At 40.2% G+C, this 115,343-nt stretch carries 109 protein-coding genes (2 of these 109 running past the window's edge); 70 read left to right on the top strand and 39 right to left on the bottom strand.

Going from position 1 to position 115,343, the window contains the following annotated elements; genetic code table 11:
• On the bottom strand, positions 1-799 hold the 5' portion of the coding sequence (locus tag QVH07_RS01290) for a mechanosensitive ion channel family protein (RefSeq protein WP_289998313.1). Its footprint begins 104 nt before the window's first position; only the first 799 of its 903 coding nucleotides appear in the window; it begins with the start codon at positions 797-799; the stop codon falls past the left edge of the window.
• 126 nt (positions 800-925) lie between these two features.
• On the opposite strand from QVH07_RS01290, the gene QVH07_RS01285 reads away from it, so the two are divergent.
• From QVH07_RS01285 to QVH07_RS01270, 4 genes are read left to right on the top strand one after another with little or no spacing between them, the layout of a single operon-like run.
• Positions 926-2,464, top strand: a complete 1,539-nt coding sequence (locus tag QVH07_RS01285; protein WP_289998312.1) for a bifunctional GNAT family N-acetyltransferase/carbon-nitrogen hydrolase family protein — start codon at positions 926-928, stop codon at positions 2,462-2,464.
• On the top strand, positions 2,446-3,021 hold the full coding sequence (locus QVH07_RS01280) for a KdsC family phosphatase (protein ID WP_289998311.1): 576 nt from the start codon (positions 2,446-2,448) through the stop codon (positions 3,019-3,021). Before QVH07_RS01285 ends, QVH07_RS01280 begins: the two co-directional genes overlap by 19 nt.
• The gene (kdsA, locus tag QVH07_RS01275) at positions 3,018-3,863 is read left to right on the top strand and encodes a 3-deoxy-8-phosphooctulonate synthase (RefSeq protein ID WP_289998310.1); all 846 of its coding nucleotides are present in this window, start codon (positions 3,018-3,020) and stop codon (positions 3,861-3,863) included. The genes QVH07_RS01280 and kdsA overlap by 4 nt, the downstream gene beginning before the upstream one ends.
• 16 nt (positions 3,864-3,879) lie before the next feature.
• The gene (locus tag QVH07_RS01270; protein WP_289998309.1) at positions 3,880-5,490 is read left to right on the top strand and encodes a L,D-transpeptidase family protein; all 1,611 of its coding nucleotides are present in this window, start codon (positions 3,880-3,882) and stop codon (positions 5,488-5,490) included.
• Here QVH07_RS01270 and QVH07_RS01265 read toward each other — a convergent pair whose 3' ends face one another.
• The gene (locus tag QVH07_RS01265) at positions 5,491-6,174 is read right to left on the bottom strand and encodes a murein L,D-transpeptidase catalytic domain family protein (protein WP_289998308.1); all 684 of its coding nucleotides are present in this window, start codon (positions 6,172-6,174) and stop codon (positions 5,491-5,493) included.
• A gap of 281 nt (positions 6,175-6,455) precedes the next feature.
• Between QVH07_RS01265 and QVH07_RS01260 the strand changes: the two genes are divergently transcribed.
• The 18 genes from QVH07_RS01260 to QVH07_RS01175 all read left to right on the top strand — a co-directional run bounded on the left by QVH07_RS01260 (position 6,456) and on the right by QVH07_RS01175 (position 21,913).
• A complete protein-coding gene (locus QVH07_RS01260; RefSeq protein ID WP_289998307.1) occupies positions 6,456-6,866 on the top strand; it encodes a 6-pyruvoyl trahydropterin synthase family protein in 411 nt (136 codons plus the stop codon).
• Positions 6,826-7,530, top strand: a complete 705-nt coding sequence (folE, locus tag QVH07_RS01255) for a GTP cyclohydrolase I FolE (protein ID WP_289998306.1) — start codon at positions 6,826-6,828, stop codon at positions 7,528-7,530. The genes QVH07_RS01260 and folE overlap by 41 nt, the downstream gene beginning before the upstream one ends.
• A 100-nt stretch (positions 7,531-7,630) precedes the next feature.
• The gene (locus QVH07_RS01250) at positions 7,631-8,311 is read left to right on the top strand and encodes an SDR family NAD(P)-dependent oxidoreductase (RefSeq protein ID WP_289998305.1); all 681 of its coding nucleotides are present in this window, start codon (positions 7,631-7,633) and stop codon (positions 8,309-8,311) included.
• A 67-nt stretch (positions 8,312-8,378) separates the two neighbouring features.
• Complete coding sequence (locus QVH07_RS01245) at positions 8,379-8,642, top strand: hypothetical protein (RefSeq protein WP_289998304.1); 264 nt, start codon at positions 8,379-8,381, stop codon at positions 8,640-8,642.
• A 15-nt stretch (positions 8,643-8,657) separates the two neighbouring features.
• The gene (locus tag QVH07_RS01240; protein ID WP_289998303.1) at positions 8,658-9,101 is read left to right on the top strand and encodes a hypothetical protein; all 444 of its coding nucleotides are present in this window, start codon (positions 8,658-8,660) and stop codon (positions 9,099-9,101) included.
• A complete protein-coding gene (locus tag QVH07_RS01235) occupies positions 9,098-9,727 on the top strand; it encodes a flavin reductase family protein (protein ID WP_289998302.1) in 630 nt (209 codons plus the stop codon). Before QVH07_RS01240 ends, QVH07_RS01235 begins: the two co-directional genes overlap by 4 nt.
• Positions 9,728-9,744: 17 nt before the next feature.
• Positions 9,745-10,740 carry a ligase-associated DNA damage response exonuclease gene (locus QVH07_RS01230; RefSeq protein ID WP_289998301.1) on the top strand — a complete coding sequence of 332 codons (996 nt, stop codon included), beginning with the start codon at positions 9,745-9,747 and terminating at the stop codon, positions 10,738-10,740.
• A 116-nt stretch (positions 10,741-10,856) separates the two neighbouring features.
• A complete protein-coding gene (locus QVH07_RS01225) occupies positions 10,857-11,858 on the top strand; it encodes a phosphotriesterase family protein (protein ID WP_289998300.1) in 1,002 nt (333 codons plus the stop codon).
• 147 nt (positions 11,859-12,005) lie between these two features.
• Entirely contained in the window at positions 12,006-13,535 is a 1,530-nt protein-coding gene (gene guaA / locus QVH07_RS01220; protein ID WP_289998299.1) for a glutamine-hydrolyzing GMP synthase, read from the top strand.
• Positions 13,536-13,661: 126 nt separating this feature from the next.
• Positions 13,662-15,302, top strand: a complete 1,641-nt coding sequence (locus QVH07_RS01215) for a type 1 periplasmic-binding domain-containing protein (RefSeq protein ID WP_289998298.1) — start codon at positions 13,662-13,664, stop codon at positions 15,300-15,302.
• A 1-nt stretch (position 15,303) separates the two neighbouring features.
• A complete protein-coding gene (hemL, locus tag QVH07_RS01210; RefSeq protein WP_289998297.1) occupies positions 15,304-16,596 on the top strand; it encodes a glutamate-1-semialdehyde 2,1-aminomutase in 1,293 nt (430 codons plus the stop codon).
• A gap of 12 nt (positions 16,597-16,608) precedes the next feature.
• A complete protein-coding gene (locus QVH07_RS01205) occupies positions 16,609-16,959 on the top strand; it encodes a Spx/MgsR family RNA polymerase-binding regulatory protein (RefSeq protein ID WP_289998296.1) in 351 nt (116 codons plus the stop codon).
• A 346-nt stretch (positions 16,960-17,305) separates the two neighbouring features.
• Positions 17,306-18,136, top strand: a complete 831-nt coding sequence (locus QVH07_RS01200; protein WP_289998295.1) for a hypothetical protein — start codon at positions 17,306-17,308, stop codon at positions 18,134-18,136.
• Between the two features lie 93 nt (positions 18,137-18,229).
• Positions 18,230-18,871 carry a hypothetical protein gene (locus QVH07_RS01195; protein WP_289998294.1) on the top strand — a complete coding sequence of 214 codons (642 nt, stop codon included), beginning with the start codon at positions 18,230-18,232 and terminating at the stop codon, positions 18,869-18,871.
• Between the two features lie 8 nt (positions 18,872-18,879).
• On the top strand, positions 18,880-19,449 hold the full coding sequence (locus QVH07_RS01190; RefSeq protein ID WP_289998293.1) for a CsgE family curli-type amyloid fiber assembly protein: 570 nt from the start codon (positions 18,880-18,882) through the stop codon (positions 19,447-19,449).
• A gap of 2 nt (positions 19,450-19,451) precedes the next feature.
• Positions 19,452-19,877 (top strand): curli production assembly/transport component CsgF, encoded by a 426-nt coding sequence (locus QVH07_RS01185; protein ID WP_289998292.1) that lies wholly within the window; start codon positions 19,452-19,454, stop codon positions 19,875-19,877.
• A gap of 10 nt (positions 19,878-19,887) precedes the next feature.
• On the top strand, positions 19,888-21,270 hold the full coding sequence (locus QVH07_RS01180) for a CsgG/HfaB family protein (RefSeq protein ID WP_289998291.1): 1,383 nt from the start codon (positions 19,888-19,890) through the stop codon (positions 21,268-21,270).
• A gap of 1 nt (position 21,271) precedes the next feature.
• Positions 21,272-21,913, top strand: coding sequence for a carboxypeptidase-like regulatory domain-containing protein (locus QVH07_RS01175; RefSeq protein WP_289998290.1), 642 nt, complete (start codon positions 21,272-21,274; stop codon positions 21,911-21,913).
• A 37-nt stretch (positions 21,914-21,950) separates the two neighbouring features.
• Here the strand turns inward: QVH07_RS01175 and QVH07_RS01170 are convergent, their stop codons facing one another.
• The gene (locus QVH07_RS01170) at positions 21,951-22,898 is read right to left on the bottom strand and encodes an NAD-dependent epimerase/dehydratase family protein (protein WP_289998289.1); all 948 of its coding nucleotides are present in this window, start codon (positions 22,896-22,898) and stop codon (positions 21,951-21,953) included.
• Between the two features lie 147 nt (positions 22,899-23,045).
• On the opposite strand from QVH07_RS01170, the gene kbl reads away from it, so the two are divergent.
• Positions 23,046-24,242: a glycine C-acetyltransferase gene (kbl, locus tag QVH07_RS01165; RefSeq protein ID WP_289998288.1), complete on the top strand. Its 1,197-nt coding sequence runs from the start codon at positions 23,046-23,048 to the stop codon at positions 24,240-24,242.
• 34 nt (positions 24,243-24,276) lie between these two features.
• Here the strand turns inward: kbl and cdaA are convergent, their stop codons facing one another.
• Positions 24,277-25,152 (bottom strand): diadenylate cyclase CdaA, encoded by an 876-nt coding sequence (gene cdaA, locus QVH07_RS01160; protein ID WP_289998287.1) that lies wholly within the window; start codon positions 25,150-25,152, stop codon positions 24,277-24,279.
• A complete protein-coding gene (gene folP, locus QVH07_RS01155) occupies positions 25,149-26,021 on the bottom strand; it encodes a dihydropteroate synthase (protein WP_289998286.1) in 873 nt (290 codons plus the stop codon). The genes cdaA and folP overlap by 4 nt, the downstream gene beginning before the upstream one ends.
• A gap of 25 nt (positions 26,022-26,046) precedes the next feature.
• Here folP and QVH07_RS01150 point away from each other — a divergent pair, with 25 nt between their 5' ends.
• The 3 genes from QVH07_RS01150 to QVH07_RS01140 are packed head-to-tail and all read left to right on the top strand — an operon-like array spanning position 26,047 to position 28,200.
• Complete coding sequence (locus tag QVH07_RS01150) at positions 26,047-26,592, top strand: DUF1599 domain-containing protein (RefSeq protein ID WP_289998285.1); 546 nt, start codon at positions 26,047-26,049, stop codon at positions 26,590-26,592.
• Entirely contained in the window at positions 26,585-27,685 is a 1,101-nt protein-coding gene (locus QVH07_RS01145; protein WP_289998284.1) for a BT_3928 family protein, read from the top strand. The genes QVH07_RS01150 and QVH07_RS01145 overlap by 8 nt, the downstream gene beginning before the upstream one ends.
• Entirely contained in the window at positions 27,682-28,200 is a 519-nt protein-coding gene (locus QVH07_RS01140) for a shikimate kinase (protein WP_289998283.1), read from the top strand. The genes QVH07_RS01145 and QVH07_RS01140 overlap by 4 nt, the downstream gene beginning before the upstream one ends.
• Here the strand turns inward: QVH07_RS01140 and QVH07_RS01135 are convergent.
• Complete coding sequence (locus QVH07_RS01135; RefSeq protein WP_289998282.1) at positions 28,190-29,710, bottom strand: OmpP1/FadL family transporter; 1,521 nt, start codon at positions 29,708-29,710, stop codon at positions 28,190-28,192. The genes QVH07_RS01140 and QVH07_RS01135 overlap by 11 nt on opposite strands.
• 76 nt (positions 29,711-29,786) lie before the next feature.
• On the bottom strand, positions 29,787-31,163 hold the full coding sequence (locus QVH07_RS01130; RefSeq protein ID WP_289998281.1) for a hypothetical protein: 1,377 nt from the start codon (positions 31,161-31,163) through the stop codon (positions 29,787-29,789).
• A 123-nt stretch (positions 31,164-31,286) separates the two neighbouring features.
• On the opposite strand from QVH07_RS01130, the gene proS reads away from it, so the two are divergent.
• The 3 genes from proS to floA all read left to right on the top strand — a co-directional run bounded on the left by proS (position 31,287) and on the right by floA (position 34,310).
• Positions 31,287-32,768 (top strand): proline--tRNA ligase, encoded by a 1,482-nt coding sequence (proS, locus tag QVH07_RS01125; RefSeq protein WP_289998280.1) that lies wholly within the window; start codon positions 31,287-31,289, stop codon positions 32,766-32,768.
• An 82-nt stretch (positions 32,769-32,850) separates the two neighbouring features.
• Positions 32,851-33,312 carry an NfeD family protein gene (locus tag QVH07_RS01120; RefSeq protein WP_353890975.1) on the top strand — a complete coding sequence of 154 codons (462 nt, stop codon included), beginning with the start codon at positions 32,851-32,853 and terminating at the stop codon, positions 33,310-33,312.
• A gap of 8 nt (positions 33,313-33,320) precedes the next feature.
• Positions 33,321-34,310 carry a flotillin-like protein FloA gene (gene floA / locus QVH07_RS01115; RefSeq protein WP_289998279.1) on the top strand — a complete coding sequence of 330 codons (990 nt, stop codon included), beginning with the start codon at positions 33,321-33,323 and terminating at the stop codon, positions 34,308-34,310.
• Between the two features lie 9 nt (positions 34,311-34,319).
• On the opposite strand, the gene QVH07_RS01110 is transcribed toward floA, so the two are convergent.
• Both QVH07_RS01110 and hemA read right to left on the bottom strand, forming a co-directional pair.
• Positions 34,320-35,888, bottom strand: a complete 1,569-nt coding sequence (locus QVH07_RS01110) for a WG repeat-containing protein (RefSeq protein ID WP_289998278.1) — start codon at positions 35,886-35,888, stop codon at positions 34,320-34,322.
• Positions 35,889-35,961: 73 nt separating this feature from the next.
• Positions 35,962-37,230, bottom strand: coding sequence for a glutamyl-tRNA reductase (gene hemA / locus QVH07_RS01105; protein ID WP_289998277.1), 1,269 nt, complete (start codon positions 37,228-37,230; stop codon positions 35,962-35,964).
• A gap of 172 nt (positions 37,231-37,402) precedes the next feature.
• Between hemA and QVH07_RS01100 the strand changes: the two genes are divergently transcribed.
• From QVH07_RS01100 to QVH07_RS01025, 16 genes are all read left to right on the top strand, one after another.
• Entirely contained in the window at positions 37,403-38,071 is a 669-nt protein-coding gene (locus tag QVH07_RS01100) for a ComEA family DNA-binding protein (protein ID WP_289998276.1), read from the top strand.
• Between the two features lie 48 nt (positions 38,072-38,119).
• A complete protein-coding gene (locus QVH07_RS01095) occupies positions 38,120-38,593 on the top strand; it encodes a type I restriction enzyme HsdR N-terminal domain-containing protein (RefSeq protein ID WP_289998275.1) in 474 nt (157 codons plus the stop codon).
• 75 nt (positions 38,594-38,668) lie between these two features.
• Positions 38,669-39,382 carry a Crp/Fnr family transcriptional regulator gene (locus tag QVH07_RS01090; protein WP_289998274.1) on the top strand — a complete coding sequence of 238 codons (714 nt, stop codon included), beginning with the start codon at positions 38,669-38,671 and terminating at the stop codon, positions 39,380-39,382.
• 34 nt (positions 39,383-39,416) lie between these two features.
• Positions 39,417-39,923: a rhodanese-like domain-containing protein gene (locus tag QVH07_RS01085; protein WP_289998273.1), complete on the top strand. Its 507-nt coding sequence runs from the start codon at positions 39,417-39,419 to the stop codon at positions 39,921-39,923.
• An 88-nt stretch (positions 39,924-40,011) separates the two neighbouring features.
• Positions 40,012-40,767, top strand: coding sequence for a DUF547 domain-containing protein (locus QVH07_RS01080; protein ID WP_289998272.1), 756 nt, complete (start codon positions 40,012-40,014; stop codon positions 40,765-40,767).
• 42 nt (positions 40,768-40,809) lie between these two features.
• A complete protein-coding gene (locus tag QVH07_RS01075; protein WP_289998271.1) occupies positions 40,810-42,165 on the top strand; it encodes an NAD(P)/FAD-dependent oxidoreductase in 1,356 nt (451 codons plus the stop codon).
• Positions 42,162-43,706: a 4Fe-4S binding protein gene (locus QVH07_RS01070; RefSeq protein WP_289998270.1), complete on the top strand. Its 1,545-nt coding sequence runs from the start codon at positions 42,162-42,164 to the stop codon at positions 43,704-43,706. Before QVH07_RS01075 ends, QVH07_RS01070 begins: the two co-directional genes overlap by 4 nt.
• 42 nt (positions 43,707-43,748) lie before the next feature.
• The gene (locus QVH07_RS01065; RefSeq protein WP_435367050.1) at positions 43,749-45,173 is read left to right on the top strand and encodes a cellulose synthase family protein; all 1,425 of its coding nucleotides are present in this window, start codon (positions 43,749-43,751) and stop codon (positions 45,171-45,173) included.
• Position 45,174: 1 nt separating this feature from the next.
• Complete coding sequence (locus QVH07_RS01060) at positions 45,175-45,873, top strand: glycosyltransferase family 2 protein (protein ID WP_289998268.1); 699 nt, start codon at positions 45,175-45,177, stop codon at positions 45,871-45,873.
• A gap of 11 nt (positions 45,874-45,884) precedes the next feature.
• A complete protein-coding gene (locus tag QVH07_RS01055) occupies positions 45,885-46,760 on the top strand; it encodes a hypothetical protein (RefSeq protein WP_289998267.1) in 876 nt (291 codons plus the stop codon).
• Positions 46,757-48,103, top strand: coding sequence for an MptA/MptB family glycosyltransferase (locus QVH07_RS01050; protein WP_289998266.1), 1,347 nt, complete (start codon positions 46,757-46,759; stop codon positions 48,101-48,103). Before QVH07_RS01055 ends, QVH07_RS01050 begins: the two co-directional genes overlap by 4 nt.
• Positions 48,093-48,830, top strand: coding sequence for a DUF6503 family protein (locus QVH07_RS01045; protein ID WP_289998265.1), 738 nt, complete (start codon positions 48,093-48,095; stop codon positions 48,828-48,830). Before QVH07_RS01050 ends, QVH07_RS01045 begins: the two co-directional genes overlap by 11 nt.
• A 56-nt stretch (positions 48,831-48,886) precedes the next feature.
• On the top strand, positions 48,887-49,627 hold the full coding sequence (locus tag QVH07_RS01040) for a DUF6503 family protein (protein WP_289998264.1): 741 nt from the start codon (positions 48,887-48,889) through the stop codon (positions 49,625-49,627).
• Between the two features lie 13 nt (positions 49,628-49,640).
• Positions 49,641-50,858, top strand: coding sequence for a bifunctional alpha/beta hydrolase/OsmC family protein (locus QVH07_RS01035; RefSeq protein ID WP_289998263.1), 1,218 nt, complete (start codon positions 49,641-49,643; stop codon positions 50,856-50,858).
• A gap of 1 nt (position 50,859) precedes the next feature.
• Positions 50,860-51,900 carry a glycoside hydrolase family 113 gene (locus QVH07_RS01030; RefSeq protein WP_289998262.1) on the top strand — a complete coding sequence of 347 codons (1,041 nt, stop codon included), beginning with the start codon at positions 50,860-50,862 and terminating at the stop codon, positions 51,898-51,900.
• Positions 51,901-52,005: 105 nt separating this feature from the next.
• Entirely contained in the window at positions 52,006-52,206 is a 201-nt protein-coding gene (locus QVH07_RS01025; RefSeq protein ID WP_289998261.1) for a YgaP family membrane protein, read from the top strand.
• A gap of 64 nt (positions 52,207-52,270) precedes the next feature.
• Here the strand turns inward: QVH07_RS01025 and QVH07_RS01020 are convergent, their stop codons facing one another.
• The 3 genes from QVH07_RS01020 to QVH07_RS01010 all read right to left on the bottom strand — a co-directional run bounded on the left by QVH07_RS01020 (position 52,271) and on the right by QVH07_RS01010 (position 55,550).
• Positions 52,271-54,532, bottom strand: coding sequence for a molybdopterin cofactor-binding domain-containing protein (locus tag QVH07_RS01020; RefSeq protein WP_289998260.1), 2,262 nt, complete (start codon positions 54,530-54,532; stop codon positions 52,271-52,273).
• 12 nt (positions 54,533-54,544) lie between these two features.
• The gene (locus tag QVH07_RS01015; RefSeq protein WP_289998259.1) at positions 54,545-55,003 is read right to left on the bottom strand and encodes a (2Fe-2S)-binding protein; all 459 of its coding nucleotides are present in this window, start codon (positions 55,001-55,003) and stop codon (positions 54,545-54,547) included.
• Positions 55,004-55,100: 97 nt separating this feature from the next.
• Positions 55,101-55,550 carry a nuclear transport factor 2 family protein gene (locus tag QVH07_RS01010; protein ID WP_289998258.1) on the bottom strand — a complete coding sequence of 150 codons (450 nt, stop codon included), beginning with the start codon at positions 55,548-55,550 and terminating at the stop codon, positions 55,101-55,103.
• A gap of 143 nt (positions 55,551-55,693) precedes the next feature.
• Here QVH07_RS01010 and QVH07_RS01005 point away from each other — a divergent pair, with 143 nt between their 5' ends.
• Positions 55,694-56,602, top strand: a complete 909-nt coding sequence (locus QVH07_RS01005) for a helix-turn-helix domain-containing protein (RefSeq protein ID WP_289998257.1) — start codon at positions 55,694-55,696, stop codon at positions 56,600-56,602.
• 161 nt (positions 56,603-56,763) lie between these two features.
• Positions 56,764-58,155, top strand: a complete 1,392-nt coding sequence (locus tag QVH07_RS01000) for a Gfo/Idh/MocA family protein (RefSeq protein WP_289998256.1) — start codon at positions 56,764-56,766, stop codon at positions 58,153-58,155.
• A 17-nt stretch (positions 58,156-58,172) separates the two neighbouring features.
• On the opposite strand, the gene QVH07_RS00995 is transcribed toward QVH07_RS01000, so the two are convergent.
• The 4 genes from QVH07_RS00995 to QVH07_RS00980 all read right to left on the bottom strand — a co-directional run bounded on the left by QVH07_RS00995 (position 58,173) and on the right by QVH07_RS00980 (position 67,956).
• Positions 58,173-63,299, bottom strand: coding sequence for an adenylate/guanylate cyclase domain-containing protein (locus tag QVH07_RS00995; RefSeq protein WP_289998255.1), 5,127 nt, complete (start codon positions 63,297-63,299; stop codon positions 58,173-58,175).
• Positions 63,300-65,516, bottom strand: a complete 2,217-nt coding sequence (locus QVH07_RS00990) for a carotenoid oxygenase family protein (protein WP_289998254.1) — start codon at positions 65,514-65,516, stop codon at positions 63,300-63,302. It abuts the gene before it with no gap.
• A 104-nt stretch (positions 65,517-65,620) separates the two neighbouring features.
• Positions 65,621-66,427 (bottom strand): endonuclease/exonuclease/phosphatase family protein, encoded by an 807-nt coding sequence (locus QVH07_RS00985; protein ID WP_289998253.1) that lies wholly within the window; start codon positions 66,425-66,427, stop codon positions 65,621-65,623.
• Positions 66,424-67,956 (bottom strand): sulfatase-like hydrolase/transferase, encoded by a 1,533-nt coding sequence (locus QVH07_RS00980; RefSeq protein WP_289998252.1) that lies wholly within the window; start codon positions 67,954-67,956, stop codon positions 66,424-66,426. The genes QVH07_RS00985 and QVH07_RS00980 overlap by 4 nt, the downstream gene beginning before the upstream one ends.
• A 32-nt stretch (positions 67,957-67,988) precedes the next feature.
• On the opposite strand from QVH07_RS00980, the gene QVH07_RS00975 reads away from it, so the two are divergent.
• Entirely contained in the window at positions 67,989-69,632 is a 1,644-nt protein-coding gene (locus QVH07_RS00975) for a DUF748 domain-containing protein (RefSeq protein WP_289998251.1), read from the top strand.
• 80 nt (positions 69,633-69,712) lie between these two features.
• Complete coding sequence (locus tag QVH07_RS00970) at positions 69,713-71,971, top strand: helix-turn-helix domain-containing protein (RefSeq protein ID WP_289998250.1); 2,259 nt, start codon at positions 69,713-69,715, stop codon at positions 71,969-71,971.
• Positions 71,972-71,986: 15 nt separating this feature from the next.
• Here the strand turns inward: QVH07_RS00970 and QVH07_RS00965 are convergent, their stop codons facing one another.
• On the bottom strand, positions 71,987-73,513 hold the full coding sequence (locus QVH07_RS00965) for a sulfatase family protein (protein ID WP_289998249.1): 1,527 nt from the start codon (positions 73,511-73,513) through the stop codon (positions 71,987-71,989).
• Positions 73,514-73,550: 37 nt separating this feature from the next.
• A complete protein-coding gene (locus QVH07_RS00960; protein WP_289998248.1) occupies positions 73,551-75,068 on the bottom strand; it encodes a M20/M25/M40 family metallo-hydrolase in 1,518 nt (505 codons plus the stop codon).
• Positions 75,069-75,238: 170 nt separating this feature from the next.
• On the opposite strand from QVH07_RS00960, the gene QVH07_RS00955 reads away from it, so the two are divergent.
• Both QVH07_RS00955 and QVH07_RS00950 read left to right on the top strand, forming a co-directional pair.
• Positions 75,239-75,790, top strand: coding sequence for an ECF-type sigma factor (locus QVH07_RS00955; protein WP_289998246.1), 552 nt, complete (start codon positions 75,239-75,241; stop codon positions 75,788-75,790).
• A 1-nt stretch (position 75,791) separates the two neighbouring features.
• Positions 75,792-78,383, top strand: a complete 2,592-nt coding sequence (locus QVH07_RS00950) for a serine/threonine-protein kinase (protein WP_289998245.1) — start codon at positions 75,792-75,794, stop codon at positions 78,381-78,383.
• Between the two features lie 24 nt (positions 78,384-78,407).
• Here the strand turns inward: QVH07_RS00950 and QVH07_RS00945 are convergent, their stop codons facing one another.
• The 3 genes from QVH07_RS00945 to QVH07_RS00935 all read right to left on the bottom strand — a co-directional run bounded on the left by QVH07_RS00945 (position 78,408) and on the right by QVH07_RS00935 (position 81,840).
• The gene (locus QVH07_RS00945) at positions 78,408-79,946 is read right to left on the bottom strand and encodes a thiol-activated cytolysin family protein (RefSeq protein WP_289998243.1); all 1,539 of its coding nucleotides are present in this window, start codon (positions 79,944-79,946) and stop codon (positions 78,408-78,410) included.
• Between the two features lie 244 nt (positions 79,947-80,190).
• Entirely contained in the window at positions 80,191-80,937 is a 747-nt protein-coding gene (locus QVH07_RS00940; protein ID WP_289998242.1) for an NYN domain-containing protein, read from the bottom strand.
• Positions 80,938-80,955: 18 nt separating this feature from the next.
• Positions 80,956-81,840 (bottom strand): dienelactone hydrolase family protein, encoded by an 885-nt coding sequence (locus tag QVH07_RS00935; protein WP_289998240.1) that lies wholly within the window; start codon positions 81,838-81,840, stop codon positions 80,956-80,958.
• A gap of 208 nt (positions 81,841-82,048) precedes the next feature.
• On the opposite strand from QVH07_RS00935, the gene QVH07_RS00930 reads away from it, so the two are divergent.
• On the top strand, positions 82,049-82,612 hold the full coding sequence (locus tag QVH07_RS00930; protein ID WP_289998238.1) for a Pycsar system effector family protein: 564 nt from the start codon (positions 82,049-82,051) through the stop codon (positions 82,610-82,612).
• Positions 82,613-82,614: 2 nt separating this feature from the next.
• Here QVH07_RS00930 and QVH07_RS00925 read toward each other — a convergent pair whose 3' ends face one another.
• The 9 genes from QVH07_RS00925 to QVH07_RS00885 form a co-directional block, all read right to left on the bottom strand.
• On the bottom strand, positions 82,615-83,004 hold the full coding sequence (locus QVH07_RS00925; RefSeq protein ID WP_289998237.1) for a protease inhibitor I42 family protein: 390 nt from the start codon (positions 83,002-83,004) through the stop codon (positions 82,615-82,617).
• A 140-nt stretch (positions 83,005-83,144) separates the two neighbouring features.
• Complete coding sequence (locus tag QVH07_RS00920) at positions 83,145-83,834, bottom strand: SIMPL domain-containing protein (RefSeq protein WP_289998236.1); 690 nt, start codon at positions 83,832-83,834, stop codon at positions 83,145-83,147.
• A gap of 84 nt (positions 83,835-83,918) precedes the next feature.
• Positions 83,919-84,767, bottom strand: a complete 849-nt coding sequence (locus tag QVH07_RS00915) for a prephenate dehydrogenase (protein ID WP_289998235.1) — start codon at positions 84,765-84,767, stop codon at positions 83,919-83,921.
• A 1-nt stretch (position 84,768) separates the two neighbouring features.
• On the bottom strand, positions 84,769-85,914 hold the full coding sequence (locus QVH07_RS00910; protein WP_289998234.1) for a pyridoxal phosphate-dependent aminotransferase: 1,146 nt from the start codon (positions 85,912-85,914) through the stop codon (positions 84,769-84,771).
• Complete coding sequence (locus QVH07_RS00905; protein ID WP_289998233.1) at positions 85,911-86,741, bottom strand: prephenate dehydratase; 831 nt, start codon at positions 86,739-86,741, stop codon at positions 85,911-85,913. The genes QVH07_RS00910 and QVH07_RS00905 overlap by 4 nt, the downstream gene beginning before the upstream one ends.
• A complete protein-coding gene (locus tag QVH07_RS00900; protein WP_289998232.1) occupies positions 86,731-87,966 on the bottom strand; it encodes a 3-phosphoshikimate 1-carboxyvinyltransferase in 1,236 nt (411 codons plus the stop codon). The genes QVH07_RS00905 and QVH07_RS00900 overlap by 11 nt, the downstream gene beginning before the upstream one ends.
• Before the next feature lies 1 nt (position 87,967).
• Complete coding sequence (aroB, locus tag QVH07_RS00895) at positions 87,968-89,008, bottom strand: 3-dehydroquinate synthase (RefSeq protein WP_289998231.1); 1,041 nt, start codon at positions 89,006-89,008, stop codon at positions 87,968-87,970.
• 65 nt (positions 89,009-89,073) lie between these two features.
• Positions 89,074-90,171 (bottom strand): chorismate mutase, encoded by a 1,098-nt coding sequence (locus QVH07_RS00890; protein ID WP_289998230.1) that lies wholly within the window; start codon positions 90,169-90,171, stop codon positions 89,074-89,076.
• Between the two features lie 402 nt (positions 90,172-90,573).
• The gene (locus QVH07_RS00885) at positions 90,574-91,653 is read right to left on the bottom strand and encodes a bifunctional 3-deoxy-7-phosphoheptulonate synthase/chorismate mutase type II (RefSeq protein WP_289998229.1); all 1,080 of its coding nucleotides are present in this window, start codon (positions 91,651-91,653) and stop codon (positions 90,574-90,576) included.
• A gap of 144 nt (positions 91,654-91,797) precedes the next feature.
• Between QVH07_RS00885 and QVH07_RS00880 the strand changes: the two genes are divergently transcribed.
• From QVH07_RS00880 to QVH07_RS00870, 3 genes are read left to right on the top strand one after another with little or no spacing between them, the layout of a single operon-like run.
• Positions 91,798-92,979 (top strand): proline dehydrogenase family protein, encoded by a 1,182-nt coding sequence (locus QVH07_RS00880; RefSeq protein ID WP_289998701.1) that lies wholly within the window; start codon positions 91,798-91,800, stop codon positions 92,977-92,979.
• Between the two features lie 42 nt (positions 92,980-93,021).
• Positions 93,022-94,728, top strand: coding sequence for a lysine--tRNA ligase (gene lysS / locus QVH07_RS00875; protein ID WP_289998227.1), 1,707 nt, complete (start codon positions 93,022-93,024; stop codon positions 94,726-94,728).
• 23 nt (positions 94,729-94,751) lie between these two features.
• Positions 94,752-95,966 carry an arginine deiminase gene (locus QVH07_RS00870; protein WP_289998225.1) on the top strand — a complete coding sequence of 405 codons (1,215 nt, stop codon included), beginning with the start codon at positions 94,752-94,754 and terminating at the stop codon, positions 95,964-95,966.
• Here the strand turns inward: QVH07_RS00870 and QVH07_RS00865 are convergent, their stop codons facing one another.
• A complete protein-coding gene (locus QVH07_RS00865) occupies positions 95,967-98,699 on the bottom strand; it encodes a putative LPS assembly protein LptD (RefSeq protein ID WP_289998223.1) in 2,733 nt (910 codons plus the stop codon).
• A 60-nt stretch (positions 98,700-98,759) separates the two neighbouring features.
• Here QVH07_RS00865 and QVH07_RS00860 point away from each other — a divergent pair, with 60 nt between their 5' ends.
• The 3 genes from QVH07_RS00860 (at position 98,760) to QVH07_RS00850 (ending at position 102,190) form a co-directional block, all read left to right on the top strand.
• The gene (locus QVH07_RS00860; protein ID WP_289998222.1) at positions 98,760-99,560 is read left to right on the top strand and encodes an N-acetylmuramoyl-L-alanine amidase family protein; all 801 of its coding nucleotides are present in this window, start codon (positions 98,760-98,762) and stop codon (positions 99,558-99,560) included.
• Positions 99,561-99,679: 119 nt separating this feature from the next.
• Positions 99,680-101,305: an acyl-CoA carboxylase subunit beta gene (locus tag QVH07_RS00855; protein ID WP_289998220.1), complete on the top strand. Its 1,626-nt coding sequence runs from the start codon at positions 99,680-99,682 to the stop codon at positions 101,303-101,305.
• A 45-nt stretch (positions 101,306-101,350) separates the two neighbouring features.
• A complete protein-coding gene (locus QVH07_RS00850) occupies positions 101,351-102,190 on the top strand; it encodes a transglutaminase-like domain-containing protein (RefSeq protein WP_289998219.1) in 840 nt (279 codons plus the stop codon).
• Here QVH07_RS00850 and QVH07_RS00845 read toward each other — a convergent pair.
• Complete coding sequence (locus tag QVH07_RS00845) at positions 102,187-102,762, bottom strand: thioredoxin domain-containing protein (protein ID WP_289998218.1); 576 nt, start codon at positions 102,760-102,762, stop codon at positions 102,187-102,189. The two genes, QVH07_RS00850 and QVH07_RS00845, sit on opposite strands and share 4 nt — an antisense overlap.
• A 6-nt stretch (positions 102,763-102,768) precedes the next feature.
• Complete coding sequence (locus QVH07_RS00840) at positions 102,769-103,383, bottom strand: 4'-phosphopantetheinyl transferase family protein (RefSeq protein ID WP_289998217.1); 615 nt, start codon at positions 103,381-103,383, stop codon at positions 102,769-102,771.
• A gap of 33 nt (positions 103,384-103,416) precedes the next feature.
• Here QVH07_RS00840 and QVH07_RS00835 point away from each other — a divergent pair, with 33 nt between their 5' ends.
• Genes QVH07_RS00835 through QVH07_RS00820 form a run of 4 tightly spaced genes read left to right on the top strand, consistent with a single transcriptional unit; the run spans position 103,417 to position 106,122 of the window.
• A complete protein-coding gene (locus QVH07_RS00835) occupies positions 103,417-104,328 on the top strand; it encodes a WD40 repeat domain-containing protein (RefSeq protein ID WP_289998216.1) in 912 nt (303 codons plus the stop codon).
• Positions 104,325-105,287 carry a DivIVA domain-containing protein gene (locus tag QVH07_RS00830; RefSeq protein WP_289998215.1) on the top strand — a complete coding sequence of 321 codons (963 nt, stop codon included), beginning with the start codon at positions 104,325-104,327 and terminating at the stop codon, positions 105,285-105,287. The genes QVH07_RS00835 and QVH07_RS00830 overlap by 4 nt, the downstream gene beginning before the upstream one ends.
• Positions 105,287-105,661, top strand: coding sequence for a dihydroneopterin aldolase (gene folB / locus QVH07_RS00825; protein ID WP_289998214.1), 375 nt, complete (start codon positions 105,287-105,289; stop codon positions 105,659-105,661). Before QVH07_RS00830 ends, folB begins: the two co-directional genes overlap by 1 nt.
• 2 nt (positions 105,662-105,663) lie before the next feature.
• The gene (locus QVH07_RS00820; RefSeq protein ID WP_289998213.1) at positions 105,664-106,122 is read left to right on the top strand and encodes a DUF4268 domain-containing protein; all 459 of its coding nucleotides are present in this window, start codon (positions 105,664-105,666) and stop codon (positions 106,120-106,122) included.
• Here the strand turns inward: QVH07_RS00820 and QVH07_RS00815 are convergent.
• Both QVH07_RS00815 and QVH07_RS00810 read right to left on the bottom strand, forming a co-directional pair.
• Entirely contained in the window at positions 106,119-106,607 is a 489-nt protein-coding gene (locus QVH07_RS00815) for a DUF6265 family protein (protein WP_289998212.1), read from the bottom strand. The genes QVH07_RS00820 and QVH07_RS00815 overlap by 4 nt on opposite strands.
• Before the next feature lie 10 nt (positions 106,608-106,617).
• Positions 106,618-106,932 (bottom strand): HesB/IscA family protein, encoded by a 315-nt coding sequence (locus QVH07_RS00810; RefSeq protein WP_289998210.1) that lies wholly within the window; start codon positions 106,930-106,932, stop codon positions 106,618-106,620.
• Positions 106,933-107,039: 107 nt separating this feature from the next.
• Between QVH07_RS00810 and QVH07_RS00805 the strand changes: the two genes are divergently transcribed.
• From QVH07_RS00805 to dtd, 5 genes are read left to right on the top strand one after another with little or no spacing between them, the layout of a single operon-like run.
• Positions 107,040-107,561 (top strand): DUF7935 family protein, encoded by a 522-nt coding sequence (locus QVH07_RS00805; RefSeq protein WP_289998209.1) that lies wholly within the window; start codon positions 107,040-107,042, stop codon positions 107,559-107,561.
• Positions 107,561-107,977, top strand: coding sequence for a YkvA family protein (locus QVH07_RS00800; protein ID WP_289998208.1), 417 nt, complete (start codon positions 107,561-107,563; stop codon positions 107,975-107,977). Before QVH07_RS00805 ends, QVH07_RS00800 begins: the two co-directional genes overlap by 1 nt.
• Before the next feature lie 32 nt (positions 107,978-108,009).
• A complete protein-coding gene (locus tag QVH07_RS00795; protein ID WP_289998207.1) occupies positions 108,010-108,624 on the top strand; it encodes a thioredoxin family protein in 615 nt (204 codons plus the stop codon).
• Between the two features lie 5 nt (positions 108,625-108,629).
• A complete protein-coding gene (locus tag QVH07_RS00790; RefSeq protein ID WP_289998206.1) occupies positions 108,630-109,349 on the top strand; it encodes an oxidoreductase in 720 nt (239 codons plus the stop codon).
• Positions 109,346-109,798: a D-aminoacyl-tRNA deacylase gene (gene dtd / locus QVH07_RS00785; RefSeq protein WP_289998205.1), complete on the top strand. Its 453-nt coding sequence runs from the start codon at positions 109,346-109,348 to the stop codon at positions 109,796-109,798. The genes QVH07_RS00790 and dtd overlap by 4 nt, the downstream gene beginning before the upstream one ends.
• Positions 109,799-109,843: 45 nt before the next feature.
• On the opposite strand, the gene QVH07_RS00780 is transcribed toward dtd, so the two are convergent.
• Positions 109,844-110,917, bottom strand: coding sequence for a M8 family metallopeptidase (locus tag QVH07_RS00780; protein ID WP_289998204.1), 1,074 nt, complete (start codon positions 110,915-110,917; stop codon positions 109,844-109,846).
• A gap of 164 nt (positions 110,918-111,081) precedes the next feature.
• Between QVH07_RS00780 and QVH07_RS00775 the strand changes: the two genes are divergently transcribed.
• From QVH07_RS00775 to QVH07_RS00765, 3 genes are read left to right on the top strand one after another with little or no spacing between them, the layout of a single operon-like run.
• A complete protein-coding gene (locus tag QVH07_RS00775; protein WP_289998203.1) occupies positions 111,082-112,548 on the top strand; it encodes an ATP-binding cassette domain-containing protein in 1,467 nt (488 codons plus the stop codon).
• Entirely contained in the window at positions 112,548-113,825 is a 1,278-nt protein-coding gene (locus tag QVH07_RS00770) for an aminotransferase class V-fold PLP-dependent enzyme (protein ID WP_289998202.1), read from the top strand. The genes QVH07_RS00775 and QVH07_RS00770 overlap by 1 nt, the downstream gene beginning before the upstream one ends.
• Positions 113,826-114,170, top strand: coding sequence for a nucleotide pyrophosphohydrolase (locus QVH07_RS00765; protein WP_289998201.1), 345 nt, complete (start codon positions 113,826-113,828; stop codon positions 114,168-114,170).
• A gap of 27 nt (positions 114,171-114,197) precedes the next feature.
• Here the strand turns inward: QVH07_RS00765 and QVH07_RS00760 are convergent, their stop codons facing one another.
• The 3 genes from QVH07_RS00760 to gcvT form a co-directional block, all read right to left on the bottom strand.
• Entirely contained in the window at positions 114,198-114,434 is a 237-nt protein-coding gene (locus QVH07_RS00760; protein ID WP_289998198.1) for an HP1242/YdcH family protein, read from the bottom strand.
• 75 nt (positions 114,435-114,509) lie between these two features.
• Positions 114,510-115,214 (bottom strand): 2-phosphosulfolactate phosphatase, encoded by a 705-nt coding sequence (locus QVH07_RS00755; RefSeq protein WP_289998197.1) that lies wholly within the window; start codon positions 115,212-115,214, stop codon positions 114,510-114,512.
• On the bottom strand, positions 115,211-115,343 hold the 3' end of the coding sequence (gcvT, locus tag QVH07_RS00750) for a glycine cleavage system aminomethyltransferase GcvT (protein WP_289998700.1). Its footprint extends 962 nt past the window's final position; 133 of the gene's 1,095 nt are visible here — the last part of the coding sequence; the start codon falls outside the window, past its right edge; it ends in the stop codon at positions 115,211-115,213. The genes QVH07_RS00755 and gcvT overlap by 4 nt, the downstream gene beginning before the upstream one ends.

The following is a 115,343-nucleotide window of genomic DNA, read 5'->3' as shown; positions in this document are numbered from 1 at the left end:
GCTGGCTCTGTAAAATTTTTGGTTTATCGATGTAGTCTGAGGTCCAAACCATCAAAATGAATTTCAGACTGCTATCTCCGTATTCTTCGAAAATCACATCGGCCTTAGGTGTTTGAAGGACTCCTTTATTCTTATCGGCTACTTCTAAGAGAACCTTTCTAACATGATCGGGATTCTCCTTATAAGATACACCTACAGGGAATCTAAAACGAATGTTCCGATCATTGTGTGACCAGTTAATAACCTGGCTATCAATAAATTGAGAGTTTGGTACAATGATGCTAATGTTATCATTTGTCACGATCATGGTAGATCGGGCTGAGATTTTTATCACATCTCCTGATACGTCACCTACTTCTATTCTGTCACCTATTTTAATAGGCTGCTCAAAAAGGATGATCAGGCCGCTGATGAAGTTGTTTGTGATGTTTTGTAAACCAAAACCAATACCTACACCTATGGCACCTGCCAGAATTCCGAAGGCACTTAGATCAATGCCATTAGTTTGAAGAATGGAAAATACACCTCCTAAAATCAGGATGTATTTGACCACGGTACCTATCGTCAGCCTGGTACCCGCCTCTAACTGGTACTTTTTTAGAATTTTATTGACTAATAGCTTACGAATCCATTCTGATATAACAAAAAGCGCAACAAATGAGATTAGAAGGGTAAGTACCAATCCTATGGTGAGTTCTGTCTCACCAAGATGAAACATGCTGTAGTCTAAAACTTCCTTTAACCAACCCAATACATCTTCAGCGGGTTTTTGTACTGCTTCTATGAGATTGTCTTGCATATTTTTCAAATTACCACCTTCTATTTTCAAAAGTATTTAAAATTCTTGCTTTTGTTAAGCAGGGACTAAAAATGGTACTTTGAAAATTGTCAGAGGTTAATTTCATGAATTAATCTAAATTTGAGTATGAGTAAACAATGGGAGGAGATTGAGCATCGGCTCAAGCTTCGGAATTTGAAACTATCCGACTACAATGATGTGGCTAAAATCATGTCTACTATTTATAAGTCGGAAGATGGGGTTTGGACCAAAGCCGAGTTTAGAAACCAGCTAAGAGTATTTCCAGAAGGGCAGATTTGTATAGAGGACAACGGAAAAGTAGTGGCAGGAGCCTTATCGATTATAGTTGATTACGACAGATTTGGAGATAATCATAACTATGATCAAATCACAGGGTATGGAAAGTTTGATACCCATGATGATGAAGGCGATACCCTTTACGGTACTGATATTTTTGTAGATAAGGAATATAGGGGGATGCGAATAGGGCGAAGGTTATACGATGCCCGAAAGGAACTCTGTGAAAACCTAAATCTACGCTCCATCATAGCAGGCGGCAGAATTCCAGGATATGCAAAATATGCCAAGACGCTGAGCCCTCGGAAGTATATCGACCAGGTAAAGAATAAAGAGATTTTTGATCCAGTCTTGTCTTTTCAGCTGGCTAATGAGTTCCACGTTAGAAAGGTAATAACGAAGTACTTACCATTGGATACGGATTCCAGGGCCTATGCTACTCTTCTCGAGTGGATTAATATTTATTACGAAAAGGATGAAAAGCTCATAGGCAATAAGTCAATTGTTCGTCTTGGTCTGGTGCAGTGGAAAATGCGGCGTTTTTCGAATGTTGATGATCTAATGCAGCAAGTGGAATTCTTCGTAGATACAGTTTCCGGTTATAAATCTGATTTCTGTTTACTTCCGGAATTTTTCAATGCCCCACTTCTCGCAGAGTTCAATCATTTAGATGCCTCAGAAGCTATTCGACATCTCGCGGAATATTCCGAAGAGATAGTTTCCAGAATGAGTGAGTTGGCAGTTTCATATAACGTAAATATCATTGCCGGGTCTATGCCAGAATATGATGGCAAGAAATTGCTGAATGTCAGTTACCTCTGTCGTCGAGATGGTACAAATTCCAAGCAGTATAAACTCCACGTGACACCTGATGAGGCTGCTTATTGGGGGTTACAAGGAGGGAATGGAATTAAAGTCTTCGACACGGATAGTGGAAGGATAGGAATTCTCATTTGCTATGATGTGGAATTTCCTGAGCTCGGACGAATTCTCGCAGAACAGGAGATGGATATCCTCTTTGTTCCTTTTTGGACAGATACCAAAAATGCCTTCCTACGAGTGGATACTTGTGCGAAATCAAGAGCTATAGAGAACGAATGTTACGTTGCGATAACAGGCTCGGTGGGAAATCTTCCTAAGGTAGAAAACATGGATATTCAGTTTTCAAAGGCCGCCATTTATTCCCCTTCAGACTTTTCATTTCCTCATGATGCAGTAGTGGCCCAGGCATCAGAAAATTTTGAAACCACAATTGTAGCCGATGTGGATCTTTCACTTTTAACCAAACAGCGAAAGGCAGGTAGTGTGAGAAATCTTGAGCAAAGAAGATTAGACTTATATTCGATACAATGGAAACAAAAGAACTAATCGCTCAGATAATGTCCGATATTCCCACGGATATCATTGAGGCTGCTAAAAACATCCGACTAATCATTACTGACATAGATGGTGTGATGACTGATGGTGGTATCATTTATGATAACTCCGGAATGGAAATCAAGAAATTTAATGTGAAGGATGGACTGGGAGTGAAGCATGTTCGGCAGAACAAAGTTCTCGTGGGAGCCATAACGGGAAGAGCATCAAAGGTAGTAGAAAGACGTTGTGAGGAGCTTAATTTTGATTTTCATTATCATGGAGTCAAGGATAAGGGGAAAAGGTTGGAGGATGTTTTGGATACCTTAATGCTCAAACCAGAAGAAGTGGCCTATATAGGAGATGATCTAATTGATCTGCCCATACTTATGAAAGTAGGATTGGCTGTTGCTCCTGCGGACGCCATAGAATATATCAAACCAAGGGTACATTACATCACAAAAGCTAGCGGTGGGCAAGGTGTATTCAGAGAGGTGGTAGACATTATTCTTTTTGCACAGGAAAAGCTGGTGGACATTTATGATTCATACACAAAAAACAAAACATGAAGACTTCAGGACATGTAATGAAAATTAATGATCAAATCACTTTGGGTGGTGAAAGGCCAGTTCTCTTTGCAGGACCTTGTGCAGTGGAAAGCTTGGATATTTGCCTAGAAATTGGGTCGAAGGTAAAAGCCTGGGCAGCGGAGCACGGATTTGATTATGTATTTAAAGCGTCTTTTGACAAGGCCAACAGGACCTCTTCAGGTTCTTTCAGAAGTATAGGCATGAATAAATCTCTTCAGGTTTTGGAGCAGGTTGGGAAGGAACTGTCTGTCCCTTTGGTCACAGATATTCACGAGAGTTATCAAGCAGAAGAAGTAGGGGCGGTGGTAGACGTACTCCAAATCCCCGCTTTTTTATGTAGGCAGACTGATTTGATTTTGGCTGCAGCCAAAACAGGAAAATCCGTAAAAATAAAAAGAGGCCAATTTATGGCTCCCGAAGACATGCAGTATGCAGTTAAAAAAGTGCGGGCCGAAGGAAATGATAATGTTTGCCTAACCGAAAGAGGGTATTCGCTTGGGTATCATAATCTGGTGGTGGACATGAGGAGTTTACCCACCATGAGGCAGTTTGCTCCAGTGGTTTTTGATATAACGCATTCTGTTCAGCAACCCGGCGGACAGGGTGGCACAAGTGGTGGACAAAGGTTCTTTGCGCCATACCTTGCCAGGGCTGCGGCCGCAACAGGAATTGACGGGTTTTTCATAGAAACTCACCCGAACCCTTCTAAGGCTTTAAGTGATGGACCTAATCTCATTCCTTTAGACAGAATGGGGGACTTTTTAGAAATGCTAAAAGAGTCATGGAGCCTAGGCCGGAAATATCAAGACATTCAGGTTTAGAGTTTATTAGATTGTTATGAGCAAGATTACATCCGTCATTTCGGTTCTGCTGTTTTTTTCAACCTTGGTTTCCTTCGGTCAAACTGAGGTAGGTGAATTGGTTCGGAGGAAATTGGAAAACAACCTTCCCGGGGAATCATTTCGGATAGGCTCTTTAAGTCTGGAATACAATAGTGATATTCATCGATTTTATACCGAGGATAATTTTCAACCAGTATGGTTTAGCGGGGGGAAATTGAATACTTCAGTGAGAGAATATTTAAAAGCCCTTGAGGAAATAAAATATGATGGGCTTTTTCCAGAAGATTATCATTTTACCCAACTTTCCCTTTTTGCTCAGGAAGTTAATCTTCAAGAAGGCCGAATGGCGGATTTTGAGCTTTTACTTACCGATTCATTTTTTCGGTTGGCGCATGATCTGCAAGAGGGTAAAGTGGATCGTTCAGAGTTTACCGAGGATTGGGAAATTCAACGAAAGGTTCCTAGGTACAATTATTCCGAATTACTCAGAGAAATTCAGGAGGGGCAAAATCCTAAAATTGTTTTGGACCGGATCGACCCGGACTTCCGGATGTATGAAAACGGGAAAAAGGTTATTCGACGATTGTATGAATTCGCAGATAAAGCTCCAGCCGATTGGAAGAAGCTCTCCGTAAGAGGTGCCTTGAAAGTAGGACAAAAGGATAAAGTAGTTCCTGAAATACGGAGAAGATTAGCGTTTTGGGGTTTGGAGGAATATGACGATTCCAAAGGTGAACTATTTGACTCTACTGACATGAAAATCATCATGGATTTTCAAAAAAGAAATGGTATGAATTCCGACGGAATCATCGGTAAGATGACCTTGGAAAGATTAAACTATTCTCCAATGGACCTTGTAGATCAAGCAAGGGTGAATATGGAAAGATTACGCTGGCTTCCAGACACCGTCAAAGATGGCCCCATCGTTTTGGTGAATATCGCGAATTACCAGGTAGACTTTTTGTACGACTTGGACACTTTGCTCACAGAGAGAGTGATAGTCGGTAAGAAATTTCATGAAAGCCCAATTTTCTCAGCTGATATGAGTTACATCGTGTTTAGCCCATATTGGAACATACCGTATTCTATCACGCATAATGAGATTTTACCAAAGGCAAGGAAAGATCCAGGATACATTGCGGAAAAGAATATGGAAATTGTGGATAGATCAGGTAAGGTTATTCCTGTGTCTGCCGTGGATTGGAAATCAAAAAGCTTTCCCTATAGCCTTCGACAGAAGCCAGGGGAAACTAATTCACTTGGTCTGGTTAAATTTATTTTCCCGAACAATCACAGTGTTTACCTCCATGATACTCCAGCAAGATACCTCTTTGAAAAGGAGGAAAGGGCAATGAGCCATGGTTGTATCAGGGTTGAAAACCCTGATAAGTTGGCTAAAGTTTTACTTTCAGAGGATCCTGAGTGGACGGATGAAAAAATCTACGAAGCGATGCATCAATCCACTGAAAAGACTGTCTACCTTAAGAATAAAATACCTGTAGTATTGCTTTATTTGACCTTTTGGGCAGATTCGAAAGGACAAGGACACTTTCGACCTGACATTTATGAAAGAGACGAAAGACTTTTAACTGCGCTAAAAAAGTAATCAGGAATTAAGAATTTGGGATCCTTTCAGATACTCTTCGTTTTCTGCAAAAGCAAAGATCAGACTTCCCTCTTTAATCGTGTCGATTACTTCCTTTGAAATTTCTTTTGGTATCGCTGGGCAACCCAGGCTTCTTCCCAATCTTCCAGTTCTTCTAGCAAATTCTTCTCGTGCATATTGCGAACCGTGAATTACAATAGCACGGTTTCTTGCCTGGTCATTGAAATCTTCCTCAAGCCCATCCAGCTTAAGTGAATATCCATGTTTTCCGTAGTACGTCTCCGCAGTCATGTAGAACCCTAGGCTACTTTTGTACGATTCAGGTCTGTTGGAAAATGTTTTTGGGGTAAGATCTCCTGAATTTCTTCCGTGAGAAACTACTGTATGCTGTAAAATTTCAGCATTTTCCATGTCAATGATCCACATTCTTCTTTCTGTAGAAGGAAGACTAAAGTCAATAATGGTCATAATTGGCGAGGCTATTTCCTCATGAAGTTTTTCCCAACCGGTATATGCTAATCCGAACACCTCCTCATTCGGGATATTCGAATGATTCATTTTTAGTGAAATGTATAGTTCCTTACTTGGATCAAGAGGATCAGTTGGTAGAGAAACTTGTTCATTGCTGGCGAGCGGGAAAGTGGTAAAACCCGCAAGGGCGAACATAAGTAATAATCTAATCATGGCAGTGGATTGGCAAAGGGTGGGCCAATTTTGCGTTTTAGTTTTGCTTTAAATCAAATAATTGCCCTTCCTTTAGAGCTAATTATTTTGAAAGTTGAATGTTTTTTAACCGATAATCGTTCAGTGTTTGGTCAGAAACGAAAACAGCCAATAGATATTTTATAATTTTACGGCTTCTTTGTTTGAAAATAATTAACTGAAAAACAGAGCTTTAAAATTTTTGTTTAAACATTTGTTCGAATAATTAAACAAAAAGAAATAAATCTCTGTTGAACTAACCGATGAAAGTAAGCGTATTTCGAAAAGAACATTTCAATTGTGCCCACCGTCTTCACAATCCTTTATGGAGTGAAGAAAAGAATCAAAAGGTTTTTGGTAAGTGCAATAACCCAAACTACCATGGTCATAATTATAATTTGATTGTGGAGCTAAAGGGTGAAATTGATCCAGACACGGGATATGTGTACGACATGAAACTTCTTAGTGATTTAATTAAAGAAGAGGTATTGAATAAGTTCGACCACAAAAATTTAAACTTAGATACCGAGGAATTCAAAGAGCTTAACCCAACTGCTGAGAATATTTCAGTAGTCATTTGGCAAAAGCTTCGAAGAAAAATCGAAAATAAATTTGAGTTGAAAGTAAAACTCTATGAAACAGAAAGAAACTTTGTTGAATACGATGGAAATTGATTTAGCAAAAGAAAGATTTGAAGAGCTGGGAGATGAGCACGTGGGTACCAGCGTAGAAACGCCACTCCGAGAAGATGCATTTGAAATGGATGATGATTTGAAAATTGAGCTCATTGAAAAGCACTTTCGGGAAATTATGAATGTAATGGGGCTAGATCTTACGGATGACAGTCTGAAAGGTACTCCATACCGAGTAGCGAAAATGTACGTGAAGGAAATCTTTAGTGGGCTGGATCCAAAAAACAAACCCTCAATTAAAGTCTTTGAAAACAAATACAAGTACAAGCAAATGCTGGTTGAGAAGGATATTACCTTCTATTCAAACTGTGAGCATCACTTTGTGCCAATATTTGGAAAGGCTCATGTGGCATATATTTCTCAGGGTGAGGTAATAGGATTATCTAAAATCAACCGAATAGTCCAATATTTCGCTAAAAGACCACAAGTGCAAGAAAGGTTGACTATGCAAATTGGGAATGAACTAAAAGAAGCATTAGGAACAGATGACGTTGCAGTGATTTTGGATGCGTATCACTTATGTGTAAGCTCAAGAGGAGTGGAGGATACGAACAGTTCTACTGTCACTTCGTATTATTCTGGGAAATTCGAACATGACGAGCAATCACGAAATGAATTCCTAAAATATATTGAATTAAAAAAATAAAATTTTCTCATAAGGCTAAACCAACAAAAAAAAATCGGATTTTATCCGGTTTTTTTTTGGCTATTGAAAACAAAAAGCTTTAAAAATAGCTTTAGATTATATGAACAAACGGAATATTGTAGTCATAGGAGGTAACTCTGGAATTGGTAAAAAAATTGTAGAATTATTAAAGGCAGAAGGAGCCAATTTATTTCTTTTTTCGAAGAGTGGAGAAGGAACTACTGCACTTGATATTACTTCTAATAATCCAGAATTTGAAAATCTGCCAGAGGTGATTGATGGTTTGGTCTACTGTCCTGGTAGTATTGACTTGAAACCTTTTCATAGAATAAGTTTAGAAGATTTTCAGAAAGAAATGGAAATTAATTTTTTCGGAGCTGTCAAAACTTTGCAGGCTTGCATGCGCGGGCTTAAAAAATCTTCTTCTCCATCAGTAGTTCTTTTTAGTACGGTAGCAGTGCAAATGGGCATGAGTTTCCATTCAGGTATTGCTTCAGCTAAGGGAGCGGTAGAAGGTCTTACCAGATCATTGGCCGCAGAGTGGGCACCGCAAAAGATTCGTGTCAACGCTATTGCTCCATCATTGACGGATACTCCCTTGGCCTCTAAGCTTTTAAGTACTCCTGATAAAAAGGAAGCATCAGACAAAAGGCACCCTTTAGGTCGTGTAGGTACACCAGAAGATATAGCCAAAGCAAGTTTATATTTGTTATCTGATGATTCATCTTGGATGACAGGGCAAATCCTCCATCTGGACGGAGGTATGTCAGTGGTTAGATAATTCAAACAAATTGAAGATTTATTTGTAGTAAATAAGGGTATAGTCCCGAGATGATAGAACTGTGATTATGAAGACTCCGCCTGAATCTTTTCTTCTGTTTAAAGAAGAGCTGAAAAAATTACAACTCGAGAAGGATCGGCTTGGCAAGCAGTATGAAATGAGGATTGCTGAACTGAATGCTGAACTTTGTAGATTGAAGGAGCAAATTAGTTCTCAACAAGATATGTTGAAAACCACACTGGATTACGCTTCACAGCTTGAGAATGACTTGGATAAATTTAAGGAAGAAATTTCCGAGTCGAAAGAGCAAAGACGAAACGGTGTTTACTAATTAATTCTGAACACAATGACAGATTTACTTACAAAATCAGCAATTAATAATTTTGAGCTAGTAAAAGAATTCCGTTCGGCACGAATTTATGCAAGCGGTGAGCATAAAGCGGTGATTTGTGAACTCCTGCTCGATTATATTCCCATCGAAGAATTCAAAACTGTTTTTCACGATATTTCGAAAATTGTGGAGTCTGGAGATTTTGAGAAATTCATTTTCGACAAAAGATCCTTAAGGGCTTTTCATCAACCCACCATGGAGTGGTATTTCATTTATTGGAAAAAAGAAATGCTATCTCATGGGGTTACAAAGCATAGGAAAATACTTCCTGATGAAAAATGGTTTGAGAAAATGGTACAAATCGCCAAAGCTCAAATTTTGGAGAATTATCCAGATAATATCATTGATCAGCTGGATATTCAATATTGCCAATCCGTAGAGGACGCAATTATACGATGACCCGGCATTTTGATCATGAACAAATTCTTAATGAAGATTCCTTCTATAGAAGGAATCTGATTAATTGTTTATCTGGTTATAAAAGTCTTAATCTCATCGGTACCCAAAATGCAGATGGGTTAACCAATCTTGCTCCTTTTTCACAAATTTTTCATGTAGGCGCGAATCCACCAATGGTTGGAATTTTGTTTCGCCCACACACCGTTAAGAGAGATACTTTAGAGAACATCCTTGAAACTCAATTTTTTACACTAAATCACGTCACACCGGATTTTTGCAGACAAGCTCATTGGACCTCTGCTCGTTGGGAAGGAAGTGAATTTGAGAAAACAGGATTGGCTAGTGTATATCTCAATGAATTTCCAGCCCCATTTGTTGAGCAGAGCCCTCTCAAGATTGGGTGCCAATTAGTAGAAACGCAAAAATTAAAAGTGAATCAAACAGTACTTCTTATTGGGAGTATTGAACATATTTTTGTGGAGGAAAAAGGCTTGAGAGAGGATGGTTCGCTGGATTTAAATATTTTAGATTCGGTAACAGTATCTGGACTTGATGAGTACCATAAAGCAGAAAAGATAGCTCGATTTGCTTACGCAAAGCCAAATCAGGATCTTACAGAGATCTAAAGCCACCCAATGTTATTTTGCAATTACTTGAATTAACTAAATCAGGACTTTTTTGTCCGCAGGCTGGAGTTTATATCGATCCATGGAAACCCGTGGAAAAAGCAGTCATTACACACGCCCATTCAGATCATGCCAGATGGGGCATGCGAAAATATTTAGCGCATGATTTTTCAAAGGAAGTCATGAAATTGAGATTAGGCAATGACATTAATCTCGAAACCATCCAGTTCGGTGAAACACTCGATATAAATGGAGTTAAGTTGTCCTTTCATCCAGCGGGACACATCCCAGGTTCATCCCAAATCAGACTTGAATATAAAGGGAAAGTAGCTGTGGTAAGTGGCGATTACAAAGTGGAAGATGATGGGCTTTCAACTGCTTTCGAACCAATAAAATGCCACGAGTTTGTTTCTGAGTGCACTTTTGGTTTGCCGGTTTATAAATGGGATTCGCAGACTGAAGTGATGAATCAAATCAATTCATGGTGGAAAAATAATTCAGAGGAAGGGAGAAATTCGGTTCTTTTCGCTTACTCCTTAGGAAAAGCCCAGCGCATTATTCAAAATTTGGATTTGTCTATTGGAAAGGTTTTCCTTCATGGGGCTGTCTGGAATACCAATCAAGCACTTATTGCAAATGGAATTGAAATTTTTGACCTACCTAAGGTAACCCAAGAAATTCCAAAATCACAGTACAAAGGAGCTATGATCATTGCTCCTCCTTCCGCAATGGGTACACCCTGGATGAGAAGATTTTCCCCGTATCGTACAGGAATTTGCTCAGGTTGGATGGCTATTCGCGGGACGCGAAGAAGAAGAGCCGCAGATCGGGGGTTTGTGCTTTCTGATCACGCGGATTGGGATGGGTTAATTTCCGCCATTGAAGGTACGGGCGCGGAGAAGGTGTATCTAACCCATGGTAATACGGCCTCATTCGGTCGGTTTTTAAGGGAAGAAAAAGGAATTGATGCTCTAGAGTTGGAGACTCTTTTTGGAGAAGAAGAGGTGGAGTAGAAATCTACTAAATTGAAAGATTTGAAGAACTTTTTTGCCATGCCGGAATGGAAAACTGAAAGATTGTATAATTAAAGATCTACCAATACCTTGGAGGTAGATCAAATTTCATCCTGATGTATAAGTTCTTGATTTACATTTTTTTAAGTGTCCTACTTTTTTCTTGTCAAAGTTCGGAGCCTGATAATAGTGCTGGATATTTCAATTCTGTTAAAGGTAATTTTCCAATTGACTCGCTTGGTTTGACCTTGATTCATGAGCACATGCTTGTGGACTTTATTGGAGCCGATTCCATCAATTCCGATCATTGGAATCGTGATTCTGTAGTACAGAAAGTACTTCCATTTCTTTTGGAAGTAAAGCAATATGGCGTACGAAGCATTCTCGATTGTACTCCTAGCTACTTGGCCAAGGATCCTTTGTTGCTCAAATCCCTTAGCGAAAAGTCTGGAATCCAAATCTTGACTAATACTGGATTTTATGGTGCGGTGGGAGGGAAGTATTTGCCCGATTTTGTTCAAACCGAATCTGCAGAGCAGTTGGCAGATCGATGGATAGCTGAATTTGAAAATGGAATTGAAGGTACTGGCATTAAACCAGGATTTATTAAAATTTCGGTGAATGAAGCTGATACTCTTTCGCTTATTGATCAGAAGCTAGTCAAAGCAGCAGGGATTACCCATCAAAAAACAGGTTTGACCATAGCTTCTCATACAGGAACTTGGAGAACCGCTGTGCAGGAGGTAAGAATACTTCAAGAAATAGGTGTAAACCCATCCGAATTTGTGTGGGTTCATGCCCAAAATGAACCGTCTTTTGAAAATTATCTAGTTGCAGCAGAGATGGGTGTTTGGATTAGTTTAGACGGAATTGGCTGGGCAATTGACCCCTATGTGGATCGCTTGATTTTCGCCAAAGAAAATGGGATACTTGGCAAGGTGCTGATTTCCCATGATGCCGGCTGGTATGATCCGGCCAAAGCAGGAGGTGGAGATTTTCAACCTTTCACCAATATTTTCGAAAAGCTAATTCCAACCCTTAATGAAAAAGGATTCACCCAAGAAGATTGGGATTTATTGTTAAAAGAAAATCCAAAGCTTGCTTTTGCTATTCTTTAGTTACTAGATCTTCAGATTTCTAAATCTGCCACAGAGAATAAGGTTTATCAATCTTGGTATCCACCACGACGTACAAGTTTTTATAATCTCTTGCCAAATTTTCTTTGCCAACCTTTATCAATCGGTCAGGCCTGCTTACCTTTGCGCATGGCAGAACAAATCCTTATCCTTGATTTCGGTTCTCAGTACACCCAACTCATCGCCCGAAGAGTCAGAGAACTGAACGTTTATTGCGAAATTCATCCCTATAATAATGTCCCAGACATAGGTGAGGAAACTAAAGGGGTGATTCTCTCCGGCTCCCCATGCTCAGTAAGGGATGAAAACGCTCCAGATTTGGATTTAGATATTCTTAGAGGAAAGCTTCCAATTTTAGGAGTTTGTTACGGTTCCCAGCTTCTGGCTCAGAAGTATGGTGGCGAAGTTTTGCCTTCTACGATTCGTGAATACGGCCGAGCAAATCTAGATCACATTGATTTGCATCATGACTTGCTAAAAGAAATGACTCATGGTTCCCAGGTGTGGATGTCCCATGGAGATACCATTAAGAAATTACCTGAAGGCTTTGAGGTGATTGCAAGTACTTCCTCGGTTGAAGTTGCCGCTTTCAAAGTTGAGGGTGAAAAAACTTACGGAATCCAATTCCATCCAGAAGTCACCCATTCTACCGAGGGTAAAAACCTTCTCAGAAACTTTGTAGTCTCGATTTGTGGCTGTGCTCAGGATTGGACTTCGGATGTCTTCATCGATGCCACGGTGGCGGAGTTGAAGGAAAAAATCGGTTCGGATAAGGTAGTCATGGGACTTTCAGGGGGAGTTGATTCTTCTGTTGCAGCCACACTTATTCATAAGGCGATCGGTGACCAATTGACTTGTGTATTCGTAGATAATGGACTTTTAAGGAAAAATGAATTTGAGGAGGTTTTAGATTCCTATAAGCACATGGGCTTGAATGTGATAGGGGTGGATGCCAAACAAAGGTTTTATGATGCTCTCGCCGGGATAACAGAGCCAGAGGCCAAAAGAAAAGCCATAGGTAGAGTCTTCATTGAAGTCTTTGATGATGAAGCACATAAAATTGATGGAGTGAAGTGGCTAGGTCAAGGAACGATTTACCCGGATGTCATCGAATCCGTTTCGGTAAAGGGACCGTCCGCGACCATTAAGTCTCATCACAATGTGGGAGGGCTTCCTGATTTTATGAAACTATCTGTGGTAGAGCCTTTGAATACGCTTTTTAAAGATGAGGTAAGAGAAGTGGGACGAGCCCTTGAGATTACTGAGAAAATTATCGGGCGACATCCTTTCCCTGGACCTGGTCTTGGAATCAGAATTCTGGGAGATATTACTGCTGAAAAAGTAAATACCCTTCAAGAAGTCGATCATATCTTTATTAAGGGACTGAAAGATCACGGTCTTTATGATGATGTTTGGCAGGCAGGAGCTATGCTACTCCCGATTCAGTCCGTCGGAGTGATGGGTGATGAAAGGACTTATGAAAGGGTTGTCGCTCTTCGAGCAGTTGGGTCTGTAGATGGTATGACTGCCGATTGGATTCATCTGCCTTATGAGTTCCTTGGAAAAATTTCAAATGAAATCATTAACAGAGTGAAAGGGGTAAACCGAGTAGTATACGATATTTCTTCTAAGCCTCCTGCTACCATAGAATGGGAGTAGAGCTTGAGATATTAAAACCTGTGAAATTTCACAGGTTTTTTCTTTTTTAAACCTTCATGGCCTAAACTTTGGGTTTGAAAAATATGGGTTAAATTTGTCACTTCTCAGCCCACCCCGGATAATCTTATGAGACAATATATTCTTGGTTTTTTACTTTTTGTAGTTCCTTTTACTTTGCTCGCACAGAGCAATGCTCCCGAAGACTATCAAAGTGCTTTAAGAAATTTAAAATCTAAGAATTATGGGGCTGCAATACCCATATTCTTAAAATATACGGATGAAAGTCAGTTTGGAAATCTAGCCCTTTTTTCCTCACTGCATCTGGCTGAGGCACAGCTTGGGCTCATGAGATATGAGGATGCCATCTCTACGGTAAGTCCACTGGCGAACAGAAATTGGGTCAGAACTGAAGAGGCAAAATATATTTTGTCACTTGGCTATTTTGGAAATGGACAAAATCTTGAAGCCCTAAGAGAAATTTCTAAGATTCAGAATTCAGAGATATTGGCTAAGGCTGAAAATGCAAGCTTTGAGAAGCTGAAGGATGAAAGCCCGAACTTTCTGGTGGCTAACCTTGAGGAGTTCAGCAGCAATCAAGGATACATGGGGGCTCTTCAGTTTGTGCTTGCCAACTCAGAAGTACTTTCGGCATCTGACCGCGCTGCCTATTATGAGCTTAGAGGTAAGCAAGGCACAAATAATGCAAAAGATCTTGTTTTGGATGTCGTGATTTTATTGCCATTTACCGGAAATGGAGATAATCGTATTCAGAATAATGGTTTTGTGTATGAGCTTTTTCAAGGGCTAAAAATGGGAATGGATCGATTGCGATCTAATGGTATGGATGTGGCTCTTTCCACATTTGATACCAAACGAGATCTTAACCATCTCCAACGCGTTCTATCCGAACCTTCGGTAACAGCTGCAGATATCATTATTGGCCCTATCTACCCGGATGAGTCTGATGTGGTGAGTGCATTTGCTGAAAGTCAAGGTATCCCATTCATCCATCCACTTTCTAATCTCCAGGACCGCTTTGAGGATCGAGATTTTTCCTTTCTATTCAGACCCTCGTTGGAAGCACTTTCTGATGGAATTCTAGCTTCGCTCAAAGCTCAAAATTGGGGAGACTCCGTAGCAATTGGATATGGAGGAGGCACCAGAGATAGAATGCTCGCAGGGATGCTGGATCAAAAGCTGAAAAATGAAGGTTTTAGAGTGGTGGCAAGCCAGGAAGTGAATAGCAGAAATGTAAGGGACTTTATGCAAGGATTGGGAATTAGACCCAGCCTGGATAGTGTTGCTATAGATACCAATCAACTAATTCTTCTTACGGATAACCCAAATATCTCACAGCCTGCATTTTTCCTCATGGAATCCGTGACTACCACCGTACCTATTCTTGTAATGGATTCTTGGTTAGGGTTTAATTTCGCGAATTTTGAAATTTTGTCTGCACCAAATTTCTATTTTATAAGTAATAATACCCCAAATTTCGGAAGTGAAAAAATGGCTGATTTTCGACGCAATTTCTACGAGAAGTTCTCTGATTACCCAAGTCTAAATACCTTCTTAGGGTACGAATTGATTTATTGGATTGGCCAAAACATGTCGGCCTCTAAGGGGTTTGATTTAAGAAGGAATCTAGATCAAGGTTCTTATCAAAATGGAGAGCTCAGTTGGGGCTTTAATTTCCAAAATTCAAATTCAAACACATTTGTTCCGGTATTTAAACTGGAAATGGGAGAATTGAAACCATTGAATTAAAATGAATATTTCTGAGAGTAAAAGGCTTTTTTCAGAAGCCCAAAATTATATACCAGGAGGAGTTAATTCTCCTGTTCGTGCTTTTAAAGCTGTAGGTGGGGATCCTCTTTTCATCAAACGGGCAAATGGTGCTTTTCTGTACGATGAGAATGATAATGAATACATAGAAATGATCAATTCCTGGGGTCCAATGATTCTGGGTCATAATCATCCTCTAATTCGGGAAGCTGTGATTAAAGCTATGGAGTCTGGGACTTCTTTTGGAGCCCCCACCGCCAAAGAGGTACAAATTGCCGAATTGATCACAAGTATGGTTCCCTCTGTGGAGAAGGTTCGAATGGTAAACTCAGGTACTGAAGCTACGATGTCTGCGATTCGATTGGCCAGAGGTTACACAGGTAGAGACAAGTTTATTAAGATGGAAGGGCATTATCATGGACATGGAGATTCATTCTTGATTTCTGCAGGTTCAGGAGCGATGACGATGGGAAATCCTGATTCGCCCGGAGTTACCAAAGGCACTGCCAGAGATACCCTTCTGGCACCCTACAATGACCTGGAAGCCATCAGGAATTTGGTCGAAGCAAATAAAGGTGAGATTGCAGCATTGATTCTTGAACCGGTTCCTGGAAATATGGGGCTTTGTATCCCTAAAGATGGATATCTTGAGGGCCTACGTGAGATTTGTACCCAAGAAGGAATCATCCTGATTTTTGATGAAGTGATGACAGGATTCAGGCTTTCAAAAGGAGGAGCTCAGGAGCTTTTTGGTGTTACACCGGATATGACCACTTTAGGTAAAATCATCGGTGGAGGTTTACCAGTGGGGGCTTATGGAGGTAAAAAGGAAATCATGGATTTCGTTTCACCTTCCGGACCTGTTTATCAAGCTGGTACCTTGTCTGGAAACCCAATTGCCATGTCCGCGGGAATGGCAATTTTGAATGAGTTAAATGAAAACTCTGAAATTTATAAGGAGCTTGATGAAATAGGGTCAAAGGTTGCTGAAGGAATCAAGAAGATCAATTCTGACCTTGGATTTGATTATACAGTGAATCAGCTGGGAAGTATGTATTCTTTGTTTTTTTCATCCAAGGAGGTCAATAATTTCGATGACGCCAAAAAGGCTGATGTTGGATTGTTTGGGCAATATTTCCAAGCGATGCTTCATAGAGGAATTTATCTAGCTCCCTCACAATTTGAAAGTTTATTTTTGTCCAAAGCCCTGAGCACAGATTTGATCGATAAGATTCTCACCTCCCATGAAGAAAGTGTCAAAGAAATTCACTCTTAAAAAATAACCACTATGTCTATTATTGTTTACGGAATTAAGAATTGTAATACCATGAAGAAGACTTTCGATTTTCTTAATGAAAAAGGAGTTGATTATGATTTCGTGGATTATAAAAAACAAAAGCCAAGCCCAGAATTGCTGAAGGGGTTTTTGGAGAAAACTGAGTTGGACTCACTTGTGAATAGAAAGGGAATGACCTATAGAAAACTCAGTGATGAGGAAAAAGAGGCATCACAAAAAGTGGAAACCGCGATTCCTCTTTTGGTCGAAAAGTCGAGTATGATTAAGCGTCCCGTCATTATTTATCCAAGCGGTTCACTAACCCTTGGTTTTAACGAAGAAGAGATCGGGGCGAATCTCTAAGATTTAGATTCAAAGTGAAATTTTCAGGGCCAATGAAGAGCTAGTTTTTCTTCATTGGTCTTTTTTTTTGGTCTCCATTGAATTTACCCATTAATCAGTTTTCATGGATTCGTCTTCTGAATTGATGATTGGACTTTTTGAATTGACCGCTGATTCTTTTAGCTCTTCCACTGGCTTTTAGCTTCTATATTTTCCAAAATCAATTGAAATGACATCACTATCAATTGGCTTCTATAGTGTGTGAATTGGGCTCAAATCCTTAGAGATGCACCTTTTATGTTTGGGATATCGGAAGTCGGAAAAAAGCTTCCAATTCTTTTAAACTTTAAAACATTCAAAAACAATTATGAAAAAGCTATTTCTTTTTATGGGAGCTTTTGCTATCGCAACATCAGTTTCTCTAGCGCAAAACACTAGTACAACCAGTCAGACTGGTACGGATAATAGTGTGACGGTCTCTCAAATCGGAGAAGACAACAAATCAACGATCAAGCAGAATGGTTCAATGAACCTTGGGAATGTTCAGCAAGGTGGATTTGGAGAAGGAAATATCCAGTCAAACAACGCGACTGCATTCATTGATCAGGTGGGATCAAAAAATAATGGAACAATCAGTCAAAGACAGGGCCTTCCAAGTGGTACTGAATTGAGCTATCATCGAATTGAGCAAAATGGTCGCGAGAATTTCGCTAACCTAAGATCTTTTGATGGTGGCAATAGTGGTTATGTGGATCAAGATGGAATTAAGAATGATGCGAGAGGAAATCAGGACAACTCAGGTCATTATTTAAAGATTGGTCAGACTGGTAACTTCAACATTGCTGAAGTCGATCAACTAGGTGGAGCAGATAACTCTTCTTATATCATCCAAAAAGGGAATGAGAACAGAGCTAAAACCTGGCAGCGGGGAGAAATGAATTTTGGCCGAGTAGAGCAAGATGGTATCGGAAACCTGGCTACTCAAGTGACTCAGGATGGAACGTTTAATAATCTAAACATCCTTCAGGATGGAAACTCTAACACATCCATTTTGAATCAATTGGGTGATAATCATAAAGGCACTGTAGATATCCTAGGAGATGGAAACACGACCATTCTTAACCAAAGTGGAATGGGTAATATTTCGACCCAGAATATCATGGGAAATGGTAATGTTTCTTTAATTACTCAAAACTAAGAATATCCTAGCCAGCTCTCATTTACAGGGGGTTGGCTTTATTTATTCTGGTTTTTTCAAAGTTCCAAACAAAGAATCCAGATTCCTAATCTTATGAAAAATCTACTCATCATCTTTTTTCTTTTTTTCTCTATTTCGGTTTTTGGTCAGGAGCAGAAAAGGGTAGAGTCAGACCCCGTACTGAATCCATCAAGAAATGTGAGTCTGGCTTTGATAGAGCAGATAGGTAGTCAGAATGAATCTGAAATTCTTCAGCAAGCTCAGGGGCCTGGTTCTAATGAAGCAATGATTGTGCAGCAGGGTGAATTCAATTCTGGATACCTTAATCAAGTGGGTTCTGGATTGACTTCTGAACTTGTTCAAGCTGGAAGCTCAAATTCTGCTAGCCTTTGGTTGATAGGCCAAAACCTTTCAGTTTTCACAACTCAAAATGGTTTGCTTAATTCTATTAATGCTTATGTGGATGCGGAGAGCGTAGTAGGGATTGAAGCAAAATTTAGTCAGGAAGGAAATCAGAATTCCATTGATTTTGCCATCCGAAATTCTGCCTCATTTAATCCGGGTGTTGAGCAGAATATAGGCATTAGCCAGTTAGGAAATAACCATTCGGTGACTGCTCTTTTTGAGAATTTAGGTGCTCCAGTGATCAATATTACTCAAAACCCTGGTTTTGGTGGAGCAGGAATGTCACTGAATGTATCAACTCTACCTGGATTCAAGTTCCCAAATAAATAGACCTGAAGATGCCTGCTTCTAGATTTACATCTCGAATGTTTCAAGCAAGGTTCACTCTTGTTTTCATTTCATTCATGATTATCCGGTTAGACGCTTTTTCTCAGACGGAAAGAGTAAATGTCAAAGCTGATACGACTAAAGTTCAAGCCGATACGACAAAGCTCCAAAAGGAGGCACCTGATGAGTTAAAAGCCCTTTTGGAATCTATAACTCAAACTGTGGTCAAGCCAAAAAAAGTGGATGTGGAATTGGAAATAGATGGGTTAGTAATAGATCAGACCAAAACAAAAAGTGGTAGAGAATTTTATGATCTTTTTTTTAGAGATTGGAATCCACCGCAAGGGGCCAACAACTACTCGATTTTTATTGTAGAAAAGCCTTTTAGACTAAACCAGACTTTTATTGAAATCTCGATAAATGAGACTCGGGTTTACCAGTCCTTTTTGCAGCCTAGATATGATTTCATAGAGAATATGGCCAAGGAGTCAATCGCTTCTACGGCCTATTATCTAGCTCAATACGAAGAAATTTTAAGACAACTTGGAGGTGAAGATACCTCAGGAACAGGAATCTATTAATTATGAAAAAGATAATACTTACACTATTTTTTCTATGCGCATTTGCCAGCGTAGACTCCTTTGGCCAACAGCTGAGGTTCAGGTTTACTAACCCAGCTTTTGGAGGAGATACTTTCAATTATCAATGGATGCTCAACTCGGCCCAGGCCCAGGATACTTTCGAGGACCCGAGGACCAGCTTAAATGAACCTTTTGGAAGAAATGCAGATCCACTCTCAAATTTTTCAGAAGATTTGAATAGGCAGATCTTGAGTAGACTATCCAGGGAGCTAGTCACTCGTCAATTTGGAGAAGACCAGATAAATGAAGGAAACTATGTCCTTGGGGATTACCAGATCAATATTGGTAATACAGGATCGGGCTTGAATATTACTATCACTGACTCGCGAACGGGTGCCAGTTCAGTTGTGGAGGTTCCATTTTTTTAATTGGCTGGCTGTGAAAAATCAAAATAATTCAAACACCATTATTTCGGTTCTTTTAATGACCATAATCATAGCGAGTTGCACTCCTGCTATGTACCAGCCATTGAATGAACGAAATGCAAGACTTGGGCCCGAATCTCCCATGAAAAAGGAACTTCTTGATCTTCCTGATCCTCAGGAACCTGTTTATGTAGCAGTTTATAAATTCAGAGACCAAACAGGTCAGTATAAAGAATCTGACGTTGGTGCCAACTGGTCCACCGCTGTGACTCAAGGTGCTACAAACATCTTGATAAGAGCTTTGGAAGAATCTGGCTGGTTTATTCCAATCGAAAGAGAGAATATTAGCAACCTACTCAACGAAAGGAAAATAATTAGGTCTAGCAGAGAGCAATATGAGAACGGGAATGGTAACGTTTTGCTTCCTCCGTTGCTTTTCGCAGGTGTCCTTCTCGAAGGTGGCATTATTTCTTATGAGACTAATGTATTCACTGGTGGGGCTGGCGTACGTTATTTCGGAGCTGATGCCTCAGCGCAGTATCGCGAAGATAGGGTAAGTATTTACCTGAGAGCTGTCTCGACCAACAATGGTAAAATTCTCAAAACGATTTACACCACTAAATCAATCCTTTCTCAGGAAGTATCAGCGGGCTTTTTCAGGTATGTTAAATTTAGGAGGTTACTTGAAGCAGAAACGGGATATACATACAATGAACCTACAGAAATGGCCATTACTGAAGCTGTTGAGAAGGCTGTTCACTCTATGATCTTAGATGGGGTGATGGATGAACTTTGGAACTTTGAAGAAACCAACGAGGAGACCGAAGCTTTGCTTGCTGACTACAGACTGGAAAGGGAAGAGAATGTTAAAACCGACTACATTGGAAGACAATTTGACCCAGTGGGTCGGTCGAATGTTTATCTCGGCGTTTATGGAAATGGTCAGAGTTTTGTTGGTGATTACTCTGGGACCACTATCCGACCGGGTTTCAATATGAATTTAGGGGTAAAAATATCCAAGTCTCTGTTGGTTGAAGGTGGTGCCGGAATTCAGCAAATAGAGATTCCTGAACGATTTCAGTCGGTAGATTACTATTCAGATTTAAGTCTACTTTATCTCATTAATGGAAATGGAAAACTCTCACCATTCCTCTCTGTTGGGGGAGGCACTTATTTCGATGTTTCCGATAATGTAGGAGTATCAGATAATGCGTGGCTTCCTTATATCAAATATGCAGCAGGTACAGAATACCTTATTTCGAAAAATACTGCCCTATCATTCAAAGCCAATTTGAATCAGCTCTTAAATGATCGTTATGATGGTATAGAGTCTGGGTCATTTAATGATGTGATTTGGGGCGTTAATCTTGGTTTAAAATTTTACTTGGGAAAATAAAATGTTGAAGAAAATATATACCTATTGTTTTTGTTTGCTCATGCTGGCGATTACTTCCTGTGAAGAGCAAACTTTTGATCTGGCCAAGTACGGTACAATCTCAGGCTTGGTCGTTGATGGAAATACTTATGAACCACTCCAGGGCGTACAGATAACTACTGCTCCTGCTAGTACGGCTCTTATCACTGATGCTTCAGGGGCATTCATTTTTGATAAGGTGGAAGAAGGCGATGTAGTAATTACGGCCAGGAGAAATGAGTATCTGACGACATCGGTAAGCGTTGCTGTATTTGAAGGAGATAATACGCCTGTAACCTTCTTTCTTTTGGATGATGAGAACAATATTGGGAATGTCACTTTCTTCGATCCTGTCCCAGGGAATGGGGCGGTGGGTCAACAAACGGGCCTTACCCTTCAGTGGAATGTGGAACAGGATAATAGAGATATTGAACTGACTTATACAGTGTACCTTTTTGAATCAAATTCTACGGTCCAAGAATTAGTAGGAGAGAACCTTTCAGAGAAAGAAGTGATAGTTGCTGATCTCAAAGCTAACACTACTTACTTCTGGTATGTAGTTGGTCGGTACGACGGCAAAAATGTTGCAAATAGCCCAACTTGGTCCTTCCGAACAGGATCTTAAAATCACAAAAAAGTACAAGAAATATTATCAAGGTACTTCAAAATTGAAAATTAGGAAGATTGACCAGAATATTTCTGGTCATTTCTTTTATGCCAAATTGATGCTTCCATCCCCAGTCAGATCTTGCATGGGAATCGTCTACACTGTCCGGCCAGCTATCAGCTATTTCTTGTCGGAAATCAGGCTTATAACTAATTGAGAATTCAGATAACTCAGATTTAATCGCCTCATACAGCTCCTTCGGTGAAAAGCTCATAGCCGCCAAATTGTAACTGGACCTGATTTTCACCCTTTCCTTTGGAGCATTCATAATATCCAAAGTAGCCTTAATAGCATCAGCCATATACATCATGGGTAGGTAAGAGTTCTCGTCCAGAAAGCACTCAAAAGTTTCTCCCGCCAGAGCTTTATGAAAGATGTCCACTGCATAATCTGTAGTACCTCCTCCCGGTAGAGATTTATAACCAATTAATCCGGGATATCTGAGGCTTCGTACATCGACTCCATACTTTTCGAAATAGTATTGGCACCATCTTTCACCGGCCTGCTTAGAAATACCGTAAACCGTTATTGGCTCCTTAACACAGAATTGAGGAGTATTAGTCTTCGGTGTATTAGGACCAAAAACAGCAATGGAAGATGGCCAATAGACTTTATCCAATTTGTATTCCCGAGCAATCTCAAGAATGGAAAGAAGGCTATTCATATTTAGCTGCCAAGCAAAGAGAGGTTTTTTTTCTCCAACCGCAGAAAGCACAGCCGCAAGGTGATAAATCTGAGTTATTCCTTCATTTTTGACTAGAGCCTTTAAGCGGTCTATGTCCATTACATCCAACTGTTCAAATCGACAATAATCAAATTTGCTAGCACTTCCTTCATGCAAATCACTGGCAATCACTGCCTCATTTCCAAACTGATCACAAAGTGCCGCAGTAAGTTCTGAACCTAATTGCCCTCCTGCTCCAATAACGAGGATTTTTTCCATTCTTTTTGTGTAAAAATGACCCAACTTTATGCTTTGGGTTTTTGTTTATATTTGGGATTACAAGAGCAAAACTAATAAAAATGAGGTCACTCTCGGGATTATTCTTTGAGTGGGGTCTCATTATTTTTGAGCATCAAAAACTGATTTATGTACGATACATTAAAACCCAAATTAGAGAAAGAACTTAAAGAGATCGAAGAAGCTGGACTTTTTAAAAAAGAAAGGGTAATCACCTCTCCACAGGCTGCAAAGATCACAATTTCAGGAGGTAAGGAAGTGCTTAATTTTTGTGCCAACAATTACTTGGGATTAAGCTCTCATCCTGAAGTCATAAAAGCTGCGAAAGCCGCCATAGACAGCCATGGATATGGAATGTCATCAGTGAGATTTATTTGTGGAACTCAGGACATCCACAAAGAACTTGAGACGAAAATTTCCGAATTTCTTGGGACTGAGGATACCATATTATACGCTGCGGCATTTGATGCCAATGGAGGTGTTTTTGAACCGATTCTTGGTCCTGAGGATGCTATAATTTCTGACACACTGAATCATGCATCGATTATTGACGGTGTTCGGCTTTGTAAAGCTATGAGATTCCGGTATATCCATAACGATATGGAAGATCTCGAAAAGCAACTTCAGGATGCCGATGCCAAAGGAGCGAAGCAGAAAATCATCGTTACGGATGGTGTTTTTTCCATGGATGGTACGATTGCACAGCTTGACAAAATTGTGGATTTGGCGGAAAAATATAATGCTCTCGTGATGTCGGATGAGTGCCATTCTACTGGTTTTATTGGAAAGACAGGTCGTGGAGTTCACGAGCACTGCGGCGTAATGGGTAAAATCGATATCATTACAGGAACTCTGGGGAAAGCACTAGGAGGAGCATCTGGAGGATTTACTTCCGGAAGAAAGGAGATCATTGAGATGCTTAGACAGAGATCAAGGCCTTATTTATTTTCTAATACGCTCGCACCATCAATTACGGGAGCTTCTATCGCTGTTTTGGATTTACTCTCAGAAACAACTGAACTTCGGGACAAACTTGAAAGAAACACAGTTTATTTCAGAGAAAAAATGGAGGAAGCTGGGTTTGATATTAAACCAGGATCTCACCCTATTGTCCCAGTAATGCTCTATGATGCTGTTCTGTCTCAGAAAATGGCTGAAAAACTTCTTGAGCGCGGAATTTATGTAATAGGGTTCTATTACCCAGTAGTTCCAAAAGGTCAGGCAAGGATCAGAGTTCAATTATCTGCTGCTCATGAGAAAGAACATTTAGATAAAGCTATAGCTGCTTTTACTGAAGTCGGGAAGGAACTTGGGGTTATTTCTTAAAAAGAAGAGGCTTGATTTAATCAAGCCTCTTCTTTTATGTTTTGCTGGTCATAGCCATTTTTCTGCGCTGCAAACTTTCGTAGTTTTCCAGGTGCTCAAACCTGGAATCCACAATCAAATCATTGAGGTAATCATTCAGGATTTCTCGAACATCCTGGAAAGAAACATTGTGAATAATCATTCCATTTTTGGCAAGCGAAACCTGACCTGTTTCCTCAGAAATAATTAGAACCAGAGCATCAGTAGCTTCCGACATCCCGATTGCTGCCCTATGTCTCAAACCAAATTGAGCAGGAACTTCCCGCTCCGTAACTGGAAGAATACATCTTGCCGCTTTGATTTTGCCCTGATGGATTATTACCGCCCCATCGTGTAGCGGGGAGTATTTGTTGAAAATAGATATCAAAAGTCTTTTTGATAAATCCGCATCCAGAATATCTCCACTTTCTGCATAAAACTTTAATTCAGTACTTTTCGAAATCACCATCAATGCACCAGTATTTCCACCGGCCAGAGTTTTAGAGGCATCAATAATGGGAGAAATATTAAAAGTGGAAGCTTCCTTTTTTTTCCAGAAGAAAAATAGATTCCTTAAGGCGTTGTCTTGGGATAGTAATGAGGACCTTCCAATTAACAGTAAAAATTTTCTGATTTCGGGAGCAAAAATGATGATAGCTGCTATCACACCGACACCCATAAATTGACCTAGAATAGAGGATAACAACTCCATCCGCAAGGCTCCTACTAGAAGATAGATGAGATAGATAGAGAGGAAGCCGAGAAAAATTTTGATGGCTACGCTTCCCTTTAGCAATTTATATATTTGGTATAGCAAAGCAGCCACCAATGCAATATCTATCATATTGACAATGGAGACTTCTAAGAATCCAATTTTAAATAAAAGGCTCAAGGGTAAAGTTTCTTATATAATTCTATCGTTTCTTTTGCTTCTTTAACGTCGTGCACTCTCAGGATGTTCCCTCCGTTCTGTAAAGCTACCATATGAAGGGCTGTAGTTCCATTCAGGGCTTCATCAGGATTAATCCCCAAAGTCTTATAAATCATAGATTTTCTCGAAATCCCAACAAGGATAGGACAGGAAAGTGATTTAAATGCCGCTAGATTTTTTAAAAGCTGATAATTCTGATCGACACTTTTTGCAAATCCAAAACCTACATCAATTATAACATCATTGATGCCAAAAAATCTAAATTTTTCTAATTTATAAGAGAAATAATACAAAATTTCTGGAATTAAATCAGAATATTCCGTGTGATTTTGCATCGTCCTAGGATTACCACGCATGTGCATGGCAATGTATGGAACTCTGAGTTCTCCCACGGTTTTAATCATTTTAGAATCTAAATTTCCAGCGGAAATGTCATTTACTATATGAGCTCCATTCAAAACTGACTCTCTTGCTACTTCAGATCGAAAGGTGTCAACAGAAATTGTGATGTAAGGATATTTCTTCGCAACCCACTGAATAGCAGGTATCACACGGCTTAATTCCTCTTCGATACTAATATCCTTAGCTCCAGGCCGACTGCTATAGCCTCCAAAGTCCAGCATATCAGCGCCATCTTGAATTATCTTTTCAATTCGTTTCCCGAACTCCAAATCACTGAATTGAATTCGGCTTTGTTCGAAAAATGAATCAGAAGTGAGGTTTACAATACCCATTACCTTGGGTGAGTCCCAAATCGATAACCTTCCCTGTAGATTGACTGTATTCTTTTGTGGAAAAAAATTATCTTCGATTCTTAATTCTTTTATCACTTCTCAAAATTTAATCCGAACCAGATTGGAGACCCAAACGAGCAACGAATATACTGAAGTAATAGGCCGTTGTAAAGAGCTGTTTCGAAAGAAAACAATTGATTATGGAACCGCGTGGAGAGTGCTTCGCCTTTCTTCCATCACTGATCAAATATTCATCAAGGCCCAAAGAATCCGATCTATTCAGGAGAAGGGTGATCAGAAAATTGATGATCCTATCATAGATGAATTTGTAGCTATAGTGAATTACTGCATTATTGCCTTGATTCAGATAAGTCTAAAAGATGAGGAGAGCCTGTCTATTTCCTATGAAAAGCTGGAACCACTTTATGATCAATGGGTTACAGATACCAAGACACTTCTACAGAATAAAAATCATGATTACGGGGAAGCCTGGCGCGATATGAGAGTGAGTTCTATCACCGATATTATTCTTATGAAACTTCTACGTGTGAAACAAATCGAAGACAACGAAGGGGAAACTCTTGTTTCAGAAGGAATAGAGGCCAATTATCAGGACATGATAAACTACGCTGTATTTTGCTTGATTAAACTAGGATATCATGGTTAAACAAGGATTACTGTGGGTTCTTCGGATATTAGTGGGAGGACTATTTATATTTTCAGGCCTGATCAAAGTAAATGATCCTGTGGGTACTTCAATAAAGCTTGAGGAGTATTTCGATGTGTTTTCAAATGACATCGCAGGCTTTTTTTATTATTTCAAACCATTTGCATTATACATAGCTGTATTCCTTGTGGTGCTTGAGGTAGTGCTTGGAGTAATGTTAATTCTTGGAGTCAAAAGCCGCTTTACTGTTTGGTCACTTGCCGGAATGATTCTCTTTTTTACCTTTCTCACTTTCTTTTCTGCATATTTTAATAAGGTGACAGACTGTGGATGTTTTGGTGATGCTATTAAACTCACGCCTTGGGAATCCTTTTATAAAGATTTGATATTGCTTGTCCTTATATCAATTCTTTTTCTCTTCCAGTCAGATTTACCCAAATCCTCGCCAAAATGGGCGAATTTTTCCGTTTTAGCAGTTGCCATTGGATCGCTGGTTTTATCCATTGTGGCTATTCGAAATTTGCCCTTCATTGATTTTAGAGCATACAAAGAGGGCGTGAATATCGAGCAGGATATGTTGCCTTCCGCACCTTTGGTTTATGATTACATCATGAAAAGAGGAGAGGAGACTTTGGTTTTTGAACAATACCCTAGTGATGAGACCTTGGAGTTTGTAGAAATGAAGCTTAAGAATCCTGAGGCTTTACCAAAAATCTCTGATTTTTCGGCATGGAATGAAAATGGAGATATGTCCGCTGAAATGTTCCAAGGCAATAAACTAGTTTTATTGATCAGCAAGTATGCAAAGCTGGATTATGATCAGTTTGGTCAAATCGACTCGTTATTCGATGCATTGGGTTCAGCGCCAATAGAAGTAGTAGTAATGGCAGCAGCAACTCAAGAAGAAATTGATCGATTAATCGCAGATCGAGGATGGAATGCCTTGGGCGTTCAGGCAGATGCAACAGTGGTTAAAACAATGATTCGCTCAAACCCTGGAATAATGATGTTAAAAGATGGAGTGGTACTTAGTAAATATCATGTAAATAATACTCCTTCTGCCGATGAAACTTTGAATTTATTTCTAAAATGAAGGTAGTACTAGTTGGTTTACCTGGATCTGGGAAAAGTACATTCGGAAAGCAGCTCGCTTCTGCTATGGAAGTGGATTTTTTCGATTTAGACCAATTAATCGAGGCACGGGTAGGACAGACCATACCTGATATTTTCATGCTTCAAGGCGAGGAAGCATTTCGAAAAATAGAAAGTAGTATTCTCAGAGAAACATTAGAACGGAAAGAGTCACTTGTCCTTGCCTCCGGAGGAGGAGCTCCATGTTATAAAGACAACATGGCAATTATAAATGAGTTTGCTACATCGGTATATCTTAATTTACCGCTTGAATCGATAAGCTCTAGGCTAAGCAATTCAAAAAATAGTACCCGCCCTATGTTTGCTGGGCTCGATAAAAATGGGGTTAAATCTAAACTATCTGAGTTGATGGAGGCTAGGGAACCATATTATGAACAGAGCAAAATAAAACTCAGCGGTGAAGATTTTTCCGCTGAGTTGTTAATTTTTGAATTGGCCAGAGAACTTAAAAATTAAGTCCAACAGTAAGGAATCCAGTAGTCAGACTGTTTTCAAGAAAAGTTGAAGGACCTATATTGTTATTGTTTTCATCGAGCACTTGATAGCTTCTGTATAGTCCATCACTTTGTTGATTGATCAGCGCGAAATCAATTGTGAAGGAGCCTAGTCTTACTCCTATACCACCTGAAATCTGTTGTACACTTCGGTCGATTTCAGAGTTGACAAATGGGTCTCCAAAAACCCCATAACCTCCTCTTAATCTTAGCATATTAAGAACAAATTCGGCCCCGACTCTGAAATTTATTGTACTACCATAGAGCCTACTGATGGCTTCATTATCTGGTCTTGGGTCAAAGTCATTTGTCCTGAAGTTTGCATTACTATAATCGACCCAATCTACATCTGCAGAAATGAACCCATTTTTTCCAAGAAAGAAAGTGGTTCCTCCTCCGAGTCTTAGTGGTGTGTTAAGGTTATACCGATTTAAAAATATATCAGTAAAGGCTTCTTCCCTGCTTAGGACCCTGTCTTCAGGTTCAAAATAATAGTTTGCATAATTTGCAATTATACTGGCACTATATTCCTCATTCATAGAAAACCAAGTGGGGCTCTGGAAATTAAAGCCTATGTTCCAATAATCTATCGGCTTATAGATCATCCCGACACTAAGATTTATTCCTGTCCCATTTATGAAGAGGTCTTCACGAAGGGATGAATTGTTGAGAGTAGCCGGATCATCAAAAAACTCTTCGTTATAAATTTTTCTGGAACCGAATGAAATTGTCCTTATTCCTAAAGATCCGCCAATAAAGAATTTATGATTGAAGTTAGCACCATACCCGAACGTCATCTGGTTCGCACTGCCTTCTTGTAATATGTTTTCATCCTGAAAAGGGAAGCCTAGAACAAAAGAAGCATAAGTATCAGGATTTGGAATAATATTTCCATCCTCATCCTCAAATATGGGATTAATCTGGTAGGTAGTGTAAGCCAGGCCTGTTAGGCCAAAGTTTTGAATCTGATTTTCAGGAACACCAAAGGAATCCTGAATGAAAAAATCGATGATGGAAGTTTCACCTTGTTGATCGCTAAAGTACCCAAATTCATTGTTGAAATTAGCGATACGCTGAATGCTTACCCCAAAGCTTCCTCCCTTAAATGCGCTTCTTCCCAGCAAATCTCTTTTTGGGCTCGCTAACACAAAACTCAGGTTTGGAAGATGGAAATTCGGAGTAGAATATGATCTCCTTTGACCAAGGTAGGTAGCATCTACATTCCTCGCAGTATAACCAAGTGTAATACTTCCCTCTGATGTTCTAAAAAAACCAAGACCTGCAGGGTTGCCCGCAATGTTTGAAACATCACCTCCCAGTGACCATTGGGTTCCTCCGACTCCCATGATTCTGGCATTTCCAGAAGGCATTGCGTTACTAAACCTTAGCGCATCCTCGAAATAACCACTTTGAGAAAATGATGCATGAACAGTGAAGAAAGTTATCAGTAAAGCGGATAAGAAAATCCTCATTGAAATTGGGTTTGATGTAGTATGCTAAACGGATAAATTGGTTTATTGGATGAACTAAGCCAAAAAAAAAGGGGAATTAATTCCCCCTTCCGCCTCCACCTCTGGAGCCGCCAGAACTTCCTCCTCTGGATCCACCGCTGCTGACTCTTGAGCCACCTGATGATCCTCTGGACATACTTCCTACAGATGATCTTCCACTACTACTTCCACTTGGTGTGTAAGTAGATCTCGATGATCTGCTAGGAGTAGAGTAATTTCTTAAATTAGAATTAGATCTAGTATTATAATTAGGTGATCGACTTGTTCCATAACTTGATCTTGAACCCATTCTGTTATATGACGGGCTTGAATTCCTATTTGTGTAAGCATTTCTGCTGTAGGCAGATTGAGCCGAGCTTCTTGAATAAGACGAATTAGGTGCAATGGAAGATCTGGTCGGTACAGAGCTTCTAGATCTTACTGCACTTGACCTACTGGAAGCCGCAGAGCCTACATTTCTAGTACCTCGCGACTGAAGTCTTGATCTTGAGCTATTGTAATAGTCATTTTGAGACGAACTGAAATCTCTTGCAGCAGTTCTTGCTGAACTTGAATTAACTATTCCTCTATTGCTTGTATTGTTGTTGGTTACCCCTCTTCTAGCTTGCGCTCTAGCAGTATTTGGTAATGCAGCACTTGAAAGTCCAGCATTTGTTCCGGCTAACGTAGAACCCCTTGTCGGTCTTGGGCCTCTAACAATTCTTCTGTCACCGTATTCGCCGCCAGGGAGTACATAAATAGGAGGTCTATACCCCCATCCTGGTCCCCAACCGAAGCCTGGAGCACCCCATCCATATCCTGGGTAACCCCATCCCCAACCTGGATAGATTGGCATTCCCCAGCCAAGTCCAAAATTAGGCCCCCAAAATGAGTTTCCCCATCCGAATCCAAATCCGATTCCTATACTAAGACCAGGATTAAAGCCCCAACCGGAACCCCACATCCATGGGTTATAACCAAAGCCCCAAGGACTAAATCCACCCATGAAACCAATGTTCATATTGAAAGTAGGGTTGAAACCGTTATTGCCACCAACAGGAGCGGTGGAAAAATTATTATAGGCATCTATATTTGCAGTTCCTTCACCTTCAAGTTCAGGGTTTTGACCTTCATCAAAATATACAATGTCATCTTCTCCAGAAGGTGTTTCGGATTGATATCTGGCGATGTAGTCAGGATTAACATTTTTGGAACTAAAGCTTTCCTCATTCGGGAGATTCGAATTGATTTCGGCTAAAGTCTCAAATTGCTCTGGATTGTTGTTTTGCACGGCATATTCAGTCGCTAATTTTTCGTCTGAAGCCATGAAATACAGGTTATCCGCTCCGCTAGAAGCCAATTGGCTAGAATTACAGGATGCAAGAAGGACAACTCCTGCAAGCATGGGGACGGATAATACTCGATAATTAATCATAGGTGAACTTTGGTTGACTAGTTTCTTATACGATGATAAGGGAGTGAGGTTCTACTTTTTAAATTATATTTGCCCCGCTCAATGTAGCAAAATTAACATCTATTAGTATTTCCCCAAATAATAATGAGTAAAGGACTTCCAAAAAGAAGTGAGGATTATTCCCTCTGGTATAATGAGTTAGTAAAAAAGGCGGATCTAGCTGAAAACTCGGCCGTTCGAGGCTGTATGGTGATTAAGCCTTACGGCTTTTCTATCTGGGAAAAGATGCAAGCGGAGTTAGATCGAATGTTCAAAGAAACTGGGCATACGAATGCCTATTTCCCCTTGTTTATACCTAAATCCTATCTAAGTAAGGAGGCTAGCCATGTGGAAGGCTTTGCTAAGGAATGTGCTGTGGTCACCCATTACAGACTAAAGAATTCAGAGGATGGGTCAGGAGTTATAGTGGATCCTGAAGCAAAACTAGAAGAGGAATTGATTGTCCGGCCCACTTCAGAGACGGTTATTTGGAGTACTTATAAAAACTGGATTCAATCTTATCGGGACCTCCCACTTTTGGTGAATCAATGGGCAAATGTTGTTCGGTGGGAGATGAGAACCAGGCTTTTTCTTCGAACTGCTGAATTTCTTTGGCAAGAAGGACATACCGCGCATGCCACAGCTGAAGAGGCCATGGACGAAACAGTCCAAATGATGAATGTATATGCGGAATTTGCAGAAAAATTCATGGCACTTCCGGTGGTCAAGGGGGTTAAAACTGAAAGTGAAAGATTTGCTGGAGCAAATGAAACCTATTGTATCGAAGCCATGATGCAGGATGGAAAGGCTCTTCAGGCAGGTACATCTCACTTCCTCGGTCAAAATTTTGCGAAAGCATTTGATGTTAAATTCGCAACCAAAGAAGGTGGACTTGACCACGTTTGGGGAACATCTTGGGGAGTAAGTACTCGTCTTATGGGGGCTTTGATTATGGCTCATTCCGACGACAATGGCCTTGTTTTGCCTCCAAAACTGGCGCCATTTCAAGTTGTCATTGTACCTATTTATCGGGGAGAGGAAGAACTTGCCTTGGTTTCTGAAAAAGCTAAGGAATTAATGAATGATCTTCGCAAAGTTGGTGTAACAGTAAAGTTCGATGATCGTGATACCCATAAACCTGGTTGGAAATTCGCAGAATATGAGTTGAAAGGCGTGCCTGTAAGGATTGCAATCGGCCCAAGAGATTTAAAAAACAATACGGTGGAGATAGCTCGCCGTGATACTTTGACTAAAGAGCAGTTTGACTTGACCTCCATGCCGATTTCCCAGAAAATAGCGGAACTCCTTGAGACTATTCAGACTGATATTTATCAGAAGGCTTACGATTTTAGAGAAGAGAAAACTACCCGAGTAGATAGTTGGGAAGAATTTGAAGAGGTTTTGGATGATAAGGGAGGCTTTCTTTCTGCCCATTGGGATGGTACCGCAGAAACTGAAGAAAAGATTAAGGAACAGACCAAAGCAACCATCCGCTGTATTCCTATCGAAAGAGAAGAAGAAGAGGGAAAGTGTGTTTTCTCTGGTAAACCATCAAAAGGAAGAGTGCTTTTTGCGAAGGCATATTAAAATTTTTCCCAGAGTCTCAGCTTTTTTCGTGGATTTCCTACTTTAATATTTCTAATCATCTATTTTAGGAAATCAAACGAAAATGATGACCCTTCTAATTCTCTCTACGCTTTTACTTATCGGACTCGTGCTGATGCTGGTCGAGGTTCTTTTTGTGCCTGGAACTACGTTTGTGGGGATATTTGGTCTGGTTATCAGTATTGCAGGGCTAGTTTTTGCATTCGCTAATTTTGAAACAAGCACAGCTTGGACCATCACTGCGATTGCCGTCATAGCAAACTTAGCAGCAATAGTCTACGGATTTCGATCGGGTGTCTGGAATCGCTTTTCTTTGAAAACCTCACTGAAGGGAGGAGCATTCGATGGTCGTCTGGAAGGACTATACCTAGGTATGCCGGGAAAGGCCATTTCTGATTTAAAGCCTATTGGCAAAGCTATGTTTGGGGAAAATATCTATGAAGTAAAATCCAAAGGGAGTTTTATCTCTGTGGGTTCGGAAATAGAAATCATAAAAATCGAGAATAATACAATTTTGGTTAAATAGTTACAGATATGTCTAATTCACTCTTTTTGCTTGTCGCTGCCTTAGGTGGGGTCATTTTACTTTTCATCTTTCTCTATTTCGTTCCAGTCAACCTCTGGATTACGGCTCAATTCTCTAACGTAAGGGTTGGGCTTTTGGAACTGGTTGGAATGCGCATAAGAAAGGTTCCACCTAGCGTTATTGTCAATTCGCTCATCACAGCAACCAAAGCAGGTCTGGAGCAAACGACTAATGATTTGGAAACGCATTATATGGCTGGTGGAAATGTTCCGAATGTTATCAGGGCTTTGATCTCCGCCGATAAAGCAAATATTTCCCTAAGCTTTAAGCAGGCTACAGCGATTGATCTCGCAGGCCGAGACGTATTTGAGGCTGTTCAGATTTCCGTAAATCCTAAGGTAATCAACACTCCAAATGTAGCTGCGGTAGCTGCGGATGGTATTCAGCTTATCGCAAAGGCAAGAGTGACGGTAAGAGCGAATATCGCCCAACTGGTGGGTGGTGCTGGTGAAGAAACTATTTTGGCCAGAGTAGGAGAGGGAATTGTTACCTCCATTGGTTCAGCCCATAATCATAAAAGCGTACTCGAAAACCCGGATAAAATCTCAAAACTTGTCCTAGAAAGAGGACTGGATGCAGGTACGGCTTTTGAAATACTGTCCATTGATATCGCAGATATTGATGTTGGAACGAACATCGGGGCAAAACTACAGATAGATCAAGCGTCGGCAGATTTGAAAGTGGCCGAGGCCAAAGCTGAAGAGCGAAGAGCGATGGCGGTAGCTCTTGAGCAAGAAATGAAAGCTAAAAATGTAGAGATGAGAGCGAAAGTGGTTGAAGCTGAAGCTGAAGTACCAAAGGCGCTTGCAGAAGCATTTAGGTCCGGCAATCTTGGAGTAATGGATTACTATCGAATGGAGAATATCAAGTCGGATACTTCAATGAGGGATTCGATAGCAGATTCTGATTCAGATAAACCTTCGGGTAAAGACAAATAAAAAAGGGGCTTAGGCCCCTTTTCTGTTTCTCTTCTTTTTGCTCGGTTCTGGTTCCACTACTACAACTGGGACGTATTCATTTTTCATTAATATTTCCTTGGTTCCCCAATCAATTAAGATTTCTTCATAGGCTACCGGGAAGATTAATTCTCCTTCAGAATTTGCCAAACCGAATTTACCATCACTGTTCAATAAAAATAAACCATCCTCCATTTGCTGAATGGCATCATAGTTTAGCTCAAGAAGTGAATTACCATTTTTGTCAATCATTCCAACCTTGCCTTCTTTTTCAATAAGGAAATTGTCAGCATCAATTCTTAGGATATTTTCATAGCCATCTTCCATAATTTCAACTCCGGAATTGCCTATCAAATAGGATGTGTTATTCAAAGAGGATATTGCCAGGCCATCTTCAAAGCCTTTGACTTCAGTCCATTTTGGGCTACTTAAAATCTCACCACCAATCGAAATTAAGCCGGTTTTCCCATTATCGACATAAGCAGCCATTCGTTCAGAGAGAAGATTGATTTTTTCGTATTCGGGTTGGATCGTCCAATTTCCCCGGCTATCTATTACCCCCATTTTGCCATTTACTACAGCAGGAAAATAGCCTTCGGTTCCAGGAAGTATTTTTTCTACGCCTGACACCGGATTAACCAACCAATTTTTTTGGCCTAAAAGGCCCACTTTCTCATCCCTCAATTTCACCAGAATATTTCCCTTAGAAATAAAATTCACCTCCTCCATACCCACCGTGTCAAGGATAATTCCTTCCCAGTCCATGACCCTTCTTAGCTTTCCTCTGATGAATTCTGTGAGCAAATCACCCTCTTTTCGAATTTCATGGAAGCTATTATATCGGATATTTGCAATTAGTTCAGTAGCTTCTATTAAAAAATATTGACCTTCATCGAACGCGTAAAAAAAGTCACCAGAGGTGTGCTCTAGTTGATCCATAACAGGTTCCATGATGTAGTCTCCGTCAGGGTTAATTATCCCAAAGCCTGTTGACTCTTTAGCCAATAGATACTTCCCTTCATTTTCTTCTAAGAGATCATAAGGTTTCTCAGGAGTATCAGAAAAGGGAAGAAAAAACTTTCCATCCTTTTTAGTTAGGATTATGCCGTTGTGAGTGATTTTAGCCCAGTCCAAAATTCCGAGTGAGGTCGTTTTTGAAGTACCTCTTTGAAAGACGATATACTCATTTCCTTTCTTGGCTAAAAGAAAATTGAAATAAGTCTGAATTTCATCGTATTCATTGTCTAAACTTTTACTGCCATATTCATGATAAGCTCCGATTTTATCTCCAGATTTAACCAGAATCCATGGGGCAAGGTATTGAAAAACTGTCTCAGCCTCGATTTCTACAGCAGGAGTATTGTCCCGGGACAGTAGAAAAAGCTGACCGTCCATTTTGCCGATTTTGACTGTTTCACTGAGAAGTTGAATTTCATCATAAATCAGCCTGGATTTTAGCTGGAAATCACTGTCATATACTTCCCAGGATTGAGCAGATAAATGTGGAATTAGAAAGAAAGAATGGATAATTATACCCAAACATGTAGCTAGCTTTCTCATTTTATTTTCCTGTGAAACAAAAATGACCAAAAAGCTAACCCCTTTGGCCATTGATTCAAACTTATTTTTAGAATTACTTGGTTATTTTCCCTTTGTCCAGATTGAAAATATCAGAAATTAGATCGATCATCTGTTCTGCCTGATCTTTCTGGCATGCGGCTTTAAGCTGGACTACTGGAATCTTAAGAATCTTTTGCATCATGCTTTTGGTTACCCTGTCCACAAGCTCCACTTCTTTTTCACCAGCTTTTTTTAGATGTCTTTGAAGCTCTTCCTGTCTTATTTTCTCAAGGGACTCCTTCAGCTTATTGATAGTGGGAGAGACAAGCATTTCCTTTTTCCACGTATGAAACTCCTCAATCGCGTCACTGATGATTTGCTCTACATCAGGAATGGCAGCAATTCTCCTGTCCAATGCCTCAGAGGCTTTACTCTTAATATTATCTACGTTGTAGAGTACAACACCTGGAATTTCTTCTATTGAAGTCTCAACACTTCTCGGAACAGAAAGATCTATAAACAATTTGTAACTCTGAATCCGGAGATTTTGGATTAATGCTTTGGTAATAAATGGTTCCTTCCTCTGGATTGATGAAACTATAACATCACTTTCGGCGATAGCATCCTCACAATCTTCAAAATCCACTACCTCAAAACCATGTTCTGCCGCAATTTCTTCTGCTTTGCTGCGGGTTCTGTTGGTAATTTTGACCTTGGCGTCAGGAAGATAAATCATATTCTTCACCACATCTCTACCTATTTCACCTACACCTATGATTAGAACTCTTGGTTGGAAGGTATTCGACGTAATACTTTCGATCAATTCGATAGCCGCATAAGAGAGTGAAGCTGCGCCATCCCTGAAGCTCGTCTCTTGAACGATTCTTTTATTACTGAAAAAGATGGTATGCATCAGACGGTGGAGGAAAGGGCCTGCCATGTCTAAATCTGCGGAAGCTTGATAAGCTCTTTTCACTTGATTGGAAATCTGAATATCTCCAATTACTTGTGCTTCGAGTCCCATGGAAACACGGAAAAGATGCTCAATAGCGGCTTTATCCTCCGCATAGATCTCAAAGTACTCGCTGTAATTTAGAATATCTGGAATGCCTTTCTCAAGGCCTACTAATTTTATTATTTCAGTACTTAAGTCTAATTCATGACTGTAGTAGACTTCAGTTCTATTGCAGGTGGATAAAATTAGCGCATCTCCAAGACTGAAGAATTCTTTTAGTTTAAGTAGGATATCGTGAATAGCACGCTCGTCTAAGGCGATTACTTCTCTTATTTTGACGGGCGCAGTTTTATGTGATAAACTTAAAGCTCTGAACTTCTGCTGCATACTCGCTTCCATGTTCTGCAAATGTACTAACCTGTGGCCCTTTTTGACTAATCTGAGATTAAGCAGAGTCTAATTTGGAATTTGTCCAAATAAGGGGTTGTGTTCTACAAAGCATATAACTCTTGGGAACATGAAATGATTCCCATTTTTTATTCTTATTTTAATAGTTGAAATGAGTAGAATATTTTTTTGGCTTAGATCAAATTTCGGCTTTTCAAAGAAGGAGTCCAGAGGTTACTTACTAGTAGTCCCTATCCTATTTTTGATTTATTGGGTACCCAGGAGCCCCTTATTTCAAAGATCTGATCAAATGGATAATTATAGTCAGGAGGAGTTTGACTCTCTTTTGGCTAATGGCTGGATGGTGGCGGAATCTGACTTGACGTTTAATCCAGCGGATACATCCAAGAGCCCCTCTTCTAATATAGATTCAGGAATCAAAGTTATTTCCATTTCAGAAGCTGATTCTGTAGTCCTCCAAATCGTTCCTGGAATTGGTCCGACGCTAGCAGGCAGAATTGTCAAGTATAGAGAAAACCTGGGCGGATTTCATTCAAAAGAGCAACTTTCAGAAGTTTATGGATTATCAGATGAAGTTTCTGAAAGGATTTGGGAGTATTTTTCTTTAGATGAAATATCACTCGAAAGACTTCGGATTAATAGCATTTCCAGAGATGAACTGGCGAAACACCCCTACGTTTCATATGGTGCTGCTAAAGTTATTTTGGCTTATCGGAACCAGCATGGGCCATTCCAATCTTCTGAGGACCTCCAAAAAATTAAAATTTTCGATGAATCATGGATATCGAAAATATCCCCCTATTTGGATTTTGAATACTAAATTTCACTTGCTGTTTTTTCGTCCATCTTTTGTGTTCATATTTGCTATGTGGATGATTTATCTCCAAAACTTTCCCTACCAAATCTCAATCTCCCTGAGATAAATCCCAGGATCAGCCGAAGTCAGGGTCAGACCTACATTTGGGATGCAATCCGAGGAAAAGAGCTCGTTTTAACTCCTGAAGAATGGGTTAGGCAACACTGGATTAGCTTTCTTATAAGGCAAAAGCATTACCCAAAAGGTCTGTTTTCTTTAGAAAAAGGACTGAAATATAACAGTTTGCAGAAAAGAACGGATGTATTAATCTATAACAGAAATGGGCAGCCATATCTACTCATCGAATGTAAAGCACCTCAGGTAAAAATCACCCAAAAGACCATGGAACAAGCGGCCATTTACCACAAACAGTTACAGTCAGAATTTCTAATTTTATCGAATGGTCTGGTGCATATTTCCCTTCAATGGTCACCGGAGAAAAATTCTTTTGAACAGATCAAAGAAATTCCGAAAACCCCCAAATAATCAAAATGTTTTACTGACTTTTGTCATGCTTTTAGTATATTTCCGTTAGTTGAAAGTACGATTACCCCCCAGCATATGCCTACGAAAATTAAGAATTCCCCTTGCGACCTTTGTGCGAGTAGAAAGCAATCTCTTTTTTCTGAATTGTCTGCTCCAAGTGTATGTACTATTTCGGAGTTTAAGAATTCGATTTCTCATAAAAAAGGTCAGATTCTATACTACGAAGGCACGCGTCCTCTAGGAGTGTTTTGTATTAAATCAGGTGTAGTAAAGGTTTACAAAACAGCCTCCAATGGAAAATCTCAAATTATTCATCTTGCTAAGGCAGGAGATTTTCTTGGGTACCACGCCTTGCTGGGAGAAGAGAATTACAGCAATACTGCAATGATTATAGAGGACGCTACTATCTGTTTTATTCCTCGTGAAGCCTTTCTTGGGACTCTTTTTTCTGATACTCCTTTTTTTAAGAGAGTGACCAAAGCTCTAAGCCATGAGATAGGAGTAATGGAAGAAAAACTGACCGATGCTTCACAAAAAAGTATTCGTGAGAGATTGGCTTTTGTACTTCTTCAATTGTCGCAGACATTTGGTGTGGAGGGGGATGAAAACAAAAAAATTGACCTCATACTAAGTCGGGAAGAAATTGCCAGTATTGTAGGAACAGCCACTGAATCAGTAATTAGACTTTTATCAGAATTTAAAAAGGATAAAATTATCAAACTAGAGGGTAAGAAAATCATCGTAATTGATCAAAGAGCCCTCGCAAGAATGTCAGATTTCTATGCTTAGTGAACCTAGACCCTAATTTCTAGGTTCTTGAGAAATGAGTATTTCAAGTAAATTAATCCTTTTACCATCCCTTATATTTTTTTTACTAAGCTCTCATGCCCTTTCAGGCCAAAGTTTAGCATATGAGGCACTTTTAAATACTATTTACAGGGACAAAGTAACACTTCTAAAACCCGAGCAAATTCAGAATTTAAACTCGTACCAAATTCTAGATACTAGAGAGAAAAATGAGTTTGAGGTGAGCCACCTCAATGGGGCTTCATGTGTAGGTTATGATAATCTTGATTTGGAGAAAATAAAAACCTTGGATAAAAATAAGCCTGTTTTGGTTTATTGTACGGTTGGTGCTAGATCTCAGGACGTCGGAGAGAAATTGATTGATATGGGTTTTAAAGAAGTTTATAATTTGTACGGAGGCATCATCCATTGGGTGAATGAAGAAAACCCGGTTTTTCATAATGATGACCAGACCGATCAGGTTCACACCTACTCAAAGACCTGGGGAATTTGGCTAAATAGAGGCGAGAAGGTTTATGATTGACAGTATAGTCAAGCGTGCGACCAAAAGTATAAACTACTTCGTATCTGAATACGATTATCACTCTATCTTAACCCAACGAATTCATTTTATGAAACCAATCATTTTAATCTTCGCATTCTTTCTCACTATTGCTTGTGGAGGACCAACACCTGGGATGGCAGGAACAGAAGCTCCGGATCATTCAATCTGGAATACTCTTTTGCAAAAACATGTGAGGCCCGATGGTAGAGTGAATTACAAGGGCTTTATTTCGGAAAAAGCTTCTCTGGAAACTTATCTTGAGTTACTGAGTAATAACGCCCCGGATAGAGAAGTATGGTCTGAGGAAGAACAGCTGGCCTACTGGATTAATGCTTACAATGCATTTACGGTTAAACTGATTGTAGATAATTACCCCACAGAAAGTATCAGGGACTTGGGTCCAAAGCTTAAAATTCCTTTAGTAAATGATGTTTGGCATTACAAATTCTTTAAGATTGGAGGACAGGAATCCAGCCTTGATGAAATAGAGCATAGCATCTTGAGAAAGGAATTTGAGGAGCCTCGTATTCATTTTGCGATCAATTGTGCATCTGTATCTTGCCCGCCACTGCTAAATGAAGCCTTTTTTCCGGAAAAACTGGAGGCACAGCTTGATAAGGTGGCTAAGGGCTTTGTCAATGATCCCAGCCGAAATAAGATATCCAAAAATGAAGTTGAGGTCTCAGCGATTTTCTCTTGGTTTAAAGGAGATTTTACTAAAAATGGATCGCTAATCGATTTCTTAAATAAGTACAGCAACATTAAGATTAATTCAGACGCCAAGGTTTCACATATGAAATATGACTGGAATCTGAACGAATAACCTTAACTTTTTAAAATCTGATAAATCAACCTAAACCAAACAATGTCAAATTCCCGGCACATTGTGATCATTGGTAATGGCATTTCTGGTGTCACGCTAGCGAGGCATCTGCGGAAAGCAGACTCTAATGTCAGGATCACTTTAATTTCAGGAGAATCGAAGTATTTCTTTTCCCGCACGGCCCTTATGTACATTTATATGGGCCACATGAAATTTGAGCACACTCAACCCTATGAGAATTGGTTTTGGGAGAAAAACAGAATTGATCTCAAAGAGGGATGGGTGAAATCCATTGACTATAGTTCCAAAGAGTTACTCTTTTCCGATGGTGAGGATTTGAAATATGATTTGCTTGTGTTGGCGGTGGGTAGTAAGCCGAATAAGTTTGGCTGGCCAGGTCAGGATTTGAAGGGAGTTCAGGGACTTTACTCAAAGCAGGACCTTGAGCTCATGGAAGAAAATACTCAGGGGAATGTAGAAAGGGCCGTCATTGTTGGTGGAGGTTTAATAGGAATAGAGATGGCCGAAATGTTGGCCTACCGGAAAATTCCTGTGACTTTTCTGGTCCGTGAAGAAGGTTTTTGGACGAATGTTTTACCCAAAGAAGAATCAGAATTGGTCGGCCGCCACATTCGAGAACACCATATCGATTTGAGACTTTCGACTGAACTTGATGAAATATTAAGTGATCAGAATGGTAGAGTCAGGGCCATCCGAACAAACACTGGCGAAGAGATCCAATGTCAATTTGTGGGTTTAACAGCGGGAGTTAAACCAAACGTGGATTTTCTCAAAGGTTCAGATCTTGAGGTAAATCGTGGCATCAGGGTAAATGAGTTTTTTGAAACTAATATTCCTGAAGTTTATGCGATTGGTGATTGTGCGGAGTTTGAACAGGCCCCTGCTGTGGATAGGAAAAACATTGAGCAGGTGTGGTACACCGGACGAATGCACGGGGAAACATTGGCTCAGACACTCTCAGGTGAAAGAACACCCTACCGACCGGGTCATTGGTTTAATTCAGCCAAGTTTCTTGATATAGAATACCAGACTTATGGAACTGTACCTGCTGTCTGGAATCAAAAAGAAGTGGACTCTTTTTACTGGGAACATAAAAATGGGAAGATATGCTTTCGTATGCTAATGGATAAAAAAGGTCTTTTGCTTGGTGTTAATAATTTCGGATTTAGGTTACGTCATGAGTTTTTTGACAGGGCTCTATCTGAAAAATGGCCAGGTGCCAAAGTCATAAAAAATTTGAAAAGAGCGAACTTTGATCCAGAGTTTTTCGCTCCCTACCACCAGCTTATTCAAGACCAATTTCTAAATGAATATGGCGGTGATTTTACTGTTTCTAAATCTTCCTGGACACAAAAACTATTTGGAGCCAAACTATGAACATTATTCAAAAAATAGGGATTGGACTATTCTTGATTGGGATGACCGTTTTTATTGCCATGCCTTTTATCGGTAATTATACACTATCGGAAGAACAGGTAAGAACCGCCACCAAGGAAATTCATCAAGAACAGATGACAGAAATTTTGGCCCCGATGTATGGGGTTGAGTATGGAAGTAACTTTGCCTTTCTTTCCGCTTTTAATGAAAATTTCTCGACTTATAATGATGCCCTTAAGGATCAAGGTGCTTGGGACCAAGTTATTTGGGATGATTATGGGTTTCCTCTTGCTATGGCGGCTTTAGAGAGTCCAGTCAAATCTCAACCTTGGATATTTCTTGGACTTAGCATTGGGTTATGCGTGTTAGGAGGACTATTCTTCATTTTACCTCAATATCGTGGGGAGCCGGAGGGGATTAAGAACAATGGTATTTACCATTCTTCCGCTACCTCAAGAGGCTTTATCGGGATAGCCACAGGTACTTTTCTCATACTTTTCTATGTACTTCTTTACTGGTACCCTGCTTATTTAGCAAATCATGTTTGGATGGTAAATCCGCTCAGCCTTTTACTCAGTGGAAACCCGGCAAGCCAGTGGTTCCTCTATGGGTTTATTTACACTTTGGCCATCGCGGTAATGGGAGTGAGAATGTATCGGAAATATCGAGGAAACAAATATCAGATTCTAAGAACCAGCTCGGTGATTTTCTTCCAGACAGCATTTGCCTTTTTGATTCCTGAGATTCTGGTTCTTTTGAACCAACCCTATTTTGACTTCAAAAATATCTGGCCTCTAGATTACGATTTCTTCTATAGCTATAATTTGGATACCCTAATAAGCTCTGGCGGTTTCGGGTTATTCATGCTAATGTGGGGGATACTTTTGATCATTATTGGGGTACCTCTATTGACTTATTTTTATGGGAAAAGATGGTATTGCTCTTGGGTATGTGGATGTGGAGGTTTAGCTGAAACGGTTGGTGATCCCTACCGACAACTTTCGGATAAATCCCTGAAAGCATGGAAGTATGAACGGGTAATAATTCACAGCGTTTTGGTTTTGGCGGTGGTGATGACTGCACTGACCTTGGTGAATTATTTTATGTCATTTGAGCTTCTTGGGAATGTCACCAATCAGTTACACTCATTTTATGGATTTGCTATTGGGGCAGCCTTTAGCGGAGTAGTTGGAACTGGTTTTTATCCTTTTATGGGGAATAGGGTCTGGTGTCGATTTGGATGTCCCTTGGCAGCTTATTTGGGATTGGTTCAAAGGTTCAAGTCAAGATTTAGAATTACCACGAATGGAGGACAATGCATATCTTGCGGCAACTGTTCCACCTATTGTGAGATGGGAATTGACGTGAGATGGTATGCTCAGCGTGGACAGAATATAGTTCGATCATCCTGTGTGGGCTGTGGGGTTTGTTCCGCAGTATGTCCCAGAGGAGTGTTGAAACTGGAAAATGATAATGAGGAAAACAGAATCAATGATATGCCCATCATAATTGGAAATGATTCGATAAAGGTCAACGCATAAATGCTTTTGTTGTACATTTTGATAGGAGTATACTCACTGGGTATGCTTTTTATTTTCTTTTATAGCCTCGCTCAGGGGCATTTGCTTTTCCATTTTATTAAAGCTCGAAAAGAAGGTTCCATATCTCCCGAGCCTCTTTCTCAGCTTCCCAAAGTCACCATCCAACTTCCTATTTTTAATGAACTCTACGTCTCCGAACGCTTGATCGAGGCAGTTTCGAAGATCAACTACCCGCAGGAGCTTTTGGAAATTCAAATTCTGGATGACAGTACGGACAAGACTTCTGACCTTATCAAAGAAAAATTGACGTCTTATCCCGATGTGAACTTTCAATATATCCACAGAGAAAATCGCAAGGGTTTTAAGGCTGGAGCATTAAAGGAAGGCCTGGAGGAGGCCAAGGGAGAGTTTATTGCCATCTTTGATTCGGACTTCATCCCAGATCCGGATTTTCTAAATAAAACGCTTCCTTATTTTTCAGATCAGGAAGTCGGTTTGGTACAAACCCGATGGACACACTTAAATAGAAATTATTCCTTACTCACCCGCTTGCAGGCATTTGCTCTTGACGCCCATTTTTTAGTGGAACAAATGGGTAGAAATCATCAATCAGCTTTTATCAATTTCAATGGTACAGGTGGAATTTGGAGAAAGAGCTGTATCCTCGATGCAGGTAACTGGCATTCGGATACCTTGACCGAAGATCTTGACTTGAGTTATCGTGCCCAAAAAAGAGGGTGGAAATTCATTTATCGACCAGAGATAGAATCCCCTGCAGAGCTTCCTCCGATCATGTCCGCTGTGAAATCCCAACAATTCCGATGGACAAAAGGAGGGGCAGAATGTGCCTCGAAACATATTGCCAGTGTTTTATCAGGAAAGTTTCCGATTCACACGAAAATTCATGCCTTTGCTCATCTCTTCAACAGTGCAATTTTCATTGTCATACTAGTTGTTAGTTTGACATCTATTGCTGTCTGGTGGGCAGGAGTAATGGGTCTGATTCCCGAAAACCTGTTTAGAATTGCCGGGGTATTTATGATTGGGTTTGTGATTATTGCCGGGGTCTATCTTGTTTCTTTTTTCTATGGAAAAAGGAATTTCTTCCAAAGCTTGATTGGAGCTTTGTGGCAACTTCCACTTTTCCTTTCAGTATCCATGGGACTCGCTCTTCACAATGCACAAGCTGTCTGGGAGGGTTTGACAGGAAAAACATCACCCTTTGTCCGCACTCCGAAATTTAATCTCGAAAGTGGAAAAGTGAAGCTCAAAACCAATAAGTATCTCCCTAGCAAAATCCCAGTAACTACTTGGTTTGAAGGAGTTTTGATGTTGGTTTTTTTGGTAATGGTTGGCTTAAATATCTGGGCAGGAACATATGCCATGCTTCCTTTTCATCTGATGCTCGCCGTGGGATATGGGTTAGTTTTCGTCACTTCTTTCCAATCTTACGGACTGAGTAAATAGCATGAGTCAAAAAAAATCACCCATCATCGATGTGATCATTCCTGCATTTAATGAGGAAAAATCAATACCCAAGGTCATAGCCGAAATTCCTGACTTAGTCCGGCACATTGTGGTGGCCAATAATAATTCCCAAGACAGAACCTCTGAGGTGGCAGAAGAGGCAGGTGCTAAGGTAGTTTTTGAAGAGCAGAAAGGATATGGAAAAGCTTGCCTCACGGCTATGGACTGGATTAAAGGCCAGAATCCCCAGCCTGATATCGTAGTATTTCTGGACGGAGATTACAGTGACTATCCTTGGCAAATGACTGACTTGATCAAACCTATTCAGGAAAATGATTTTGATCTGGTTATAGGTAGTCGTTCCTTGGGTAAAAAAGAATCGGGCTCCATGACGATTCCCCAGGTTTTTGGGAATTGGCTAGCGACGAAACTGATGAGATTTATTCAAGGAGCTGAATTTTCTGACCTAGGCCCATTTAGAGCTATCAAGTGGAGGGAACTGTTAAACCTGGAGATGCAGGACGAGAACTTTGGTTGGACCATAGAAATGCAAATTAAGGCTCATAAAGCAGGTCTGAGATACACAGAAGTTCCGGTTGATTACAAGAAAAGAATAGGGGTTTCAAAAGTTAGTGGTACGGTGAAGGGGGTATTTGGCGCGGGGTATAAAATTATTTTTACGATTTTTAAGTATTGGTAAAAATGAAAACCATGAAAAAAGTAATTCTATCAGTAATTGTATTGGGACTTTTTGGCTGTCAGGAAAACAAGAGGGCAAATATCGATGAAGAAAAATTCGGAGGATATTGGTATCAAAATAGTGCTGAAATTAATGTTTACGAACTTGATCAAATTCGATATGGGGAGTCACGAAAAGGAGAAGCAGTAATGATTTTTGTAACTGAGGATTTTTCCAGGAAAGATCAGGTGAAACTGGATGACCCTCAGAGCAATCCTTCAGATGCTCAAAAGGTGATGAAATTGAATAAGACTAGATCTTTTCAAACTGGAATTTACCCTTATGAAACCATGCTTTCTGTCTTCACACCTGTTTATGAGGATAAAAATAGCCCCAAAGTTGTGGCGTCTATGACGGAGTGGTGTGGCCAATCATTCACTCAAATGAATTGGAAAAACGGCGGATATCGCATCCAGCAATTCTCCTATTTCCAAAGTGAGGGAGATCAGGAAGTCAAGGTCAATGCACCCAGTGAGGATGAACTTTGGAACTTATTAAGATTAGACCCTGAACTGATTGAAGAGGGCGAAACAGAATTATTTCCAGGGCTAATTTATCAGCGATTCTCTCATATTAATTTAAAGAAGCAAAAGGCCATTATTTCAAAGAATTCCGTAAATGCTTTAACCGCTGAGATGGTGGTGGACTATGCAGATATCGGAAGAAAACTCTCTATTCGATACCAAAAAGAATTTCCCTTTGAGATTCTCTCATGGGAAGAGGAAGAAATAGGTAGAAATGGAGACACTCTAGTCACAAAAGCTCTCAGAAAAAAGGTGAGGCAACTGGATTATTGGAATCTGAATTCCACCGAAAATAATGATTTGGCGAAGGCCCTTTCACTTTGAAATCAAAAAACTCCATAGCCTATTTTGGTTTGTCCATCTTGGCATGTCTGGCCTATATCTGGATAGGTTACGGAATAGATAGAGAGAGTTTTTTCCTTCTATTTGGGCTTTATTCTTTTTGCTTTTTTATTGGGTTGCTTCTTTCGAAGCAAAGCGAAAATATATCCTGGCAACTACTCTTTTTTATAGGCTTAATTTTTCGATTAAGCCTTTTTTGGTCTGTTCCCAATCTTTCAGATGATTATGCCCGGTTTCTTTGGGATGGGGAGTTACTAGGTTTGGGATCAAATCCCTATGAAATGCCCCCCAAAGAATGGATGGCTCAGAATCAAGAATTGATAAGTTCTTATCTAGAGAAACTCTTTCAATTGATGAACTCAAAAGGGTATTTCTCTATTTATCCTCCGAGCAATCAATTGATTTTTTGGTTTGCTGGCTTAGTCTCAGATTCTCAAATAATCTACCCAATTATCATTTTAAGGCTGGTTTTGGTTTCTGCCGAAATGGGTGTTTTCTTTCTTTTACGTAAACTGCTGTTAACCCTAAAACTATCTTCTTCAAGGATAGGCTGGTATTGGTTAAATCCTCTGGCAATTCTGGAAATAAGCGGGAATCTTCATTTTGAAGGCCTGGTTTTGGCATCTATTCTAGGAGCTTTATTCTTTATTTCCCGATCCAATGTCTTTGGAACATCGGCCTCGCTTTTTGCAGGTGTTGGAATTAAACTGGTTCCTTTAATTTTGCTCCCATCTCTTTTCTTTGATAAGAATTTTCGAAAAAAACCCACTTTTTGGTTAGGAGGGCTTTTGATTTTTTTTCTTGCCTTTTCACCCTTGATTATTGATCAATCCTATGTGAATCTATGGGAAAGCATTCGCCTGTATCAGGGTAAATTTGAATTCAATGGATCGGTTTATTATTTGCTTCGGGAGGTTGGATTTTGGATACAGGGTTATAATACCATAGCTACTCTCACCAAGATTTTGAGTTTGACTACTTTCGTTTTGATCATTTGGTTTAGCGTCAAGAATTCGAAGAGAGATACTTCGGGAATTATCCGCCTTTGGGTGAGCATTTATCTCATTTATCTTTTTTTACAGCCTGTGGTTCATCCCTGGTACTTGCTTCCTGTACTGGGACTTTCGGTTTTGATCAATTCCAGAACAGCGATTTTGTGGTCATGGACCATTATATTCTCTTATCAGGCTTATGGAAATATTGATTTTTATGAGAATCCACTTTTTTTGTGGATTGAGTATGTTCCTGTATTCTTACTGGTTTTTTGGGAATTCCGGCAAAATAAATTGAACTATCCCTTTCAAGTCAGCCAAAATGAAAATTAGATTTTCCTTTTATTTAATGTCCATCTGCATTTTTCTTTTCTCCTGCGAATCTGAGACTAGAGATTCAAAAGCCATTGTTCTGCTGGAAAAATCTGCAGAAGCTCACGGTGGGCAGGAGAGATGGTCAGAGCTTAGGAAAATCTCGTTCAAAAAGTGGACTATCCTGCTTGACTCGCTTGGCAATACTGAGAATGAGACTAATCAGCTCCAATCCTTTCAATTGAAGCCACAGTTTCAAGGAGAGATCAGCTGGACAAAGGATAGTCTATTGCATGTCAGTACTTGGGATGGAAGTCAAATGAGCTATTTCATGGGCGAGAATGAGGTTAAGAATCAGGATTTTCTGGACCAAAGGAAAAGTGAAATCGATGCTGCATTTTATGTTTTGGCGCAGCCGTGGAAGCTTCTTCAGGATCCTAATGCAAAGCTGCAATATCTGGGAGAGGGGGTATTCGATGGAGGGAAGAAAGTCCTGACCATAGAGGTTACTTATGGGGAAGATTCAGACATTTGGTGGTACTATTTTGACCCTGAATCATTTCTTATCGTAGGGAATGAAGTTCAATTGAGCGACCATCGAAGTTTAATTATAAATGGACAAATGGAAGAAGTGGAAGGGATGATGTTCCATGGTGCCCGAACTAGCTACAGAGTGGACGATCAAGGTCGAAAACTTTATGTTAGAGCTAGGTATCGCTATTCTGATTATGAGTTGGAATTTGATTGAGTTAAAAAAAAATGAACCTTACTATTCAAAATTTCCTTTTCCCCAAAACCTTTGAAATGAGAAGTAAATCTTCACTTATAATGATCTTCCTTGTGCTTATTTTAATTTGGTCTTGTGGCTCCAGGACCGAGGCTGAGAAGATAGTGGGAAATGCCATTGTCGCACATGGGGGAGAAAACTACTTCACCTCCCACATCAGTTTTGACTTCAGGGATATACATTATCAGATTTTCAAGAGTCCAAAGGAATATGAATACAGCAGGGAGTTCACGGATTCTACTGGAAGGGTTAAGGATGTGCTGAATAATGGAGGATTCATAAGAACAGTAAATGGGGCTCAAATAGATACTTTAACTGATGAAAGAGTAGGAGCTTTTTCCAGATCAGTGAACTCAGTGGCTTATTTTGCTTTTTTGCCCTACGGGCTAAATGACCCTGCAGCTATTAAATCCTATGAGGGAATCACTGAGATAAGAGGTGAAAATTATCATCAAATCAAAGTGACTTTTAAGGAAGAAGGTGGAGGAGAAGATTTTGACGACGTTTTTTTGTACTGGATTGGTGTGGAGGACTTCTACGTAGATTACCTCGCCTATAGCTACCATACCGATGGGGGAGGAGTCAGGTTTAGAGAAGTAAGTGATGTGAATGAAGTGGGTGGAATACGATTTCAGAATTACTTGAATTTCAAGCCGATGGATAAGAATACGCCCGTAGATAAAATGAAGGAACTTTATATTTCTGGAGAATTAGAGTTACTTTCAGAGATAAATCTTGAAAACATAGAAGTTAACTAAACTCGAAATTTATATGAATCCTCAAAAGCTTAAATTTAAAAATAGCCGGGGATTCGATTTAGCTGCAGATTTATATCTACCTCTGGATGAGACCCCAAAGTACTTCGCACTTTTCGCTCATTGTTTCACCTGTTCCAAAAATTTTTCGGCAGTTACCAAGATTTCCAGGGCTCTATCAAATGCAGGGGTAGGCGTTTTAAGTTTTGATTTCACAGGTCTGGGAAGGAGTGAAGGGGAACTGGTAGATTCCTCTTTTGGGTCTAATGTTACCGACCTTCTAGATGCCACGGAATATCTCACAGAGCATTATCGGGCCCCTCAGCTACTAGTTGGGCATTCACTTGGTGGTGCAGCGGTACTTTATGCATCCGCAAAACTGGATAATGTAGAAGCCATAGTAACCATAGGCGCCCCATCTTATCCGGCACATGTGAAAAATTTATTCAAAGATGGCTTGACTGAATTGGAAGAAAAAGGTTCTGCAGAAGTTCATATTGGGGGCAGGCCTTTTCGAATTGATAAGCAATTTGTGGATGATTTGGAGCAAAAGCCGCTCAGCTCATTTCTCAATAAACTGAGAAAGTCGCTTTTGATTTTTCATTCTCCTCAAGATGAGATCGTTGATATAGAAAACGCTGCAGAAATCTATCAGGCAGCATTCCATCCTAAAAGCTTTATTTCTCTTGATGGGGCATCACATATGATTAATGATGATGATGACAGTAATTACATTGCAGAAGTAATCACTTCCTGGGGTAGTCGGTATGTGAAAGTGCAAGAGCCAGAAGGCCCTATTCACGACTTGAAAGGAAATCAGGTGCTGATAAGGTTATCCGGCAAAGGCTTTACCACTGAAGTCAAGACTCCATATCATCACCTACTTGCAGATGAGCCTGTTGATGTTGGTGGAGCCAATCTTGGTCCAACTCCCTATGATTTGTTAATGTCTTCATTGGGTACCTGTACTGCCATGACTTTGAAAATGTATGCTGAGCGCAAAGACTGGAAAGTGTCCGAAGTGAAAGTCTATTTGAATTTTGAGAATATTCATAAGGAAGATGCCTTACATCCGAATGAGACCAAGTCAAAGGTTGGTCAATTCACTCGTTTGATAAAAATAGAGGGTCAACTTGATGACAAGCAAAGAGCTAGATTAATGGAAATAGCAGATCGTTGTCCGGTTCATCGAACCCTCAGTGAAGAGATTGAAATAATCACCAAACCAATTTGAATTGTTTAGCAGAAGCAATACATATCTTTTTAGTAGCATAGGCTTAATCCTGGCTATGTTTCTGGCTTATATTATCCATCAGGAAAGGTCATTAAAACCCGCTGTCGCGAAGGAAAAGTGGAAAGGAATTTCATGGGTAGGTTCAAGGAGAGCTTTAGAAGGTGGAGAAGTGGCAAACTTGTTGAAAACAGGGGCTGATGCCATTTCACAAACTCCATTTGGCTGGCAATCTGATCCCAGTAATCCTGATATCCGATGGAGAGTGGAAAGTGATGAAATGTGGTGGGGAGAGTCTTCCAGAGGTATAGCCGCCACACTTGACTCCACAAGAAAACATAATATTTTAAACGTGCTTAAACCACACCTCTGGGTGAGGGGTAGTTGGCCGGGAGAGATAGAAATGAAGGATGAAGGAGATTGGAATCTCTGGTTTGATAATTATCGTGGATTCATCCTTGATTATGCAATTTTAGCTGAAAAATTGGAGATTCCGGTCCTTTGTATTGGCACTGAACTCGAGAGAACTTCCCACCGTGAAGAAGACTGGAGAAAAGTTATTTCACAGGTGAAAAAGGTGTATTCCGGTAAATTAATTTATGCAGCGAATTTCACCGAGTTTGAGCATATAGAATTTTGGGATGAGCTGGATTTCATAGGAGTTCAGGCTTATTTCCCACTTTCGAAAAAGAAAGTTCCAGGATTGAAGGATCTGATCAAAGGTTGGGAAGAACCAAAAGAAAGGATAGAGAGAATTTCGTCTAAATTCCAAAAACCTGTGGTATTTACAGAAATTGGATATTGTAATACTCAGGATGCTGCCGTAGAACCTTGGGTGTGGCCTAGTGACAGAAGGGATGCCACCGTCTCGGAAGAAATGCAGGCGCTTTGTTATGAAGCATTTTTTGAAGCTGTCTGGCAAGAACCTTGGATGGCAGGCGCCTTCTGGTGGAAGTGGTTTCCTCATGGAGCCAGACAAGGCATAGACTTTACTCCTCAGGGAAAAACGGCAGAGGACGTCCTGCGAAAGTACTATTCTGATTAAAGAAAATCAGCCGATACTGTGACTTTTGTCATTCCTCTTTTCCTTTTTCAATTCTAATTTCAGTAAGATTTAAAAATCAAACAACAACCAAAAAAATTAGAAATCATGAAAAAGAATATGGGAAGTTTGGATCGTGGATTAAGACTTTTTGTCGCTGCAGTATTGGTAATTTTATTCTTCTCTGGACAAATTTCAGGAGTTCTGGGAATTATCGGGCTTGTCCTAGCGGGTGTTTTTATACTCACCAGTTTGGTGAGTTTCTGTCCGCTTTATGTTGCTTTGGGTCTGAAGACCTCGAAAAACTAACCCATCAATACAAGAAAAGCCTGCTCTGAAAGAAGCAGGCTTTTATCTCTTGAAATAGTAATTGTTACATTCTTAAATTCTCCATTTCCAGTTGTGGTGCAAAAGGTTGATCGTAATATCTTTTTCCCGTGGCTTTATATAATGAATTGGCGAGAGCAGCGAAAACAGGTGGAAAAAGTGGTTCTCCCAAACCAGTTGGATCTACATCACTTTCAACAAAATCGACTTTTATATTTTTAGGTGACTCCTCATGTCGGATCATCCGGTACTTATCAAAATTCCTTTTGGTAGGAGCACCATTTTCAAATGACATTTCCCCATAAAAGGCATTTCCAATGCCATCTACGATAGCCCCTTCCCCCATATTTCTAGCAGCATCAGGATTCACGACTATTCCACAATCCACTGCTGCAAACACCGATTCAACTAAAGGCTGATTGTCAACAATTTTGGTGTCAACGACTTCAGCCACATAGGAATTATGGCAGAAATAAGCAGAGACTCCTCGACTTACACCAGATTTGGGATTGTTCCAATCGGAATTTTTTCGAACTAGTTCTAAAACACCTGCATAGCGCTTAGGGTCGTAATCATTCCTTGACCCAACCGGGTTGGTCTCAGCTCGTTTTAGCAGTTCCAGCCTAAATTCGATGGGGTCTTTGCCCATTTCTTCGGCAAGTTCATCCAAGAAACTTTGTTCCGCACCTGCGATGAAATTAGACCTCGGTGCACGAAAGGCTCCAATGGTGATATTTGAAGGTATTTCCCAGGCCTCTGCTAGATAATTATCGATCGCTCCTGCTGGGAATCGATTCGCATGCAATGGAGTCTCGGGGATTCCTCCTGCTTTCACATGAAATGCTAATAGATTATTGTCCTCATCCAGAGCAGCTCTATATGTGGCCGAGTAAGTGGGTCGGTACACCCCCGCAGACATATCGTCCTCACGAGTATAAACCATTTTAATGGGTGCCTGGATTTTTTTGGAGATCAAAGCTGCCTCTACCATGTGATGACTGTATGCTCTTCTTCCAAAACCTCCACCCATTCTGGCTAGATTAATTTGAATATTTTCCTGTGGCATTTCTAATGCCTGTACTAAGGCTCCCATAATCGCTTCAGGAGCTTGGGTAGGACCATAAATTTCTACTTTGTCTGCCTTTACATCAGCAAAACAATTAATTGGCTCCATGGTATTATGTGCCAGAAAAGGAGCAGTGTAGGTTCTTTCTAAAACTTTGGCGGCTTGCGCAAAAGCCGCTTCAGGATCACCATCCCTGCGAACTACATTTCCGGGTTTTTGAATGTACTCAGCCATTTTCTGCTTATGGATAGTAGAGTTTTCTAGTCCTGCCGGAACAGTCGAAGTGATCGTAGACCCTCCTCGACCTGCCATTGGGAATGTAGTTTCAGGTGCTTCTTCCCATTCGGCTACCAGTTTTTTCTTTGCTTGCATTACTTCCCAGGTGGAATCACCTACAATGGCAATTAATTCAGGGAAAGTAGTGGTGTCAAAGAAATGCCTGGCATAATCATCCTTAAAAATGGAAACAGGAAAAACATCTTTTATTCCAGACATTCCACTCACGGAGCTTTTGTCAAAAGATTTAAGTCGCATACCAAAAGCAGGAGGATGGACAACTGCGGCATATTTCATTCCTGCCACCTTATGATCAAGAGCAAACATGGGTTTACCCGTTAAAATTTTATCTGCATCAACGTTCTTCTTGGAAGTTCCTATGATCGTAAAGTCACTGATATCCTTAAGGGTTACTTCTTCAGGAATTTCCAGCGTGGCAGCCAAAGAAGCCATTTCACCAAAATGAGCCTTTTTGCCGGAAGCCTTGTGTTCAAGATGACCAGCTGATGTAGTTATTTCTGAGACTGGAACATTCCAGCTTTGCGCAGCTGCATTAACAAGCATTGCTCTGGCGGCGGCACCTGCGGTTCTTAAAGGCGTCCATCCCTGACGAATTCCCTGGCTTCCTCCGGTGAACTGTCGGTCATATCGCTCAGGATAAAAATCAGCTTGCTCAACAAATACATTTTTCCAATCGGTATCCAGTTCCTCAGCCAAAATCATGGGCATAGATGTTTTCACATTGGACCCGAATTCAGGATTTGGAGAATAAAGTGTCACGGCTCCGTTTTCACCAATCTTGATATAGCTATTCAACTGAAACCATTCTTCAGGCATGGTAAGGATTTCCTCCTCCGTGGGTTTACATCCCACAAGCCAGCTAAAACTGAGCATCATACCTCCACCTGCCAAGGCAGATGCTTTTAGAAAGGATCTTCGATTAAGTTTGGTATCTAAAGTTTTCATGATTTTGATGGATTAGAGTTTCTGTGAAGCTGTTTTCACGGCTGCTTTAATCCGCACATAGGTACCGCAGCGACAAATATTTCCATTCATAGCATTTTCAATTTGCTCATCGCTGGGCTTAGGATTACTTTCCAGCAAAGCAGCTGCACTCATAATTTGGCCTGCCTGACAGTACCCACACTGAGGAACATCATGTTCTTTCCATGCCTGCTGAACCGGGTGGTCTCCATTCTCCGAAAGCCCTTCAATTGTTGTAATTTTAGCGTCTTGTGCCGCTGAAACAGGAAGTTGGCAGGACCTTACGGCGTTTCCGTCAAGATGGATGGTACATGCACCACACTGGGCGATTCCGCATCCGAATTTAGTGCCAACCAAATCTAGATGATCCCTTAAAACCCAAAGCATAGGGGTGTTCGGGTCTACATCGACCTGCCGGGATTTTCCGTTGATATTGAGGTTGAATTGTGCCATGTCATATTGATTTAGAATTTTAATTTAAGAATTACTTCGCACTATCGGGTTGTAATGAAAACTGTACCTGAAGAATTCTTTTGAATTTTATAGCCAATCACTTTTCTATTTGATGCGTATCTCTGACACTACTGAAAGTCAATGCCAACATTTTCCAATCGGCACCTTCTTTTTGATAAACTTCTGTCACGGTAAACTCATTTTCCACATCACTGCCTCTCACATAAGTTGTTAAAGTAATTCGATTCCAAACAACTGCAGTATTCCCAAATATTTTAATGGCTGTATCATGAACCTTAGCATTTTTGTACCAAATGCTTCCTGTTTCTATGATTTCAAGTTCTCTAGCGGTCGTCCATGTTCCACTCATGTGTACGAATTTTGCCTCTGGATGAAATAAAGGAGTGAGTTTTTCGACGTCTTTTTCGGCCATCCATTGCCATTTATCCATCGATAGTTGGTACACTTCTTTTTCTTCAGAGGATTGAGCAAAAGACCCAGTAGATGTAACAACTAGGAGAACAAGTCCAAAGAGTATTTTCTTCATAATTATTTTATTCTGTTTCAACTTTAAAGCTATATCCCGTTAATTATAAATTACTTACCGAAATTACAGGATTACCGACCATTATTACAGGAACGCCTAATTTTCCAGACACACTTTCTATTTAAGATCGAAATCCTAATACCATGGAAGAAATCATAGATCTCAAAAACGTAAATGATTACTGTAAACCTTTAAAGTTATCAAGTCTGCATCCTCTTGTCACAGTATTAGATTTATCAAAGGGAGAATGGCCGAAGAATCCTGATCCAAAGTCCGTTCGATATCACTTTTATGGAGTTTTTCTCAAGGATGGTGAGGAATGTGAACTTCGGTATGGGCGAAAGAATTATGATTTCCAGGAAGGAACCTTGGTTTTCGTAGGTCCTGAACAAGTTGTCAATATTTCTAAAATCGGTAAGCGGCCAAAAATTTCGGGTTATGCGCTCTTATTCCATCCAGAGCTTTTACTAGGAACCCATCTTGTTAAAAAAATAGGTGATTATAACTTTTTCTCCTACGAGACTTCTGAGGCCTTACATATTTCACCCAAAGAGCGGCAAATTGTTTTGGATTGCTTTCAAAAGATTGAAGATGAGCTTGCCGAACGAATAGACAAGCATAGTAAAACGGTGATTTTATCAGCAATTGAGCTGTTTTTAAATTATTGCCAGCGATTCTATGACCGACAGTTTATTACCCGAGATTCGGTCAATAGGAATGTAGTTGAGCAATTTGGCTCGGCTCTCCAAACATATATCTGGTCAGGAATGGCAAAAGAAAATGGGATTCCTTCTGTGGCTTATTTTGCTGGAAAGCTGAACCTTTCTCCTAATTATTTTGGTGATTTGGTGAAAAAGCAAACCGGAAAAAGCGCCCAAGAATTCATCCAATTGAAATTGATGGAAATTGCAAAACAAAGGATTTATGATCCCGAGCTCTCAATCGCAGAAATAGCTTATGGTTTAGGATTCCGATATCCTCAACACTTTTCCCGATTGTTCAAACAACAAGTTGGCTTGTCTCCGAAGGAGTTTCGGCAATCTTTGAATTAATTCTGAATCCAATTTTATCGTGGAGAGTAGAAATATAAAACCAAAGCTTTTGTGAAGCTCAATCTCTTAATGATTTATGAGCTTTTCCCTTTAGAATATCATCATTTCTGGAATATGGATAAATATTGAGTATTTTCACTTTCGTAAGGGAACCGTTTACCATGAAAAAAAATCAAAGAAGAGAGTTTTTAAAATCGACCGGTTTAGCTGGGCTTGGACTTGTTGGAATGCAGAGTGCTTTGGCTGCCGAGTTTGATCAACTTCCAAAACAGGCCGATAAAGCGAATCGTCGAATTTCATCTTTTAATATGTCTGGTTTCGCAGCACCTAAGCTTGAAACTGTCCGAGTAGGAATAGTTGGGCTTGGCATGCGTGGCCCAGGTGCAGTAAATCGCCTTAGTAAGATTGAAGGTGTAGAAATTAAGGCTCTTTGTGATTTACTCCCAGATCGGGTGGAAAAAGCCAAAGCTTTGCTCGAAGAGACAGATCATAGACCTGAGGGTTATTCCGGAAGTGCATATGCCTGGAAAGAAATGTGTGAGCGGGATGATTTGGATTTGATTTATATCGCTACCCCATGGGAATGGCATACCCCTATGGCAGTATATGCTATGGAAGCGGGAAAGCACGCGGCTGTGGAAGTTCCGGCAGCCAGAACCGTGGATGAATGTTGGCAGTTGGTAGAGACTTCAGAAAGAACCCAGAAGCATTGTATGCAGCTCGAGAATTGTTGTTATGATTTCTTTGAATTGATGACTTTAAAAATGGCTCGAGAGGGATTTTTCGGTGAAGTGGTTCATGTTGAAGGTGCGTATATTCATGATTTGCTTTGGCTGAATTTTGATAAAGAAAACGGTTATCAGGGCATGTGGAGGCTGAAAGAGAATTATAGAAATGGGAACCTTTATCCGACCCATGGTTTGGGGCCAATTTGCCAGATTCTAAATATTAACCGAGGAGATCAGATGGATTATCTAAGCTCTGTTTCTTCCCATGATTTCCAGATGAAAAAAGAGGCGCAGCGATTGGCTGAAGAAGATGCTTTTTGGAATGAATTTGCCGCCAAGGACTATAGAGGTAACATGAATACCACGGTAGTTAAAACCAAGCTTGGTAAAAGCATTATGATTCAGCACGATGTAACCTCCCCAAGGCCATATAGTCGACTTCATGTAGTAAGCGGTACAGAAGGCTTTGCCCAAAAGTATCCTGAGCAGAAAGTTTCACAGGGCCACAGCTGGATGGAAGAGGAAGAGATGAAAGAACTTGAGAAAGAATATACCCCGGAAATCGTTCAGAAAGTAGGAGAATTAGCAAAGGAAGTAGGTGGTCATGGAGGGATGGATTTCATGATGGATTGGAGATTGGTGGACTGCCTAAGAAATGGACTTCCTTTGGATCAGGATGTATATGATGCAGCCTTGTGGAGTGCAATAAGTCCATTAAGTGAGTGGTCGGTGGCAAATCGATCCAACTCTATCGATGTGCCTGATTTCACCGCCGGAAACTGGAAGAATAATAAACCTGTGCCTACTAGCTTGAGAGAGGATTGATTTAAATTGGATTGGCTTTAAATGCTTCTAGGATAATTGACAAAGTACATGTTCATCTTTCCTTTGTTTTTTACTTCTAATTCGCCTCGATGCTCACAGTCAAAGTCATCCTTGATTAACTGATATAGATCTTCAGAAATATTGATTCGACCAGGTGAAGAATTGGATTCCATCCTCGAGGCAATATTTACGGTATCTCCCCAGATATCATAAGCAAACTTATTGTTGCCTACCACACCAGCTACCACAGGACCGATGTGAATACCTATTCGGATATGGAACATAGGTTGCTTCGATTTGGTATGGACTTTATTTAACTCATCCACATTCCGGAGAATTTCAAATGCCGCCAAAATGATATTGGAGTGATGATCTTGACTGGGACTTGGGACCCCACCTGCAGCCATGTATGCGTCTCCGATGGTTTTAATTTTCTCTAAACCATATTTCAGCATTATCGCATCAAAAGAGCCAAAAAACTCATGCAGGGTTTCTACCAATTCATCCGGAGCCATCCTTTCTGCTATGGAAGTGAAATCCTTGATATCCACAAACATTACAGATACGGAATCATGATGTCTAGCTTTGGCCTGGCCTTTTTCTATCAGTTCATCTGCGATTTCCTTTGGTAAAATATTCAAAAGCAAAGCATCGCTTTTCTTCTTTTCCTCCTCTAACTGAGCAGTTCTTTCTTTAACCAGATTCTCCATGTTTTGATATAAAAGAGCATTCTCGATTATACTGGCAATCTGACCTGCCATGAGTCGCATGAGATTAATATTTTCCTTTTGGAAGGCATCGGGAGTTTCACTGTGGGTTAAATAAATGATCCCTGAACTCTTCGACTGGTTGATGAAAGGGATACAAAGAACTGATCTGATATTTTTTGATCTCACCACAGAATCAGAAGAGTATGGGGGAGTATTTAATGCATCGGCTACCAAGAGGGACTCTTTGGTGCCCTTCGCATAATTAATGATTGACTGGCTTACCTCATTACTTTCAGAAAGTTCCTCATGGGGGAAACTAGTGACTACCTCTGTACTAGTTTTTGCCGATACTTCCACTATCCAGCCATTACTTCCATTCACAATGAAATGTCCTTCTTGAGCACCTGAATTCTCCATTGCAAAGGTCAGCAGTTTTTCAAGCAAGGGTTCCAGTTTAATCTCACCAACCAAGGCCTCCATGGATTTTATAAGTGTCATGGTATCTATCGAACTATATTCGAATGAGGATGAGCTCCGGGTATTCGATTCCAGATTTTGAAAAATTGCTCTTTTCATATTTTTATCCTGAGTTATACCCAACAACTCCTCTACTTTTCCTATGGCCTCCATTTTTCTGGCAGAATGAATCGAATGATTTAAAAATGATTCTTTCTCCTTTTCAGATTCAGCTAGTTTACTAAAAATCTCTCCAAATAGAGTTTGATACCTGAAATTCTCTATTTCTTTTAAAATCGTCATCGATTGATCAACCTCAGACTGATCTATTTCCTCATCCCTTAAAAAGTGAAAGTAATTCTTGAGGAAGAGATAAAAGGCCTCAAAAGGATATTTATTTAGCTTACGAAGCTTATCCAAAGCCTTTAATTGGCCCTTAATAATTGATTTTAAAGAAATGCCGTTATGACTCCAGTTACCATTTTTATGTACTAAAATGGCAGCATTAAGAGCCCGATTGAATTCTTCATAGATTAAGAAAAAACCGCGTGGTTGATTCTTTGTATAGGTTTTGAAAAGCTCATAATGTTCAAAGGCCTCTTGGTTTTTACCTATCCAAAGGGCAGCATTTCCTGCATCTCCATAATAAGTATACAAGAATACTTCATTCCCTTCTTCTTTGGCTTTTAGTACTTCTTTTCCGGGGTTTTCAACCCATTCGCTAAATTTTTCTAGGGCCTTAGAATGTGACATCTGCTGGATGAGAATGGACTTTTCAATTAAAGCCATCATGCTCACCTGATTCTGGAAATTATAGAGACTTGCAAACCGTTTTGCCCTTCTGGCTGACTCCAAAATCTGGGAAATACTTTTTCCTTCGTGAAAATGGAGAGTTGCTTTGAAGAAAATGTTCCATGAGGCGTACTCCATATTTCCATATTCCACACCATTCAAAAAGCCCTCTTCAAAATATGAATAGCATTGCTCAGGTTTATCATGGATGTAAGACGCAAAAGCCACATAAACCATGTAAACTGTTGCGATATTTTTAGCCTGTCCTGAGCTTTTTGAAAGCTCCATGGCTTTTTGAATTATTTCATAGCCATTTTGTGGTTGCTTCATGGCAGTAATCAAAATCAATCCGTAGCTGGCGATGGCAGAGGGGGATTCCTGCGAAAGCCCATTTTTCAGAGTAAGCTCCAGTAATTTTAAAATGGCAAGTGGGTAGGTCTGCGGATTACTAAAAAGGAATGCCGGAAATGAAGAATAAAGGACTTTTGAAAGGGCAATGAACTCTCGGTCTTCTGTGGTTGGCAAACTCGTCAGGGAGTCAAATTTTTTCGAAGGTAATTTGATACCCATTTTTATTAACCCTAATAGAATTTGAGGTACCGAGGCTTTTTTAGGTAAGCTCATACCCACTTCTTGCAAAGCCTGGTAAGTCAGATTAACTGCTTCTTTGGGGTTATTTTGAAAAGCAAGACATCGAATTATTACCTCAAATGTTAATAAGCGATGTTCCTTCGAAGTATATTCACTGAGAATCTTTTGCTGTATTTTTTCTTTTAATTCTAAATCTTCTGAAAGAAGGGCATTTTCCAAGGATCTGATTGAAACTTTGAAGGTCTCCTCCTCTGAAAGGGTGGATTTCAAAAGCTTAATTCCCAAAAGGTCAAACTTCAGAGCCGTTTCGAAGGCAGCTGCTTCAGTGGACTGTTCACCAGCCTGAAGTAGAAGTTTTCCTATCTGATTCAAATTTGGACTTGAGGCCAGATGAGACTCACCAAGCAGGAAATGGGAACCAAGTTCAATCGCCCTTTCCCCAATCTCATTCTGATCAATTTTTTTTATTAAGATTTCGCCAATTTCATAATTGAGTCTTTTTTTATCCTCCTCATCCACCAGCGAATAAATGGCTTGCTGAATTCTTGCATGAGCAAATTTAAACGTCACATTTTGTCCATTCTCCTCATAGAATTCAGGAAGAAACTTGTAATCGTTCGTTTTTGGAAGGATAGTGCCTTCTTGGATAAGAGGCCAAAGTAAATGGTGAACTTCTGCCTCACCCATTCTACTAGCCAAAGCAAGATTATCAAGTCGAAACTCTGAACCAAAGACTGAGGCTTTCTTGATAATTTCAAGCGATTCAGTGTTAAGCGATTTTATTTTGGAAAGAAGAATGTCTAAAATATCATCACTTAAATCGGTATCATTTAAGTCATCCAGGTCCCAGATCCATTTGGAGGAAGCGTGATCAAATCGAATTAATTGTCTTTCGTAAAAAGACTCCAGCAGCTTATTGACTGCGAAAGGGTTTCCCTTGGTTTTTTTGTGAATCAAAGCGATTAGTTCACTTTTCTCGCTCACTTCTTCTCGCAAGGTTTCAGTGACTAATTTCGCGAGGTTTGTTTTGTTTAAAGGGGGCACATCAATGATTGAGGTCTGAAAATCATTGGTCTCCTTAGCAAAAACCACCGCTTCCGAAATGCACTTATGTAATGGATGGGAATCATCTACTTCATTGGACCTGAAAGTAATTAGAATCAGGATGTTGCTTAGATTTTCATTCTTCAGGATGGAAGAAAGAAGATCTATGGAAGCGTCATTGGCCCATTGAAAATCATCCAGATATAGAACAATACTCTGTTCGGTGGAGGTAATTGCCTCCAAAAAAGAATTAATAGCGAATTGGATTCTCTGCTGATTCTCTACCCCCGAAAGTGGCAAAAGATCAGCCTGGTTTCCGAGTGTGTGTTTAAGTTTTGGTGCTAACTCGACCAACACTTGACCGAAGCCGCCCAAATGTCTATCAAAGGCAGTCTTCCATTTTTTTTGATTTTCGGAGTTCGAAGTGATTAGCCAATCCGAAAACTGCTCAAAAGCACGAATAAAGCCTAAATAAGGACTTTGCCGATCCATAACATCAAAAGAGCCAGAAATAAACAAACCATTCGTGAGGCTTATCTTTTTATACAGCTCTTTGCAAAGCTCACTCTTCCCAGCTCCACTCTCTCCTCTGACTATGCAGAATTCTTTTTCCCTATGAGTCGCCCTTTCAAAAGCATCTTTCAGGGTTTTGATTTGAATTTCCCTTCCAAATAGCTTTTGAGAAACCAAAAACTTCGAGGATGCATCGACTTTTCCCGGGGCAAATTCCAGGAGTTGGTCTGCTCGGTCCAAATATTTTTTACAGAATTCAAGATCATGAATCAAACCATTTAAGGTCTGGTACCTATCTTCAGCATTTTTTGAAAGTAATTTCAAAATGATCTGGTCAAGGGCCGGAAGAATTGAGTCTCGACGTAGCGAAGGAGCCTTGGGGGTCACAGCTAGATGGGCATGAATCATCCCAACAAAATCTTCACTTTGGAATGGAGGATGGCCAGTAATCATTTCATAGAAACTGGCACCCAAACCGTATAGATCACTTCTTTGATCAATTTTGCGATTCATCCTTCCCGTTTGCTCAGGTGAGATGTAATCAGCAGTTCCTGTAATCTTTAACTTACTGTCATAGACCAGACTCTGACTGGACATACTAGTTGCGAATTCATAATCGATCAACGTAGCCTTTTTACTCTTAAGGTTGATGATGAAGTTTTTTGGATTGATATCATTATGAAGCAAGCCTTTATCATGTACTCTTGCCAGTTCTTTGCAAACTTCAATACTCAGAATAAGGAAATCTTCCAGTTCCAGACCATTTTCTGGAATCAGTTTATTCAAACTTTTACCTGGAATAAACTTTCTTACGATTACTTGTCTTCCTTCATAAATTAAAACCTGGGGATTGAGATCATGAAACGCCACTTTTTCGGTCAGCATGGCTTCATTGTAGAGACGTCCTTTTTCACCGGTGATATCGTCTTTCAAAAGGATGAAATCTCCCTTTTGGGATTTTCCCTTGAAAAGTCTTGAGCGGTTACTTTCGTAAAATAGCTCCGCTTCTTTTACGTCTATAGTCTCTACAATCTGCATTTACCGATTATGCTCAAAATGAGGGTATACATTTTCCTCAAAAAACTTCTCCAGAAAACCTCGATCTACACCTAAATCCAAATCCTTAATGGCTTCATCATAATCTTCCTTTGTTTTGATTATGTATTGTTGATCTGAGGGTTCAGCATTTGGAATCCAGCTGGTATGAAGTGTGAAGGCAAATTTCACCTCGTCATTTTTCAATTTACATATTGGTCCTTTAGCCACATCTGTGGCATCAAAAACCCAAAATTCTGAACTATATTTTGTTGGTTTAGAATCTACGGAATTACCTACCTGGACAGGACAAAATAAATAACCATCCATTTCTTCAGGGACGTTCTCGTTTCGGGTTTTTCTTTCGACAAATTGTACACCACGGAGGAAAGTGTTCCTGTCACACTGGTAATAATCCTCTGGCTCCATAGTATCCGTATTCACCCGAGTCAAACCAAATGGAAGTTCCCTTTCGGTTGCATCTTTTATTTCATGAAGACTTAATTTTCGATGCGGGTAATCTTCATAAAGTTCATACACGAACTTAGTGAGAAGATTTTTGACCGTTCCATCGCTCACAAACCAGATCTGTTTAATTTTATTTACAGGCTTTTCGGCGGACAGGATTCCTCTATAAGTATATAGGGCAACAGCCCAGGTATTTGGTCCTAAATGGTCTTCTTTGTATTTGCCAGGCTCTTCAAAAACTTTGGATTCATCCTTTAAAAGCTTCAAGTTTTCTGCATCAAATTTCCATTTTCCAAATCTACTGATGTCCATGCTTCCGACTGCAAAGAGGCTGTAATAATCCGGGTCTACCGGTTTTCCATCCAGGGCCCTTCGGTCAAAAGTTCTTACCCACTCTGCTATACATGTCGCTGCATTATGCACACCGTAAAGGGTGACGACTCCATCAGGATTGTCATAATCACAGGAATAGTGAATAGTTTCCAATGGGATAGGATGATCTAGCCTATAAGCTATGGCCTTGCCACCTTCTGGCTTCAGGTCTCTTCTTCTTATTATGTAGGTAGTGGTGAAAGGCTCCATCCTGACAGTAGCTAATCTTCTAATTAATCTCTCAATGATTTTACTTTCAGGAAATGGATTGTCAAAAAGCATATCCAGCGAAAACTTAAAAGAACAGTCCGTCAGTATGAGGTAATCTTTTGTAAGGCCCATTTGGTGCATGCACTCATAAATTGCAAGTTTGTCACCAGTCTGATCACTTAATTCCCAATGGACAAAAGAGCCAGTGCCATCCCAACGAATTAAATTCATGAAAACATCGCCTTTAGGCTCATCCTTGTCGTGAGGTTTACCGTCCACATGATGATTCAACTTGTCAAAGAAATTATCCACTTTTGCCTTTACATGTTCATCATCAGGATGATCCACAACTTCATTAGCTAAACCTTCAAGCTTTTCCTTGAAATCTGCTCGATTGTGTTTTAAGTGATGATAAGATTGCTCCAGATGAGTGTAGGCTTTTTTATTTTTTGAATAGTTAACCGTAAAAAGCTCTTGGGTTATCGGGTCAAATCCTGGATGAGCTGAGGTTTGAACTATGCCAAATGGCCAGGGAACCATGGGAGGTTCAGCAGTCATCCATTCTTTTACTTTTCCAACTGGACTTACCAGTTCAAGGGTTTTAGGATCTACCAAATAAGGGCGCCCTACATCATAGGTTGCCATCAAGCTTCCTACTTTTTGCCCTTTGAATTTTACTGGCTGAGTGGCGGTGTTTAGTTCATTTCTAGAACCAAGAACCATACTCATCCTGGTGATACCCATATTATGAAAGCCCATCAACCCATGATGTTTTGTCCCTTCCTTGGTAGCTTCATCAGCATAGTAGCAAGGAGTCTTCATGAGTTTGGTCTTGACAGTTGGGGTTTCAGGAGCTAGATTAACCTGTATCACCATCCCGTCCCCATTCATGATGGGAGAACCGTACTCGGGGTTTCTATGTCCCTTATGATTTTTAGCAGGAAAGGGGAGACCACCAGAATTTACTGTCCCAACCGGTAAAGAAATTTGACATGCGCCTAACATATCCTTGGGAAACTCACCTTCAATTACTTCTAGACGGCCTTCAATTTCATTTCTAGAAGTCTTGAGTAATGGCTCTTGATTTGGGTCTATTTCTGGCAGAGATTTAGTATTGCCAGAGAAAAGGCGCTTGAAAAAATCAATCACCTTAGAGAAAAATCTCTTCATATGTTACGAGGTGTTAAGTCAAGGAAATGGTCCATTCACTTCCTGGTCTAATATGCTAAAAAAAAAGCAGATAACATTGTTGCACCCTCTTGTGCGGTCAAGACTTAATTTTCTTCTTCTTCAATCGGTTTTTGACCGATCAGTCGCAGGGTAGCTAAAACGGGATAGTGATCCGAAAAATCCACTTCTAAGACTTCATAGTCCACCAATTCGAAATACCTGGAGTCATAAAATATATAGTCAATTCTCTTGCCCTCTTCACCAGCGAAAGTTGGGTCTGATATACCGGCTACCTGACCAGCATCTTTCCAATGAGAAGGAATACTATCATACACCATCGATTCTGGGTCAAAATTAAAATCTCCCGCGATGAATGCAGCCCTATCTAAAGAGTCAGCATAAGCGAAAATTTCTTTAACCTGAGCTAGTCTGTTTCCTTCAAATTCATGACAAAGATGAGTACCACCGAAATAAAGTTCTTCTTCTGTTTTAAGTTCGATTTTTCCCCAAGCCACGGCTCTTGTTTCGCCTCCTTCGGGATTCGATAAGTTCTGGGTTTTATTTTCCAGCCTCTTTTTCATCAAGAGCCCCTCACCATACCCTCCTCCATCATAGTCCATGGCTTTGGCAAAATAGGTACGATATCCTGTCTCTCTCATTAGCTTGTACATCATATCCACTCTTTCTTCAAAAAATTTTGAACTTCGGCCTGTCATACTATCTACCTCTTGGAGGGCGATGACTTCTGGTTGTTTTTGGATGATAAGATTTACTAGCTCGGCAAAATTGCTTGAGTCAGGTTTATTTGGATTTTCTCCATGATAAATATTAAAAGTCATCACTTTGAACTCTTGGGCCTGAGCCATAGAACTCAGACAAAAGAAAATTAAAAAAAACAGAATTGATCTCATTTTTGGTCTATCACAGCCTGGAGTTTTTTAGCTAGTTCGGCCCGCTTTTCAGGCATTTTATCAGCGAGGTTTTCAACTTCCCTTTTATCACTTAAAGTGTAAAGCTGGGGTTTTTCTGAAAAACCGGTTTCGATTTTTGGTCCCCAAGGAACTATCGCTGCTCCATTGCTGGGTGGAATATACTTAAATCCATCATTACTTACATAAGAAAGAACTCCACTGATGGCTTCCTGCACCAAACCTTCACGTCCTTCTTCGCTTTTTCCAAGCAAAACCAGGTGATGGTCTTCACTATCTGGGGCAGAATTTACGTCCGTACTTTGCCCCAACAAGGATGCAAAACTCGCGAGTAAATCGATTTGCGAGAAAATAGTCTCCTGAGTTTCCCCTTTCGGAATACCTGGCCCGAAGACTGCGAAAGGAACCCTTGTTCCAGCTTCAAAAGCTGAATACTTTCCTCCTCTGAGTCCACCTGTTGCATCATGGTCACCGATGAGCTCGAAAGCTAAGTCCACGTAACCGTCATCCCAAACCGGACCATTATCACTAGTAAAAATGATTAAGGTCGAATCGAGTTTTTTCTCTTTTTCCAAGTGGTTCAGAATCATCCCGACAGCCTCATCGAGCTGGAGAATCACATCCCCCCGTGGCCCAAATCCACTTCGGCCTTGCCACCTTTCATGTGCAATTCGAGGAACATGTATGTCATGAGTTGAGAAATACAAGAAAAAGGGTTGATTTCCAGAGTTTGAGATAAATTTCCGGGATTCTTCAACCAAGCGATCTGAAATGTCCTCATCTCGCCAAAGCGCCGATTTTCCACCAGTCATATATCCGATTCGACTGACTCCATTCACTATTGTTTGATCATGCCCATGTGAATACATGGTGGTAAGCAGTTCCGGGTTTTCTTTGCCGGTAGGCCAATCTCCAACCTTTTCTCCATAGCTCACTGTAATCGGATCTGATGGATCTAAATTCAAAACACGATCGTTTTTTACAAAAACAGTAGGTACTCGATCACCGGTAGCGGGAATAAGAAAAGCCTCATCAAAGCCAATATCCAATGGTCCCGGACTAATCACTCCATTCCAATCCGGACCATCGGCTCCTCCTAAACCTAGATGCCATTTTCCGATTACGGCTGTTTTAAATCCTGCTTCTTTAAAGACACTCGCCAATGTTTGCCTTCCTGAATCGATCAGCGCGGAAGCATTCCCTCTGGCAACTCCTCTCCCTTTGGAACGCCATGCATACTCGCCTGTAAGAAGGCTATATCTGGAAGGTGTGCAAGTGGCAGCACTGCTGTAGGCATGTGTGAAATTTATACCTTCTCCGAAGAGTTTGTCGATGTTTGGTGTGGGTATTTTGCCTCCGGCAAAAGACAAATCGCCGTAACCTAGATCATCAGTATAAATCAAAACCACATTAGGAATATTGTCCTTACCCCATTGGGCTGAAGAATCGTAGGGTTTCAAAAGAAATCCAAGAAGAAAAAATAAAGCAGAGAGATTTTTATATTGGGCCATTCAATTTTTTGGACTGACTAAATTAAGCGATTGTGAGTTTACCCAAAAAACGCAAGAATTTCAAAATCAAGATTACCGCAGTTATCCTTCTTGTAGTCATAGGAGGGTTTCTTTTGCTTAAACACTTTGTGGTTAACCAATTTGAAAAGCGGTTTGAAGAAACTATCAATTCTAATCCTGATCGTGCATACGATATTCGGTATGAATCCTTTTCTTTTGACTTGGTTAAAACTCAGGTCAAAATGGAAGGGATTACCATTATTCCCATCAATGTCGATTCCACCACTTCCAATACGATTGAAGGGAGTGTGGACCTTGCACTCTTGAATGGAGTGGGTGTGATTGACTTTTTACTCAATCAAAGCCTGACAATTGATGAACTTAGATTTGAGGCACCAAAATTCACTTTGGTACATTCTAAAAGGGAACAAGCCTCTAAAAGTTCAGGGTCATTTCAGGATCTTTTTAAGGATATTGTTTCTCGTGGTGAAATAAAAAACTTTACCCTATCGGAGGGTGAAGCCACCTTATTCATAAAAAATGATACTCTTAGGCAGATTGGGTCATTTGAAGGTTTTCAACTTGAAGCAAAGAATTTAGCCACGGATATTGAACGTCTGAATTATGCGATTCCATTCCAATTCAATGATTTGCATACTGCTTTTCGAAATCTTGAAATGGAGATAAGTGAAGGTGAGATTTTGAGGCTTGGGAATTTTGAATTTGACTATGGAAATGAACGTTTACATTTAGCAGATTTCTCCCTGACCCACGATAGAGATTGGAAGGAAGTAGCAAGGGAAGAAGAGTTTCAAAAGGACATAATCGATTTTTCCGTTCAATCAATTACACTTTCTAAAGTGAACCCACTTAGCTCTCTTTATAATTCTTTGGTGGTGATAGCTGAAAAAGTGGAAATTGATAGTTTGGTTTTGAATGATGGACGAGATAAAAATATTCCCAGGCCACCAGATGTGGTCAAGCAGAATTATGCAGCCATGCTTAAAGCGTTGGATATTCCCATAAGAATTAATAGCGTAGCTATAAAAAATTCTAAGGTTACTTATTCTGAAATCAATATTGGAAGCAGTTCTCCCGGGACTTTGGTTCTAGAAAATGTCAACTGTAAGCTTTATAATCTTTCCACGATAGATTCAATTGAGATGAAAAAACCTCTCCAAATAGAGCTTTCCGCTTTATTAAATGGAGAAGGAAAGGTTAATCTGATAGCTAAGGAAAACTATGAGACTATGTCAGTCGATGCTGAACTAACTTTAGGTCCAATGGATATGAAATCGCTGAACCAGACTCTTATCAATATGGCAGGAGTTAAGGTCAATGAAGGTAGAATTCTTGGTCTGAAAGCCCAGATGAACTGGGACCTAAAGGGTTCTAAAAACAAGTTTCAGATTGAATATGACAATCTGGAAATAGAAATATTAAAAAGTAATTCAAGGAAGGAAAATAAATTTCTTTCTACGGTCGGTAAAGCAGCATACCACAAAAGTCATATTCAGTCCGATAAGCACTATCAAGAACCAGAATATTATTCGTATCGAAATATTTATCGGGGTCCCTTTAATTTTTTATGGGTGAATGTGAAAGATGGCGTTTTTCAAACCGTACCCAGTGGGGTAGCCCGAATGTTTATTCCCAAACCTGAAAAACAAGATTGATTTATTCGAAATTTATTTTCTTTGGATGAATGCTTCGGCAAAATCGCGTGACTGAGAACTTATTTTCTTAGTTTCGAATAATGCAAAAGGAATCTACAGACAGACTCAAGCTTGCTGCAAAATTTGTCAATAATACAGCTGCCCCGATTTTTTTGACTGGAAAGGCGGGGACAGGGAAAACCACTTTTCTGAAAGAGCTTTCAAGGACCACATATAAGAAAATGGTCATAGTGGCACCTACTGGAATTGCCGCCCTTAATGCGGGAGGAATCACGATTCATTCTCAATTCCTTTTTCCTCTTGGTTTTTTTCTACCCGTCAATGAACCTGAGGGGACTTTTAGTGATAAGTACGGTTGCTTCACCCAATATACCTTAAACCGAAAGCATCCGATGAGTTCTTTGAAACGGAATGTTTTGAAGTCCATCGATTTACTTGTGATCGATGAAGTCAGTATGCTTCGGGCCGATATTCTGGATGCTATTGATTATAGATTGCGTTCAGCAAAACGTAACTATTCCACCCCTTTTGGAGGAGTACAAATTTTAATGATTGGCGATCTGTACCAGCTTCCTCCTATCGTTCGGGAAAATGAGTGGTCTGTCTTAAAAAACTTTTATTCAAGCATTCATTTTTTTGAAGCAAAAGTTCTAAAGGAATCAGGTTTGGTCTATCTCGAGCTGGATAAAATCTTCCGTCAGAAAGATGATGAGTTTATTCAGCTACTAAATAATCTCCGTGATAATAAGGTGACCAAAAAGGATATAGGCTTATTGAATAGTCATTACAAATCACCTGGCGAGGTAGGGAAAATGAGGGATTGTATCACCTTGACCACCCATAATTATAAGGCTGATCAGATCAATCGGGAAAGACTAGATGCCATCCTCAAACCATCCCACTATTATGAGGCGCATATTCAAGGAGATTTCCCTGAAAATCTATTTCCGGTCGCTGAATCTCTCGAATTACGTGAAGGGGCGCAGGTCATGTTTATCAAAAATGACTCTAGCGGTTCAGGTGATTACTTTAACGGAAAACTGGCACAAGTCGAGAAACTCAGGGAAGATGAAATCGAAGTGATTTTTGAAGGTTCGCATACACCTTATAGTCTTAAGAGAGAAGTATGGGAGAATAAAAAGTATGTAATTGATTCCCAAAGTAAGGAGTTGGAGGAGGAGGTAGTTGGGACATTTGCCCACTTTCCGATCAAGCTTGCATGGGCGGTTACAGTTCATAAGAGTCAGGGATTGACCTTTGACCGGGCGATTATAGATGTGGGAAGGGCATTTGCTCCTGGTCAGGTTTACGTTGCCTTAAGTAGGTTGAGGTCTCTCGAGGGATTAGTCCTTCTGAGCAAAATTGAAGATAACGTACTTTTCACGGATAGAGAGGTAAATCAATTCGTGTCCCAAGTCTCGGATGCTACGAAGCTTCCAGCATTATTGAAGCAAAGCGAAGAAAATTACCTTCATCATCTAGTGATAAATGGCTTTGACCTGGAAGGTCTGGAAAAAGACTTCAAAGCTTTTTTGAAGAAAAGTAAAAGCTCGATGGAGTTTGAGGATCCTGAGATGAGAGAGGCTGTTCCGTCAATTGCCAAAAAGCTTTCGGAGCAGGTTCAGATTGGAAAAAAATTTATTAATCAATTACGTTCACTTCTAGTAGAACAGAATATCCCCATGCTTCAGGAGCGACTAAAGAAGGGGAGTATCTACTTTAAAGAATTGCTTGAATCTGAATTACAGTCTCTGCTGATTCATGCTGCAGAAGTCAGTCGATTTACACGAACCAAAACTTACTTGAGGGAAATGGAAACGCTTGAGATTTCCCTACTCAAAAAACACAGTGATATAAGCAAGATCGCGGATGTGGTGGATTCTATTCTAAATGGGACAGAAAGCAAGAAGAACGAGGAACTTGATCGTGAGAGGTCAAGGATGCTTATGAGACTTAGAGATAAAGCAAAGTCACTTGCAGAGGAAAATCCAAAATTCACTTCGAATAAAACAGGAAGAAAAAAGGGCGGGAAGCCTAATTTGAAGAGAAAGGTGGGAGAGACTTATGAGTTGACTTTTGGACTGATCAAGGAAGGAAAAAGCATAGGAGACATAATCGTAACGAGAGGACTTGCTGAGTCCACTATCAAAAAGCACCTAGTGAAAGGGATTAAAGAAGGTAAGGTAGAACTGGAAGAGTGCCTACCCTTAGAAACTATTTCAGAAATCAACTCTGAGGTGGAGTCCGGGAAGGGGCCTCAAGAATTGAGAAGGCATTTTGAAGATAAATACGATTACGATACCATACGTATGGTGCTCGCTGGTAGAAGCTTTAATTGATGCATTTTGAACTAATTATTCTTGACCAAACTCCTGTTTCAAGCTTTTTAATTCTTCTTTCATTCTTTGAATTTGATTGAGACTTTCCGGATTTGAATAGATATTATTCATTTCCGTTGGATCAGATTCCAGGTCAAAGAATTCCCATTCATCTTCCTCGTAATAATGGATCAGTTTAAATCGTCCATCAAATGCACCTTCGTGTTTTTTTACACTATGAACTCCCGGATATTCGTAATAAGCATAGTAAAGAGAGCTCCTCCAATTCTCCGGCTGTTTGCCCTTCATAATTGGTATAAGACTCATTCCCTGCATACTTGAAGGTGCTTCAGCCCTCGCCATCTCCAAAAAAGTTTGTGCAAAGTCGAGATTGGAAACCAAGGCATCACTTTCAGAGCCTGCTTCAATTATTGATGGCCAACTCATAAGTAGGGGAGTCCGGAAGCTTTCCTCATACATAAACCGCTTATCAAACCATCCATGTTCACCAAGATAAAAGCCCTGATCCGAGGTGTACACTACCAAAGTATTTTCTCTCAACCCTTCAGCTTCCAGATAGTCAAGAACTGCTCCTACACTTTCATCCACTGCTCGAATCACCGCTAGATAATCCCTCATATATCTTTGATATTTCCAACTTATGAGTTCCGTGCCACTCAGCTTTGCTTCTTCAAATTGTTCCTTAATTGGGCCGTATACAGCATCCCATGCATCGCGTTGCTTCTCATTCATTCGGCCATAGGTCCTCTTGTAAGACCAGGAAGCAGAGTCCTCGTCGCTCCAAAGCTTCAAATCTGAACTCAGCCTCATGGTCTTATTTATGGTCATATCCTGTTCCTTGGCCGCTGAGGCCCTAGAAGAATAGTCATCAAAAAGATTATCTGGCTCTGGAAAGGTCACATCTTCATATAATTCAAGCTGCTTTGGGCCTTTTTCCCACTCACGATGAGGGGCTTTATGCTGCATCATTAGCATAAAGGGTTTGCCGGAATTTTTCTGCTCCGATAGCCATTTCAATGATTTTTCAGTAATTATTTCAGTCACATAACCTTCTTCCTTGATTGTGTCTCCTGGAATAATAAAATCAGGGTTGTAATAGTGGCCCTGACCGGGCAAAACTTCCCAATGATCAAAGCCCGTTGGCTCAGATTTAAGGTGCCATTTCCCGATCAATGCAGTCTGATAATCTGCTTCCTGAAGTAATTTAGGGAAGGTGATTTGGGAACCATCAAAGACATCACCATTAGTTCTCAGACCATTGGCGTGAGAATGTAAACCAGTGAGAACTGTCGCTCGAGAAGGAGCACAAATAGAATTGGTGACGTAGGCCTTGTTAAATTTCATCCCCGTTTCCGCCAGACGGTCGATATTCGGGGTAGGAGCTAGTTCTGCCAGCCTACCTTCATATGCTGAAATAGCCTGAAAAGCATGATCATCAACGAAGATGAAAAGGATATTGGGTCTCTGTAGGACTTCTTCTACAGGAGCCTTTGAACAAGAGAAAATGAATAGAAAAAAAATTATATAAATAGGTGCTCTCATTAGGGTTGGAATTTGATTTAGGACCATGTCTGAAACTTTATTTATAGGATTGTGTCAGAATGGAAAGTGCAGTCCTTATTCCATCTCTGTAATTCCCAAGGCGGATATTTTCATTTGGACTGTGCTGGTTGTTATCAGCATTCACGGTTGGAACTGTGACAGCAGGAATATCTAAGGCATCCACAAAAGGCGAAATTGGTACTGAGCCTCCTGAAGTTCTTATTTGCACTGGTGCTTTCCCAAAAGCTCTTTCCATCATACCCCTGAGCCAAGCTCCGGCTTCAGAATCAATAGGTGTTCTAAAGGCCTGATATGCGATATTTTTCTCTAGTTTGATGACCTTTTCAAACTTCATTCTTTCTTCTTTTATAGGGTCATGGTCTAAGATGGTGAAGCCCTGGTTTTGGATATGATCCTCGATCAATTTAAATAAGCGATTGGGATCAGATTCTTTGACCAAACGAACATCAATTTCAGCCACAGCAGTGGATGGGACAATCGTCCTTGATTCTTTCCCTACCCAAGCTGAATTCATCCCCCTGATATTTAAAGAAGGGTATTGGATGCTTTCCTGATAATAGCTGCCCACATCATCAATTCTGGAAATCTGAAGTCGATCACGGATTCCATCTTCATCATCCGGCACAGCAGCAAGTACGGCTCTTTCTTCATCTGATATTTCAATCCCATCATAAAAACCCGGGATGCTTACTCGCCCATTTTCGTTTTTCATAGAGGCCAAAAGCTGAGCGAGCATAAATGCAGGATTTGGAGCATAGTTTCCAAAGTGCCCGCTATGCTGAGGAACCACCGGCCCGTATGTGGTTAAGGTCATAGTAGAAATTCCCCGAGCCCCAAAAGTTAAAGTGGGCTCATTGCTAATATGCCTTGGACCATCCATGATAATCATCATATCAGCCATTAGCTTATCCCTATGAGTCTTAACCGCCTCCGGCAAAAGAGGTGACCCTTGTTCTTCTTCGAAATCAAGGATGATTTTAACATTAAAATCCGGGCTCAAATTATTTTCTGATAAGGCGTCCCATGCAGTGAGAAACATAGCTATCGGTCCCTTATCATCCGAGGAAGACCTGGCGAAAATTCGCCAATCAGGATCATATTCAGTGTTGGCTCTTTCCATTTGAATTTCTGTCCATTCACCGCTGCTGGTCTTTTCCTTTAAAACTGGGATGAATGGATCTTCTTGATTCCACTTGCTTTTTTCCACGGCTTGACCGTCTACATGGAAATAAAAAAGAATAGTCTTTTCTCCATTTTCTGCTTTTCTCTCAGCAAGCAAAAGTGGTAAACCTCCAGTTTCAAGTTCGGTTAAAGAGAAGCCCCTGCCTCCAAATTGATCCTTACACCAAATCAAGTTTTCGGTTATTTGCTCTTTATATGCTGCATCATTTGGGATGCTTACTATTTCTCTGAGAAGATCAAGGCCATGCTGCCAGTGATCGCTTGTCATAGCTTCTAGATCGGATTTAGAAAGACTTTGAGCCATTATCACCTGAGAGATCAAGAAAAGGGGTAGGTAGAGAAGTTTTTTCATGAGAATGAATGGATGAATAAGGGATCGAAAATATAAGGAAAATGCTCCCAAAGACAATTCTGTCCAAATACTGTTATTTAAAAACCAAGAATTTATTTAAAAAAATCGGGATAGAGTATTTGAATAATTAGGCTATTGAATTAATTTACAATGAGTTAAACTTTTTGAAAATGGGATTAGGAAGAGAAGAAACAGTAATGATTGATGGGGCTGATTTTGGAGCAAAAAGAAATATGTTTCTTTCATGCTATGAGGAGCTTTCTGCCATGGCGAGCCGGAAGATTAAATCCGAATACCAGGCATTGACCTTAGATACCTCGGCTTTGGTGCATGAGGCCTACATGAAAATGGACCAGCAGAAAAAGGAGCTTACGGATAAAAATCATTTTTTAGCCATCGCAGCCATCGTAATGAGACGATATTTGGTGGATTATGCCCGTCAGAAAAACCGACAAAAAAGGGGAGGAGATCAAATCCAGCTCACCTATGGTCAGGTGGATCATGCCATTAATACCACACCAGAGGAGATCATTCATTTGAACGATGCACTTACCAGATTGAAGGGTTTGAATAATCGCCACTGTAGGGTGGTCGAGTATCATTTTTTTGGAGGTTACAAGCACCATGAAATAGCCAACATGCTTGGGGTATCTATTGATACTATCCGGCGGGACTGGAGATTGGCAAAAGCATGGCTTAGTAACGAATTGAGCCAAGCCTAAGATGAGTAAGGACATAAGCTTTGAAAGGGTCGAAGAGCTTTTTCATTTGTTGACCGAAAAATCAGCAGGGGAAAGAGAAGAATTACTAAGTGAAATCCATGATACTGATCCTAAAGTTTATGATTCCCTGGTTTCTCTACTAAAGGCAGATCAAAATTCAAATTCCATATTCGGTCAAAGTCCAATGGATTTAATCGAAGAATGGAGTCATGATCCTGACCTTATCGGGGAAAGAATCGGAGCTTTCGAGTTGAAAGAAATTATTGGCCAAGGGGCCATGGGTTCGGTCTTTCGCGCTGAACGTGCAGACGGTCAATTCGATCAAACCGTTGCAATTAAGCTTTTGAAATCTCAAATGCTTAACTCCAAGCATCGGGAATTTTTTGAGCGAGAAAGACAGATTTTAGCAAAGCTCAATCACCCGGGAATTGCAAGGCTATACGATGGCGGATTCACTGAAGAAGGAAGACCTTTTTTTACCATGGAATGGGTGGAAGGCCAAAGCCTTACAGATTATTCTAATTCTCATAGTCTATCCGTTACTGAACGGTTGAAGCTTTTCCTAAAAGTTTGTTTAGCAGTTCAATTTGCTCATCAATCTCTGGTAGCTCATTTAGACTTGAAGCCTCAAAATATTCTGATTGACCCTAGTGGGAATCCTAAATTATTGGATTTTGGGGTGTCAAAACTTGTTGAGGAGACAGAATTGAAAGATGGGAGCTTTACGCTTCCTTACGCCTCTCCCGAGCAGATCAAAAAGGAGGAGCCCAATACAACCTCAGATGTCTATTCGCTTGGAATTATTTTACAGGAACTTCTTTCTAGGAAGCACCCATTTGAAGGGTTGTTTAAGGACAGAGACCAGCTTAAAGCAGCTATTATTTCGGGCAAAAAGTCCTTTTTAGATTTATCATGGCAAAAAGAAAATATTCATTTTCGAGCGGATTTAGAAGCCATTTGTCAGGCTGCTACTGCCATTGAAATAGATAAGCGGTATTCATCAGTTGATGAGCTCATTCGTGATTTACAGGATTACCTCCGCGACTTCCCAGTTTCAGCCAGAGTTAGAGATTGGAGGTATGTTGGTCAGAAATATTTCCGAAGGAACAGTAAGGTGCTCACCTCAATTGGTGTGGCGGCTTTGGTATTGATTTCGATGGGGTTTTATTACACATTCGAAATTAGAGAGCAGAGAAATATCGCTCAGGAGGAGGCAGATCGGGCACAGAAAATCACGGAGTTAATGACTGACGTTTTTATGGCTGCCGATCCGAATGTGGGTGGAGCTGATACGATTACTGCTGTTAACCTGCTTAATTCTGGGGTGGAGGATATCCGAAAGAATCTCAAGGATAACCCTAAGCTCTATGCAGATATGCTTGCGAGAATGGTCCCTATATTTTATAATCTTGGGAGCTATGAAAAAGGACAAAGCCTCGCAGCCGAGGCCTATCAGATCAATCTTGATGAAGAGGTTGAAGCAGAAGAGATATATAATAGTTTGGTGCAGGTTGCTCAAGGATATTATTATGTAGGTCAGATAGACACCTCAGCGGTCCTCTCCAAAAAGGCTGTTGAAAATTTCCTGCAAATTGAAGAAGTAGACCCTTATTATTTGGCAAATAGCCTAGCTCAGTATGGAAACGCCGTGTATGAACTTGGAGATTACGAGCTTGCTGATTCTTTATACAAAAGAGCTTATGATGTTTATACTGAGTTCACGGAGGTTCCAAATAAGGATTTGGCCTTTGTAACCCATATGGTGGGTGCCAGTGCTCGGGGTTTGGGGGATTTAGAAACTGCCGAGAAAATGCTTTTGGAAGCTTTAGCTATGAAAGAAGAACTTTTTGATGCCCCTCATCTGGAAATTGCCTATACATATAATTATCTGGGAAGTTTATTTCTGGACAAAAGAGATTATGAATCGGCTACCCGGTATATCGAGAATTCGCTTGAGCAAAGGCGATCTATTTTAGGTGATTATCATGTGGAAACCCTTGCCAGCATGTCAAACTTGGGAAGGTCGTACAATAGATTGGACAGATCCGAAGATGCTGTGCTTCTTTATAAAACTTGTCTCGAAGTAGTAGATTCTTTGCTAGGAAAGAGCCATTATTATTATGCTGGGATTCTTGGAAACCTCGGAAACTCAGAGATGCTTGCTGGTGACTATAAGTCTGCCAGAATTCACTTTGAAGAAAGCCAGGAACTATACAGGGAGCTATTACCGGAAGATCACAGGCTACAAGCCAATCCCTATCTGGCTTTGGCAAAGCTTGCAGTAAAAGAAAATAACCTTCAGGAGGCCAGACAATTATTTGAAAAAGGTGTTCAAATAAGACAAGAGGCTCTTCCAGAAGGTCATTTTTTAATAGCCCAAAGCCAACAAGCACTCGGTGAATGCTTGATGAACCTTGGGGATTATTCTACCGCCATAGAATATTTGGAACTGGCAAAGGAGTCATTTGCGAAAAGTGTTGAATTTGAAAATGATTTGTTGGCGGTATATGAATCTTTAATTACAGCCTATCTTGAAATCCAGGATCAAGAAAAAGCTGAATTATACCAAAGAGAAATAACAGCTAGGGGTTGAGGTAACTAACCCCTAGCTTTTGATTTAACACCCTACCGTGTTTAAATAGATTTGGGTTTTGAGGGTGTTCATAGTGGTTTCCAGACATACCCTGGTCGGTCGACTATAAGTTCCATCCCCCAAGAACTTCCATTTCAATCCGTCCTTGTATTCTACTGTAAGCCGGATATCATAGGCTCCTGCAGGGACAGTTTTGGTTTTTTTCGTGTTGGTTTTAATGTCCCCACTACCTAAGCTTCGGTTATATGTGATTCCATCTGTTTGAGTCTTGTAATTCACCGTGAAGCGAACAGTTACTCCTAGGAATCCATTTTTATTGTTTAAACTGATATCTCTGGCTGGGTACTTATTTTCCTCACAGGTTCTCACTTCGTACTCAGTAGTGTAACCCAGTTTAGCAGTGGTATTATCCTTCATATAATGAAGTTTGTATGAAATGGGTACCCCAGGGTTATTCCTTGAGTATACAGCATTTTCCCCTGTGATGATGTAGCTAAGATCTGCAAAGTTTTTGGCAGTCACTGCCTCCGAAGCGACCGCAGCATTTCCACCAATGGTGACCACAGTAATACTAGATTTATTCAAGATGGACTTATACTTCGCCTCAACGCTTCCTGAGACTTGCTTAAGACCAGTCATATAGTTCATAGCACCTTCTAACTCTGCATCTGTGGCAGATTCTGTGGTAGTCATTCGAAACATGATAATTCGTCCATAACTAACAGACTGAACATATGCTGGGGGAGTATCTGCTTTAAATGCCTGCTCTACCTCGGTAAGGCTGGCATCAGGTCCGAAAAACTCACCTGGGTTACTAGGCGGGTCCATACTCACAGAATAGAAAACCTGCTTGAAAGACATCATCGCCACTCGCTCCGTGTTGGTGGACTGAAAATTGAATTGGGACTCTACATCCCCTCCAGCCCAGTCCACATTTAAACCTAGGTCCATACTTACCTGGCGAGAGCTATAGGAAGTCTTAGCAACATAACTGGAATTAGCCGCGTTGACGTATCCCTCTTGATAGGCATTTGCATTCCACCATTCCAGAGATTCATCTATTGATGTTTGAACACTTGAATTAGAAGGATTTTCGACATTCAGTGTTCCATTTTCTCCCATTCCGGGTAAATCCACTCTAAGTTTCATAGGTGCACGACTGATTCCAGATGGCGTTGGAAGGCCTCTGAGCGTTGCTTCATCGGCAATTACAACTGCACCAGGGTAGATTATCCCATTGGTGGGTCGAAGGATCGCCACGTCCTCAAAGTTGTTTTTGAGGTCATATTTGGTTGTATTACAAACCAGGTTACCACCTGGTATCGATGAACCCGATTCGCGGGTTCCCATATCTATTCTTTGAGAACTTCCACTTATTTGTTGGACGTTTAAAATACTCGCATTATCTGCTTGCAGGTTTTGAACATACTCCGTGATGCTCTGAGCATCAGGGGAGATTTTAATGGGTTCATCACTTCCTCCTAAGTCACAGGAGCTAATTACGAATACTAAAAAGGCTAAGGAAAAAACTGCCTTAAGGTTGTTTTGAAATAATGCTTTCATGGCGTATAGAAAATTTGGTTATATCTCTATAGGCGACAAAAGCCCTCTAAAGTGGTAACGTAATTCTAATGTTTTTTTAAAAAAAATAAAAAAATGGCCTCAGAACTATTTGAGGCCATTTTTAGATTTTATTTTCTTTTAAAAATATCAAAGCGGAGGATCTTTTCATTAATCTTCGAAAAATCTCTACAAGAAGGCAGTGAATTATTCCATTCGTTCAGAAATAAAGATTGAATTGACCAATCTATCTTCTCTTAACCAATGGATAATTTAATCCATTCACCACATTTTTGACCACGGAAAAATCCTTAAGACTACGAAAGAGCTCTGTAAGGTTTCTAAACCCATAGGACCGGGGGTCAAAGCTGGGGTCAATTTTTCTTAGTGCCGCACCAATTTTTGATACGTGCACTTCTTCATCTTCATCACTTGCGATGTCGTAAGCTTTTTTAATCAGATTCAAATCCAAAACATCACTTTCTCCATTATCAGTAATGGAAGCTTCTTTTCCTTCAGCCTTAGATTTTTTTGGTTGTGGCTTTTCTCCACTCCCACTGGAAAGATTTTCAGCGTAAGTGAAGATTTCACAGGATTTTATAAATGCTTTGGGAGTAATCCTTCGACCAATACCCATGACAAACCTCCCTTCTTCCCGAATTCTCTTGGCTAGACCAGTATAGTCGCTATCACTTGATACGATGCAGAATCCCTCGATACTTTTTCCATGGAGAATATCCATGGCATCAATGATCATGGAGCTGTCCGTTGAGTTTTTTCCTGTCGTGTAAGAGAACTTTTGAATAGGGCTAAAAGAATGCTGGTTGATGGTTTCTTTCCAGCTATTCATTTGGGGAGTTGTCCAATCCCCATAAATCCTCCTGATGGTAGCCTTTCCGTATTTGGATACCTCTGCAAGTACTTCTTTGATGAGCTTTGCCTGGGCATTATCTCCATCTATTAACACTGCAATGTGAAATCGCTTTTCGTCCATAATTGTTTGTAAGTGAAATTATGATAAGGTTTCCCTGAAAAAGGAAATTGTCCTCTCCCAAGAAAGTTTTGCAGCGGCCTCATCATATCTCGCTGTAGTATTGTTGTGAAAGCCATGATTGGTATCAGGGTAAAAATAGGCTTTATAATCTACCCCATTGGCCTTTAAAGCTTTTTCGTAGTCTGGCCAACCTGCATTTACTCGTTCATCCAGCCCGGCGTATTGCAAGCGTAGAGGAGCTTTTATGTTTGCTGTTTCCTCTGCACTGGGCTGTCCACCATAATAGGGGACTGCTGCTGCAAGGTCTGGTAGTCTCACTGCCATCATGTTGGATATCCAGCCTCCAAAACAGAACCCAACTACTCCAACTTTCCCAGTGCAATCAGGATGATTTTTCAAATAGTCAAATGCTGCGATAAAGTCCTCGAGCATTTCGTTTCTGTCCCTCTGTCTCTGCATAGTCCTTCCCTCATCGTCATTTCCAGGATAGCCTCCCAAAGGAGTTAAAGCATCTGGTGCCACAGTAATAAATCCGTCTACTGCAGCTTGTCTTCCAGTATCCTCGATATATGGATTCAGGCCACGGTTTTCATGAACCACGACGATTCCTGGTTTTTTTCCGGTTCCTTTGGGCTTGGACAACAAAGCTTTTATTTTCCCACCACCCTTTGGAGAGTTATACATGATGTAATCAGATTCAATTCTTTCATCATCCGGAGCTACTGTCTGGGTAGTAACATAGTCAGGCATCATCGCTGACATAAGAGCAGCCACAGTGACACCACCTACAGCATATGCAGATAATTTCTCAACGAATGATCTACGGTCCAACTTATTATGTGCATAAGCATCATAAAGGTCAAAAACTTCTTGGTTGATTTCTTCTTTTTTGAGTGGTTTCATGATTGTAGTGTTTTCTAAAAGTTAATCAAAAATCGAATGGTTTAATCAGATTCTGGGATGTATGGAGGAATAATTTGTCCATTGGAGATATAAATGGAAATACTTTTTCTGATCTTATTATTTTTATTAATCAATTGAAAATCATCGATTAAATTGCTCTCAATGATATTTTTGTATATTACCCCATTCCTAATTCCTAGATATGTTAATGGAAGAAGTTAAACCGAAGAAAGGTCAAAAGAAAACTGCCCGGGAGAGGCAGACATTCTATAGAGTTGCATTCAATAACAACGCTCAGCTTCTTAAAATCGCAGATAATAAGGCCAATATAATCATAAGTATTAATGCCTTAGTGATATCGTCCATGGTTGCCTTGGTAGGCTATGGATCTCTGAATAATGAGGTGGATATTACTAATCTGATGACTTTTATCCCCATGATGCTTTTCCTTTTGATGAGCCTTTCTTCCACTATTATTGCTGTGCAGGCAGCAAAACCAAAAATTTTGGCAAAGAACAAAGTAAATGCGGAGGTGAAAAGATCGGTAATCTTTTTTGGTTCGGTATCGACCTTTACGAAGGATGAATATCTGGACGAAATTAACAATACCTTGACTTCTAGAAAGGACATCCAGGATCAGATGTCCACTACCCTTTATTATCAAAGCATGGTGCTTAATCAAAAATACAAGCTCCTAAGAAGAGCCTATCAGGTTTTTAGTATGGGACTAATTATAGGAGTAGGAGCCTTTTTACTTCAGCTTCTCTACTAACTCTAGCGGATATTGATGGTGTAAATTCTTTTTTGTTTTGGACTTGCCTCCATTGATTTTTTAAACTCGAGAATCACAGTTTCGCTACCTGTACCCATTGCCTCAAAATTCCACATTTCAATTCCGGCCTCATCTCCAGTACGTGTTTGACTTACTTCTTGGAGAAAACCGACAGAGTCTACCAGGCTTACATCGGGCTTATTTACCCAAAACCATTTTTTTCCAGAAGTGGGCTTAGAAGGTAATTCAATATAGAATTGCTCGCCTGACTTGGTCTCAATCGTTTCTCTCCTCGGATTCTGAGGTCCACAGGAAACGAGTAGAAAAATAAATAGAGCCACTGAAACTCTAATTTCCGTACTAAAAACTTCTAAGACCTTTGCATATTTCATTATTCTGGGTTTAAAAAAATTAGATAATAGAATTTAGCTTTATTCTTTCAAAAACACTAACGATACCAGTTTTATGAATATTCCAGAAATTATGGAATAAATGCCTGATCGTCCCGGGCTGATTTTTTTTTATTAGATCCTTAATATGTGTATTTAATCAGGACTCTTTTGCTGATTTTTTGATCATCAGGATTGATCATCATTTCAGGAGAATCAGAGGCTGCCGCAGCCATCATCATTCTTGGTCCACCTGCAGACTGGCCTACAATCTGTACTTTGTGAACAGTAAGGCTTCTTAACCCAAGAGCCGTCGCAATTAATCGGCTTCTTTCCTGTGCGTCCTGAAGTGCTTCTGTCAAAAGGGCGTTATCAATGGATTTTCTGGTATTTTCAGAAATCTGAAAATGTAGGTTAAAACTCATGTCCCCTGCATCCTGAATAGATTCCACGATCCCTTGAAGGTCTTCGTTTTTGCTGTTCGTGATTATTCTCAAAGTCTGTCGAGCCACGTATCCACTATCTCTTGATTCGCCTTTTCTATAAACTCGGTTTAAATCCACAGAGAAATTATCAGCCACAAGCTTATAATCTTTGATTTTGTTCCTTTTAAGCTCTTTTGCCAGGTTCTCAGTTTTTTGTTTTAAAACATCTACAGCATCATTCACCCTCATAGATTTTTCTTCTAGAGTTATTGTGAAAATTGCTTCATCTGGTGCTATGGCCCGATCGCTATAACCCTGCACCTCGATAATTGGGATGGAGGCTTCTTCCTGAGCCAAAGCCATCGAAACAAAGAACAAAAATAGAATGGAGGTCAGTATTGATTTCATATTGATTTGGGTTTAAACATTAATTTATCAAAACTGAAGCCAACTTGAATGCTCTGTTGTTAAGTTCTGTGAATTCCTTTTCTACTAGGACTGTAAATCCAGAATATCTCGAATTGAGTTTATCTCCGCCATTTCCTTTTTCATTTCATCTGATTCGTTTTCTGAGATCTTTGAACGGAATTTTTGGAGGTTTTCTATGTAACCATCCAAGGCTTCGAGAATATTCATTCTATTTTCAGAAAAAATTGGTGCCCACATGGCTGGACTTGATTTAGCCAGACGTACTGTGGAGGCAAAGCCCGACCCAGCCATATCAAAAATATTTTTATCGTCTTCCATTTTTTGAAGTACTGTTTTACCAAGCATGAAAGAAGAAATGTGAGACAAATGTGAAACGAAAGCGAGCTGCTTATCATGCTCTTCGGGTTCCATGAACCTCAGCTTTAAATTTAATGCATCAAAAAGCTCATAAGCCTTTTCTTTCAAATGAAGATCAGTTTTTTCCATTTCACAGAGAATCATCACCTTTCGGTTCAAAAGTTCCGGAAAAGCAGCTCTTGGCCCAGAGTACTCAGTTCCTGCGATAGGGTGCCCGGCCAGATATTGTTTTCTTTTAGGGTGGGCTGACAAAGCTGAACAGATACTCCCCTTGGTTGAACCTAAATCAATTACCAAAGTTCCATCTCCTGCCTTATCTAGCATGGTACTTACCAGATCTGTCAAGGTGTCTGCGGGAGTCGCAAGGATCACTAAATCGGTATCCTTTTCAGGAAACTCTTGTGTTTTGTCAATCATCCCAAGAATATGAGCATCCTGAAGGTTTTGCTCATTGATGTCCCAGCCGGAAATTTCTAATTCATGGAATTTCTGTTTTGCCGCCAAGGCAAATGAACCACCCAATAATCCCAGTCCTGTGATATGTATTTTTTTCATTTTAACTTTTGTTTTTTATCCTATCGATCGCTTGTTCGAAACTACTTTCAGGAACGCAAAGTGAAATCCGTATAAATGACTCTCCCTCGCTGCCAAAAATACTTCCCGGTGTTAGGAATATATTTTTCTGATCCAAAACGCGATCAGTAAACTCTTCTGATTTTTCATCTCCCGAAATTTTTGCCCAGAGGAAAAGACCCGATTGTTCTGGGTTAAAAGACAAATTCAGAGTTGATGCCAGCTCCATAGCTAGCTTTTTCCTTTTGGAGTAAATATGGTTCAGATTTTCAAACCAGCTCTCGTCCGATTGCAGGGCTTCAATAGCACCCCTTTGAAGGCCGTAAAACATTCCCGAGTCCATGTTACTCTTTACCTTTAAGATCGAGTCAATTTTTTCTTCTGCTCCAGAAACCATTCCGACTCTCCATCCGGCAATGTTGAACGATTTGCTCAGTGAATTCAGCTCCAAGCATTTCTCGGGTGCACCTTTGATCTGCATTAGGCTTAATGGTTTTTCTGTTAAGATATGAGCATATGGGTTGTCGTTCACCAATAAAATTTCATTCCTTTTGGCGAAATCAAATAGATTTTGGTAAAGCTTCTTACTGGGAGATTGGCCAGTGGGCATATGAGGAAAATTTATCCACATGAGTTTTACTTTTTCTACTCCTTCCTTTTCAATTTGCCTTAAATCCGGACCATTTTCTTTCATGCTGTAATGCCTTAGTTTGGCTTGGGCCAGCTTTGCGGTGGCAGCATAAGTAGGGTAGCCCGGATTTGGGAGGAGTACTTCATCCCCAGGATTTAAAAAAGCCATACTGATATGCATGATCCCTTCCTTAGAACCATTTAAAGGTAGAATTTCTGAGCCGGGATCAAGGGCGACCCCAAAGAACTTTTGATAGTAGGCAGACATAGCCTTCCTCAACTCAGGGATTCCCCGATAGCTTTGATAACCGTGTGCCGATGGGAGGTTTGAAGCTTGGTTCAGGGCATCAACCACCGACTGCGGTGGTGGCAGATCCGGGCTTCCGATTCCGAAATTTATCACATCATTACCGGCTGAAATCATCTCATTGATTTCTTTCAATTTCTTAGAAAAGTAATATTCTTTGGCACCTGCTATCCGATCTGAAAAACCTTTCATTTCATTCCTTTTTCATAGGTTCCAATAATTTTTACCTCCCCAAGAGTCTCGGAAATCTCAGTCATGCACTTTTTGAAATTTGAAATACTTTCAAAAAGAATATCAATGAAAAATGCATATTCCCAGGGTTTTTCTATCACCGGCACTGACTGAATTTTGCTCAAGTCAAGATTGAATTCATGAATTTTGGTCAGGAGTTTTGCCAAAGATCCTGGCTGATTCTTAATCGTAATTTTTAGGGAAGCTTTCGAATGGCTTTCCTCAATCAGATTCTCTTCCTTACTGAGAAAAATAAATCGAGTGAAGTTATTTTTGACAGTTTGAATATCCTCTGCCAAAACCTTCAGCCCATAAATATCCGCAGCGATTTTACTGCCTATGGCAGCAATTCCTTGAATGTTATTTTCAGAAATTTCCTTCGCAACGGTAGCTGTATCCCTTGCTGCTTTGGGTTTTAGGTTATGAAACTGGGATAGAAATTTTTTGCATTGGAGTAGAGCCATCGGGTGAGACTGAACTTCCCTTAAATTTTCTATTTTTTGCTCAGGCAAAGCCATCAATTGATGAGCGATGGGAAGATAATACTCCCCACAGACCGAAAGCCCTTGGCTATCGATGAGGTCATAATTTGGAAAAATAGCTCCAGCTATAGAATTTTCTATGGCCATAATTCCTTCATCTGCGATACCCAAAACTACTTTTTGAGCCACCTCCTCAAAAGAATCCAGATATAGGATTTCTACCTTTTCTCCAAAGTTTTCAAGGGCCACTTGATGATGAAATGAACCCGGGATTCCTTGAATCGCAATAACTTTGCTAGACTTCATGTGAAGTGATCTTTGTTTTAATGCCGATGGATTCACAATGCTTCCAGAAGCTCGGATAAGATTTATTCACTACTTCTAAGTCTCTGATCTCCACATCGGTCTTCGAGAGTAAAGGCATAAAAGCCATGGCCATTCTGTGATCATCATAGGTCTCAATGGTGACTCGGTGGGGCATCGAAAATGACGGGATCAGTTCAAAAACTTCATTTTCTTTTTCAATGAGTTTTGCCCCGAACTTCCCCAGCTCCTGCTGCAAGGCATAGATTCTATCTGTCTCCTTAATTCTAAGGCTCTCTAATCCAGTGAATTTTGGATTTTGGCCTAAAATCGCACATGTCACTGCCACGGTTTGAGCTAAATCTGGGCAATGGGTGAAATCCCACTCTTGAAGTCCTGAGACCTCTTGTTTTGTGAGTAAAACACCCTCTTTTTTGAATTCACTTTTGATTCCAAGGGAATCCATGATTTCCACAATCTTAGAATCTCCTTGAAGGCTATTTTCTTTCAGCCCTTCTAAAAAGAAAGACCCCTCTTTGGCACAAGCAAGAAGGCTAAACCAGTAGCTGGCTCCTGACCAATCACTTTCTACTGCAAATGCCGTGGCCTTATATTCTTGAGGTTTTATACTTATTGTTCGGTCTATCCATTTGTACTTGATCCCGAAATTTGACATTAATTCAAGGGTCATTTCGATGTAGGTTCTGGAGCCTATTTTTCCTTCCAGCTCGAGTTCAAGTCCGTTTGGCAGAGTAGGAGCTACCATGAGGATAGCAGATATGTATTGAGATGAAACATCGCCTCGCATTACAATTTTATCTGTTTTTTGCTCAGGGAAGCCATTGACTGCTAGTGGCGGATATCCCTCCTCAGTTAAGTAATGCACACTCGCTCCTAGTTCTTTTAGTGCCTCGACAAGAATCCCGATAGGTCTTTGGCACATTCTGTCCGTTCCTGTCAACACCTTCCGCTTTCCAGCAATTGCTGAATATGCTGTAAGAAATCTCATGGTGGTTCCAGCGTCTAAAACATCGAAAACTGGACCATCTTCTCTCAGAAGACGGATCATTGTTTGGGTGTCCCTAGCCTCGGCGAGATTGGTAAGTTTGTTCTCACCCTTCGTCAATGCATCAATGATCAGCGCCCTGTTGGATTCGCTTTTGGAGGCGGGAAGGGAGATCTTATGAAAAGTAAATTTTTCCTTTTGAAGAAGTAGAATATCAGACATTTCAGGAGGCTAGATTTCTGTAAAACTGAATGGATTGAACTATTTGAGATCTGGTCACCGGGATATTGTATGCACAGTCTCCGATGGAGTTTAGCAAGGAAAAAAGAAGGCTGTTTCCTTCATTCTTTTTGTCCTGTAGGCACAAATCTACGATGGATTCAATATCCTCTTCAGGAATATCATTTTTGCCGAAAACGGTCAAAAAAGCCCCTGTTATTTTCTCAAGTTCTTCTTCGGACATTCCATTGATCACATTTGATAAATGAGCTTCGCAAATCATCCCAATTGCAATGGCCTCTCCGTGCAGTAAGTGATTAGATCCATCCAAATAAAAGCTCTCCAAAGCATGGCCGATGGTATGTCCAAAATTTAAAATTTTTCTTTGGCCTGTTTCTTTTGGATCATTAACCACTACCAGCTGTTTGATCTCTACGGATTTTCGAATAATTTCTGGCCAGTTGGAATGCTTCCAGTTTGTAAGATCCAAGGAATCAAAATAGTCACTATTCGATATCAGGCCATGTTTCATGATCTCAGCAAAGCCAGACCTTAACTCTGATTTTGGAAGAGTTTCTAAAAATTCAGGGGAGACTATCACCGCCTCCGGTTCATTAAAAACCCCCAGATGATTCTTTAATCCTTGAAAATCGATCCCTAACTTTCCACCGACACTTGCATCCACTTGAGACAAAAGAGTGGTGGGAATATTAATAAATCGAATTCCCCTTTTGTAAATAGATGCACAAAATCCACCCATATCCGTGATCACCCCTCCGCCTAAATTGATCACAAGTGCTTTTCTGTCCAATTTGGCCTTTGTCATCATATCCCAAATCAATTCACACGTTTTGAGATTCTTGTTTCCTTCGCCGGGAGTTGCCACGAAGACATTTTCATCCGGAATTTCTAGGTTTCCAACTTTAGGTAGGCAATGGGTATGGGTGTTTTCATCACAGATTAGTAAAATCTGAGATGGGTTAATTTCCCGGGTAATCTCCTGAATTTCCGGAGTCAGGTTTTTTGAGAAAAGTATTTTGTTCAATTTGACTTGATTTGAGATCAAAAAAATGGAAGACTCACAAGCTAGCCTTCCATTCTAAATATCCATTATTTTTTAATGGGCTCTGCCTCGCGAAGCTGCTTTTCCTGTCTTTTTACAGATTCTTCATGAATACAGTAAAGCAACTCTTTCATGAATTTTTCGCTCAGGTTCTTTTTCACACCTTTTTGTGTCCGGCTTTCCATTACTTCTTTCCATCGATCAGACTGAAATACTGTGAGATGATTTACCCTTTTGTGCTCACCAATCTGATCTATCACTGCAAATCTCTCCTGAAGAATGTCCAAAAGCTGGTCATCCATATGATCTACTGCCCTCCTTAGATCATTTAGTCTTTCGCTAGGCTGCTGCTCCTCTAGTGGCTTTTTGAAATCAATTTTTGATAAAATTTCCTTCAAGGCTTTCGGAGTAACTTGCTGTTTTGCGTCAGACCATGCGTTGTCTGGGTCATGATGAGTTTCGATCATCAATCCATCCAGGCCGAAATTCATGGCTCTTTGTGAAATTTCCAGTATTCCATCCCGCTTACCTACGATATGACTTGGATCATTTATCACTTCCATTCCTTCCCACTTTCTTTTTAAGTGCATCGGCATCGACCAATTTGGCTTATTTCTGAATCGCTTGTCATAAGCATCGGAAAACCCACGGTGGATTGCAGCTAACTTCTCTATCCCCACAGCATGCATCCTTTCAATAGCTCCCATCCAAAGATCAAGGTCTGGGTTCATTGGGTTTTTGACCATCACGGGAATATCCACACCTCTCAAGGCATCAGCAATTTCCTGAACAGCAAAAGGATTAACCGTCGTTCTTGCTCCGATCCAAAGTACATCCACATTGTTTTTTAAGGCGATTTCCACATGTCCGGCATTTCCTACCTCGGTGGTAACAGGAATATTCAGTTGGTGTCTTACAATTTCCATCCATTTGAGACCTTCCTCGCCAATTCCCTCGAAGCTCCCCGGTCTTGTTCTTGGCTTCCAAATACCTACTCTGAATAGGTGAGGAAGTACATTGGCCTCCTTCATTTCTTTGCAGATTTGCTCGATCTGCTCTGGAGATTCTGCGCTACATGGTCCTGCAATAATCAACGGAGTGTCTAATCCTAGTCCCCAATCCTTAATTTGCTTGTGTGATTTCATAGTTTTGAGTATTAATGAAAAAAGCCCGACTCTTTCGAATCGGGCTTTGCTTTATTTTTCTATTTAGTATTTGACTATTTGATACGCAGCTCCGATTCTTTCTCGGTCAAGAAAGTAAAAGTAAAAGAAGCTAAAATATAGAGCGGCAATGATTAACATGTCTCAAATGTATATCCGGCCTTTTTAAAAACAAAACCAAATAAAGGATGCTATTTTTGAGAATCTTCTAATGAAATGAGACAATCATTATTTCTTTTTAAAAAGAATAAAAATTTACCTACGAAACGGAAGATAATTTTAAATTCTATATAATCATCCAAATAAAGAACCGAATAAAAAAGTTTAATTTTTTTCTGATTCTGAATTGATTTATCCTTCCAAAAGGATCAATAATACCATTCTTTAGTTTTTCGGGTCTATGATTTCTGTTTGTCGTTTAATCGATTCTTGATGTATTAATCCAAACATTTCCTCAATCATAGTAGGATTTAAACTCATTTCTCTGGCCCAGTCCGGTCGAGTTTGAAGAATATGTTTCCACCGATCCATGTCTAAAACCGCTACATTATTCAGTTTTTTAAATTCACCAATTTTTTCCACCAAAGCCATTCTTTGATGAATTGCTTCCAGAAGATCATGGTCTGCCTGATCGATTTGGTCCCTAATTTCATTTAGCTTTTGCTGTTTATCTTTTTCTTCAAAATGCACTTTTCTGGTTTGAAGACTTCTTATCATTAATCCAAGAGCTTTCGGACTCAATTGTTGGTCTGAATCTGACCATGCCTCATTTGGATTAATGTGTGATTCAATCATCAACCCATCGAAATTCAAATCCAGTGCTTTCTGGGATACGATCGGCACCAATTGCCTTTTTCCAGAAATATGGCTGGGGTCGCAGATCATAGGTATTTGGGGTAACTCCGACCTGAAGTCAATGGGTATTTGCCAGTTTGGTGAGTTTCGATAAACTTTTTCCCTGAAGTTGCTGAAACCTCGATGGATAGCTGCGGTTTGTTCAATACCTGCAGCATGAATTCTTTCGAAGGCACCTAGCCATAATCCAAGATCGGGGTTTATCGGGTTTTTAATAAGAACAGGTACATCGACTCCTTCCAAACTATCTGCGATCTCCTGAACCGTGAAGGGGTTTACCGTAGAACGTGCTCCAATCCAGAGAATATCTATTCCGACATTTAGGGCTTCTTCCACATGTCTTGCTGAAGCCACTTCTATTGCAAATTCGATATCAAACTCTTGCTTCACCTCTTTAATCCACGGGAGAGCTTTCGTACCCACGCCCTCAAAAGTTCCGGGCCTGGTTCTGGGCTTCCAAACACCACCCCGAAATACACGAACTCCTTCCTCATAAAGTGCTTCTACGGTTTGAAAAAGCTGCTCAGGTGTTTCTACACTGCAGGGACCAGAGATGATAAATGGTTGAACAGAATCAGTTTCCTTTTTATTGAAGAGTTTCGATATCATTGGATGAATTGCTTGAGTTGGATAGATCCGATTATGGGCTAGTCTAGAACTATCTTTCATAGGTAATTTTGAACTCGCAATATTCATAACATTTCAAAACCCAAAGAGGTTTTTTTGATATCTTTGCACCTTTATTTGGAAGCGATGCCTGTAAAACCCAAAGTTTCTTTTGATAATCTGGAAATTGCTTTTGCCTCAAAATCTGATGCGGAATTGAGACGAATGCACCTCGTGTTTTCTTTGTTGAACAATAAGTTTATTTCGGACCTTGGGATAGCTTTGACAAACCTGTCTTTCAAAATCGGACTCCCAGTAAAACCAATTTTGAAGTCCACGATGTTTGGTCATTTCTGTGGTGGTGAGACGATTGCCGAAAGTATTGAGGCAGCTAAGAAACTGGCTGATTTCGGGATAGAATCTATTTTGGATTTGTCAGTTGAGGGGAAAGGGGATGAGGAAAGTTTTGACAGAACTACAGAAGAGATTTACCAGACTTTAGTCGAATCAGCAAAGACTGACTACATGTCTTTTGGGGTGTTTAAAGTCACAGGACTTGGAGATTATCATCATATGATAAAACTTCAAAGTGGGGAAATCTTGAATCTGGAGGAGCAGGCTGCCTTTCATAGAATGAAGGCTAGAATTGATAAGCTTTGCAAAGCTGCTCACGATCTGGGATTAAAAATTCTTATTGACGCCGAAGAATCCTGGTTCCAAAATGTGATTGATGATTTGGCCTATGAGGCCATGGAAAAGTATAATCAGCAGAGATGCGTGGTTTACAATACTTTCCAAATGTATCGCCATGATTCCCTGGAGAGGCTCAAAAATGCAAATGAAACTGCACGTACCAAAGGGTATTTCTTCGGTGCTAAACCTGTAAGGGGTGCCTATATGGAAAAAGAAAGGGAAAGGGCTGAGGAATTCGGCTACACCGATCCCATCCAACCAAATAAGGCAGCTACTGACAGGGATTACGATTTGGCTCTGGAGTACGCTATGGCAAATGGGGTTTATCTGGTATCGGGTTCACACAATGAAAACAGCAATTATCATTTGACTGAATTGATGGATCAACATGAGATCGACCCAAACTCGGATCGGGTGTTTTTTTCGCAATTGTATGGAATGAGCGATAATATTTCTTTTAATCTTGTCAATGCAGGTTACAGAGTGGTGAAATATGTGCCCTATGGCCCAGTTGAAAAAGTGATGCCCTATTTGTCCAGAAGAGCCTCAGAAAATTCGAGCATTGCAGGTCAAAGCAGCAGGGAATTTCAACTTATCAAGAAGGAAATAGCAAGACGCAAGTCAAGGGCAAACTAGAATAAGATCAATACAAAAAATACATAAAGACAGAATTCAAGGATGCAAAATCTGAGCGAACAGGAAATTGAAAGAAGGAAAGACCGGGAAGAAATGATGAAAATAGGGATCAACCCCTATCCACCGGAAGCCTTTCCTATAAATGTCACGGCTGAGGATATTCATAAGAACTATGAAAACAACAAAAATGACTACAAAGATATTTCCATAGCAGGAAGGCTGATGAGTCGAAGAATTATGGGTTCTGCATCCTTTGCAGAAATTCAGGATTCTACAGGCCGTCTTCAGATTTATGTACGACGTGATGATATATGCGAAGGAGAGGACAAGACTCTTTACAATTCTGTTTTTAAAAAATTACTGGGGATCGGAGATTTTATTGGTGTGAAAGGATACATTTTCACCACCCAAACAGGTGAGATTTCTCTTCATGTAACTGATCTAAAAGTATTGGGTAAATCGGTGAAGCCTCTTCCTGTGGTCAAGCGGGATGAGGAAGGAAATGTCTACGATGGATTCACAGATCCTGAATTGAGATATCGACAGAGATATGTGGATCTGACTGTGAATCCGGAATTCAAAAAGACTTTCGTTACTCGAGCAAAGATTATCTCTGAAATGAGAAGGTATTTTGATGATCGTGGATGGCTAGAAGTGGAAACTCCTATCCTTCAGGCGGTGCATGGTGGAGCTGCAGCTCGTCCTTTTGCTACCCATCATAATTCACTGGACATGCCTTTATTCCTGAGAATTGCGAATGAGTTGTACCTGAAAAGGTTGATTGTTGGGGGTTTTGATGGAGTGTATGAGTTTGGAAAGATGTTCCGAAATGAAGGTATGGATAGAACTCATAATCCAGAATTTACCTCAATGGAAATTTATGTAGCCTACAAGGATTACATCTGGATGATGGAAATGGTGGAGAAGCTGATAGAAAAGGTGACAGAGGCCATTCATGGCAAAACTTCAATTAAGGTCGGAGCGAATGAAATAAGTTTTGCTGCACCTTATCGTCGATTAACCATGTATGATTCCATCAAAGAATACGCTGGAATTGATGTTTCCAAAATGGATGAAACCGAGCTAAGGGGAGTATGTGCAGATTTTGGAATTGAGGTAGATGATAGCATGGGTAAAGGAAAGCTGATCGATGAGATCTTTGGAGAAAAGGTGGAGGCTCACTTGATTCAGCCAACTTACATAATCGACTATCCTATAGAGATGACTCCTCTTGCCAAAAAGCATAGGACTGAAGAAGGCTTGGTGGAAAGATTTGAGCTTTTCGTAAATGGTAAAGAAATCGCCAATGCTTATACCGAATTAAATGATCCGATCGATCAGCGTGAGAGATTTGAAGATCAGTTGAAATTGGCGGAGCGTGGAGATGATGAAGCAATGGCCATGGATGAGGACTTCTTGAGAGCTTTGGAATACGGCATGCCACCAACCTCCGGATTGGGAATTGGGATTGACCGCTTGACCATGTTGATGACCAACAATACCACCATCCAGGAAGTATTGTTCTTTCCTCAAATGAGACCTGAGAAAAAAGCGGTAGAGCTAAACGAGGAAGAAAAGTTGGTTTTTGAAAAACTGAAAGTCAGTTCTCCCATGAGTTTACTCGATCTAAAAGCGGATTGCGGGCTGAGTAATAAGAAATGGGATGCGTCCATTAAAGGACTCCGAGGCAAGGGTGTAATAGAGGTAAAGAAGGAAGATGATGTTTTAATCATATCTTTAGCCAACTAATCCCGAGTTTCTGAACTTTTACTATGAATTTAAGACTTAATTCAGAATACGGTACACTAAGGGCCGTATTGATGCACAGACCGGGTAAGGAAATAGACCGACTTACCCCGTACAATAAAGAGTTTTTGCTTTTTGAAGATGTTCCTTATTTGGAAGCTCTTCAGAAGGAGCATGATGCTTTTTCGAACCTAATTAAGGAATCTACCGGAGCCAAAGTTTATCAATTGCGGGAACTGCTGATTCGGGTTTTGTATGACAGGGATCTGCTGTACAAACTTATGAGTCAGGCTTTAGAAAAGTCAGGTTTAACACATTTAACGGAAATTATTCTGGAGAGATATTCCACAGCAGAATGTGCAGGACTTTTAACCGGAGGAGTGAAAATCCACGAGCTCAAAAGGAAAATTCCAAATCTGGATGCCAAGGAATTAATGGATCCTGCTTTCGCAATTTCTCCATGTCCAAACCTTTATTTCCAAAGAGATCCCATTGCTTTGACACCGGGAGGTATCATTTTCTCCAGCATGAAAATGGAAGGAAGACAAAGAGAAGCAGATTTGCTCCGCACCATTTTTCAAAATCATCCGGATTTCAAGGATCATGTTAATGAAGTTTTTTCTCCTGCAGGAATGAAGAATCCACCTTGTATAGAAGGAGGGGATGTCATTGTCTTGTCTCACGATGCTATAGCCATCGGAAACTCGCAAAGAACAGATTCCAAAGCGATTTACGAGGTGGCTAAAACCCTAATTGCTCAAGGGGAAGTAAAAAGGGTATATGAGGTTCACCTTCCTGAAAAGCGAAATTTCATGCATTTGGATACAGTTTTTACTGTTTTGGATGAAAACCTCATGTTGACTTATCCAGATGCTATGCAGGCCGTTTTACAGACATCCCTGTATACTTTCAAGGATGAGAAAAATGGGAAGGTGAATATCAAAAGAGAAGTTCTGAAAGAATCTTTGCTCACTGTTTTAGAAAGAGAAATTCCTCATTTGGAGATTCTACAGACAGCCGATGGAAATCCTGATTACTCCATGAGGGAGCAGTGGTTTGATGGGGCCAATGTCTTTGCAATAGGCCCGAGAAGAGTGATTTCTTATAATCGAAATATTCACACCAACAGAGCTTTGAGACAAATGGGGGTAGAGGTTCTGGAAATCCCTTCATCTGAACTATCTCGTGGGCTTGGCGGTCCAAGATGTATGACCATGCCTTTGAGCAGGGCAAGGGTGTAATTATAGATCGAAGAATGAACGTCTTCGGGAAACTTTGAGATCCTGAAGAATGCTAGATTTGACGCGTATGTCGATATTATAGGAAGTAAATCTTCCGAAAGGCACCCAGTTCACATTCATTTGCCAGCAGTGCAAATCCCGGGCGATACCTATCATGGATTGTGTGATTTCCTGAGCCTGTATATCAAAACCCGTATTAAAGTTGATTTTCCATTTTTCTGAAATGGAAACATCCCCACTTATGTTGAGAGCCTGAGTGACATTAGTTGTTCCATTCACAGCTTTGCGGTAAGCCAAGTTATACCCCATATTTAAATTCCAGGGAATGTTCCAATCGATATACTGACTGGGGTCTGAGACAATTCGGTTTATTTCACTCTCCACAAACTCGTTCATCACCCCTCCATTCTGAAGGAAATTGTCCGTCACTTCATCACGGACCTCACCGGGAGTGGCAGCACTATTTGGGTTGAACGATACATTCATATTCATGGAGGCACTTCGAATGATGCCGATACCTTGTCCATTTTTCCAGGCAAAAGAATTAATTCTTCGCGTAGTCACCTGTTCTCCATTCACGAAATCTGCAGTAGCATAAGGGTCGATATTGGTAGAAAGGGCCACAGAAAGTTTGCGGTTAAAGAAACTGGTCCTAGCACTGATATTAAATGGCGCCAGCTGAAAAGAGTCTGCCGCGAAGTTGTAGCTTGTATTGAAATTTAAAGTCTCAAGAAGCGGTATCTTTTTCGTTTCGGTTTCAGCTGTATCCGACTTATTTCTAATTTTCGCTTCCACCACGCTTCGGATGTTAAAACTCATGGCTCGGGATTCTCCCAATGGAGCCCCTCCAAAAATAAATCCCTGATGCCTTGAGAAAAGTCGGGAATTTCCTTCGTTATCCACCTGAACTTCCTGATAGTATCCAAAAGAAGGATCAGAAAAATCCGGCGTAAAATTGAATCCTATGGATGGTTGAATGTGCTGGCGAATGGTCTGGATTTTGCCATCGCCTTTGAAATTAAAAAAGCCGTAAATGTTTGTGTTCAGATTAAAGGAGGTATTAAAGAAAGCCACCCGATTAAAGCCATCCTCGATAATCCGATCCACTCTTTCCTGAGCAGGATTATAATAGTAATTGATTCTTTTGTTGTACCAAAGCTCATTATAGTTCGCAGAAGCGGTTCCTGTAAAATGCTTAAATAACCTGAAATTGGAGCTGATTGGAATCGCATGCCTTGCTCCATTTCTAGCGTTTTCGAAAAGCAGCCCAAGGTTGGCCAAGGTAAATGGGATAATATCAGGGTCCCCAGCATCTTGGATCAAATCACTTGAAACTCCAAATTCCTGCTGAACACGATTGGTAATTGTGTTTTGAAGATTGAAGTTGTACGCGAGGTTTAAAGTCTTCAAAGGTTCAAAATTCACATTCTTGAATGGGCTCTGCCGATTCATGTTGAGCGCAATGGTAGGTAAATCAATCCGTACTTCGCCGGTCTGCACACTTTGAGAATGCCTTAGATTCGCTGAGAGTGAAAAAGGAGTATTTGCAAAAGTTTTGGAATAACTGATGTTCGAATTGAAATCCGAAGTGACATTATTCTGAAAATTATTTTGGGAAATGATATTGTTGAAATAGCTCGTAGTCCCTGCATTTACCGAAGCAGAAAACCTGGAATTTCCACGGCTTTCCGGAGTATGCCTCCAGGCAATTTTAAAGGTGTTGTAATCTACCGGATTAAGTTCTGTCTCTGGGGATTTGAACTTCTGGAAGTCAATGTCAAAGCCTCCATTAAAACGGTACCTTTTTTTATAAACTGCCTGAGATTTTAAACCCCAGCCTCCATTTGAATAAATGTCACCAGTGACTCGGGCATGCACATAGTCGTTGATGGCAAAATAATACCCAAGATTTCTCAGGAAAAGCCCCCGAACCTGTTCGTTACCATAGCTGGGGAATATTATCCCAGAGGCTTTTTCTTCAGGGGTGTTTGGTAGGATTCCGAATGGAAGGCCAAGAGGTGTTGGAATTCCATTGAAGTACATATTAAAAGGACCAGTTACCACCTGACCATTGGAGACAGACTTGATTTTGTTGGCTGAAATATGCCAGTGGGGGGTGGTTAGTTTACAAGTGGTGTAGTAACCATGACTCAGGTAAATATCACCAGAGCTTGTTTTTTTGATTGTTTCACCTCTTAAAATTCCGTCTTGCTGTTCGGTAACTACGTCTTTGATGATGGCTTTTTGAGTCTGAAAATTGTAGCGCATCTCCTTTCTGATCTCATAAACTGTTTCTCCATCTTTAAAAAAAGGATTACCCGTCACATTGCCCAAACTATCCGTCACTCCGGATGCATAGACTTCGTTGGTATTCATGTCAATAATGATCCTTTCTGCGTCGAGCCTCATTTCTCCGTATTCAAACCAAGCCTCCTTGTAGAGATAGACTTTGTTGTTCACAAAATCCGAAACGATACTATCCTCAGCGAAATACACAATATCCGTCATAATCGGACTTGTGGGCATAATATTTGCAACTGAATCGGTAGATAAAGTATCAGCAGGGATATTCAAGGTGTCGCTGGAAATCACTGGAGGATTTGAAGATTCTAAAGTATCGGGAGCTACCAAGATTCTTTCTTTTACAGGAGGTGAAGATTCCTGGGAAAATGCCTTGGGGGCAGTCAGGAGTCCTAGTAAAAGGAAAAAGAAAATGAATTTGGAACTCTGCACTACAGCTGCGCTTTATTCAGTTTAGGTGAAAGATTGTGTAAAGTTAATTGTATTGACCTGATGGAAATACCCAAAAACAAAAAAATTATACTCTCTCTTGTTTTGGTGATCCCCTTTATTTTTGGTGGATTTATACCAAATGAAACGATGATGCCGGCATTTCGGATGAAAACGATCGTATTAGATGCTGGTCATGGAGGAAAAGACCCAGGAAATTTGGGGTCTAGATCAAAAGAGAAAAATATTAATCTGGCAGTAACCCTTTTAGTAGGGAAGTATATTGAAGAATATCTCCCCGATGTAGAAGTCATTTACACTAGGAAAGACGATAGTTTTCCTACACTTTATGAGCGACCCAGAATTGCAAATAATAATAAAGCGGATCTTTTTGTCTCCATTCACTCAAATTCGGCAGCCAATAGATCGGCGTATGGCACAGAAACTTTTGTGATGGGTACAAAGCATTTTGATAAGAATTTTGATATCGTTAAAAGAGAAAACTCAGTTATTCTTTTGGAAGATAATTACGAGGAAAACTACGAAGGCTTTGACCCCAGTTCACCGGAATCATATATGCTTTTTAACCTGGCATCAAAAGTGAACTTCGAAAATAGCCTTTCACTTGCTGATCAGATAGAAACACAGTTTAAAGATCGTGTAGGTAGGAAAAGCCGAGGAGTAAAACAAGGTCCCTTTTATGTGCTTTGGACTCCTTCTATGCCCTCCGTTTTAGTGGAGCTTGGATTCCTTTCCAATTCAAATGAAGAAAGGTTCCTTATGAGTAAGCAAGGTCAAGAATACATGGCTTCAGCGATTTTCAGATCGATCAGAGATTATAAAAATAGGATAGAGAGTAATTAATATTTCTCTTTGACTTTAAAGAATTTAGCCCTTTAGACATAAAATAAAGGGCTTTTTTTATCTTCAAGCCTGAACAGAAGACTGAAACTTCATGTTCCCTAAAAAACCCAAATATATCCATGAATTCCACCCAAACTAACCAATCAAATCACGAGAAACTTATTACTGAGCTGAAGGAAAAGCTAGACGCTGTAAAACTAGGAGGAGGTAAATCGAGAATTGAGAAGGAACATTCCAAAGGAAAACTTACCGCAAGGGAGAGAATATCCTATTTGATTGATTCAGATGAAGATTTCCTTGAAATCGGAGCTTTGGTGGCGGATGGCATGTATCAAGAGGAGGGAGGCTGTCCTTCAGGAGGAGTCGTTACAGGAATTGGGAAAGTTTCAGGAAGATCTTGTGTAATCGTAGCAAATGATGCTACTGTAAAGGCAGGAGCTTGGTTTCCGATGACTGCAAAAAAGAATCTCCGTGCCCAAGAAGTAGCTATGGAAAACCGATTGCCAATCATTTATCTGGTGGATAGTGCAGGGGTATTCTTGCCTATGCAAAATGAAATTTTCCCAGATAAGGAACACTTTGGAAGGCAGTTTAGAAATAACGCAAAGATGTCTTCTATGGGAATTGTGCAGGTGGCGGCGATCATGGGAAGCTGTGTGGCGGGAGGAGCCTATTTACCCATTATGTCTGATGAGGCATTGATCGTAAATGAAACAGGGTCCATCTTCCTCGCAGGTTCTTATTTAGTAAGGGCGGCTATCGGTGAAAAAGTAGATAATGAAACCCTTGGCGGTGCGACTACTCACTGTGAAATCTCTGGAGTCACTGATAATAAGTATGAGACCGATGAGGAATGCCTGGATGCGATTAAGAAAATCTTTAGCACTCTTGGGGCAAGCCCCAAAGCCGGTTTTGATAGGCAAGAAAGCCGTGAACCTTTTCTTAGCTCCGAGGAATTATTGCAGATTTTTCCTACGGACCGAGTGAAACCCTATGATATGCATGAGGTTTTGAAAGCTCTGGTGGACAAGGGAGAGTTTGATGAATACAAGAAGGATTATGGTAAGACTTTGATTTGCGGGACAGCCAGAATCGATGGATGGGCTGTTGGAATTATAGCGAATCAGCGGAAGATTGTGAAAACGTCCAAGGGTGAGATGCAAATGGGGGGTGTGATTTATTCTGACTCTGCAGACAAAGCGGCCAGATTCATCATGAATTGTAATCAGCGCAATATACCCTTGGTTTTCCTTCAGGATGTAAGTGGTTTTATGGTGGGAAGCAAAGCCGAACATGGCGGCATCATCAAGGATGGAGCTAAAATGGTAAATGCCATGGCAAATTCTGTGGTCCCTAAGTTTACCATAGTTCTCGGCAATTCTTATGGAGCCGGAAATTATGCCATGTGTGGCAAAGCTTACGATCCACGGTTGATTTATTCCTGGCCCACTGCCCAAATGGCTGTGATGTCAGGTGCATCGGCGGCTAAAACACTTCTACAGATTAAAGTGGCGGCACTCAAGAAAAAAGGAAAAGAGATATCAGAAAGTGATGAGCAGGATTTATTAAAAGAAATCACTGAGAAATACAATGAAGAGTTGAGCCCTTATTATGCTTCTTCCAGGCTTTGGGTGGATGGGGTGATCGATCCTAGAGAAACGCGGAATGTGATTAGCAAAGGAATAGAGGCTGCAAATCACTCTCCTATCACAGAGCGATTTAATGTGGGAGTGATTCAAACTTGATTTTTTTAATTAATTTAATGGAAAGGCTTTCGTTAGCTTATCTAAATGGAATTGTCAAAAGGAGAATTAGAAGCACTGGTTTCGTTGCTGGACGATACGGATCTAGAAGTGAAAAATCATGTTCGTGAAAAGATCATTTCTTTAGGTCAGCAAATTATTCCGTTCCTTGAGGAAAGGTGGGAAAGCAGCTTCAACCCTGAAGTTCAGAAGGAAATCGAAGAGATAGTCCATGATTTACAGTTCTCCGTTTTAAAAGAAAGACTTCAAGAGTGGAAAGATTCTGAAGATCAGGATTTACTCACTGGGCTTTGGATTCTGAATACTTACCAGTACCCAGATGTGGAGTATGAAAAGCTTCATGCCGAAATGCATCAAATTTATTTCGAAGTCTGGACGGCTTTCAGTAATGATTTAATGCCGGATGAGCAAGTTAAAGCCATCAATGGAGCCCTTTTTGGTACTCTTCGTTTTTCAGCTAATTCCAAAAATTTCCATTCGCCGGCAAACAGCATGCTTTCGGCAGTCCTAGAAAGTAAAAAGGGCAATCCCATCACGCTTTGCTCTATTTATTATTTGGTAGCCCAAAAATTAGGATTACCAATCTATGGGGTAAATCTCCCCAACCTTTTTGTCCTCATTTACAAAACCGCAGATACTAGTTTCTACATCAATGCATTTAATAAAGGTTTGATTTTTACTAAGCGGGATATTCTAAACTACCTTTCACATTTGAAGATTGAGCCCAGAGATAGTTTTTTTGAGCCCTGCAGTCATTTAGACATAATTAAGCGCTCACTTCGTAATCTTGAAAATTCTTTTGAGAAGCTTGGTGAGGTAGATAAGGTAAAGGAGATCAAAGAGCTACTTCAGATTTTGGAGGACTAGAAGGTTCTCACATTGCAGCCCATGGCTCTAACCTGAGCAGGAGAAGGTGTTTCTCCTTTGAGGATTTGATTGATTGCTCTTTCGAAGTGCCTATCCGTCACGCTTGCTTCCACTTGAGGGTTATTGTCAAAAGCCCCTCGGTAACTGACCTCAATCCCATCTGAACCTTTTGTCAGCAAAACGATTTCGGGGATTTTTGTTATTTCAAAGAATTTAGTCAAAACAAGATTTTCATCCATTAAATAGGGTATGGAAATATTCTTTTCTGAAATATGACCCCTCAAGGCTGTGGGGTCACTTAATTCCTCTTTTTTCGGATTCACAAAAACGAAGGAAAATCCTTGAGAGGTGTAAGTGTCCAGAATGTAGTTCAGACGATTTTCATACATGTTGACAAATGGGCATCCCATCGTATGAAAAATGAGAACTAACCCCTTGTCAATTTCCTGATTTCCAATCATAAAATCTTGTCCAGACATCAATTCTTTGGCGCTGAGATCTTCAATGGTTTGCGCCTCAGTGGAAAGAAAAAGAAAACTAAATAGGAAAGTAAGTAGGATTAATTTTTTCATGTACTTCTACGAAATTGTATAGGTCAAAATAAGGTTTTCCATTTTGGAAACCTGGATATCGAAGTCATACTTATCAACTTTGGCTTTGATGAATATGGAATCCAGATTAAAGGGACTTAAGCGAATATGGTTTCGAAAAGAAACTCCTCTTTTTCCCAGGCATTTAAAAACAGATTCTTTGGCCGACCAGGCCATGGTGACATGTTCCGGGTCTGCAGTTAGAAAATCCAGTTCTTCTTTGGCCAGAAATCTGGGACCAATCCGAACCACTTTTTCGCGGATTAGCTCTAAATCAATGCCAACCGGTTTAGTATCGTGATAAATCGCCGTGGCTATACCCTTGGTATGTGAAAGAGAAACATGTCCCTTATTATTCATCGCTTGACTTTTGCCATGGGCATCTTTGTAGAAACCAGGATATTCTATTCCCAGAGCCTCAGTAGCTTCATAAATCGCTCTCCTGGATGAAACCCATTCCAATCTTTTTTCCGGGTGGGAGATGTTTGCCATCGCTAGTTTCTCTCTGAAACTCAAAAAGGATAAATCCTCCTCGAAATGCTCGTCAATTATCTTGATTGATAGGGCCGATGAGGCGTTTATTTTTTCTATTTTTGTTTGCATTGGGCTACTGCTCATTTCGAAGATAAGCCAAAAATGCAAGTAAATAAATTACACACACTACTCGGACATAATGATTGTATTTACGCTCTATGTGAGGGTAGTGACCCACGGTATTTTTATACTGGGTCAGGGGACGGGATGGTCGTGGAATGGGATTTGGACGAGCCAAAGGATGGAAAGCTAATCGCGAAGCTGGATCATTCGGTTTATGCATTGGCGGTGGATAAGCAAAGAAACCTTCTATTTGTTGGGCATAACTTCGATGGCGTCCATGCTATTGATCTTGGGGATAATAAGGAGCTTTGGTCCTTGAAACTGACTGATCAGGCAATTTTTGATATCAAAGTTTTTGGGAATGAACTCTATGTGGGGACGGGTGATGGAGTTTTGATTGTCCTCGATATTGAAGAGAGATCCCAGAAAAAGCATATCAAGCTGAGCTCAAAAAGTATCAGAGTAATGTCAATCGCATCAAGCAAAAGACACCTTGCACTTGGATTGAGTGACAATAGTATCAAAGTCCTGGATCTGGTCAACGACTTTAAACCAATCGCCAACCTTACGGGACATACAAATTCTGTTTTTGCACTTGGTTATTCCCCAGATGAAAAATTCCTGATCAGTGGATCCAGAGACGCCCATCTGAAGATTTGGGATACTATTAATTATTTCCTCGATGAAGATATCGTGGCCCATATGTACGCCATTAATTATTTATATTTCTCAGAGAACGGAAAATATCTTGCGACCTGCTCCATGGATAAATCCATAAAAGTCTGGGATTTTGAAGAAAGAAAATTAAAAAAGGTGCTGGACAAAGCCCGAAACGCTGGTCATGGAACATCCATAAATAAAGTATTTTGGAGCACCTACACGGGTCAATTGGTGGCTGTATCCGATGATCGATCCATCTCCATTTGGCAAATAGAAACACAAATTGTATGAAAATTACCCCAACCGCCATTCGGCAAAAAACATTCGAGTCTTCCTTTCGAGGATATGAAAAAAAAGATGTTACCCAGTTTTTGGAAGAAATAGCTGAAGTGGTAGATCAGCTTCATAAAGAGAACATTGAATTGAAGTCAAAACTTCAGAATACAGAGATGGAGGCCAAAAGGCTGAAGGATGTGGAGGATTCTCTTTTCAAAACCCTTAAAACTGCAGAAGACACTGGTGCTAGCATCATAGAAGAAGCGAATGAAGCGGCTGATCAGATAATCAGTGAAGCAAATGAAGCTGCCGAAAAAGCAACGAATAAGGCCAACGAAATTTATCAATCAGCGGTATCCAAAGCTCAGGCTCAGGCAGATTTGATCGTTGGGTCTGCAGAGAAAAAGGCAAAGGACACTATTCTGGAGCTTCAGGAGAACATGAGCGATTTAGTGAGATCTTATGAAAGTCTTGCCGATCAAAGAGAAGGTCTGGTAAAAAGCCTCCGTCGTATCACTCAGGATAGCTTAAATCAGATTGATTTATCTGAAGCACACTTTTCCAGATTGGATGCCAAGGCTTACAAGCGTGCTATTGAAGATTTGAGCAGATCCAATAAATATACCATGGCTAATCTAGAGCAGCTGTCTGAGGAAAATGAAATAGAATCCGAAGAGGAAGCACTAATGGAGGAGCAGGTGATAAAAGATAAAATTCAGGAGACTGCAGATCAGGAAGAGACTTTAATAGCCGAATCACCACAAGAATCATATGTGGATAAAGTTGAGGAGGAGGATGAGAATGAAAATGTGGAGGTAGAAGAAGAAAAGACTGAAATCGTTTTAGCTGAACCGGTTAAGGAAGAAGATTCTGACGAGGATGAAGAGGAAAAAAGTAAGAAAAAAGAGATCCACACTGGCCCTAAGCCTGAAGCAGATAAGGATTCTTCTCAATCATTTTTTGATAACCTCTAATGGGAAAGGTAGCACTGGAGGGAATTGAGTTTCATGCTTACCATGGTGCTTTCCCGGAAGAATCCATACTAGGTAATCGTTTTACTCTTGATCTGGAGATAGAGACTGATTTTAGCTCTGCCATGACCGAAGATAAACTCAGTGAGACAATTGACTATGCTAAACTTTATTCCCTGATTAAGTCCCGAATGGATGTAAAAGTCAAGCTTTTGGAACATCTGGGTTATCTCATTATTCAAGATATTTTGGAGGCTTATCCACAAAGCCAAAAGGCTACTCTCACATTGAAAAAGCATCATCCCGCTCTCGGTGGGCTTGTGAAACATTCAGCAGTCACTGTGAGGTTTCCCGAAGATTTTCAAAACCACGATTAATCGTGTATTCAAGAGCTGAAAAGAGCGCAATTAGAAAGAAATTTTGGACGACTTTTGGTTTATATATGAAGCCAATTAAAAATGCCCAGGGAAAGAGGATAAGTTGGCAAAATTATAAATCCCGAGTTAAGGACATTTATTTCCGGATGGAAGCGGAGAGAGGGTATGCCTCCATTTCAATTGATATTTCTCATTCGGATTTAGAACTTCAGGAGCTTTATTTTGATCAGTTCAAAGCCCTAAAGAAAATTCTGGAAAACTCAACTCAGGAGTCTTGGGAATGGGCTCTCCATACTCAAAACAATAATGGGCAAACTCTTTCCAGAATTTATAAGAGAAGAGAAGGAGTAAATGTAATGGAGGAAGAAACCTGGCCTGAAATCATTTCTTTTCTAAAGCCAAGAATCATAGCCTTAGATGAATTCTGGGATAATGTGAAGCCTGGATTCGAAGACTTTTAAAGGTTACGCTTCTTTAAGACTAGCTTTGCTATTTCCCGATCCCCTCCTAGGGCCACATGATAAGTAAGCTGGTCACCTTCACGCTCAATAGTCATCCCATCAAACCAAACCGCAGAAGGGGTTATTTCAATCAATTTGAAATCAACCCATTCTCCATTTTCTTCCCAACTTTTTCCATCAGGATTGTAATGTCTAACTTTTAATGTGAAGGAATCTCCTTCCGGGATGATTCGCATAAATTCCAGAAAAGTGGTTTTATCTTCTGAGAGAAGCCTAAATGTTCCCACCATTTCTCCTGACTTCGGAGCACTCCAAGATTCTTCACATTCACCACCGAAACCAGTTCCTTCCCAATAACCCTGTAGCCACGCTATTTCCGTCACCTTTCCTTTACCCGGATCTTCATTTTCTTCTAAGAATCTAACTTGTGCGAAGATGGTTGAGGAAAAAAATAGGTAAATAAAAATGGAAAGGAGGACTCTCATAGTTTTGGGCTTAAAGATCGTGTCTTTTTGGTAAATCCGAATTTACAAAAGTGAATCCCCTTGCTTCTTCTCCTTCATAAAAATCAATATTCATTCCCATTAAGAACATTAAATGCTTCTTTTCAATTAAAACAGGAATTCCGGAGACTTCCATTTCTTCATCTTGTTCTTTGGGCTTATCGAATCCCAAGGCATAAGACATACCACCACAGCCCCCACCTTTCACGCCGACGCGTAGAAAGTAATCTTGAGGAATGTTTTTCGTTGCCATTATATGTCGAATTTCTTCCTCTGCTTTTTCCGTGATCTTTATAGGAATAATCATGATTTTGAAATCAATTTGGCAGGAATTTGGTTCGTTTATTCTCGAAATTAAAAATCCTTTGTCTTATTTTGATGAGCTAAGTTCCTTTTCTAAAGAAATAAATATTTATGGAATATTTCTATGATTTCCTTTTGGTGCTTTTGCCAGCTGGAACCGTTCTATATGGCATGTACCTCATTGTGGCATCTTTTCTTTCAAAGGAAAGAGAAAAAATGTTGGTGGAGCTCAAAACCCAGAACACCCAGACAATATTACCTGTGAGATTGCAGGCGGGAGAAAGGCTTTGTCTTTTACTGGAAAGAATTTCACCAAATAATCTGATAAGAAGGGCGAATCCTTCCGAAGGCACAGCTCAGGAGCTTTATTCAAGGCTTGTGGGTGAGGTGAGAGAGGAATTTAGCCATAATTTCAGCCAGCAAGTATATTTCTCAGAGGAGACATGGGAGGCGGTCAGGGCAGCTGTGGAGGATGTGGTAACCCTTTTAAACCAAAGCAGACAAAATATAGATGGAGAGAAAAGTGGGATTGAATTTGCCAAGGCAGTTTTTTCTCTTTCTTTAGAGCGAAAGAATGATTCCATCTCATTTGCTCTTAAAAAAGTAAAAGGGGAGATTCAACTTTATTTCTAATGGCCACCTTCAAAACCAAATCAACAGAAATTCTCGAGAAAGCTAAAACGCTTTTTGGAAAGCAGGCAGAACTTATAGCCAGTCAACCGAAGAAACTTTCTGCTTTAATGGGAAAGGTGGGGGCTAAAATTGGAAGAATGGCTTCTGACCCTAGGATTGCGCAACTTCTGGAACCTTTAGGGATTTTTGTAAGAATGCTAAAAGCTAATTATTCTGGGGCTTATAAAATATCCGCGGGCACTATAGGGTTTATTGTTTTAGGTTTAGTTTACTTCGTTTCTCCGATTGATATCATTCCGGATTTCTTGGGTGTACTTGGTTTTGCGGACGACGTTTCTGTGGTTTTAGCCATTTTTGCAAAGCTTAAAGATGAAGTGGCTGACTTTTTAGAGTGGGAGAGAACTTCTGAAGAGTAGAGCCTGTTACCCATCAAATCCTAAGAAATCTCATGGAAACACTAATCCGAATGGATATAAAAGCGGCATTTGAAGCGGGCTATTCCTATCAAGAATTTAAAGATTTGACTGATCAGCTTTTGGCAGAAAATAGAACCACTGGCCCAAACCAATCAGAAACTTACATCGAGTATACCCGATTAAATCAGAGAAGAATGAGACGTTGGGATAAAACGGTTAAAATTTCTGATTCTTTAAAGGAGGCTATCATGAGGATTTCTGAAGAACAAAGGTGGCTCATCATCACCGAGGCTTGGTGTGGAGACGGGGCCCAAAATATCCCATTTATTCAAAAATTGGCTGATTTGAACCCTAGGGTCAAAACCAGTTATATCATGCGGGATGAATATCCTGAAATCATGGATGAATACCTTACCAATGGCGCTCGATCTATACCTAAGCTAATCGCATTTGACAAGGATTTCGAAAAGGACTTCTTTACTTGGGGGCCAAGACCCGAATTTTTGCAAAACCGCTTGAGAGAATACAAAATTGATCCAAAAGGAGTAAGCTCTAAAGAATTTGCTGAAGGCACGCACCTTTGGTATGCTCGGGATAAAAATAAATCTATAGACGCTGAATTTTTAGGGCTTATTTCTAATCTTTAATTCCAATGAAAACAGCAATAATCTCCGGAACATCGGGATTGGTCGGAATGCAAGTCCTTCATCAAATCCTTAAAAATCCTGAATATGATTACGTGATAAGTGTAGGAAGGAGAAAACTTGCACTGAAACATCAAAAGCTTGTTCAGATTTCTGGTGATATACTTGAGATTTCGAATTGGAACTGGGCGGATATGATGGTCGAAGAGGATATCAAGGGTGATTTCCAAAATTTGAAAGTTTCCATTGAATCCGGAGAAACTGAGATTCATGCTTTCTGTTCTTTGGGAACCACTATTAAAGCCGCCGGGTCCCAAGAAAAATTTAGAGTTATTGATCATGATATGGTTTTAGCATTAGCCACATGGGCAAAATCCATTGGGACAAAAAAGTTTTTGTATGTTTCGGCATTAGGTGCGGATGCAAACTCTTCTGTATTTTATAATAAAGTCAAAGGAGAAGTAGAGGATGACTTGAAAGCCTTAGATTTTGATTTTTTGGGTTTGTTTCGACCTTCTCTGTTATTGGGAAACAGAAATGAATTTCGTTTCGGCGAACAAGTGGCTAGCATCCTCATGAAGCCATTAGTTTGGCTTAAGCTGCTGAAAAATATTAGGCCTGTATATGATTATCAGGTAGCCAAAGCCATGGTAGTGACTGCATTACAGGACTCAAGCTCCAAGGTAGAAATTATACCATCAGGTCTTATTCAAGATATCAGCAAATGAAATTAGTGATCCAAAGAGTTAGTGAGGCATCTGTAAAAATCGATGGGAAAATCAAAGGCACTATTGGAATGGGGCTAATGGTTTTGGTTGGGATTGAAGAGAGTGATGGGCAGGATGATATCGATTGGCTTTCAGGAAAATTAGTGAATCTGCGAATTTTCCCTGATGAAAACGAGGTAATGAACAAGTCAATCCTGGATGTGGAGGGAGAGATTCTTTTGATTTCACAATTCACCCTGCATGCAAGCACAAAAAAAGGAAATCGACCTTCCTACATCAAAGCCGCTAAGCCTGATATTTCTATACCCTTGTATGAGAAATTCGTTGGCTCAGTAAATTCCCTTTTGCCAACAGAGGTACAAACGGGTGAATTCGGGGCCGATATGAAAGTGAGTTTGATCAATGATGGGCCGGTTACCATAATAATTGATTCCAAAAACAGGGTATAAAAAAACCGGTCTTAGAGACCGGTTTTAATTTAAATAGGTGGTTCCTTATTGGACCTCAATAATTCCTATTGGCCCTCTAAGCTGTTCCATTGAGGCGATGTCAATCCCATCTTGACCATGAATTCTGGCAGCTACGCCAGCCGTTCCTTTTGGTAAATCATATTTTTCCGCTGATTGGGAAACTCCATAACCTAAATCTTTCAAAGAGCCTGCAGTAATTCTACTAAGTGGATTGGCTCCTAAATTTAAGAATCCAGTCATAAGCTCATTATCCAAAACCAACTCATCCCAATGTGATAAAGCGGAGCCTTGACCACCTATGAATTGGATTGGCAGAAACTCTGTTCCTCCTTCGTTTTTCCAAAATTGATTACCCCAGCGGCCATCAAAATATGGGAACCCATCTTCATTGAATTTTCTCAACTCGCGATTAAAATCCCATAAGGTACCTATACCCAATACATGACCCATTTCATGGACGATTACTTCATCGAGTAATTCAAAAGCTTCTAGTGTTGCTAAATCCGCAACGTCAAAAAACATAAATCCTGTCGTAGTTAGATCGTCGACGTTCCTAATGAAGTTTGGACCAGCAGCTCCAAGTATTCCGCCAGGACCATCAATTGGAGCAAGGACAACCTCAATAAGAATATCGTCAATCACTCCTCCCTCTTGAACGACTGGAGGAAAACCTGAGAATGCTGAGGGAATATCTCCTCCAATTGCCTCAATAGAAGGGACATCTTTTATTATGACTTTTTCCCATCTTTCAATTGCAAGATCAAAAGCTGATTCTTGAGCCTCAGTCGGTGACGGAAAAATTCCTCCTAAGTCCTGAAATACGAGCTGGATGTCAAATCGGTTTTTGGCTGGTCCTTTTCCTCTTGAGGCTTCATCAAGCTGATAGTCTTCAATGTTTTCAACGAGTTTTCCCTTAAGTCGGACCAATTCCGATTGAGGTTTAACTAGCTCGACTTTAGTTACTTCTAACTGTTGATTTGGGGTGATTGGAGCTTCTTCGGTTACCTCAAAGCATGAGTGCAATAGAGCAGCTAGTACAAAGGCTGAAGAGTACATACCAATTTTCTTAAATTGGCTGAGAGTGTCGTGTTTTTTCATTTTTTGAATTTTGTATGTAAAAATTTTGTCTGAATTATAACAAAAAACCTTCTAGAATTCATTGTAATAATTATATTTTTTGTTGAAAAAATAATACAACAATGTTGCATAAATTGATTTAAACTGATGAAAACGCTTAATAAATCAATAAAAATGTATTTGATATGAGCTTTTTTCTCCATTTGTTCAAGGGGGAAGTTATTTGGAAAGGAGATAAAGTTATAGGGAACCTTTCTTTCTTTATGAGCTATGGCGAATGCTGGGCCATTTTGTCAAAATCCGGACTTAGGCAGTCTGCCTTTTTAAAAACTATTCTCGGTCGTACCCTCTTAAAATCCGGACAAATCAATTATTCTTTTGCAGCGGATTACTTGGACCAAATGAAATCAAAAGGTGAAGTTCACAGTCCACAGGATTTGATTTCTTATGTATCCCATGAGTATAAATTCAGGAATAAATCCAACCTCCAGAATTTTTATTTCCAACAGAGATTTAATTCCTCTGAAGTGGATGAAGCCCTTACAGTAAAGGAATATCTTAATCAATTCGGTTCACCAAAACCTGGAGAATGGACTACGAAAAAAGTATCTGAACTTCTAAAGCTGAATGATCTCTTGGATGAATCTATTCTTAAGCTTTCGAATGGTGAAACACGAAGGTTGGATATTGCACTGGGTCTTCTTAAGCAGCCGAAATTATTTCTATTGGATCATCCTACCACAGGTTTAGATCGGAAAAGTCGAGAAACTTTTGGTGAGATTTTGGAGAATATTATTGCTGAAGGCGTACATGTAATCCTCTCATGCTCAGAGTATGAAATCCCAAAAGGGGTAACTCATGTGGGTTATTTGGAGGAGGGAGGTTTAAGGGTTCTCCAGAGTGAACAGCTTAAATCTGTAAGAAGCAAAAGCTTTAAATATCCAATAGACCGGAAGGAGCTCACCCACCTTTCAATAGGTGATTTACCCCTTAATCAAGAAATGGTTAAGCTTAAAAATGTGGAGATAAAATATGGGGCTAAGATTATTCTTAAAAACTTGAGCTGGAGAGTTAATGCAGGAGAAAGGTGGCAAATCAAAGGCCCAAATGGATCAGGGAAATCAACGTTAATCTCCTTGCTGATTGGTGAAAATCCACAAGCTTACTCTCAAGATATTTGGTTGTTTGAAAAAAAGCGTGGTAGTGGAGAAAGTATTTGGGATATCAAAAAGCCAATTGGTTTTGTGGCTCCTGAACTTGCAAGGTTTTTTCCATCTAATCAAACTTGCCGAAAGGTGATTCTTTCTGGATTGTTTGATACCATGGGCCTTTTCAGAAAGCCAAGTCAAGAACAATATGATTTGGCAGATCGCTGGGTTCGATTATTTGGATTGGAATCTTCTGAAAACGTTCTTATTCAGAGAGCTTCCTTACGTGACCAGAGATGGACATTATTAGCCAGAGCTTTGATAAAAAAGCCAAAACTGCTGATTCTCGATGAGGCCTCGCAAGGCTTAGATGACCTTGAGAGACAAATTTTTAAAGAAACGATTGAGACTCTTTGTAGAAATTCAAATATTACGGTACTCTATGTGAGTCATTATGATTCTGACGTTCCGAAATCAATTGATAAAATTCTAGATATGAGTTAATGGCAAAGTCAAAAAACCGAAGGAATTTTATAAGTAAATTAGGCTCTGGCTTGCTGGCGGCTTCTTTTTTGGATACGGATGCCCTTGCCAAACATGGAGGCCAAACCATAAATTTTCCCAGACCAGATTCTGCCGATTTTTGGGGAGAATTAAGAAAGCAATTTCCTCTCAGGCAGGATAGAGTTTATCTTAACAACGGCACATTCGGCCCGGCGCCATATGCGGTTGTCAATGCATTAAAATCCAGCATTGATGAAATTTATACCACAGGAGAATATGGTAATTACAAAAAGGAAAGGAAAATTCTTGCTGATTTTGTCGGAGCTAAAGAATCCGAAATTAGTCTAACCCATAATACTACGGAAGGAATAAATATAATGGCCTGGGGCTTACCTCTGAAAGCAGGTGATGAGGTAATAGTGACAAAGCATGAACATGTTGGTAATGGCCTGCCCTGGTTAAATAGGGCTAAGCTTGATGGGATTATAATCAAGACTTTTGAGCCAAAGCTGACTGCAGAACAAAACTTTGGGGTAATCAAAAATCTGGTGACCCCTAAAACGAGAGTTATTGCCGTTCCTCACGTTACATGCACCACGGGCCTTGTTTTACCTGTTAAGGAGATTTGCCAATGGGCCAGGTCCCGAGATATATTTACGGCTATTGATGGAGCTCATGGTGCGGGTACTTTTGACTTAAATTTAGAAGATCTTAGCTGTGACTTTTACGCTAGTTGTTATCATAAATGGATGTTAGGTCCTGTGGGTACAGGTTTTTTGTTTGTTAAGGAGGAAAAGTTGGATCAGCTTAAGGCTATTCAAGTCGGAGGGTATTCTGATTCTGGATGGGATATTACGGCAGAACCACCGACGTTTGATGGCTATGTCCCGACAGCTCACAGATACGATTATGGGACGCAAAGTCGACCTCAATATGTTGGAGCTGCTGCAGCAGCAGAATTCCATCTATCCATTGGCAAAACCAAAGTAGAAAGGAGATTGCGGGAGCTGAATAATCGCCTGTATTTAGGACTTTCTAATTTTGGGGGAAGGATTCAAATTCTTTCACCGGAGGAAGAGGAGTCCAGAATTTCCATGATTTCCTTTCGACCAAAAAAGTTGGACTATAAGGCCTTAGGAAAGGAACTTTCTAACTCAGGATTTAGAATCAGGCAGGTGCCTGAAAGCAATGTTGATGCAATTCGGATCAGCACGCATATTTATAATAATGAAGAAGAGATCGATCTTTTTCTCAAAACTCTAGAAACTTTAGTCTAAATGGAAGAATGTAAGGAAATCACAATTTCAGAAGCCCAGAAATTAGTGGATCAATGGATTAATACCGTGGGAGTGAGGTATTTTAATGAATTGACAAATTTGGCTATTCTCACAGAAGAAGTAGGCGAGCTCGCAAGAATAATGGCCAGAACTTATGGAGAGCAATCTTTTAAAGAGTCAGACAAAGGAAAAGATTTGGGTGATGAGATGGCGGATGTCTTGTGGGTGCTAATCTGTTTGGCAAATCAAACCGGAGTAGATTTAACCGAATCACTCAGAAAAAACTTTGACAAAAAGAATATCAGGGATATTGACAGGCATCGAAACAACGATAAATTGAAATAAAAGAGCCCCGGATTTTCGGGGCTTTTTTTAGTTTTCTTTTAAGAAGCGATAAATTTCATCCTTTAGCTTTACTCTTTCTGATCGCTTGTGATTTAAGGTGTCGTCAGAAGCTGGCTCAGCATCTGATTCAATCCGGTAAATCTCATGATCCAACTCGTCATACTCCTCAAAAAGCTTTTTGAAATGAGGATTATCATTCTTAAGCGTGTGTATCTTTTCTTCGAACTCTGGAAATGCGTGGATTAGATTGTGTTTTTTGATCATTTTGGTAAAAGTTTATTCTTACCACAATACTAAAAACTATTTTCGGTGAGAAGCATGACGAAAATCAGGTATGGATTAGAATTTGGTCAAGGCTCCCTTCTCGAATTTACCAATCAAATCAATTGAATCTTCCTGAAGACAGAAATCAATGTCTGCTTCAATATTATGGTTTTGGAGTCTTTTAGCATGAGAAGCCTGAGAAAGAAACTTTTTTAGATCATTCCCCTCTTTTTCAAATAGTGATTTTAAGGCAAGAGATGCATCATCTTCTGATTGGTGGGTTCCTTCAAGACCTTTGGTCAAAGCTCCTGCATAAAGAGAATCTTCAAGATTGAACCTCCCTTTCCAGCCAGCACAATGGACTAAAATATCCCGGTCTATTGATTTCAGGTAATCCAAAGTGGTAGAGAAGTTTGGAAAAGCTCCAATGAGTATCTCTTCTGCATCTTGCGACTTTGAAAGCGCCAAGGTGCCATTAGTGGTGGTCATTGCTAGCTTTTCGCCTGCGTATTTTCCATCTAGGTAGGTCAGAGGGGAATTCCCCAAATCAAAGCCATTTACCTTATGACCATTTCTTTCCCCGGCTATAAGGTAACCCTGAGCTTTCATGGATTTGCATTCTTCCAGGCTGGCAAAGGTTCTGATTTCTTTTATCCCATTACCCAAGGCTGCCACCATGGTGGAAGTAGCCCTGAAAATATCCACAACCACAACAGTTTTGCCTTTCAAATCATGAAGATGAATGAGTTCAGGGCTTAAGCAGATTTCTATATTCCTCATCCTTTGTACAGTGGTAGTTTCTCCACTTGTGCCTTCAGAGTTTTATTTCGAACCTGAATGAAAATCTCGGTACCGGCTTTGCCGAAATCTTTTTTCACATACCCAAGGCCAATACCTACATTCATGCTT

It is taken from the genome of Algoriphagus sediminis (assembly GCF_030403435.1).
Classification (GTDB): domain Bacteria; phylum Bacteroidota; class Bacteroidia; order Cytophagales; family Cyclobacteriaceae; genus Algoriphagus; species Algoriphagus sediminis.
This window is presented reverse-complemented; position numbering and strand designations above follow the sequence as displayed.

Coding starts and splice junctions, on each gene's coding strand:
- QVH07_RS01285 (WP_289998312.1), top strand. CDS start 926: ATGAGTAAACAATGGGAGGAGATTGAGCATCGGCTCAAGCTTCGGAAT.
- QVH07_RS01280 (WP_289998311.1), top strand. CDS start 2,446: ATGGAAACAAAAGAACTAATCGCTCAGATAATGTCCGATATTCCCACG.
- kdsA (WP_289998310.1), top strand. CDS start 3,018: ATGAAGACTTCAGGACATGTAATGAAAATTAATGATCAAATCACTTTG.
- QVH07_RS01270 (WP_289998309.1), top strand. CDS start 3,880: ATGAGCAAGATTACATCCGTCATTTCGGTTCTGCTGTTTTTTTCAACC.
- QVH07_RS01265 (WP_289998308.1), bottom strand. CDS start 6,174: ATGATTAGATTATTACTTATGTTCGCCCTTGCGGGTTTTACCACTTTC.
- QVH07_RS01260 (WP_289998307.1), top strand. CDS start 6,456: ATGAAAGTAAGCGTATTTCGAAAAGAACATTTCAATTGTGCCCACCGT.
- folE (WP_289998306.1), top strand. CDS start 6,826: ATGAAACAGAAAGAAACTTTGTTGAATACGATGGAAATTGATTTAGCA.
- QVH07_RS01250 (WP_289998305.1), top strand. CDS start 7,631: ATGAACAAACGGAATATTGTAGTCATAGGAGGTAACTCTGGAATTGGT.
- QVH07_RS01245 (WP_289998304.1), top strand. CDS start 8,379: ATGAAGACTCCGCCTGAATCTTTTCTTCTGTTTAAAGAAGAGCTGAAA.
- QVH07_RS01240 (WP_289998303.1), top strand. CDS start 8,658: ATGACAGATTTACTTACAAAATCAGCAATTAATAATTTTGAGCTAGTA.
- QVH07_RS01235 (WP_289998302.1), top strand. CDS start 9,098: ATGACCCGGCATTTTGATCATGAACAAATTCTTAATGAAGATTCCTTC.
- QVH07_RS01225 (WP_289998300.1), top strand. CDS start 10,857: ATGTATAAGTTCTTGATTTACATTTTTTTAAGTGTCCTACTTTTTTCT.
- guaA (WP_289998299.1), top strand. CDS start 12,006: ATGGCAGAACAAATCCTTATCCTTGATTTCGGTTCTCAGTACACCCAA.
- QVH07_RS01215 (WP_289998298.1), top strand. CDS start 13,662: ATGAGACAATATATTCTTGGTTTTTTACTTTTTGTAGTTCCTTTTACT.
- hemL (WP_289998297.1), top strand. CDS start 15,304: ATGAATATTTCTGAGAGTAAAAGGCTTTTTTCAGAAGCCCAAAATTAT.
- QVH07_RS01205 (WP_289998296.1), top strand. CDS start 16,609: ATGTCTATTATTGTTTACGGAATTAAGAATTGTAATACCATGAAGAAG.
- QVH07_RS01200 (WP_289998295.1), top strand. CDS start 17,306: ATGAAAAAGCTATTTCTTTTTATGGGAGCTTTTGCTATCGCAACATCA.
- QVH07_RS01195 (WP_289998294.1), top strand. CDS start 18,230: ATGAAAAATCTACTCATCATCTTTTTTCTTTTTTTCTCTATTTCGGTT.
- QVH07_RS01190 (WP_289998293.1), top strand. CDS start 18,880: ATGCCTGCTTCTAGATTTACATCTCGAATGTTTCAAGCAAGGTTCACT.
- QVH07_RS01185 (WP_289998292.1), top strand. CDS start 19,452: ATGAAAAAGATAATACTTACACTATTTTTTCTATGCGCATTTGCCAGC.
- QVH07_RS01175 (WP_289998290.1), top strand. CDS start 21,272: ATGTTGAAGAAAATATATACCTATTGTTTTTGTTTGCTCATGCTGGCG.
- QVH07_RS01170 (WP_289998289.1), bottom strand. CDS start 22,898: ATGGAAAAAATCCTCGTTATTGGAGCAGGAGGGCAATTAGGTTCAGAA.
- kbl (WP_289998288.1), top strand. CDS start 23,046: ATGTACGATACATTAAAACCCAAATTAGAGAAAGAACTTAAAGAGATC.
- QVH07_RS01145 (WP_289998284.1), top strand. CDS start 26,585: ATGGTTAAACAAGGATTACTGTGGGTTCTTCGGATATTAGTGGGAGGA.
- QVH07_RS01140 (WP_289998283.1), top strand. CDS start 27,682: ATGAAGGTAGTACTAGTTGGTTTACCTGGATCTGGGAAAAGTACATTC.
- QVH07_RS01135 (WP_289998282.1), bottom strand. CDS start 29,710: ATGAGGATTTTCTTATCCGCTTTACTGATAACTTTCTTCACTGTTCAT.
- QVH07_RS01130 (WP_289998281.1), bottom strand. CDS start 31,163: ATGATTAATTATCGAGTATTATCCGTCCCCATGCTTGCAGGAGTTGTC.
- proS (WP_289998280.1), top strand. CDS start 31,287: ATGAGTAAAGGACTTCCAAAAAGAAGTGAGGATTATTCCCTCTGGTAT.
- QVH07_RS01120 (WP_353890975.1), top strand. CDS start 32,851: ATGATGACCCTTCTAATTCTCTCTACGCTTTTACTTATCGGACTCGTG.
- floA (WP_289998279.1), top strand. CDS start 33,321: ATGTCTAATTCACTCTTTTTGCTTGTCGCTGCCTTAGGTGGGGTCATT.
- QVH07_RS01110 (WP_289998278.1), bottom strand. CDS start 35,888: ATGAGAAAGCTAGCTACATGTTTGGGTATAATTATCCATTCTTTCTTT.
- hemA (WP_289998277.1), bottom strand. CDS start 37,230: ATGCAGCAGAAGTTCAGAGCTTTAAGTTTATCACATAAAACTGCGCCC.
- QVH07_RS01100 (WP_289998276.1), top strand. CDS start 37,403: ATGAGTAGAATATTTTTTTGGCTTAGATCAAATTTCGGCTTTTCAAAG.
- QVH07_RS01090 (WP_289998274.1), top strand. CDS start 38,669: ATGCCTACGAAAATTAAGAATTCCCCTTGCGACCTTTGTGCGAGTAGA.
- QVH07_RS01085 (WP_289998273.1), top strand. CDS start 39,417: ATGAGTATTTCAAGTAAATTAATCCTTTTACCATCCCTTATATTTTTT.
- QVH07_RS01080 (WP_289998272.1), top strand. CDS start 40,012: ATGAAACCAATCATTTTAATCTTCGCATTCTTTCTCACTATTGCTTGT.
- QVH07_RS01075 (WP_289998271.1), top strand. CDS start 40,810: ATGTCAAATTCCCGGCACATTGTGATCATTGGTAATGGCATTTCTGGT.
- QVH07_RS01070 (WP_289998270.1), top strand. CDS start 42,162: ATGAACATTATTCAAAAAATAGGGATTGGACTATTCTTGATTGGGATG.
- QVH07_RS01065 (WP_435367050.1), top strand. CDS start 43,749: ATGCTTTTTATTTTCTTTTATAGCCTCGCTCAGGGGCATTTGCTTTTC.
- QVH07_RS01060 (WP_289998268.1), top strand. CDS start 45,175: ATGAGTCAAAAAAAATCACCCATCATCGATGTGATCATTCCTGCATTT.
- QVH07_RS01055 (WP_289998267.1), top strand. CDS start 45,885: ATGAAAAAAGTAATTCTATCAGTAATTGTATTGGGACTTTTTGGCTGT.
- QVH07_RS01045 (WP_289998265.1), top strand. CDS start 48,093: ATGAAAATTAGATTTTCCTTTTATTTAATGTCCATCTGCATTTTTCTT.
- QVH07_RS01040 (WP_289998264.1), top strand. CDS start 48,887: ATGAGAAGTAAATCTTCACTTATAATGATCTTCCTTGTGCTTATTTTA.
- QVH07_RS01035 (WP_289998263.1), top strand. CDS start 49,641: ATGAATCCTCAAAAGCTTAAATTTAAAAATAGCCGGGGATTCGATTTA.
- QVH07_RS01025 (WP_289998261.1), top strand. CDS start 52,006: ATGAAAAAGAATATGGGAAGTTTGGATCGTGGATTAAGACTTTTTGTC.
- QVH07_RS01020 (WP_289998260.1), bottom strand. CDS start 54,532: ATGAAAACTTTAGATACCAAACTTAATCGAAGATCCTTTCTAAAAGCA.
- QVH07_RS01015 (WP_289998259.1), bottom strand. CDS start 55,003: ATGGCACAATTCAACCTCAATATCAACGGAAAATCCCGGCAGGTCGAT.
- QVH07_RS01010 (WP_289998258.1), bottom strand. CDS start 55,550: ATGAAGAAAATACTCTTTGGACTTGTTCTCCTAGTTGTTACATCTACT.
- QVH07_RS01005 (WP_289998257.1), top strand. CDS start 55,694: ATGGAAGAAATCATAGATCTCAAAAACGTAAATGATTACTGTAAACCT.
- QVH07_RS01000 (WP_289998256.1), top strand. CDS start 56,764: ATGAAAAAAAATCAAAGAAGAGAGTTTTTAAAATCGACCGGTTTAGCT.
- QVH07_RS00995 (WP_289998255.1), bottom strand. CDS start 63,299: ATGCAGATTGTAGAGACTATAGACGTAAAAGAAGCGGAGCTATTTTAC.
- QVH07_RS00990 (WP_289998254.1), bottom strand. CDS start 65,516: ATGAAGAGATTTTTCTCTAAGGTGATTGATTTTTTCAAGCGCCTTTTC.
- QVH07_RS00985 (WP_289998253.1), bottom strand. CDS start 66,427: ATGAGATCAATTCTGTTTTTTTTAATTTTCTTTTGTCTGAGTTCTATG.
- QVH07_RS00980 (WP_289998252.1), bottom strand. CDS start 67,956: ATGGCCCAATATAAAAATCTCTCTGCTTTATTTTTTCTTCTTGGATTT.
- QVH07_RS00970 (WP_289998250.1), top strand. CDS start 69,713: ATGCAAAAGGAATCTACAGACAGACTCAAGCTTGCTGCAAAATTTGTC.
- QVH07_RS00965 (WP_289998249.1), bottom strand. CDS start 73,513: ATGAGAGCACCTATTTATATAATTTTTTTTCTATTCATTTTCTCTTGT.
- QVH07_RS00960 (WP_289998248.1), bottom strand. CDS start 75,068: ATGAAAAAACTTCTCTACCTACCCCTTTTCTTGATCTCTCAGGTGATA.
- QVH07_RS00955 (WP_289998246.1), top strand. CDS start 75,239: ATGGGATTAGGAAGAGAAGAAACAGTAATGATTGATGGGGCTGATTTT.
- QVH07_RS00950 (WP_289998245.1), top strand. CDS start 75,792: ATGAGTAAGGACATAAGCTTTGAAAGGGTCGAAGAGCTTTTTCATTTG.
- QVH07_RS00945 (WP_289998243.1), bottom strand. CDS start 79,946: ATGAAAGCATTATTTCAAAACAACCTTAAGGCAGTTTTTTCCTTAGCC.
- QVH07_RS00940 (WP_289998242.1), bottom strand. CDS start 80,937: ATGGACGAAAAGCGATTTCACATTGCAGTGTTAATAGATGGAGATAAT.
- QVH07_RS00935 (WP_289998240.1), bottom strand. CDS start 81,840: ATGAAACCACTCAAAAAAGAAGAAATCAACCAAGAAGTTTTTGACCTT.
- QVH07_RS00930 (WP_289998238.1), top strand. CDS start 82,049: ATGGAAGAAGTTAAACCGAAGAAAGGTCAAAAGAAAACTGCCCGGGAG.
- QVH07_RS00925 (WP_289998237.1), bottom strand. CDS start 83,004: ATGAAATATGCAAAGGTCTTAGAAGTTTTTAGTACGGAAATTAGAGTT.
- QVH07_RS00920 (WP_289998236.1), bottom strand. CDS start 83,834: ATGAAATCAATACTGACCTCCATTCTATTTTTGTTCTTTGTTTCGATG.
- QVH07_RS00915 (WP_289998235.1), bottom strand. CDS start 84,767: ATGAAAAAAATACATATCACAGGACTGGGATTATTGGGTGGTTCATTT.
- QVH07_RS00910 (WP_289998234.1), bottom strand. CDS start 85,914: ATGAAAGGTTTTTCAGATCGGATAGCAGGTGCCAAAGAATATTACTTT.
- QVH07_RS00905 (WP_289998233.1), bottom strand. CDS start 86,741: ATGAAGTCTAGCAAAGTTATTGCGATTCAAGGAATCCCGGGTTCATTT.
- QVH07_RS00900 (WP_289998232.1), bottom strand. CDS start 87,966: ATGTCTGATATTCTACTTCTTCAAAAGGAAAAATTTACTTTTCATAAG.
- QVH07_RS00890 (WP_289998230.1), bottom strand. CDS start 90,171: ATGAAATCACACAAGCAAATTAAGGATTGGGGACTAGGATTAGACACT.
- QVH07_RS00885 (WP_289998229.1), bottom strand. CDS start 91,653: ATGATATCGAAACTCTTCAATAAAAAGGAAACTGATTCTGTTCAACCA.
- QVH07_RS00880 (WP_289998701.1), top strand. CDS start 91,798: ATGCCTGTAAAACCCAAAGTTTCTTTTGATAATCTGGAAATTGCTTTT.
- lysS (WP_289998227.1), top strand. CDS start 93,022: ATGCAAAATCTGAGCGAACAGGAAATTGAAAGAAGGAAAGACCGGGAA.
- QVH07_RS00870 (WP_289998225.1), top strand. CDS start 94,752: ATGAATTTAAGACTTAATTCAGAATACGGTACACTAAGGGCCGTATTG.
- QVH07_RS00860 (WP_289998222.1), top strand. CDS start 98,760: ATGGAAATACCCAAAAACAAAAAAATTATACTCTCTCTTGTTTTGGTG.
- QVH07_RS00855 (WP_289998220.1), top strand. CDS start 99,680: ATGAATTCCACCCAAACTAACCAATCAAATCACGAGAAACTTATTACT.
- QVH07_RS00850 (WP_289998219.1), top strand. CDS start 101,351: ATGGAATTGTCAAAAGGAGAATTAGAAGCACTGGTTTCGTTGCTGGAC.
- QVH07_RS00845 (WP_289998218.1), bottom strand. CDS start 102,762: ATGAAAAAATTAATCCTACTTACTTTCCTATTTAGTTTTCTTTTTCTT.
- QVH07_RS00840 (WP_289998217.1), bottom strand. CDS start 103,383: ATGCAAACAAAAATAGAAAAAATAAACGCCTCATCGGCCCTATCAATC.
- QVH07_RS00835 (WP_289998216.1), top strand. CDS start 103,417: ATGCAAGTAAATAAATTACACACACTACTCGGACATAATGATTGTATT.
- QVH07_RS00830 (WP_289998215.1), top strand. CDS start 104,325: ATGAAAATTACCCCAACCGCCATTCGGCAAAAAACATTCGAGTCTTCC.
- folB (WP_289998214.1), top strand. CDS start 105,287: ATGGGAAAGGTAGCACTGGAGGGAATTGAGTTTCATGCTTACCATGGT.
- QVH07_RS00815 (WP_289998212.1), bottom strand. CDS start 106,607: ATGAGAGTCCTCCTTTCCATTTTTATTTACCTATTTTTTTCCTCAACC.
- QVH07_RS00810 (WP_289998210.1), bottom strand. CDS start 106,932: ATGATTATTCCTATAAAGATCACGGAAAAAGCAGAGGAAGAAATTCGA.
- QVH07_RS00805 (WP_289998209.1), top strand. CDS start 107,040: ATGGAATATTTCTATGATTTCCTTTTGGTGCTTTTGCCAGCTGGAACC.
- QVH07_RS00800 (WP_289998208.1), top strand. CDS start 107,561: ATGGCCACCTTCAAAACCAAATCAACAGAAATTCTCGAGAAAGCTAAA.
- QVH07_RS00795 (WP_289998207.1), top strand. CDS start 108,010: ATGGAAACACTAATCCGAATGGATATAAAAGCGGCATTTGAAGCGGGC.
- QVH07_RS00790 (WP_289998206.1), top strand. CDS start 108,630: ATGAAAACAGCAATAATCTCCGGAACATCGGGATTGGTCGGAATGCAA.
- dtd (WP_289998205.1), top strand. CDS start 109,346: ATGAAATTAGTGATCCAAAGAGTTAGTGAGGCATCTGTAAAAATCGAT.
- QVH07_RS00780 (WP_289998204.1), bottom strand. CDS start 110,917: ATGAAAAAACACGACACTCTCAGCCAATTTAAGAAAATTGGTATGTAC.
- QVH07_RS00775 (WP_289998203.1), top strand. CDS start 111,082: ATGAGCTTTTTTCTCCATTTGTTCAAGGGGGAAGTTATTTGGAAAGGA.
- QVH07_RS00770 (WP_289998202.1), top strand. CDS start 112,548: ATGGCAAAGTCAAAAAACCGAAGGAATTTTATAAGTAAATTAGGCTCT.
- QVH07_RS00765 (WP_289998201.1), top strand. CDS start 113,826: ATGGAAGAATGTAAGGAAATCACAATTTCAGAAGCCCAGAAATTAGTG.
- QVH07_RS00760 (WP_289998198.1), bottom strand. CDS start 114,434: ATGATCAAAAAACACAATCTAATCCACGCATTTCCAGAGTTCGAAGAA.
- QVH07_RS00755 (WP_289998197.1), bottom strand. CDS start 115,214: ATGAGGAATATAGAAATCTGCTTAAGCCCTGAACTCATTCATCTTCAT.